Origin of the sequence: Halalkalibacter krulwichiae (assembly GCF_002109385.1) — a bacterium.
Taxonomy (GTDB): Bacteria; Bacillota; Bacilli; order Bacillales; family Bacillaceae_D; genus Halalkalibacter; species Halalkalibacter krulwichiae.
Map to the genome: position 1 here is coordinate 2,710,508 of NZ_CP020814.1, position 115,343 is coordinate 2,825,850.

At 37.6% G+C, this 115,343-nt stretch carries 112 protein-coding genes, 3 pseudogenes and 1 other annotated feature (2 of these 116 running past the window's edge); of the genes and pseudogenes, 13 read left to right on the forward strand and 102 right to left on the reverse strand.

Annotated features, from left to right (window positions below):
• The 8 genes from plsX to BkAM31D_RS13715 form a co-directional block, all read right to left on the reverse strand.
• A protein-coding gene (gene plsX, locus BkAM31D_RS13680) for a phosphate acyltransferase PlsX (protein ID WP_066150317.1) crosses the window boundary here: on the reverse strand, positions 1 to 148 show its 5' portion. It extends 848 nt beyond the left edge of the window; the window shows 148 of its 996 coding nt (coding positions 1–148); its start codon is at positions 146 to 148; the stop codon falls past the left edge of the window.
• Complete coding sequence (gene fapR / locus BkAM31D_RS13685; protein ID WP_066150319.1) at positions 145 to 726, reverse strand: transcription factor FapR; 582 nt, start codon at positions 724 to 726, stop codon at positions 145 to 147. The genes plsX and fapR overlap by 4 nt, the downstream gene beginning before the upstream one ends.
• An 88-nt stretch (positions 727 to 814) precedes the next feature.
• Entirely contained in the window at positions 815 to 2,863 is a 2,049-nt protein-coding gene (recG, locus tag BkAM31D_RS13690; RefSeq protein WP_066150322.1) for an ATP-dependent DNA helicase RecG, read from the reverse strand.
• Complete coding sequence (gene sdaAA, locus BkAM31D_RS13695; RefSeq protein ID WP_066150325.1) at positions 2,856 to 3,746, reverse strand: L-serine ammonia-lyase, iron-sulfur-dependent, subunit alpha; 891 nt, start codon at positions 3,744 to 3,746, stop codon at positions 2,856 to 2,858. The genes recG and sdaAA overlap by 8 nt, the downstream gene beginning before the upstream one ends.
• A 13-nt stretch (positions 3,747 to 3,759) precedes the next feature.
• Positions 3,760 to 4,422 carry an L-serine ammonia-lyase, iron-sulfur-dependent subunit beta gene (sdaAB, locus tag BkAM31D_RS13700; RefSeq protein ID WP_066150328.1) on the reverse strand — a complete coding sequence of 221 codons (663 nt, stop codon included), beginning with the start codon at positions 4,420 to 4,422 and terminating at the stop codon, positions 3,760 to 3,762.
• Positions 4,423 to 4,598: 176 nt separating this feature from the next.
• A complete protein-coding gene (locus BkAM31D_RS13705) occupies positions 4,599 to 5,453 on the reverse strand; it encodes a DegV family protein (protein ID WP_066150331.1) in 855 nt (284 codons plus the stop codon).
• Between the two features lie 22 nt (positions 5,454 to 5,475).
• Positions 5,476 to 7,125 carry a DAK2 domain-containing protein gene (locus BkAM31D_RS13710; protein ID WP_066151109.1) on the reverse strand — a complete coding sequence of 550 codons (1,650 nt, stop codon included), beginning with the start codon at positions 7,123 to 7,125 and terminating at the stop codon, positions 5,476 to 5,478.
• 60 nt (positions 7,126 to 7,185) lie between these two features.
• Positions 7,186 to 7,548, reverse strand: a complete 363-nt coding sequence (locus tag BkAM31D_RS13715; protein ID WP_066150333.1) for an Asp23/Gls24 family envelope stress response protein — start codon at positions 7,546 to 7,548, stop codon at positions 7,186 to 7,188.
• Between the two features lie 220 nt (positions 7,549 to 7,768).
• Here BkAM31D_RS13715 and rpmB point away from each other — a divergent pair, with 220 nt between their 5' ends.
• Complete coding sequence (gene rpmB, locus BkAM31D_RS13720) at positions 7,769 to 7,957, forward strand: 50S ribosomal protein L28 (protein WP_066150336.1); 189 nt, start codon at positions 7,769 to 7,771, stop codon at positions 7,955 to 7,957.
• 85 nt (positions 7,958 to 8,042) lie between these two features.
• On the opposite strand, the gene spoVM is transcribed toward rpmB, so the two are convergent.
• From spoVM to BkAM31D_RS13795, 15 genes and pseudogenes are all read right to left on the reverse strand, one after another.
• Positions 8,043 to 8,123, reverse strand: coding sequence for a stage V sporulation protein SpoVM (spoVM, locus tag BkAM31D_RS13725; RefSeq protein ID WP_035662556.1), 81 nt, complete (start codon positions 8,121 to 8,123; stop codon positions 8,043 to 8,045).
• A gap of 395 nt (positions 8,124 to 8,518) precedes the next feature.
• Positions 8,519 to 9,163, reverse strand: coding sequence for a ribulose-phosphate 3-epimerase (rpe, locus tag BkAM31D_RS13730; protein WP_066150338.1), 645 nt, complete (start codon positions 9,161 to 9,163; stop codon positions 8,519 to 8,521).
• On the reverse strand, positions 9,163 to 10,047 hold the full coding sequence (gene rsgA, locus BkAM31D_RS13735) for a ribosome small subunit-dependent GTPase A (RefSeq protein WP_066150341.1): 885 nt from the start codon (positions 10,045 to 10,047) through the stop codon (positions 9,163 to 9,165). The genes rpe and rsgA overlap by 1 nt, the downstream gene beginning before the upstream one ends.
• 60 nt (positions 10,048 to 10,107) lie before the next feature.
• Complete coding sequence (gene pknB / locus BkAM31D_RS13740; protein ID WP_066150344.1) at positions 10,108 to 12,144, reverse strand: Stk1 family PASTA domain-containing Ser/Thr kinase; 2,037 nt, start codon at positions 12,142 to 12,144, stop codon at positions 10,108 to 10,110.
• Positions 12,141 to 12,881, reverse strand: coding sequence for a Stp1/IreP family PP2C-type Ser/Thr phosphatase (locus BkAM31D_RS13745; protein WP_066150347.1), 741 nt, complete (start codon positions 12,879 to 12,881; stop codon positions 12,141 to 12,143). Before BkAM31D_RS13745 ends, pknB begins: the two co-directional genes overlap by 4 nt.
• Before the next feature lie 9 nt (positions 12,882 to 12,890).
• The gene (rlmN, locus tag BkAM31D_RS13750; RefSeq protein ID WP_066150350.1) at positions 12,891 to 13,979 is read right to left on the reverse strand and encodes a dual-specificity RNA methyltransferase RlmN; all 1,089 of its coding nucleotides are present in this window, start codon (positions 13,977 to 13,979) and stop codon (positions 12,891 to 12,893) included.
• 24 nt (positions 13,980 to 14,003) lie between these two features.
• Positions 14,004 to 15,350 (reverse strand): 16S rRNA (cytosine(967)-C(5))-methyltransferase RsmB, encoded by a 1,347-nt coding sequence (gene rsmB, locus BkAM31D_RS13755; RefSeq protein WP_066150353.1) that lies wholly within the window; start codon positions 15,348 to 15,350, stop codon positions 14,004 to 14,006.
• Positions 15,343 to 16,293, reverse strand: a complete 951-nt coding sequence (gene fmt / locus BkAM31D_RS13760) for a methionyl-tRNA formyltransferase (protein ID WP_066150356.1) — start codon at positions 16,291 to 16,293, stop codon at positions 15,343 to 15,345. The genes rsmB and fmt overlap by 8 nt, the downstream gene beginning before the upstream one ends.
• 111 nt (positions 16,294 to 16,404) lie before the next feature.
• Positions 16,405 to 18,801 carry a primosomal protein N' gene (gene priA / locus BkAM31D_RS13765; protein ID WP_066150359.1) on the reverse strand — a complete coding sequence of 799 codons (2,397 nt, stop codon included), beginning with the start codon at positions 18,799 to 18,801 and terminating at the stop codon, positions 16,405 to 16,407.
• A complete protein-coding gene (gene coaBC / locus BkAM31D_RS13770) occupies positions 18,798 to 20,009 on the reverse strand; it encodes a bifunctional phosphopantothenoylcysteine decarboxylase/phosphopantothenate--cysteine ligase CoaBC (protein WP_066150363.1) in 1,212 nt (403 codons plus the stop codon). The genes priA and coaBC overlap by 4 nt, the downstream gene beginning before the upstream one ends.
• A 127-nt stretch (positions 20,010 to 20,136) precedes the next feature.
• Positions 20,137 to 20,358: a DNA-directed RNA polymerase subunit omega gene (rpoZ, locus tag BkAM31D_RS13775; RefSeq protein ID WP_066150366.1), complete on the reverse strand. Its 222-nt coding sequence runs from the start codon at positions 20,356 to 20,358 to the stop codon at positions 20,137 to 20,139.
• Positions 20,358 to 20,972, reverse strand: a complete 615-nt coding sequence (gene gmk, locus BkAM31D_RS13780; protein WP_066150369.1) for a guanylate kinase — start codon at positions 20,970 to 20,972, stop codon at positions 20,358 to 20,360. The genes rpoZ and gmk overlap by 1 nt, the downstream gene beginning before the upstream one ends.
• 44 nt (positions 20,973 to 21,016) lie before the next feature.
• Entirely contained in the window at positions 21,017 to 21,277 is a 261-nt protein-coding gene (remA, locus tag BkAM31D_RS13785) for an extracellular matrix/biofilm regulator RemA (RefSeq protein ID WP_066150371.1), read from the reverse strand.
• 96 nt (positions 21,278 to 21,373) lie between these two features.
• Positions 21,374 to 22,252 (reverse strand): YicC/YloC family endoribonuclease, encoded by an 879-nt coding sequence (locus tag BkAM31D_RS13790; protein ID WP_066150374.1) that lies wholly within the window; start codon positions 22,250 to 22,252, stop codon positions 21,374 to 21,376.
• A gap of 174 nt (positions 22,253 to 22,426) precedes the next feature.
• Positions 22,427 to 25,131 (reverse strand): annotated as a pseudogene (locus tag BkAM31D_RS13795) (calcium-translocating P-type ATPase, SERCA-type).
• A 184-nt stretch (positions 25,132 to 25,315) separates the two neighbouring features.
• Between BkAM31D_RS13795 and BkAM31D_RS13800 the strand changes: the two are divergent.
• Complete coding sequence (locus BkAM31D_RS13800; protein WP_066150381.1) at positions 25,316 to 27,025, forward strand: Rqc2 family fibronectin-binding protein; 1,710 nt, start codon at positions 25,316 to 25,318, stop codon at positions 27,023 to 27,025.
• 62 nt (positions 27,026 to 27,087) lie between these two features.
• Here the strand turns inward: BkAM31D_RS13800 and BkAM31D_RS13805 are convergent, their stop codons facing one another.
• The 45 genes and pseudogenes from BkAM31D_RS13805 to BkAM31D_RS14025 form a co-directional block, all read right to left on the reverse strand.
• Positions 27,088 to 27,744, reverse strand: a complete 657-nt coding sequence (locus tag BkAM31D_RS13805; protein WP_066150384.1) for a class I SAM-dependent methyltransferase — start codon at positions 27,742 to 27,744, stop codon at positions 27,088 to 27,090.
• A 24-nt stretch (positions 27,745 to 27,768) separates the two neighbouring features.
• Positions 27,769 to 28,401: an orotate phosphoribosyltransferase gene (gene pyrE, locus BkAM31D_RS13810; RefSeq protein WP_066150387.1), complete on the reverse strand. Its 633-nt coding sequence runs from the start codon at positions 28,399 to 28,401 to the stop codon at positions 27,769 to 27,771.
• Positions 28,398 to 29,111: an orotidine-5'-phosphate decarboxylase gene (pyrF, locus tag BkAM31D_RS13815; protein ID WP_066150389.1), complete on the reverse strand. Its 714-nt coding sequence runs from the start codon at positions 29,109 to 29,111 to the stop codon at positions 28,398 to 28,400. The genes pyrE and pyrF overlap by 4 nt, the downstream gene beginning before the upstream one ends.
• The gene (locus BkAM31D_RS13820) at positions 29,074 to 30,021 is read right to left on the reverse strand and encodes a dihydroorotate dehydrogenase (RefSeq protein WP_085449801.1); all 948 of its coding nucleotides are present in this window, start codon (positions 30,019 to 30,021) and stop codon (positions 29,074 to 29,076) included. The genes pyrF and BkAM31D_RS13820 overlap by 38 nt, the downstream gene beginning before the upstream one ends.
• A complete protein-coding gene (locus BkAM31D_RS13825; protein WP_066150394.1) occupies positions 30,018 to 30,797 on the reverse strand; it encodes a dihydroorotate dehydrogenase electron transfer subunit in 780 nt (259 codons plus the stop codon). Before BkAM31D_RS13825 ends, BkAM31D_RS13820 begins: the two co-directional genes overlap by 4 nt.
• 17 nt (positions 30,798 to 30,814) lie before the next feature.
• Positions 30,815 to 34,006 (reverse strand): carbamoyl-phosphate synthase large subunit, encoded by a 3,192-nt coding sequence (gene carB / locus BkAM31D_RS13830; protein ID WP_066150397.1) that lies wholly within the window; start codon positions 34,004 to 34,006, stop codon positions 30,815 to 30,817.
• A gap of 20 nt (positions 34,007 to 34,026) precedes the next feature.
• A complete protein-coding gene (locus BkAM31D_RS13835; RefSeq protein ID WP_066151111.1) occupies positions 34,027 to 35,115 on the reverse strand; it encodes a carbamoyl phosphate synthase small subunit in 1,089 nt (362 codons plus the stop codon).
• Positions 35,112 to 36,392: a dihydroorotase gene (pyrC, locus tag BkAM31D_RS13840; RefSeq protein WP_066150399.1), complete on the reverse strand. Its 1,281-nt coding sequence runs from the start codon at positions 36,390 to 36,392 to the stop codon at positions 35,112 to 35,114. The genes BkAM31D_RS13835 and pyrC overlap by 4 nt, the downstream gene beginning before the upstream one ends.
• Positions 36,393 to 36,405: 13 nt before the next feature.
• Positions 36,406 to 37,317, reverse strand: a complete 912-nt coding sequence (locus tag BkAM31D_RS13845) for an aspartate carbamoyltransferase catalytic subunit (protein WP_066150402.1) — start codon at positions 37,315 to 37,317, stop codon at positions 36,406 to 36,408.
• Positions 37,318 to 37,492: 175 nt separating this feature from the next.
• The gene (locus BkAM31D_RS13850) at positions 37,493 to 38,791 is read right to left on the reverse strand and encodes a solute carrier family 23 protein (protein WP_066150404.1); all 1,299 of its coding nucleotides are present in this window, start codon (positions 38,789 to 38,791) and stop codon (positions 37,493 to 37,495) included.
• A 127-nt stretch (positions 38,792 to 38,918) separates the two neighbouring features.
• Positions 38,919 to 39,455, reverse strand: a complete 537-nt coding sequence (gene pyrR / locus BkAM31D_RS13855) for a bifunctional pyr operon transcriptional regulator/uracil phosphoribosyltransferase PyrR (protein ID WP_066150406.1) — start codon at positions 39,453 to 39,455, stop codon at positions 38,919 to 38,921.
• 201 nt (positions 39,456 to 39,656) lie between these two features.
• Positions 39,657 to 40,571, reverse strand: coding sequence for an RluA family pseudouridine synthase (locus BkAM31D_RS13860; protein WP_066150409.1), 915 nt, complete (start codon positions 40,569 to 40,571; stop codon positions 39,657 to 39,659).
• Complete coding sequence (gene lspA, locus BkAM31D_RS13865; RefSeq protein ID WP_066150412.1) at positions 40,571 to 41,038, reverse strand: signal peptidase II; 468 nt, start codon at positions 41,036 to 41,038, stop codon at positions 40,571 to 40,573. The genes BkAM31D_RS13860 and lspA overlap by 1 nt, the downstream gene beginning before the upstream one ends.
• Positions 41,039 to 41,109: 71 nt before the next feature.
• Positions 41,110 to 41,760: a TraR/DksA C4-type zinc finger protein gene (locus BkAM31D_RS13870; protein ID WP_066150415.1), complete on the reverse strand. Its 651-nt coding sequence runs from the start codon at positions 41,758 to 41,760 to the stop codon at positions 41,110 to 41,112.
• A 157-nt stretch (positions 41,761 to 41,917) separates the two neighbouring features.
• Positions 41,918 to 44,686: an isoleucine--tRNA ligase gene (gene ileS / locus BkAM31D_RS13875; RefSeq protein ID WP_066150418.1), complete on the reverse strand. Its 2,769-nt coding sequence runs from the start codon at positions 44,684 to 44,686 to the stop codon at positions 41,918 to 41,920.
• A gap of 54 nt (positions 44,687 to 44,740) precedes the next feature.
• Positions 44,741 to 44,957, reverse strand: a binding site (T-box leader).
• A gap of 81 nt (positions 44,958 to 45,038) precedes the next feature.
• The gene (locus tag BkAM31D_RS13880; RefSeq protein WP_066150421.1) at positions 45,039 to 45,524 is read right to left on the reverse strand and encodes a DivIVA domain-containing protein; all 486 of its coding nucleotides are present in this window, start codon (positions 45,522 to 45,524) and stop codon (positions 45,039 to 45,041) included.
• Positions 45,525 to 45,628: 104 nt separating this feature from the next.
• Positions 45,629 to 46,402 carry a YlmH family RNA-binding protein gene (locus tag BkAM31D_RS13885; RefSeq protein ID WP_066150424.1) on the reverse strand — a complete coding sequence of 258 codons (774 nt, stop codon included), beginning with the start codon at positions 46,400 to 46,402 and terminating at the stop codon, positions 45,629 to 45,631.
• A gap of 19 nt (positions 46,403 to 46,421) precedes the next feature.
• Positions 46,422 to 46,679, reverse strand: a complete 258-nt coding sequence (locus tag BkAM31D_RS13890; RefSeq protein WP_066150427.1) for a YggT family protein — start codon at positions 46,677 to 46,679, stop codon at positions 46,422 to 46,424.
• A 16-nt stretch (positions 46,680 to 46,695) separates the two neighbouring features.
• Entirely contained in the window at positions 46,696 to 47,163 is a 468-nt protein-coding gene (locus tag BkAM31D_RS13895) for a cell division protein SepF (RefSeq protein ID WP_066150429.1), read from the reverse strand.
• 22 nt (positions 47,164 to 47,185) lie between these two features.
• Positions 47,186 to 47,866: a YggS family pyridoxal phosphate-dependent enzyme gene (locus BkAM31D_RS13900; protein ID WP_066150432.1), complete on the reverse strand. Its 681-nt coding sequence runs from the start codon at positions 47,864 to 47,866 to the stop codon at positions 47,186 to 47,188.
• Positions 47,867 to 48,694, reverse strand: coding sequence for a peptidoglycan editing factor PgeF (pgeF, locus tag BkAM31D_RS13905; protein ID WP_235820265.1), 828 nt, complete (start codon positions 48,692 to 48,694; stop codon positions 47,867 to 47,869).
• Between the two features lie 229 nt (positions 48,695 to 48,923).
• Positions 48,924 to 49,217, reverse strand: a complete 294-nt coding sequence (locus tag BkAM31D_RS13910; protein ID WP_066150437.1) for a YlmC/YmxH family sporulation protein — start codon at positions 49,215 to 49,217, stop codon at positions 48,924 to 48,926.
• 233 nt (positions 49,218 to 49,450) lie between these two features.
• Positions 49,451 to 50,236: an RNA polymerase sporulation sigma factor SigG gene (gene sigG / locus BkAM31D_RS13915; RefSeq protein WP_034633586.1), complete on the reverse strand. Its 786-nt coding sequence runs from the start codon at positions 50,234 to 50,236 to the stop codon at positions 49,451 to 49,453.
• Between the two features lie 252 nt (positions 50,237 to 50,488).
• Entirely contained in the window at positions 50,489 to 51,202 is a 714-nt protein-coding gene (gene sigE, locus BkAM31D_RS13920; RefSeq protein ID WP_066150439.1) for an RNA polymerase sporulation sigma factor SigE, read from the reverse strand.
• A 24-nt stretch (positions 51,203 to 51,226) separates the two neighbouring features.
• Positions 51,227 to 52,159: a sigma-E processing peptidase SpoIIGA gene (spoIIGA, locus tag BkAM31D_RS13925; protein WP_235820266.1), complete on the reverse strand. Its 933-nt coding sequence runs from the start codon at positions 52,157 to 52,159 to the stop codon at positions 51,227 to 51,229.
• Positions 52,160 to 52,370: 211 nt separating this feature from the next.
• On the reverse strand, positions 52,371 to 53,510 hold the full coding sequence (gene ftsZ, locus BkAM31D_RS13930; RefSeq protein WP_066150442.1) for a cell division protein FtsZ: 1,140 nt from the start codon (positions 53,508 to 53,510) through the stop codon (positions 52,371 to 52,373).
• Positions 53,511 to 53,549: 39 nt separating this feature from the next.
• Positions 53,550 to 54,827: a cell division protein FtsA gene (gene ftsA, locus BkAM31D_RS13935; protein ID WP_066150445.1), complete on the reverse strand. Its 1,278-nt coding sequence runs from the start codon at positions 54,825 to 54,827 to the stop codon at positions 53,550 to 53,552.
• A gap of 170 nt (positions 54,828 to 54,997) precedes the next feature.
• Complete coding sequence (locus BkAM31D_RS13940) at positions 54,998 to 55,354, reverse strand: small basic family protein (RefSeq protein WP_066150448.1); 357 nt, start codon at positions 55,352 to 55,354, stop codon at positions 54,998 to 55,000.
• A gap of 1 nt (position 55,355) precedes the next feature.
• A complete protein-coding gene (locus BkAM31D_RS13945; RefSeq protein ID WP_066150451.1) occupies positions 55,356 to 56,063 on the reverse strand; it encodes a DUF881 domain-containing protein in 708 nt (235 codons plus the stop codon).
• Between the two features lie 7 nt (positions 56,064 to 56,070).
• Positions 56,071 to 56,790 (reverse strand): DUF881 domain-containing protein, encoded by a 720-nt coding sequence (locus BkAM31D_RS13950; protein ID WP_066150454.1) that lies wholly within the window; start codon positions 56,788 to 56,790, stop codon positions 56,071 to 56,073.
• Complete coding sequence (locus BkAM31D_RS13955; RefSeq protein ID WP_066150457.1) at positions 56,774 to 57,556, reverse strand: cell division protein FtsQ/DivIB; 783 nt, start codon at positions 57,554 to 57,556, stop codon at positions 56,774 to 56,776. Before BkAM31D_RS13955 ends, BkAM31D_RS13950 begins: the two co-directional genes overlap by 17 nt.
• Positions 57,557 to 57,677: 121 nt before the next feature.
• A complete protein-coding gene (murB, locus tag BkAM31D_RS13960) occupies positions 57,678 to 58,592 on the reverse strand; it encodes a UDP-N-acetylmuramate dehydrogenase (protein ID WP_066150460.1) in 915 nt (304 codons plus the stop codon).
• 88 nt (positions 58,593 to 58,680) lie between these two features.
• The gene (gene murG / locus BkAM31D_RS13965; RefSeq protein ID WP_066150463.1) at positions 58,681 to 59,778 is read right to left on the reverse strand and encodes an undecaprenyldiphospho-muramoylpentapeptide beta-N-acetylglucosaminyltransferase; all 1,098 of its coding nucleotides are present in this window, start codon (positions 59,776 to 59,778) and stop codon (positions 58,681 to 58,683) included.
• A gap of 260 nt (positions 59,779 to 60,038) precedes the next feature.
• A complete protein-coding gene (gene spoVE / locus BkAM31D_RS13970) occupies positions 60,039 to 61,136 on the reverse strand; it encodes a stage V sporulation protein E (protein WP_066150467.1) in 1,098 nt (365 codons plus the stop codon).
• Between the two features lie 157 nt (positions 61,137 to 61,293).
• Positions 61,294 to 62,636: pseudogene (gene murD / locus BkAM31D_RS13975) on the reverse strand (UDP-N-acetylmuramoyl-L-alanine--D-glutamate ligase).
• Positions 62,637 to 63,611: a phospho-N-acetylmuramoyl-pentapeptide-transferase gene (mraY, locus tag BkAM31D_RS13980; protein ID WP_066151117.1), complete on the reverse strand. Its 975-nt coding sequence runs from the start codon at positions 63,609 to 63,611 to the stop codon at positions 62,637 to 62,639.
• Positions 63,612 to 63,736: 125 nt separating this feature from the next.
• Positions 63,737 to 65,191 carry a UDP-N-acetylmuramoyl-L-alanyl-D-glutamate--2,6-diaminopimelate ligase gene (locus BkAM31D_RS13985; protein WP_066150473.1) on the reverse strand — a complete coding sequence of 485 codons (1,455 nt, stop codon included), beginning with the start codon at positions 65,189 to 65,191 and terminating at the stop codon, positions 63,737 to 63,739.
• A gap of 67 nt (positions 65,192 to 65,258) precedes the next feature.
• Entirely contained in the window at positions 65,259 to 67,184 is a 1,926-nt protein-coding gene (locus BkAM31D_RS13990) for a stage V sporulation protein D (RefSeq protein ID WP_066150476.1), read from the reverse strand.
• 92 nt (positions 67,185 to 67,276) lie between these two features.
• Positions 67,277 to 69,472: a penicillin-binding transpeptidase domain-containing protein gene (locus tag BkAM31D_RS13995; protein ID WP_066150479.1), complete on the reverse strand. Its 2,196-nt coding sequence runs from the start codon at positions 69,470 to 69,472 to the stop codon at positions 67,277 to 67,279.
• A 69-nt stretch (positions 69,473 to 69,541) separates the two neighbouring features.
• Positions 69,542 to 69,901, reverse strand: a complete 360-nt coding sequence (gene ftsL, locus BkAM31D_RS14000) for a cell division protein FtsL (RefSeq protein ID WP_066150482.1) — start codon at positions 69,899 to 69,901, stop codon at positions 69,542 to 69,544.
• Positions 69,902 to 69,913: 12 nt separating this feature from the next.
• The gene (rsmH, locus tag BkAM31D_RS14005) at positions 69,914 to 70,846 is read right to left on the reverse strand and encodes a 16S rRNA (cytosine(1402)-N(4))-methyltransferase RsmH (RefSeq protein ID WP_066150485.1); all 933 of its coding nucleotides are present in this window, start codon (positions 70,844 to 70,846) and stop codon (positions 69,914 to 69,916) included.
• 69 nt (positions 70,847 to 70,915) lie between these two features.
• Positions 70,916 to 71,347, reverse strand: coding sequence for a division/cell wall cluster transcriptional repressor MraZ (mraZ, locus tag BkAM31D_RS14010; RefSeq protein WP_066150488.1), 432 nt, complete (start codon positions 71,345 to 71,347; stop codon positions 70,916 to 70,918).
• 152 nt (positions 71,348 to 71,499) lie between these two features.
• Positions 71,500 to 73,116, reverse strand: a complete 1,617-nt coding sequence (gene bshC, locus BkAM31D_RS14015) for a bacillithiol biosynthesis cysteine-adding enzyme BshC (RefSeq protein WP_066150491.1) — start codon at positions 73,114 to 73,116, stop codon at positions 71,500 to 71,502.
• 81 nt (positions 73,117 to 73,197) lie between these two features.
• Entirely contained in the window at positions 73,198 to 73,581 is a 384-nt protein-coding gene (locus tag BkAM31D_RS14020) for a DUF3397 domain-containing protein (RefSeq protein WP_066150494.1), read from the reverse strand.
• A gap of 2 nt (positions 73,582 to 73,583) precedes the next feature.
• On the reverse strand, positions 73,584 to 74,495 hold the full coding sequence (locus tag BkAM31D_RS14025) for a 2-dehydropantoate 2-reductase (protein ID WP_066150497.1): 912 nt from the start codon (positions 74,493 to 74,495) through the stop codon (positions 73,584 to 73,586).
• Positions 74,496 to 74,672: 177 nt separating this feature from the next.
• Between BkAM31D_RS14025 and BkAM31D_RS14030 the strand changes: the two genes are divergently transcribed.
• On the forward strand, positions 74,673 to 75,161 hold the full coding sequence (locus tag BkAM31D_RS14030; protein ID WP_066150502.1) for an N-acetyltransferase: 489 nt from the start codon (positions 74,673 to 74,675) through the stop codon (positions 75,159 to 75,161).
• A gap of 43 nt (positions 75,162 to 75,204) precedes the next feature.
• Here the strand turns inward: BkAM31D_RS14030 and BkAM31D_RS14035 are convergent, their stop codons facing one another.
• From BkAM31D_RS14035 to BkAM31D_RS14050, 4 genes are all read right to left on the reverse strand, one after another.
• A complete protein-coding gene (locus BkAM31D_RS14035; RefSeq protein WP_066150505.1) occupies positions 75,205 to 75,783 on the reverse strand; it encodes an RsfA family transcriptional regulator in 579 nt (192 codons plus the stop codon).
• Positions 75,784 to 75,982: 199 nt separating this feature from the next.
• Entirely contained in the window at positions 75,983 to 76,741 is a 759-nt protein-coding gene (locus BkAM31D_RS14040) for an enoyl-CoA hydratase/isomerase family protein (protein ID WP_066150507.1), read from the reverse strand.
• A gap of 129 nt (positions 76,742 to 76,870) precedes the next feature.
• Positions 76,871 to 77,044, reverse strand: a complete 174-nt coding sequence (gene rpmF, locus BkAM31D_RS14045; RefSeq protein ID WP_066150512.1) for a 50S ribosomal protein L32 — start codon at positions 77,042 to 77,044, stop codon at positions 76,871 to 76,873.
• Positions 77,045 to 77,138: 94 nt separating this feature from the next.
• Positions 77,139 to 77,654 (reverse strand): YceD family protein, encoded by a 516-nt coding sequence (locus tag BkAM31D_RS14050; RefSeq protein ID WP_066150515.1) that lies wholly within the window; start codon positions 77,652 to 77,654, stop codon positions 77,139 to 77,141.
• Positions 77,655 to 77,862: 208 nt separating this feature from the next.
• Here BkAM31D_RS14050 and BkAM31D_RS14055 point away from each other — a divergent pair, with 208 nt between their 5' ends.
• Positions 77,863 to 79,080 carry a nucleotidyltransferase gene (locus BkAM31D_RS14055; RefSeq protein WP_066150518.1) on the forward strand — a complete coding sequence of 406 codons (1,218 nt, stop codon included), beginning with the start codon at positions 77,863 to 77,865 and terminating at the stop codon, positions 79,078 to 79,080.
• A gap of 85 nt (positions 79,081 to 79,165) precedes the next feature.
• Here BkAM31D_RS14055 and BkAM31D_RS14060 read toward each other — a convergent pair whose 3' ends face one another.
• Both BkAM31D_RS14060 and BkAM31D_RS14065 read right to left on the reverse strand, forming a co-directional pair.
• Positions 79,166 to 80,203: a SepM family pheromone-processing serine protease gene (locus BkAM31D_RS14060; protein WP_306807396.1), complete on the reverse strand. Its 1,038-nt coding sequence runs from the start codon at positions 80,201 to 80,203 to the stop codon at positions 79,166 to 79,168.
• The gene (locus BkAM31D_RS14065) at positions 80,187 to 80,993 is read right to left on the reverse strand and encodes a patatin-like phospholipase family protein (protein WP_066150522.1); all 807 of its coding nucleotides are present in this window, start codon (positions 80,991 to 80,993) and stop codon (positions 80,187 to 80,189) included. The genes BkAM31D_RS14060 and BkAM31D_RS14065 overlap by 17 nt, the downstream gene beginning before the upstream one ends.
• 123 nt (positions 80,994 to 81,116) lie before the next feature.
• On the opposite strand from BkAM31D_RS14065, the gene spoVV reads away from it, so the two are divergent.
• Positions 81,117 to 82,343: a dipicolinic acid transporter SpoVV gene (spoVV, locus tag BkAM31D_RS14070; protein ID WP_066150525.1), complete on the forward strand. Its 1,227-nt coding sequence runs from the start codon at positions 81,117 to 81,119 to the stop codon at positions 82,341 to 82,343.
• 186 nt (positions 82,344 to 82,529) lie between these two features.
• Here spoVV and coaD read toward each other — a convergent pair.
• Positions 82,530 to 83,014, reverse strand: a pseudogene (coaD, locus tag BkAM31D_RS14075) (pantetheine-phosphate adenylyltransferase).
• A 13-nt stretch (positions 83,015 to 83,027) separates the two neighbouring features.
• Positions 83,028 to 83,579 (reverse strand): 16S rRNA (guanine(966)-N(2))-methyltransferase RsmD, encoded by a 552-nt coding sequence (rsmD, locus tag BkAM31D_RS14080; protein WP_066150532.1) that lies wholly within the window; start codon positions 83,577 to 83,579, stop codon positions 83,028 to 83,030.
• 433 nt (positions 83,580 to 84,012) lie between these two features.
• On the opposite strand from rsmD, the gene BkAM31D_RS14085 reads away from it, so the two are divergent.
• Entirely contained in the window at positions 84,013 to 84,390 is a 378-nt protein-coding gene (locus tag BkAM31D_RS14085; protein ID WP_066150535.1) for a DUF7147 family protein, read from the forward strand.
• A 54-nt stretch (positions 84,391 to 84,444) separates the two neighbouring features.
• Here the strand turns inward: BkAM31D_RS14085 and BkAM31D_RS14090 are convergent, their stop codons facing one another.
• From BkAM31D_RS14090 to uvsE, 4 genes are all read right to left on the reverse strand, one after another.
• The gene (locus tag BkAM31D_RS14090; RefSeq protein WP_157076750.1) at positions 84,445 to 85,689 is read right to left on the reverse strand and encodes an MFS transporter; all 1,245 of its coding nucleotides are present in this window, start codon (positions 85,687 to 85,689) and stop codon (positions 84,445 to 84,447) included.
• Positions 85,690 to 85,870: 181 nt separating this feature from the next.
• The gene (locus BkAM31D_RS14095) at positions 85,871 to 86,149 is read right to left on the reverse strand and encodes a YlbG family protein (RefSeq protein WP_066150540.1); all 279 of its coding nucleotides are present in this window, start codon (positions 86,147 to 86,149) and stop codon (positions 85,871 to 85,873) included.
• 527 nt (positions 86,150 to 86,676) lie between these two features.
• Positions 86,677 to 87,126: a YlbF/YmcA family competence regulator gene (locus BkAM31D_RS14105; RefSeq protein ID WP_306807397.1), complete on the reverse strand. Its 450-nt coding sequence runs from the start codon at positions 87,124 to 87,126 to the stop codon at positions 86,677 to 86,679.
• Between the two features lie 30 nt (positions 87,127 to 87,156).
• Positions 87,157 to 88,149 carry a UV DNA damage repair endonuclease UvsE gene (gene uvsE, locus BkAM31D_RS14110; protein ID WP_235820274.1) on the reverse strand — a complete coding sequence of 331 codons (993 nt, stop codon included), beginning with the start codon at positions 88,147 to 88,149 and terminating at the stop codon, positions 87,157 to 87,159.
• A 75-nt stretch (positions 88,150 to 88,224) separates the two neighbouring features.
• Between uvsE and BkAM31D_RS14115 the strand changes: the two genes are divergently transcribed.
• Entirely contained in the window at positions 88,225 to 89,001 is a 777-nt protein-coding gene (locus BkAM31D_RS14115; protein WP_066150549.1) for an ATP-grasp domain-containing protein, read from the forward strand.
• Here BkAM31D_RS14115 and BkAM31D_RS14120 read toward each other — a convergent pair.
• The 3 genes from BkAM31D_RS14120 to BkAM31D_RS14130 form a co-directional block, all read right to left on the reverse strand.
• Positions 88,988 to 89,419, reverse strand: coding sequence for a hypothetical protein (locus BkAM31D_RS14120; RefSeq protein ID WP_066150552.1), 432 nt, complete (start codon positions 89,417 to 89,419; stop codon positions 88,988 to 88,990). The two genes, BkAM31D_RS14115 and BkAM31D_RS14120, sit on opposite strands and share 14 nt — an antisense overlap.
• 88 nt (positions 89,420 to 89,507) lie before the next feature.
• On the reverse strand, positions 89,508 to 89,771 hold the full coding sequence (locus BkAM31D_RS14125) for a YlbE-like family protein (protein WP_066150555.1): 264 nt from the start codon (positions 89,769 to 89,771) through the stop codon (positions 89,508 to 89,510).
• Between the two features lie 15 nt (positions 89,772 to 89,786).
• A complete protein-coding gene (locus BkAM31D_RS14130) occupies positions 89,787 to 90,227 on the reverse strand; it encodes a YlbD family protein (protein ID WP_066150558.1) in 441 nt (146 codons plus the stop codon).
• Positions 90,228 to 90,367: 140 nt separating this feature from the next.
• On the opposite strand from BkAM31D_RS14130, the gene BkAM31D_RS14135 reads away from it, so the two are divergent.
• Positions 90,368 to 90,871: a PaaI family thioesterase gene (locus BkAM31D_RS14135; RefSeq protein ID WP_066150560.1), complete on the forward strand. Its 504-nt coding sequence runs from the start codon at positions 90,368 to 90,370 to the stop codon at positions 90,869 to 90,871.
• 61 nt (positions 90,872 to 90,932) lie between these two features.
• Here BkAM31D_RS14135 and BkAM31D_RS14140 read toward each other — a convergent pair whose 3' ends face one another.
• Positions 90,933 to 92,012: a CAP domain-containing protein gene (locus BkAM31D_RS14140; protein WP_066150563.1), complete on the reverse strand. Its 1,080-nt coding sequence runs from the start codon at positions 92,010 to 92,012 to the stop codon at positions 90,933 to 90,935.
• A 399-nt stretch (positions 92,013 to 92,411) separates the two neighbouring features.
• Between BkAM31D_RS14140 and BkAM31D_RS14145 the strand changes: the two genes are divergently transcribed.
• Positions 92,412 to 92,759 (forward strand): YugN family protein, encoded by a 348-nt coding sequence (locus tag BkAM31D_RS14145; protein WP_066150566.1) that lies wholly within the window; start codon positions 92,412 to 92,414, stop codon positions 92,757 to 92,759.
• Positions 92,760 to 92,799: 40 nt separating this feature from the next.
• Here BkAM31D_RS14145 and BkAM31D_RS14150 read toward each other — a convergent pair whose 3' ends face one another.
• Complete coding sequence (locus BkAM31D_RS14150) at positions 92,800 to 93,246, reverse strand: TcaA NTF2-like domain-containing protein (protein WP_066150569.1); 447 nt, start codon at positions 93,244 to 93,246, stop codon at positions 92,800 to 92,802.
• 171 nt (positions 93,247 to 93,417) lie between these two features.
• Here BkAM31D_RS14150 and ytvI point away from each other — a divergent pair, with 171 nt between their 5' ends.
• Positions 93,418 to 94,476, forward strand: coding sequence for a sporulation integral membrane protein YtvI (gene ytvI, locus BkAM31D_RS14155; protein WP_066150572.1), 1,059 nt, complete (start codon positions 93,418 to 93,420; stop codon positions 94,474 to 94,476).
• Positions 94,477 to 94,589: 113 nt separating this feature from the next.
• On the opposite strand, the gene BkAM31D_RS14160 is transcribed toward ytvI, so the two are convergent.
• The 10 genes from BkAM31D_RS14160 to cyoE form a co-directional block, all read right to left on the reverse strand.
• The gene (locus BkAM31D_RS14160) at positions 94,590 to 95,309 is read right to left on the reverse strand and encodes a FixH family protein (RefSeq protein WP_066150576.1); all 720 of its coding nucleotides are present in this window, start codon (positions 95,307 to 95,309) and stop codon (positions 94,590 to 94,592) included.
• A gap of 80 nt (positions 95,310 to 95,389) precedes the next feature.
• Positions 95,390 to 96,781, reverse strand: coding sequence for a sensor histidine kinase (locus BkAM31D_RS14165; protein ID WP_066150578.1), 1,392 nt, complete (start codon positions 96,779 to 96,781; stop codon positions 95,390 to 95,392).
• The gene (locus BkAM31D_RS14170; protein ID WP_066150581.1) at positions 96,778 to 97,464 is read right to left on the reverse strand and encodes a response regulator transcription factor; all 687 of its coding nucleotides are present in this window, start codon (positions 97,462 to 97,464) and stop codon (positions 96,778 to 96,780) included. The genes BkAM31D_RS14165 and BkAM31D_RS14170 overlap by 4 nt, the downstream gene beginning before the upstream one ends.
• Positions 97,464 to 98,429 (reverse strand): YncE family protein, encoded by a 966-nt coding sequence (locus BkAM31D_RS14175; protein ID WP_066150583.1) that lies wholly within the window; start codon positions 98,427 to 98,429, stop codon positions 97,464 to 97,466. The genes BkAM31D_RS14170 and BkAM31D_RS14175 overlap by 1 nt, the downstream gene beginning before the upstream one ends.
• 164 nt (positions 98,430 to 98,593) lie before the next feature.
• The gene (locus tag BkAM31D_RS14180) at positions 98,594 to 99,148 is read right to left on the reverse strand and encodes a DUF420 domain-containing protein (protein WP_066150586.1); all 555 of its coding nucleotides are present in this window, start codon (positions 99,146 to 99,148) and stop codon (positions 98,594 to 98,596) included.
• Between the two features lie 130 nt (positions 99,149 to 99,278).
• On the reverse strand, positions 99,279 to 99,623 hold the full coding sequence (locus BkAM31D_RS14185; protein WP_066150589.1) for a cytochrome C oxidase subunit IV family protein: 345 nt from the start codon (positions 99,621 to 99,623) through the stop codon (positions 99,279 to 99,281).
• Position 99,624: 1 nt separating this feature from the next.
• Positions 99,625 to 100,245 carry a cytochrome (ubi)quinol oxidase subunit III gene (locus tag BkAM31D_RS14190; protein WP_066150592.1) on the reverse strand — a complete coding sequence of 207 codons (621 nt, stop codon included), beginning with the start codon at positions 100,243 to 100,245 and terminating at the stop codon, positions 99,625 to 99,627.
• A gap of 3 nt (positions 100,246 to 100,248) precedes the next feature.
• Entirely contained in the window at positions 100,249 to 102,117 is a 1,869-nt protein-coding gene (gene ctaD / locus BkAM31D_RS14195) for a cytochrome c oxidase subunit I (RefSeq protein WP_066150595.1), read from the reverse strand.
• A 29-nt stretch (positions 102,118 to 102,146) separates the two neighbouring features.
• Positions 102,147 to 103,172: a cytochrome c oxidase subunit II gene (gene coxB, locus BkAM31D_RS14200; RefSeq protein ID WP_066150598.1), complete on the reverse strand. Its 1,026-nt coding sequence runs from the start codon at positions 103,170 to 103,172 to the stop codon at positions 102,147 to 102,149.
• A 90-nt stretch (positions 103,173 to 103,262) separates the two neighbouring features.
• Positions 103,263 to 104,195 (reverse strand): heme o synthase, encoded by a 933-nt coding sequence (gene cyoE, locus BkAM31D_RS14205; protein WP_066150601.1) that lies wholly within the window; start codon positions 104,193 to 104,195, stop codon positions 103,263 to 103,265.
• Positions 104,196 to 104,489: 294 nt separating this feature from the next.
• Between cyoE and BkAM31D_RS14210 the strand changes: the two genes are divergently transcribed.
• Entirely contained in the window at positions 104,490 to 105,386 is an 897-nt protein-coding gene (locus BkAM31D_RS14210) for a COX15/CtaA family protein (protein WP_066150604.1), read from the forward strand.
• A 113-nt stretch (positions 105,387 to 105,499) separates the two neighbouring features.
• Here BkAM31D_RS14210 and pyc read toward each other — a convergent pair whose 3' ends face one another.
• From pyc to glsA, 3 genes are all read right to left on the reverse strand, one after another.
• The gene (gene pyc / locus BkAM31D_RS14215) at positions 105,500 to 108,946 is read right to left on the reverse strand and encodes a pyruvate carboxylase (RefSeq protein ID WP_066150607.1); all 3,447 of its coding nucleotides are present in this window, start codon (positions 108,944 to 108,946) and stop codon (positions 105,500 to 105,502) included.
• 303 nt (positions 108,947 to 109,249) lie between these two features.
• The gene (locus tag BkAM31D_RS14220; protein ID WP_066150610.1) at positions 109,250 to 109,531 is read right to left on the reverse strand and encodes an Fpa/YlaN family protein; all 282 of its coding nucleotides are present in this window, start codon (positions 109,529 to 109,531) and stop codon (positions 109,250 to 109,252) included.
• Between the two features lie 100 nt (positions 109,532 to 109,631).
• Complete coding sequence (gene glsA / locus BkAM31D_RS14225) at positions 109,632 to 110,561, reverse strand: glutaminase A (protein WP_066150613.1); 930 nt, start codon at positions 110,559 to 110,561, stop codon at positions 109,632 to 109,634.
• 146 nt (positions 110,562 to 110,707) lie between these two features.
• Here glsA and BkAM31D_RS14230 point away from each other — a divergent pair, with 146 nt between their 5' ends.
• Positions 110,708 to 111,226: a hypothetical protein gene (locus BkAM31D_RS14230; protein ID WP_066150615.1), complete on the forward strand. Its 519-nt coding sequence runs from the start codon at positions 110,708 to 110,710 to the stop codon at positions 111,224 to 111,226.
• A gap of 60 nt (positions 111,227 to 111,286) precedes the next feature.
• Here the strand turns inward: BkAM31D_RS14230 and BkAM31D_RS14235 are convergent, their stop codons facing one another.
• Both BkAM31D_RS14235 and BkAM31D_RS14240 read right to left on the reverse strand, forming a co-directional pair.
• The gene (locus BkAM31D_RS14235) at positions 111,287 to 112,618 is read right to left on the reverse strand and encodes a PhoH family protein (RefSeq protein WP_066150618.1); all 1,332 of its coding nucleotides are present in this window, start codon (positions 112,616 to 112,618) and stop codon (positions 111,287 to 111,289) included.
• A gap of 177 nt (positions 112,619 to 112,795) precedes the next feature.
• Positions 112,796 to 113,251, reverse strand: coding sequence for a pyridoxamine 5'-phosphate oxidase family protein (locus BkAM31D_RS14240; RefSeq protein ID WP_066150621.1), 456 nt, complete (start codon positions 113,249 to 113,251; stop codon positions 112,796 to 112,798).
• 145 nt (positions 113,252 to 113,396) lie between these two features.
• Here BkAM31D_RS14240 and BkAM31D_RS14245 point away from each other — a divergent pair, with 145 nt between their 5' ends.
• The gene (locus BkAM31D_RS14245; RefSeq protein ID WP_066150624.1) at positions 113,397 to 113,597 is read left to right on the forward strand and encodes a YlaI family protein; all 201 of its coding nucleotides are present in this window, start codon (positions 113,397 to 113,399) and stop codon (positions 113,595 to 113,597) included.
• Between the two features lie 76 nt (positions 113,598 to 113,673).
• Here BkAM31D_RS14245 and BkAM31D_RS14250 read toward each other — a convergent pair whose 3' ends face one another.
• Both BkAM31D_RS14250 and typA read right to left on the reverse strand, forming a co-directional pair.
• Positions 113,674 to 114,003 (reverse strand): YlaH-like family protein, encoded by a 330-nt coding sequence (locus tag BkAM31D_RS14250; RefSeq protein WP_066150686.1) that lies wholly within the window; start codon positions 114,001 to 114,003, stop codon positions 113,674 to 113,676.
• Positions 114,004 to 114,016: 13 nt separating this feature from the next.
• Positions 114,017 to 115,343, reverse strand: partial view of a translational GTPase TypA gene (gene typA / locus BkAM31D_RS14255; protein ID WP_066150689.1) — the 3' portion only. The gene runs 509 nt beyond the window's last position; 1,327 of the gene's 1,836 nt are visible here — the last part of the coding sequence; its start codon lies off the right edge, out of view; it ends in the stop codon at positions 114,017 to 114,019.

Consider the following 115,343-nt stretch of genomic DNA (forward strand, 5'->3'; position numbering starts at 1 on the left):
TATCATTTTTAATATGTTTTTTTATTTCTTCTTCGTTCCCAACTAATGTAATCTTTAGTTCAGGAAAAGCCTGAATAGCCTTTTCGGCCGCTTCCACATGAGCTTTTGGCGCATTGTCGCCCCCCATAGCGTCGATTGAAATATTCATTCGGACTCTCTCCTTTTATTCCCTTTTTCATTCGTACGATACATAACAAATTCGCCTGAAAATACAAGCTCATTCTCTACATAACTCATAACATCTACTGTTGTTCGATCTTTCTCTATTCCAACAACTTTTGCCTTTGCAATCACTCGTTCCCCTGCTTTAACTTGTCTTGTAAATCGAATCGTCGCTTTAGCTGTTAGAGCTAGTTCATCATTAATAATAGCCACCGCTAAGGAGTTCGCTTGAGCAAATAAGTGATGGCCTCTTACAATTCCACTTCTTGTGAAAACATGTTCTTTTCCAACATCTAAAATGGAAATAGCCCGTTCATCAAGCTGCAAATCTACAATTTCACCAATCACTTCATCTATGGAAAGAGCTTTTACATCATCGAGTTGTTGTTTAGCAACACCTTTAATACGCTCTCTTAACTCAGGAATAGCTAGTTCTAAGCGATCAAGCCGTATCGTTTGAATGCTGACAGAAAACTGATCGGCAAGAGCCTCATCTGTCATAAAAGGATTTAACTCTATGGTCTCTTTAAGAAGCTCCTGACGTTCTTTCTTTTTTCGTTTCATAACATCCACCATCCGCTTGTCCTATACACCTGATTATATGACTAGGTACTAAGAGTAGTATATAATTGCTTTGTTACGATTTCAATAGTTAATCAATTTTTTCACCATTTAAGACACCTTGTTCCTCAATATAGTTCCGCAGTGTCTCATATTCTTGACTTTCCCAAAAATCGGTAGATTGAATTAGTTTAACTGCGTCTTGTCTCGCTACTTCAAGCGCCCTATAATCGTGAACAACATCGGCAATCTTAAAGTCTGGCAATCCACTTTGTTTCGCACCAAAGAAATCACCAGGTCCTCTTAGTTCCAAATCTCTTTCTGAAAGCACAAAACCATCATTTGTTTCAGTCATGATTTTCATCCGTTCTTTTCCGACCTCTGATTTGGGATCTGCTAATAAAATACAATAGGATTGCTCTTGACCTCGTCCTACTCTTCCACGTAATTGATGTAGCTGAGCTAACCCAAAACGTTCAGCATCATAAATCACCATAACTGTTGCATTAGGCACATTCACTCCAACTTCTACAACCGTAGTTGATACTAAGATTTGCGTCTCATTTTTACTAAAGGCATCCATTACAGCCTCTTTTTCCGTTGCATGTAAGCGCCCATGCATTAATCCAACTTTCCATTCACCTTTATAATGTTGATTTAGAATCATATGAACATCAATCGCATTTTGCACATCAAGTTTTTCAGACTCTTCTATTAAGGGACAAATGACATATGCTTGACGACCTTTTTGTAATTCTTTATCAATAAAATCTAAAACACGCTCAAGCATATCTGGCTTCGCCCAATATGTTTCTATGACCTTTCTTCCTGCAGGCATTTCATCAATAATGGAAACATCCATATCTCCAAAGGCGGATATCGCTAATGTTCTTGGAATTGGTGTCGCAGTCATAAAGAGGACATCAGGATTTTCACCTTTATCTCGTAGTACTCTCCGTTGCTCCACTCCAAAACGGTGCTGTTCATCTGTAATAACTAAACCAAGGTTGCAAAAACGAACATCCTCCTGAATTAAAGCATGTGTTCCAACAACTAAAGAAAGTTCACCCATTTCTAAAGCGGTAAGTTTCTCTTGTCGTTTCTTCCCTTTCACTGAACCTGACAACAACTCTACAGTTATATCAAGCGGTTCAAAAATGGCTTTTAAAGATTGAACATGTTGTTCAGCCAAAATTTCAGTAGGGACCATCAGAGCTGCTTGATATCCAGCTTTAATAACAGCATACATACAGATTGCGGCAACAATGGTTTTTCCTGAGCCAACATCTCCTTGCAACAATCGGTTCATTCTATAAGGAGACTCCATATCTTTTATAATCTCTGTTACAACACGTCTTTGTGCATTTGTTAAAGGAAATGGTAACTTCTTAATGAATGACTCTATCTCAGCTTCCTGGATGTTCAGTACTCTACCGTTCGTCCTCTCTCTATTCGCCTTTCTAAATGCCTGCATTTTCAATTGGAAGAGCAGAAATTCTTCATAAACCATTCTTCTTCTCGCATGTTTTAACGATTCTGGACTCGGAGGAAAATGCAACCTCGAAAGAGCTTCCTTTTTCGAAGGGAGCTTGTAATTTGTTCTAATTTGGTCTGGAATAAGATCAACAATTCCTTCACGATATTGCGTCAACGCTTGATATATGTACTTACGTAAAGATTTAGTTGTTAATTTACCTGAAACGGAGTAAATAGGTACAATTGTTTGATCCCTTTCTTCTTGTCCCTTTTTTAATTCGCTTCCTGTGATCGTCATTCTATGTTGATCCCATTTTCCCGTAATTGTAAGCTCTGTTCCAACTGTTATTTGACTTTTTAAGAAAGCACGGTTAAAGAATGTTACGGTAACCAAAATTTGATTGACAAGTAAACGAAACGACAATCTGTTTTTCTTCTTTCCAAAATATCGAATGGATGGCTCACTTTGGACTTTCCCTATAACTGTTACTCTTTCCTCATGTTTCACTTCATGTAAATCTTTCACTTTATAATCTTCATAACGATACGGGAAATGCTCAATTAAATCATTCACCGTATAGATTTTAAGTCCTTGTAACTGCTTAGCTGTTTCTTCTCCTATTCCAGAAACAGCTGTTACTGATTGATTCATCATTTCATTCATTTTTATTTAACGACATCCCAAAAATTTTTGCTTCTAGCTCACGTCCAGTCGGTGTCGCAGCTAAGCCTCCTTGAGCAGTTTCTCGCAATGCTTCTGGCATCGTTTGACCTATTTTATACATGGCATCAATAACTTCATCACAAGGGATACGACTTGTGATCCCAGCTAATGCCATATCAGCAGCTACAATGGCAATCGAAGCACCAATAGCATTACGTTTAACACAAGGTACTTCAACAAGCCCCGCTACTGGATCACAGACAAGTCCAAGCATATTCTTTAATGCAATTGCCATCGCTTCAGCAGATTGGCTTGGTGTCCCTCCAGCTAATTGTACTAATGCAGCAGCAGCCATTCCGGTTGCTGATCCTACCTCAGCTTGGCAACCACCCGCAGCGCCTGAAATAGAAGCATTATTTGCCACAACAAATCCGAATGCACCTGCAGTAAACAAATAATCTACCATTTGTTCTTCAGTTGGCTGAAGCTTATTAACCATTCCAAATAATACTCCAGGTACGACACCTGCAGAACCAGCAGTTGGGGTCGCACATATCGTTCCCATAGCTGCATTAACTTCATTTGTAGCAACCGCTTTACTAACAGCATCCAATACTGTTTCACTAGATAGAAATTGACCTTTTTTCATATATTCTTGTAAAAGAATGGCATCACCACCGGTTAAACCAGAAACAGATTGTACTCGCTCTGAAATCCCACGCTCGACCGCTTCTTTCATGACTTTCAAATTATTTTTCATCTGTTTTATAATAAGTTCACGCGGGCGCCCAGTAACCTCAACTTCTTGTTCAATCATTACATTTGCAATTGTTTTACTTTCAGATTCAGCAAGTTCAATTAGTTCCGCTACGTTCCTAAACATGCTTACCACCTCACTAGTCGTGAATTTTTGTGACCTTAGTAATATTCGCTAATGCTTCAAGCTCCTTTATTAGGGGTTGATCGACATTTTGATCGACTTCAATCACCATCAAAGCCTCTTGCCCTTTTTCCTTCCTAGACACTTCCATATGACCAATATTAACCTCATGTTTCGCTAAGACATTCGAGACACCAGCAATTACCCCGTACCGATCATTATGAACGACTAATATAGCTGGATGATTTCCAGAAAGGCGAAGTTGGAAACCATTTAATTCAGTTATTTCAATTTTCCCGCCGCCAACCGATATTCCAACTAATTCAATACGATCTTCTCCTTTTCGGAGAACTACTTTGGCTGTATTAGGATGATCGGTTATTGCCTCTTCCTCATGGAAATCAATCCCCAATCCGTTTTGTTTAGCAATTTCAAGAGAATTGGTTATACGCTTATCAGATGTATCAAAATCTAAGATTCCTCCTACAATCGCTACATCCGTCCCATGCCCTTTATAAGTTTTAGCAAACGATCCATAAAAATATATATCGGCATAATCTGGTTGCTGACCAAATAATGTTCGCGCAACACGTCCTATTCTTGCTGCACCAGCAGTGTGTGAACTAGATGGACCAATCATTACTGGTCCAATGATATCGAAAACGGTACGGTATTTCATTCAAAATCGCCACCATTCTAGTTTTTTATATCATGTTTACAATAAAAAGAGGGTCACACAGGCACCATCCGCACTAGTTATGACAATATAGGTAAGAAAAAGCCACACTTTCACTTTTTACCTAACACACTAGGGGTCTGACAATAAACCTGAGTCACCCTTACACGAGCAATTTATTAAGCTTTGGTCATGGCTATACTAACCGTACCCGGCCCTACATGCGCACCAATGACTGCACCAATAGATGTAACAACATCACTTTTTACGTTAAATTCATCCTTGATTCTCTGAATCATTTCCACAGCAAGAGTTTCATTTATAGCATGAGAAATCCCTACATGTACCGCCTCTGAACCATATTGTTCTTTAAGAAGCTCAATAATTCGATTTAAGGCCTTTTTTTGCCCTCTTTGTTTTTCATACGGAAAAACTTCACCTTCTTTTGTTAAAGACAAAATCGGCTTAATTTTAAGCATCGACCCAAACACAGCGGAGGCTTTACCTATCCGTCCATTTTTTTGTAGATAGTCTAGAGTATCTACCATAAATAATACGGTTGTTTCCTCAAGCAATTCATTCAACCTCGTTAAACATTCTGTAAGAGACTTACCTTCCTTAGCTAACTTAGCAATTTCAACAACGATAATGCCAATTGCGTAAGAAGCTCTTTTAGAATCGATTACATGAACGGCCTCTTCGTTATCCATTGATTGTTTTGCAATCAATGCAGCTTGATAGGTACCACTCAATTTCGAAGATAAATGAATAGAAATAATCTCAGTAGATTCATCATCAATAAGCGAACGATACACTTGCTCAAACTGATAAGGCGTTGGTTGAGACGTTGAAGGAATTATTTTCTTTTCTTCAACCTTTTTATAAAATTGATCAGACAACAAAGTTTTCCCATCTTCATAAACCTCGTCATCAGAAAAGATAACATTTAGAGGAACGACTGTTATTCCCAATTGGTCTATTAAAGAAGTTGGAATGTCCGCTGTGCTATCTGTCACAATTTTAATTTTCGACATGCTAACAACCTCCTCGTTTCGTTTACTCAACTGAGATAATGTATGAGTAAAGTGGTTGATTGCCCAATTGCACGTCCACTTCTACCTCGGGATATTCTCGTTCTAAAAATGCAACAAGCTTATCTGTTTGTTCATCTTTTGCATCTTCACCTTGAATAAGCGTTACAATTTCACTTTCATCTTCTAGCATGTTAGTAAGTAAGGACTCAGTTACAGCCATTATATTAGAACCAGAGCTAACAATTTTCTTTTCTGAAATCCCCATGAAATCGTCTTTTTTAATATCTATACCATCAATATTTGTATCACGAACAGCGTAAGTAACTTGACCTGACTTAACAGTAGTTAATGCATCACTCATCATACCTGCATTGACATCAAGTCCTTGTGTTGGATTAAAAGAAAGTAATGCTGCTAAGCCTTGTGGTACCGTTTTTGATGGAACAACAACAGCCTTTTCTCCAACTACTTGAGCAGCTTGCTCAGCTGCCATAATGATATTCCCATTGTTAGGAAGAATGATTACTTTTTCAGCATTCACTTCTTCAATTGCATTGACAATATCCTCTGTACTAGGGTTCATTGTTTGTCCACCTTCAATGACAACACCTGCTCCTAAGCCTTTAAAAAGCTCAGCAACTCCATCTCCCATTGCAACTGTCACAATCCCAAACTCACTTTTTTCTTTTGTGACTTTTGCCTCAGTCCCAGTATTACCATAGGCTTCTTTCGTTTCATCTAGAAGGTGAGTATGCTGTTCACGCATATTTTCAATCTTAATATTGATTAACTCACCATAACGTTGTGCCTTCGTCAATACTTCACCTGGCTGTTCAGCATGAATATGTACTTTAATTAGATCTTCATCAGAAACTACTAATAGCGAGTCTCCTAGCTGACTCAACTCTTCTCTAAAGTTCATTTCATCATATGGATTCTTTTTTACTTTTTCTGATTCAATACGAACCATGACTTCGGTACAAAAACCAAATTCAATATCCTCAGTCGCCATATGACTTTGAGCATTGTGATGTTCTACCTTCACAAGCTGATCCATCGTCACTTCTTCATTTTCATTTACCTCTGGTAATTTTTCTCCCTTTAACACAGCGAGGAAACCTTCGTAAATGTATAACAAACCTTGACCGCCTGAATCAACCACTCCAACCTCTTTCAATACAGGGAGCAAATCTGGAGTACGCTTTAACGAAGCTCTTGCTTCCTTTACAGTTTCTTCCATGATATATACAACATCATCATGCTTTTTCGCTATTTTTAACGCGTGCTTTGCTGAATCTTTCGCCACCGTAAGGATTGTGCCTTCCACAGGCTTCATTACTGCTTTGTAAGCAGTTTCAACACCTTGATCAAATGCCAAAGCAAGGTCTTCCGCTGAGATGCTATCTTTGTTCTCTACATGTTTCGAGAAACCTCTAAACAATTGTGATAGAATAACGCCAGAATTTCCTCTTGCTCCCATCAGTAAGCCTTTCGCAAAAGCTCCAGCTACTTTACCTGCATGATCTTGAATGTTAACCTTTACTTCTTTGACACCTGAAGTAATCGATAAGTTCATATTCGTTCCTGTGTCACCATCCGGTACAGGAAAGACATTTAACGCATCGACTGTCTTAACATGTCTTGATAAGTTTTCAGCTCCCTCAATAAACATGTAAGCGAGCTTCTTACCTTCAATCTGCTTTGCCACAAATACTTCCTCCTAACCAAGCGCTTACGGGTTCGAGACGCGGACACCTTGAACGAAGATGTTCACTGAATCAACATCAAGCCCTAACATTTGTTCTAGTTGATATTTCACTTTTGTTTGTACATTGTAAGCCACTTCTGAAATTTTCGTACCGTAACTAACGATTATGTACATATCAATATGAATTTGCTCTTCATCTTCTCGAATGACGACGCCACGACGGAAATTTTCTTTTCCAAGCAAATCTGTTAGGCCATCTTTTAGTTGCTTTTGTGATGCCATGCCTACGATTCCGTAACAATCAATTGCCGCACCACCTGCAATCGTCGCAACAACATCTTTGGAAACATCTACAGTACCTAATTGGGTTTTCATTTCGATTGACATATCTCATTCCTCCTCTGAAGACAAAACTTGATTCATTAAGCTCATTTTACTATACTATACTAAATTTTAAAAGCGGATTCGAATTTACATACTTTTATAATAACTGTCAAGCAAGAATACTTGATAAAGTTTCTACGAAGCTATTGCATTATACCATACGCTATGCTAATATATTCAAGTATGATTCAAGGTCTGTATTGGGAATAAGGAGGTGCATATCATGGCACGTAAATGCTATATTACAGGAAAAACAGCTCGTAGCGGAAACAAGCGCTCTCACGCTCTTAATAAAACGAAGCGCCGTTGGGGTGCTAACGTTCAAAAGGTACGTATTTTAGTTGATGGGAAACCTAAACGTGTATACGTTTCTACTCGCGCACTTAAATCTGGTAAAGTAGAACGCGTTTAATCGTATTTTACAAATTACCCTTTAGTTAAGAAAGGTCATACTCTCTTAATTAACAAAAAAGCACCGATAATCGGTGCTTTTTTGCTTACCCTTTTTTGAATGAGTTCAATACCGCCTTGACAAACCCACCTAAAAATTTAGGTAGCTTGATCGTGTAGAATTTCATAGCTCCTCCTCCTCAAGCGTGAATAGCCAACGGGGATAATGTTAAAGAAACTTAACTCACGACCATAGGACGTGAAGCGAAGTCGCCCTATCCTTCAAGCCATTGCTCAGACAAGAATCATGATTAGGATAAAATAATTGCCCTTTTAAACTAATATATCGAGAAGCTAAAAACTATTCCTCTTTTTTGTTCATCCTATCATAACAGCTGAGCAATTATTCTTGTCTCTATAAATATGCATATGCCCCATACATCAATATATGTCTATTAATAAAGAATGTGTGTTTTAACCATAAAAACGACTAGTACACTTTTCTTGGCGAGAATACAATTTACGTCAATATATGTAAAAAGGTCTACAGAAAAGCGTTTCCTTTTTCTGTAGACCTCTTATTCTAACCTCTAATAGCAGCAATTGCTTCAGCTCGGTCATTCTTTCCATAAATGGCTGAACCAGCTACTAAAACATTTGCTCCAGCTTCGATACATTGCTTAGCTGTTTCGTTATTTACTCCTCCATCAACTTCTATCTCAACAGATAGTCCACGTTCTTTTACAAGTGTAGCAACCTGTTTTATTTTAGGGAGAACAGACTTGATAAAACGTTGTCCGCCAAACCCTGGATTCACTGTCATTAATAGAACTAAATCCACATCATCAATGATCGGTTCAAGCACTTCCACAGGTGTTGCAGGATTTAAAACAACTCCTGCTTTAACACCTTCGTCTTTAATAAGATGGATCGTTCGATGAAGATGACGGCATGCCTCAACATGGACAGAGATAATATCTGCACCTGCTTTTGCAAATTGAGGTATATATGTATCTGGGTTCTCGATCATTAAATGAACGTCTAATGGTAATGTTGTGATAGGACGAATTGCTTCAACAACTAATGGACCAATTGTAATATTGGGAACAAAGTGACCGTCCATTACGTCTACATGAATATAATCAGCTCCACCTAATTCAACATCTTTAATATCTTCACCAAGTTTTGAGAAATCAGCAGAAAGAATGGAAGGGGCAATCTTAATCATTAGTCATACCTCCGTTTTTGATTTTTAATCTCATCTAAAAATTGTAAATAATGCTTCATTCTTGTTTCACTTATTTGACCATCTTCTAGCGCCGCTTTTACCGCACATTTAGGTTCGGAAGTATGAGTACACCCTCTAAATTTACAGTCTGCCGAAAGGCTTGCCATTTCAGGAAAACAATGACTTAGATCTTCTGCTTCTAAATCAATAAAATCAAGAGAGCTGAAGCCAGGGGTATCAGCTACAAGTCCAGCACCAATTTTTATTAACTCAACATGCCTTGTCGTATGCTTTCCACGCCCTAAATGCGATGAAATTTCATTTGTTTCTATATTTAGATCTGGTTTCAAACTGTTAAGCAAGGAAGATTTCCCTACACCAGATTGCCCTGCGACAACCGAAATCTTCCCTTCTAAATAAGGAATCACATCTTCTATCCCTTCGCTACTTAAAGTTGAAGTTAGAATAACATTATAGCCTATTTGCTCATATTTGATTTTAAATTGTTCAATTGTCTCTAACTTCTCCTGATCTAACAAGTCGACTTTACTAATAATAATCAATGGCTCTATGTCATTTGCTTCAATATGAACTAGAAATCGATCTAAAAGCAACGGACTAAAGTCCGGTTCTAATGCAGAGAAAACAAGCATCGCTTGATCCACATTCGCAATAGGCGGTCGGATTAGCTCATTCTTACGTTCAAAGACGTCAAGAATGTAACCATCTGTCTTATTTTCAGCTTCAAATTCCACCTCGTCACCAACTAAAGGTTTAATTTGTCTTTTACGAAAATTCCCTCTACCGCGACATTGATATAGCTCGCCTTCTGAGTGGACATAGTAAAAACCACTTAAAGCTTTTACAATCATACCTGTTGCCATGCATAACCTCCCGTTTAATCTGAGACAGCAAGCGTAAGTTGCCTTGCTGTCATTTCATCGTTAGAATGTGTATGGATTCGATTCTCTAACTAACTCATTGTTGACAAAAACTTTATACTTAGCGCTTTGTGAAGGACTAACGAGCAGCTCAAATGAATACTCTTTTGTTTGTGTAATTGTTTCTTCCATAAATACTTGTTCTTTTCCCTCTGTTGAGGCATCACTATACACGATACGAATATCAAATTCTCTTCCTGCTTCACGATCCTGTTCAGATACACCAACTGGCAAATTAATTTGTATGACTCGAGTTCGTTCTTCCTCTGGCTCTGGATCAGGGGTTGGTTCTGGTTCTTGACGTGGCTCCGGTCCTTTTGATAGGACAATTGTGACATTATCCCCTCTATCTAACATTGACGACGGAGCTGGTGATTGTCGGATGACACGGCCTGCCTCTACTCGACTTGAGTATTCCGTTTCAAATCGTCCTGTTAAACCCACATCATTTAAATAAGTCCGAACATTGGTCTCCTGTTCATTTTCAAGATTCCTTAGCTGTATCTGAGCAGCTACGCTATATGTTAGGTAAATTGTTGTTTCTTCTGCAATAACGCGCGTACCCTCACTAGGCTCTTGTTGTAATACGGTTCCAGGGTCAGAATCAGATTCCCTCTCTGAAGTACTTATATCAAAGTTTAAATTTCTTAACAACCTTTCAGCTTCAGTTACCGGCATTCCAACATAATTATCAAGCTCAACCTCATCTCTTCCTTCACTAACGAACAATTTCACAACAGAGTTTTCTTTTACTGTTGTCTCAGGAACTGGATTTTGCCGCACAACATGATTGGCAGGGATCGTATCATCATCTACATCTTCACGTTCAACTCGTAATCCATCCCCTTCTAAAATAGCCTGAGCCTCTTCAAAAGGTAGTTCACGAACATCCTGAACCACGACCTCATCCACTCTAAATACACTAGGAAGTAAAGCAAATGCAGCTACAATTGCACCAACTAAGATAAGTAATACCAACGTTATAATAACGGGCCATTTCTTCTTCTTTCCTTTTTTGTTTGGCTCTTTATTTTTCTTTTTCTCACTTGCTTCATCAGGAATCGAAGGTACAGAAACAGGTGAAACAGCATGCTTTTTCACTGGATTCATTTCAACCGTTTTGTCTAGATCCACGTCTTCGGCTTTATGATTACGAATAATCGGAATTGCCTTCGTCGCTTCCTCATCCTCAGTTAAAGAAAAGGGGGCTTCATTTATTCGATCAGGGCTTAAAGCTGTTGCCACATCCTCTTCCATTTCCTGGACATTAACATAACGTTTTGTTGGATCTTTAACAGTGGCTTTACATATTATGTTTTCAATACTTTGCGGCAACGAAGGGATACGTTCTTTTGCAGATGGCACGTCACTTTGCAAATGCTTAATCGCAATAGAGACAGCTGTATCTCCTGAAAAAGGGAGTTCCCCTGTGACCATTTCATAAAAGACAATCCCTAAAGAATAAATATCGGATTTATATGTCACATGACCGCCACGAGCTTGTTCAGGTGACAAATAATGAACGGATCCCATAACCGAATTTGTATGAGTAATCGTAGCAGCTGAGATTGCACGCGCAATCCCAAAGTCAGTAATTTTAACTATTCCCTCATGACTTATTAATATATTATGGGGCTTTATATCTCGATGGATAATATGATTGGCATGAGAATGCTCAAGTGCTCCTAACATTTGCTGCATATAATCAATGCAGTCATCAACAGGGAGAGGACCATTAGATTGGATTAGTTCTTTTAATGTCTGTCCTTCAACATACTCCATTACTATGTAATACGTATTTCCCTCTTCACCTACATCGTAAATACTAACAATATTCGGATGAGCTAAACTTGTGGCAGCTTGTGCTTCTCTTCTAAACCTTTTTATAAACTGTTCATCATCAGAAAATTGAGGCTGCAAAACCTTAACAGCAACATGACGGTCTAAAATGACATCGAGCGCTTTAAAAACATTTGCCATTCCTCCGCCACCAATGGTTTCAAGGATCTGATAACGCCCACTTATTCTTTGTCCAATCATCTAACTAATCCTCCGTACTGGACAATTGCTACTGAAATGTTATCTTCACCGCCGCGCTCGTTCGCAAGGTTAATCAATTGCTCTGCTTTTCCACTTATGGAAAGATCTTTTTGTAAATAGGATTTCAAGTCCTCAGCTGACAATTTATTAGTTAGTCCATCAGAACATAATAAAATCAACTGATTTTCTTCTACTTGCAATGTTTTCACATCAACTTTGATGTCTTTTTCTGTCCCAAGTGCCCGTAAAAGCACATTTCTTCTAGGATGGTGCTCTGCTTCCTCTTCAGAAATTTGTCCATTTCGAACTAGTTCTTGGACGAGGGAATGATCGTTTGTTTTTAAATGAAAACCAAATTCATTGAATACATAAGCACGACTATCACCAATATGTCCAATTGTAATAAACTCCTCTGTACAAAGTGCTATTACTAATGTCGTACCCATGCCATAGCATTCTTCATGTTGCTTCGCATGCGAATATAATTTGTCATTAAGCTTCTTAAAATGGTCTTTCATCCATTCCTCAGCCTCTACAACAGAACTTATTTCGAGCTTATCCTCCCAAAGTTGGCGAAAATAATCCGTTGTCATCGTGCTTGCTACATCTCCAGCCCGATGTCCCCCCATACCATCAGCGACAACCGCTAACACACCTAGTTCATTCTTAAATATCCCACCACTATCCTCATTGTGAGATCGTACTTTTCCTACATCTGTTTGAAAGATAAATTCCATGTATACTTATCACCTCGTCTCTTCTTTCCGCTCCTTTGCACGAAGCTGTCCGCACGCTGCATCAATATCATGACCTTGCTCTCGTCGAATCGTTACATTCACATTACGCTTTTTAAGAACTTTTTCAAATGCGAAGATTTGATTTTTAGGCGTACGTACATAATCACGTTCAAGTACGTAATTGACCGGAATCAAATTCACATGGCATTTTACTCCTTTAATGAGATCAGCTAATTGTTCAGCATGTTCCTCTTGATCATTAACCCCACCAAATAGACCATATTCAAATGTTACACGTCTTCCAGTTGTTTCAATATAATAACGAATCGAATCCATTAGTTTTGGTAATGGCCAAGCCCGGTTGACCGGCATCAACTTACTTCTTATTTCTGTCGTTGGTGCATGAAGCGAAATAGCAAAATTGATTTGTAACTTTTCATCTGCGAACTTGTAGATTTTTGGTACAACCCCACTAGTTGATACGGTAATGTGTCTAGCACCAATATTTAAACCTTTTTCATGATTAATCGTTTTTAAGAAAGGAACAAGCTCGTCATAATTATCAAAAGGCTCACCGATTCCCATTACAACGACTGAACTTACCCGTTCTTCAACTTCATCCATTGCTCTTTGGGATTCTAATACTTGAGCAACGATTTCACCAGCTTCTAAATTCCGTTTCAATCCCCCTAAAGTCGAGGCACAAAATGTACACCCTAAACGACATCCTACCTGAGTTGTCACACACACACTGTTTCCATAATCGTGACGCATTACAACCGTTTCAATCGAATACCCATCATGTAATTCAAACAAAAACTTGACTGTACCATCAGACGATTCTTGTCTAGTGACAATTTTTAAATTTGTTAAGATAAACGAATTCGACAACTTTTCTCTTAATTCCTTCGAGAGATTCGACATCTCTTCAAAATCAGTCACTCGCTTTTTATACAACCAATCAAAAATTTGCCCTGCTCTAAACTTCGGCTCATTTTGTTCCATCAACCAATCTTGAAGCTCTTCAAATTGAAGTGAATAAATTGAAGGAAGTCGATCTGTATTAGGTCGTTTACTTGTTGTTTTTAATTGTTCCATCGTTCGCACATCCTTTTAGTTCCGTTAATTTTTTATAAGACTAGCAATAAAGAACCCATCTGTGTGAAAGTCCTGAGGCAAAATCGTAATCATGCCATCTTTATAATGCTTAGAGCTTTTCGCTTTTTCTGGAAGTCTTTCAATCAAGGTCTTGTCCAACTGAAAATCAGGATGCCTGTCTAAAAAGGATTGTACTACCTTCTCATTCTCATCTTTATCCACCGTACATGTACTATAAACTAGTGTTCCACCAGTCTTTAAAAGCGGTGCAACCTCATTTAAAATTGAACTTTGAATTTCTTTAATAGCCTCGACATCTTTTAATTGTTTCGACCATTTTATATCTGGCTTTCTTCTTATTACACCAAATCCACTACAAGGAGCATCTATTAATACACGATCGAATTGTTTGCCATTCATATGCATCTTTAATTTCCGAGCATCGGTGGCCTCTGCTTTTATACTAGTTAAACCAAGACGATTTGCCTGCTCACGGATCAACTTCACTTTATGTTCATGTAAATCAAATGAGAAAACCTCTCCACGATCGTTCATTTGCTCGGCAATATGTGTGGATTTCCCACCTGGTGCTGCACAAGTATCCAGAACTTCCATACCTTCTTTTACTCCTAACGCTCTCCCTACAAGCATGGAACTCTCATCTTGAGCCGTTACGATCCCTTCCAAATAAGCAGACGTTTGAAAAACATTTCCTTTTTCAATAATAAGCGCATCCTCTGAAAGCTCTCCAAATCGAGCTTGTACCCCTTCTACTTGTAATCTTTCTAAGGCTTGTTCGACTGTTGATTTGACTTGATTAACACGAACGGTTACATGTGGAGGAATTAAGCTTGACTCACACATTTCTTTAGTAATTTCCGTACCATATTGTTCAACCCAACGCTGAACAAGCCAAATAGGAAAGCTTGTCTCGATTGCGATTTGTTCAATACTGCTTTGGCCTTTATCAATCGTTGGCACCCCTTGACGAATTAATGATCGTAAAACGCCATTTACCATTCCACTAATCCCTTTATGACCTCTCTTCTTAGCAATCGTAACAGCTTCATGAACGATCGCCCTTTCAGGAATCCGATCCAAATAGACTAATTGATAAACCGATAAACGTAATAATACTCTTACCCAATCATTTAATGAATGAACACCTTTTTTCACAAAATAGTTCAAATAATAATCGAGTGTATCTCTACGTTGAATCGTTCCGTAAACAATCTCAGTAAGCAAACCAACATCTCTTGGATCTAAATTAGCCCGTTTCACCGTTTGATTTAAAAGAAGATTGCTATAAGCTTGATGTTTCTCAATTTGTAATAATACTTCCAGTGCTACTTCTCTAACCGGCTTACTCATTTGTATCTCCTAATTGAACTCCAACTGTTAATTGAGACCCTGCCCCTCTAATAAAAGAATCTGCTGTCATTTTCTTTTTCCCTGAAGGCTGAAGTTCAGTAATTTTTATCGCAGTGTCACTTCCCGTTGCTACAACGAAGCCATCAGCGTCAATACGTTCAATGACTCCTGGCTTTTGTTCTTGTGTCGACTTAACTTTTTCGCCCCACCATACTTTTAATGGTTTGCCTTCTAACAATGTATAAGCAACTGGCCATGGATGGAGACCACGAATTTGATTATAAAGGCTTTCTCCAGAACGGGTCCAATCTAGCAACTCCATTTCTCTCGAAATATTCCGCGCAAAAGTTACCTTTGCTTCATCTTGTGGTTGAGGCTGTATAGCTCCGCTTATTAAGCCAGGAATCGTTTCGATTAATAACTTAGCTCCAGAGCTACTTAATTTGTCATGCATTGTTCCAACATGATCATTCTCATCAATCGGAACTCGAACTTGTGAAAGCATATCGCCAGCATCCAATTTTTCAACCATATACATAATGGTAACCCCTGCTTCTTTTTGACCATCAATAATTGCTTGATGGATTGGTGCTCCTCCTCGATATTCAGGCAGTAAGGATGCATGTACATTGATACAGCCATACTTTGGAGCATCAAGCAATTCTTTCGGTAAAATTTGTCCAAAAGCCGCTGTTATAATCAGATCCGGATCATAGGCTAAAACTTTTTCAATCTCCATTGGCTCTTTTATCTTCTCAGGCTGCAATACAGCAATCTTGTGTTTTTCTGCTTCAACCTTAACCGGCGGTGGCGTTAAAACACGCTTTCTGCCAACTGGTCGATCTGGTTGCGTCACAACTGCAACGATATCATAGCCCTCACTTATTAAGTTACTCAATACAGGAACAGAAAAATCAGGAGTTCCCATAAAAACAATTTTCATGTTATTGCCCACCTTCCACATACTAATTAAACGATTTTCTATGTATTTTCTATATTTTTTATAAACAACTGTTAACGAGTTTCTAAAAAGGTTAAACCCTTCTTAGAAACTCTATATAAATATATATGGATGCATGTCAATTGAAACTTGGAGTTGTCCTTGATTCATTTCTCGAATATAGTGTTGCTGGATTTCTCTTAACGTTTCTCTAAGTCCTGACTCGTTTCTGTATTTTATCATGCATTGATATCGATATCTATCTTTAATCCTTGTGAGTGGTGAAGCTACTGGACCTAGAACAACCGTATCACTAGCCAGTTGCCTTTTTAAAAAAGTTGTGATCTTTTCTGAAACATTTATAACGTGGGTTAGTTCAACATGGGATATATTTATTAAAACCATGAAGACATAAGGCGGGTATAAACCCATTTTTCGTTGGCTCATTTCCATTTTAAAGAACTGATCATAATCATGAGTCCTGACGAGTTCTATGCTGTAATGGTTTGGTGTATAGGACTGAATGATTACTTCACCAGCTAAATCATGCCTTCCTGCCCTGCCACTTACTTGCTCCATTAATTGGAATGTTCGTTCAGCTGAACGAAAATCTGGTATATGAAGCATAGAATCGGCCGCCAATACGCCGACTAAGGTAATCTTCGGGAAATCAAGACCTTTTGCGATCATCTGTGTCCCTAATAAAATATCTGCTTCTCCTTTTCCAAAAGCAGTTAGTAACTTTTCGTGTGCCCCTTTACGCCTAGTTGTATCAATATCCATTCTTATTACTTTTGCTTCTGGCAATACACGTGTCAATTCTTCTTCTACCTTCTGTGTACCAGAGCCAAAAAAACGAATGTGGTCACTTCCACATGATTCGCAAGTGTTGGGCATTTTCTCTTCATGTCCACAATAGTGACATTTTAACGAGTGGTTTGTGCGATGATAGGTTAGTGAAATATCACAATGATCACACGTTGCTACATATCCGCAGTCTCGACACATTACGAAAGTAGAATACCCTCTCCTGTTTAAAAAGAGGACAGATTGTTCTCCTTTGGCAATACGTTCTCTTAACTTTTCTAACAACACTTGTGAAAACATAGAGCGATTACCTTGACGTAATTCCTCGCGCATATCAATTACGTTTACAGCAGGCATAGGTCGGTTATTAACCCGCTCTGTTAATGGCAAGAGATTGTATACACCTTTTATAGCTCGTGCATACGACTCAAGAGATGGAGTTGCACTACCTAGAATAACAGGGCATTTGTAATACTGACCACGCTTAATTGCGACATCTCGAGCATGATATCTCGGGTGTTCCTCTTGCTTATAACTGGTTTCATGTTCCTCATCGATAATAATAATCCCTATATTTGTGAACGGAGCAAAAATTGCCGAACGTGCTCCTACCACTACTTGTACTTCTTTTCGTAAAATTTTTCGCCACTCATCATATTTCTCACCCATAGATAACCCTGAATGAAGAACAGCTACTTTCGATCCAAATCTGCCTTTAAAACGCTGTACCATTTGTGGTGTAAGAGATATTTCTGGGACAAGAACGATAGCCTCTTTCCCAGCTCTAAGCGATTTATCAATTGACTGTAAATACACTTCTGTCTTTCCACTTCCAGTAACACCATGCAACAAGAAAGTTTGATGCGCTTCACCTTCCAATGATTCCCAAATAGGAGTAATGACTTCAGTCTGTTTGGCTGTTAGGCTTCGAGGCTCCGTCCTCTCATAATTGGTACCTGCTAAAGGATCACGATAAACTTCCAGTTCAATCTCTTGTACGTATCCTTTTTTTATTAGTGTTGTTAAAACATGTCTTGTAGTATTTGTTGCATCTAGTAAAGCTTGAACACTTATCGGTTCCTTGTGTTGAGCAACATATGATAAAACTTCCTTTTGTTTAACTGCTCTTGATGGTATGTCTTCTATTTCTAAATGAGTAGAAGCAAGTTTAATATATCGTTCGGTTTTCTTCTTCCCTTTTTCTTCAACCTGATAGGTGATTTCAAGAAAACCGTCTTTAACAAATTGATGGATGACCTTTAATAAGCGATTATTTTTCGAAACTTGTTCCCACGGTATTTTATTCTCTTTTTCAAAGAGCGGTAGAATCTCTTTTGAAATTTTTTGCCGTTCTGTTTTTAAGTGAACTTCCTTTTTCACTTTCGTCCTAAGTGCTGCTGGAATCATTAATTGATAAGCTGATAACCTAAATGAAAGTGTTTGTTCAGATAACCATTCTCCTAATTGAATGAGTTCATCTGTTAATATTGGAACAACATCCATCACTTCAATTATTGGCTTTGTCTTTTCAAATGTTGATTCACTTACAATGTCAACGACAAAACCCTGAATTTTTCTAGGACCAAAGGGAACGATTACTCTAATCCCGACTTGTACAATCTCGATCCATTCTTCCGGAATCTCATAATCATATAAACGATCCGTTTGGGAACTTGGTACATCAACAATTACTTTAGCAATCATTTCTTGTTTTGCCTCTCAATGTAAGAAGCAATATCTTGAATAATACAATTAGCTGCATCTGCCTTGGAAAGTAAAGGATACTCTTTCTTTTGTTCATCCTTTGTCATGATCGTAATAATATTCGTATCACCTTTAAATCCCGCACCACTTGCTAAAATATTATTTGCTACAATCAAATCTAAGTTCTTTGATTGTAGTTTCTTCTTAGCATATTCTTCTACATTCTCTGATTCAGCCGCAAAACCAACAAGTATCTGAGATTCCTTATTTTCACCCATTGTTTTTAAGATATCAGTCGTTCTCTCCATTTCAATGGCCCATTCCCCCGGCTGTTTTTTCCTTTTTTGCGAGAATGTTTCTCTAGGACGGTAATCAGCGACAGCAGCTGCCTTTATCACAATGTCTGCATGACTAAAATGGTTCATTGCTTGTTCAAACATTTCTTGAGCAGATACAACATCTACAATGTTGATCCCCTCAGGAGGTTCGATTGCTGTAGGGCCAGAAATTAGAGTGACAGTAGCTCCTTGTTGCTTAGCAGCCTCTGCTATTGCATAGCCCATTTTCCCAGAAGAATGATTTGTAAAGTAACGGACTGGGTCAATTTTTTCTTGAGTTGGGCCAGCTGTTATGACAACTTGTTTTCCAGCCAAAATCCCCTTAGTTAGAGCAAAGTGGCTATTAAGTAGTTGCAAGAGATCTTCTGGTTCAGCCATTCTACCTTTCCCCGTCCATCCACAAGCTAAATAACCTTCCGTACCATCGACAACAATGAAACCATCCTCTTTTAAAGTTTTGATATTGCGCAAAACAGCAGGATGGTTAAGCATATTGACATTCATAGCTGGCGCTAAGTAAATAGGAGCCTTCGTTGCAAGTAACGTTGTTGTTAACATATCGTCTGCTAATCCATTAGCTAGTTTTGCAATGACATTTGCTGTTGCAGGTGCTACAAGTATTACATCCGCCCAATCAGCCACATCAATATGAGCAATTTTGGTTGGATCAGGTTCAACAAATGTATTATCATAGACCGGTTGACGAGAAAGTGCTTGAAAGGTCAATGGTGTAACAAATTCTTTTGCTGAATTCGTCATAATCACTTTTACATTGGCTTCTGCTTGAACAAGCTTACTCGTTAACGCCGCAGCTTTAAAAGCTGCAATACCTCCACATACTGCTAGTACAACATTTTTCCCTTTTAACATACTCCACCTACTCCCCATTCTATTAAAATATACGTTAATAAAAAGAAAAAGGCTGACTCAAAACATCAAATCTTTTGCTTGAAAAGCGTTCGATTTGAGCTTTAAATATGAGTCAGCCTCTTCGCTCTTATTCCTCATCATCTAATGGATTAATACGTTTAAAGTGCAAGTGATCGTCAATGATTTCTTCGAGGGCAACCCCAACTGGTTTATGTGAGACTGGACGGTTTACCATTGGCCCACGAGACATGTCCTCTTTAATTTCACGTGCTCGTTTCGCTGAAACGGTCACAAGTGTGTATTTTGAATCTAATTTCGTTAAAAGTGAATCAATAGAAGGATATAGCATTAGTCAACCTCCGCAAGTTCTTTGTATTTTTCAATTAGACGTTCACGTTTGCAATGTTCTGCAGTTACAATCGATTTAATACGTTCAACTGCTAGATGAACTTGATCATTTTCAACTACATAATCATACTTCTTCATCATTTCAATCTCTTCTTTTGCAACCGTCATCCGTTTATCAATAATGTCTTCTGTCTCCGTACCACGCCCAACAATTCGGCTACGTAGTTCTGCAAGACTTGGTGGCATTAAAAAGATAAAAACGCCTTCTGGGAATCGTTCTCTAACTTTTAGTGCACCTTGAACTTCAATTTCAAGTATAATGTCTTGACCACTCTCAATTGTTTCTCTTACATATTCAATTGGTGTACCATAATAATTACCTACATATTCTGCCCACTCTAATAATTGATCTTGCTCAATCATTTTCTCAAATTCTTCTCTAGTTTTAAAGAAATAATTAACACCATCTTTTTCTCCCTCACGTGGAAGACGTGTCGTTGCAGAGACAGAGTATTGTACGGATGTATTTTCTTGACGTAATGCCCCGCACACTGTTCCTTTTCCGACACCAGCTGGTCCTGATAGTACAAGTAAAAGACCTTTCTCTTTCTTCATGAAAACCTCCTACACGCATGCATTCAAATATGTAACAAAATTGACTAGTCTTCTCCACCGTCATCTTTGCTAGTTAATCTTTGTGCCACCGTTTCAGGCTGTACGGCACTAAGTATGACATGATCGCTGTCTGCAATGATTACAGCACGTGTTCTTCTTCCGTATGTAGCATCAATGAGCATGTTACGATCACGAGCATCTTGAATAATTCGTTTAATTGGTGCTGACTCTGGACTTACAATGGAAATAATTCGATTAGCTGAGACAATATTTCCAAACCCAATGTTTATTAACTTTATGTTCATACCATTTACCCCCACTTTAGGAGAGCAGCATCCACTCTCAACATTGTTATCCAAACTAATCTAACTATATACGAAACTCCGTTCGATTTCTAGCTTCTATTCAACATTTTGTACCTGTTCCTTCAATTTTTCTAATACACCCTTCATCTCAACAACATATTGCCTCATGGATGTATCCGCTCCTTTTGAACCAATTGTATTTACTTCACGGTTCATTTCTTGAATTAAAAAATCAAGTCGTCTACCAATTGGTTCATGCTTTTCTAAGTAATACCGATATTGGTTAATATGTGCTTGCAATCGAACGAGTTCTTCACTAACATCCACTTTCTCCGCGAAAATAGCAAGCTCAGTCAATAATCTTCCCTCATCTGCTTCCAAACCTTCATCCAAAAAGGAACGGATACGTGTTTCAATCTTTTCACGATAACGATCTACTAAAGTAGGAGCCAGTTCTCTAATTTCCTCACAATATCCTTGCAAAGAATGAAGCCAATCTTCCATATCTTTTTTCAGATAACCGCCTTCTGTTTCCCTCATCGAATTAAAAGACTGTAAAGCACTTTCTACTCCTGCAAGTACTCCTTGCTCATCAATTTCTATGTTCTCACTAACTTCCTCAACAGATGCAATGCTTTGATCTGCAAGTAAGGTTGCTAGATCAATTTTTATAGAATCCCCAAATTTCACTTTCAATAGCTGTATAGCTTCTACATATTGATCTAATAATTGTTCATCTAATCGAAGGGTTCGTTTCTTATCAAAATTCTCTTCTAGATGAATCGTTAAGTCAATTTTCCCGCGTGAGACTTGTTCTTTCATTGCTTTACGCAATCGATCTTCCATTGTTTGCAAAACCTTCGGAAGCTTCAAGTGGCATTCTAGAAAACGATGATTGACCGCTTTCACTTCAATCGTCATTTCCATATAGTGCCCTTTTACACTTGATGTTCCATATCCTGTCATACTTTTCATTTTTATCACATCCAAACACTATTTTACCGAAAATAGCGAACATCAACAAGTAAAACGCCGATTTTATTATATTAATATAAAAATAAAACTCTTTTTCAGCAGTGGTATACCTATTAAAAAGCTGACTCCTTTTCCCTTATTAAAAGGGAACAAATCACGGAGTCAGCCTTATTTTTATTTTCTTTTCAGCAATTGAAAACCACCTAGTACGACTGTTGGAATGGAAGCCATCGCTAAGACTAATAACCATTCACGGCCATTCAGGGCTACAGTATGAAAAACTGTTTGTAATGGTGGGTAATAGATAACAGCGATCATCAAAAGAGTAGAAAGTGCAACTGCCCCTACTAAATACTTATTCTCAAAAGGATTACGGTGATAGACAGAATATTCGCTTCGGCAATCAAACACATGTATAAGCTGTGCCATAACAAGCGTTACAAATGCTACGGTTTGTGCTCTTGTTAAATCATCTGGATTGGCTTGCAACGTAAACCAGAAAGCAATTAACGTCACAACCCCAATCATAAAACCACGACTGAGAATTTTCCACGTTAATCCACGAGCAAATACCCCTTCATTCGGACTTCTTGGTGCCCGCTTCATTACATCTCCCTCAGCCTGGTCCATCCCAAGTGCCATAGCAGGCAAGCCATCAGTTACAAGATTAATCCAAAGAATTTGAATGGCCACTAGAGGAAGAGGCATTCCAAGGATCATTGCAAAAAGCATAACCAAAATCTCACCGACATTTGAAGCCATCATATAGCGAATGAATTTTCGAATGTTCTCATAAATGTTTCGGCCCTCTTTAATCGCAGCTTTAATTGTTGAGAAGTTATCATCACTTAAAACAAGAGAAGAGGCTTCTTTTGCAACATCCGTTCCCGTAATTCCCATCGCAATCCCGATGTTAGCTGCCTTAATGGCTGGAGCGTCATTTACACCGTCACCGGTCATTGCAACAATGTGTCCTCTAGCTTGAAGCGCCTTTACAATTTTTAATTTATGTTCAGGCGAAACACGTGCATAAACATCAACATCATCAACCACTTCTTCCAATTCTGCTACACTTAACCGCGATAGGGCAGCTCCATCTAATACTTTCCCTTTTTGAGATAGAATACCTAATTGACTAGCAATAGCTGATGCTGTAATTTTGTGATCTCCCGTAATCATAACGGTTTTAATACCAGCTTGCCGGCATTCTTCAATTGAATCTTTTACTTCAGGTCTAGGAGGATCAATCATCCCTTGAAGGCCAATTAAAGTTAATCCACGTTCTGCTTCAAAAGCTTGTTTACACGACTCTTTATTCCCAAGCGGGCGATACGCAATCGCTATCGTTCTTAGCGCATTACCTGCTAAATGATCAATAACAGATTCAACTTCTGTTCGCCTTCTTGATGTAAGTGCCTCTTCATTGCTTCCATATACAATCTTTTGACACTGACCTAGCACAACATCTGGTGCTCCCTTTGTAATGACAAATGAGCGACCTTTTTTGTCTTGCACAATAACAGACATCATTTTTCTTGCAGAGTCAAAAGGAAATTCGAGTATTCTCTTATAATGTTGTTCCAACCCTTCTTCGGAATAACCTGCTTTCATAGCGGCAACGACTAATGCACCTTCGGTAGGATCCCCGTCCATAACATATTCTTTCACTTGTTTTCTCAACATACCTTGTTTGGTTGTTTTTTCTAACAAACTAGCGTTATTACAGAGCCAACCAAAACTTAGTAGCTGTTGAAGTGTTCTCTCCTTCGCAGGATTTGCCTTTTTCCCACTCTTAAGGAAATCTCCTTTTGGCTCATAGCCATTTCCGGTAATAGTCCAATATTCACCGCTACTCCAAGCATGTGTAACAGTCATCTTATTTTGAGTTAATGTGCCAGTTTTATCTGAACATATAACTGATGCACATCCGAGTGTTTCAACAGCAGGTAATTTCCGAACAATCGCCTTACGTTTGATCATTCGTTGTACACCTAGAGCAAGCGCAACTGTTACAATAGCTGGTAACCCTTCAGGAATAGCAGCAACTGCCAGTGAGACCCCAGATAAAACCATTGTATACACATCTCGACCTTGAAGCACTCCAATGATGACAACAAGTGCGGTTAATATTAATGCAACTGCAATTAAAATTTTTCCTAATTGCTCTAGACGGCGTTGAAGCGGTGTAATAAGAGTTGTAGTCGTTTGGAGTAAATGAGCAATCTTCCCCATCTCGGTTTTCATACCAGTTGCAATCACAACACCAATGGCACTTCCTTGTGTAACAAGAGTACCCATAAAAGCCATATTTGATTGGTCACCTATTTCAACATCCAACCCATTTAATGACTGATGGTGCTTTTGAACAGGGACAGACTCACCTGTTAATGAAGACTCCTCAATTCGAAGGCCATTTGATGTTAAAAGACGGATGTCTGCTCCGATCCGGTCACCACTCTGAATTTTTACAATATCACCAGGAACTACGTTAGCAGATAATACCTTTTTCCACACTCCCCTCGTAACACTTGCATTTGAGGGGCCGAAAGTTCTTTAAGTGCATCAAGCGACTTCTCTGCTTTCCTTTCCTGTACAAACCCTAGAAATCCATTCAATAAGACAATGATCATTATCGTGATCGCATCGATGTATTCCCCTAACATCCCGGAAATAAAAGTAGCTGCCAATAGAACTAGGACCATAAAATCTTTAAACTGCCCAAGAAATACAAATAACGCAGAAGGACGTTTTCCCTCATCCAACTTATTAGGTCCATACTTGTTCAAACGCTTGTCTGCTTCTTTTTCTGTTAATCCTTGTTCTATACTTGTTCCGACTGATGAGGTTACCTCATTCTCCTCCAACTTGTACCAATTCATCTCGTCACACCCCGCAAATGTTCATACTTTACTAAAGAGAGCTTTTCCTTTTCCTTTATACAAGCCATCATATTCAGTGACACGTTAAAACATGCTATACTCTAGAAAGCAATTCTTTGCAATGAGTAGGGGAACCTCTCTTACTTCATACATAACGCAGATCGTCAAGAAAGGATGAACAGCCATGTCATTTGACGGATTTATGACAAGGGCGATGACATATGAATTAACAACGATGTTAACGTCAGGACGTATTTCAAAAATTTATCAGCCATATAAAACTGAGTTGATTTTTACAATTCGAGCCAAAGGGAAGAACCATCAACTATTATTATCAGCAAATGCAAATTTTGCACGAATTCATGTAACGAAGGAAAAATATGATAATCCCTCTACGCCTCCAATGTTTTGCATGCTATTAAGAAAACATTTAGAAGGCAGTTTAATTGAACGTATTGAACAATTAGGTATGGAAAGAATCATCATCTTTCATATCAAAAATAAAGATGAACTTGGTGACGAAACATACAAGCTCCTCTATGTAGAAATAATGGGAAGGCATAGTAACATTACGTTAGTTGATAAAGAGACAGGTACAATTATTGATAGCATTAAGCACATAAGTTATGCCCAAAGTAGTTATCGTACCGTTCTCCCTGGACATACGTACAAACTTCCTCCTGAGCAACATAAAACGGATCCTTTTGAACTTGATGCCGATGGGTTATTAAGAAAAATAGATTTTAATGCTGGAAAAATTGATCGTCAATTAGTTGAACAAATAGCGGGGCTTTCACCTCAGTTGGCGAAAGAAATTTTATATCGTGCTGGGACAATGGTCAATCGATCAACGCTTCCAAAAGCTTATTTCGATGTTATTAATCCATTAGAAAAACATGAATACGAGCCCGAATTGATCACAAATGAAAAAGAATCTTTTTCTATCATTCATTTAAAACATTTAGAAGGTGAACATAAAACATTCACTACCATAAGTGAGTTACTAGATCGCTTCTACTTCGGGAAAGCAGAACGAGATCGCGTAAAGCAACAAGCCCACGATTTAGAACGTTTCTTGCGTAACGAATGGCAGAAAAATAAAAAGAAAATAAAAAAGTTGGAAAGAACCCTTACACAAGCTGAGCAAGCAAAAGATTATCAAAAACTCGGGGAACTTTTAACAGCCAATTTACACCTCGCTAAGCGCGGAGATAAAGCAATTGAAGTCATTGATTATTACGACGAACAAGGTCGTACAATTAACATTGATCTTGATCCACAAAAGACTCCTTCTGAAAATGCTCAAGCCTATTTCAAACGATACACAAAGGCAAAAAACTCTGTTGCGATCGTTGAAGAACAAATTTATAAAGCGAACGAAGAAATAGATTACTTTGATCAGTTAATACAACAAATGGAAAGTGCAGCCCCTAAAGATATCGAAGAAATACGTGAAGAATTAATGGAAGAAGGTTATATTAGAAGACGTCAAAAACAACAAAAGAAAAAGAAAGATGTTAAGCCACAAATTGAGCAATACCGGTCTTCTACAGGAATTGACTTTTTTGTCGGTAAAAATAATAAACAAAATGAATATGTAACAAATAAATTTGCTAGACAAGATGAAATTTGGTTACATACGAAAGATATTCCTGGCTCCCATGTTGTGATTCGTAGTACAGAACCAGATGAACAAACCCTGCTTGAAGCCGCAGCCGTCGCAGCCTTTTTTAGCAAGGCCAAACAATCAAGTTCTGTTCCCGTTGATTACACAAAAATCCGCCATGTAAAAAAGCCGAATGGTGCAAAACCGGGTTTTGTTATATATGAGCAACAAACAACGATCTTTGTTACACCGGATGAAGATCTCGTTCGTTCATTAAAACTAAAATAAAAAGGCAGTCTGTCTCTTAAAGTTCCCTATCAAAAGGGATCCTTTAATTGACAGCCTGCTTTTTACTTTTCAGCCAATGTTATCGTTGCTAAACCTTCTAACACAGGTGTATGTACTATTTTACTCGTTTTCAACTGTTCTAAAATAGCTGTTAGTTCTTCGTTATAATACCGATGTCTTATAGTCGATACATTGGACCATTTGAGTAAAGCTTCTCGTTCAAATCCATTGATTTGATGATTATTGGCATATTGAAGAGCTGATTTGGGACTCATATTTGGAGATGGGTTTAACATCACGACCTTTCCACCTTTTTTCAAAACACGCAGCATTTCCATAATGCCTTTTTCCGGTTGTGGGAGAAGAAACATTACGCAAGTTGATAGTGCAATATCTGTCCTTTCATTTTCTAAAGGAAGGTGATAAGCATCACCAACTTGAAATTGATAGTTGGCTTTCGACTTGTATTGAGAAAATAGCGAGTGACACTTTTTGATCATCGCTTCCGATAAATCAATCCCATGAAGGAATTCAGCCTCGTTGATTCCCCTTTCAAGTAAGCGACCTGTACCACATCCGACATCTAGAATCGTTTTATTATTCCAGCACCCAGATAAGTCCTTTAATTGATTATGAACAGCAGATAACCACTTAGTTTGTGCCATTGCATCAAAAAACTCAACAAGATTATCAAATTCTGTACCAGACATTTTCTTCATCGAAAGCCCCTAGTTATGCTCGGTTTATACTTGTTCAATCATCCATGATTGGGAAGAAGGATCTTTTCGCCATTCATTTAAGCGTTGAACTTGTTCTGCTGTTATTGTCCCTTTTTCCTTTGCAACATTCAATAATGTTGAATAGGAAGTCAGAATATGTGTAGGTAAATTGGCTTCTTTTAGGGCATCATTTGCTTTTTGAAACTCATATGTGAAAATCGCGATAACTGCTACTACATCTGCTCCACTTGCTTTAAGTGCTTCAGCAGCTTGAATGACACTTCCACCCGTAGAGATTAAATCTTCAACTAAAACAACCTTTTGTCCTTTTTCAATTTTACCCTCAATCTGATTTTGTTTACCGTGCCCCTTCGCACTTCCTCTAACATAAACCATGGGTAAATCAAGGGCATCTGCCAACAATGCAGCATGCGGAATCCCAGCAGTCGCCGTCCCAGCTATTACATCAACTTCAATACCTTCTAGTAATTTAACAAATCCTGTAATAATATCCTTTCTCACGTGAGGATAAGAAAGTGTTAGACGATTGTCACAATAAATCGGTGATTTAATGCCTGATGTCCAAGTAAAAGGGTTTGTCGGCTGTAAATGAACAGCTCCGATTTCTAATAGGTGATTTGCTATTTTCTCTCTCATTTGACACCCTCCCAATCTTTTTTCATTGCGCGATAAACTTCATAAGGATTTTCTGCATTTGTTATACTTCTTCCTACAACAATACCAAAGCACCCTAACTCTCTAGCCTTTCCAGGTGTAACAATACGTTTTTGATCTCCAACTTCGTCTTCAGGTCGACGAATTCCAGGACACACCGTGTAAAAATCAGATCCACATGATTGATGAATGTAAGGAACCTCTTTAGCTGAACATACAACACCATCTACACCGCTTTCTTTAGCAAAACGAGCATAGGATGAGACGACTTCATTAAGAGAATGATGGATTAACAATTCATTGTGCATCGTCTCTTCATCTGTACTAGTTAATTGCGTAACAGCAATTAATAGAGGACGCTTTTTCCCTGGCTTTGTTCCTTGCTCTAACCCTTCAACTGCAGCATTCATCATTTTTTTACCACCAGCAGCATGAACATTGACAATGTCAATATCCAAGCTAGCAAGCTCCCGCATAGAACGTTGAACCGTATTTGGGATATCATGCAGTTTTAAATCAAGAAAGATTTGATGTCCTTCTCCCTTTAATTCTTCAATCACTTGTCTTCCCTCACGGTAAAACAACTCCATGCCAACTTTCACAAATAACTGTTCGTCTTTAAACTGTTCTAATAACGCTAAACGTTTCGTTCGATTATCTAAATCTAGTGCCATTATGAGTGGACGTTGCATTTTTTCCAGCTCCCCCGATCAAATCTTTCACACTCTCTACTTCTAAGTCATCCAATATTTGTGTTAAGTCATTAATGATCGTTGGACAAGCATATGGGTCAGTAAAGTTTGCTGTTCCTACCGCAACAGCACTAGCACCAGCAAGCATAAACTCAACTACATCTTCTGCTGTCTGAATGCCTCCCATCCCAATAATCGGAATTTCGACCGCTTGACTCACTTGGTGAATCATACGAATAGCAACTGGTTTTATTGCCGGTCCAGATAAACCGCCATAACCATTCGCTAAAATCGGTTTTCTCTTTTTTAAATCAATGCGCATACCAAGAAGCGTATTGATCATTGATAAGCCATCAGCACCTGCAGCTTCTACCGCTTTTGCGATTTCAACAATATCTGCTACGTTCGGTGAAAGCTTAACGTATACAGGGACAGCAGATACATTTTTTACTTCTCTCGTTAACTCTGCAGCTACATGTGGAATTGTCCCAAATGCAATACCACCTTGTTTCACGTTTGGGCAAGAAATATTTAATTCAATTGCATGAACATTTTCTACCTGGGAGAGCTTTGCTGTAGTTTCAACATAATCATCAATTTCAGTTCCTGCTACATTTGCGACAATTGGCACATTGTATTGGTTCAGCCATGGTAATTCATTTTGCATAACGCCCGTTAAGCCAGGGTTTTGTAAGCCGATTGCATTTAACATTCCTGCTGTCGTCTCCGCCACTCGCGGAGTTGGGTTACCAAATCGCGCTTCAGCCGTAGTTGCTTTTATCGCAATGGCTCCAAGCAACTCCAAATCAAAATAATTGGCATATTCTTTTCCGAATCCAAAACAGCCAGATGCAGGCATAACTGGATTCCTCATTGATAATCCCGGTAATTCTACACGTAATCGACTCATAGTACAACCTCCCCAACCGGAAAGACCGGTCCATCTGTACAGACTTTACGGTATAATGTTTGCGTTGTATCTCCTTCTACATGGCAGACACAGGCAAAACACGCTCCTACCCCACAACCCATTCTTTCTTCAAGCGACAAATATAGTCGTTTTTCTCTATAAGCAGTTTGTAGAGCCGAAAGCATAGGTGTCGGTCCACATGTATACATCGTATCGAAAGAAATGTCTTTCTGTTTAATGACATCCGTTACAAATCCTTTTTCTCCGTACGATCCATCAGCTGTAACAATAAATGTCTCACCAAGTGCTGAGAACTCATTTTCATAAAAGACATTCACTTGATTTTGAAAGCCTAGTACATGAATAACTTTCACACCACGCTCTGTTAATTGCTTGGATAGATAGTAAAGAGGAGGGACACCAATTCCACCACCGACGAGGAGAGCTGTCTCTCCTCGTTCTGTAGCTTCAAGTGGGAAACCATTGCCTAATGGACCAAGGATATTAATTGTATCTCCTGGTTGCTTAAGAGATAAACGCTTGGTTCCTTTCCCATCGATACGATACAGCATCGTCACAGTTTCATTTTCTACATCTACATCACAAATACTAATTGGTCTTCTAAGCAGAAGGTCCTCACTAGTATCTACACGTAAATGTAAGAATTGGCCCGGTTCGGTCATCTGTTTCGTAAGCGGACTCGTGCAAGTTAATTCCATAATGTTTTCGGCAATTGTTTCTTGTTTCATTATTATAAACAAATCTTTTTTGATCATTGTCCCTCTTCACCTCTCTACATTTGCATTTGTGGCATACTTTCAGAAGAAAACGTAATAGATTCTAAAACTCGTAGCAATGCTTCAGCTGTATCAATTGATGTTAAGCAGACAACGCCATTCTCAACTGCTTCACGTCGAATTCTAAATCCATCTCTAGCTGGTTGTTTTCCTCTAGTTAACGTATTGATGACAAATTGCGCTTGCCCTTGTTGAATAACATCTAATAGGTGAGGCTTTTGCTCGCCAATTTTGTTTACAACGGTTACCGGAATGTTGGCATTCTTTATAAAAGTTGCCGTTCCTTCTGTAGCTAAAATATCGAATCCTAGCATATGGAATCTTTCTACTAAACTTAACGCTTCTTCTTTATCTTTGTCTGCAACAGTAAACAACACAGAACCATGTGTTGGAATACTCATTCCAGATGCAATTAGTCCTTTATACAAAGCCTTTTCAATGGTTATATCTCGTCCCATTACTTCACCTGTTGACTTCATTTCAGGTCCAAGCGTGATATCCACACGGCGTAGCTTAGCAAATGAGAATACCGGAACTTTCACAGATACTTCTTGTGCTTCTGGCTGATAGCCAGTTTCATAGCCTAATTGTGGCAATGTTTGTCCTAGCATGACTTTTGTTGCAATGTTAGCCATTGGTACGCCCGTAATTTTACTTAAAAACGGTACCGTCCGACTTGAACGCGGATTCACTTCAAGTACATACACTTCGTCTTTGTGCCAAACAAATTGAATGTTTAACAATCCGACAATATTTAATCCCCTAGCGATCGCAATCGTACGATCAATAACTTTTTGTTTTAAATCCTCAGGTACTGTTTGTGGAGGATATACCGCAATGGAATCTCCAGAGTGAACACCTGCACGTTCAATATGCTCCATGATTCCAGGGATAAAGACATTTTCCCCATCAGAAATTGCATCAACCTCGAGCTCTTTCCCAGTTAAATAACGATCCACAAGAACAGGATGTTTCGGATTTACACTTACTGCATTTTTCATGTAGTTAAGAAGTTCTTCTTCTTTATACACAATTTCCATCGCGCGCCCGCCAAGGACATAGGAAGGACGAACAAGAACAGGGTAGCCAATCTCGCTTGCAATGGATACAGCTCCTTCAACCGATGTTGCTGTTCTTCCTAACGGTTGCGGAATACCAAGCGATAATAGAGTTTGTTCAAATTTGTCTCGATCTTCTGCACGATCCATGTTTTCAAGTGACGTTCCGATAATTGGTACACCTCGTGATTCTAAGTCTGCAGCCAAATTAATCGCTGTTTGGCCCCCGAATTGAACGATCACACCTTCTGGTTGCTCTTGTTCAAATACATGCATAACATCCTCAACCGTTAATGGTTCAAAATATAGCTTATCAGAAGTACTGAAGTCAGTTGAGACCGTTTCAGGATTATTATTCATAATAATTGCTTCATAGCCTGCTTCTTTAATCGCCCAAACTGTATGAACCGTAGCATAGTCAAATTCAATTCCTTGTCCAATTCGAATTGGACCAGAGCCTAATACTAAGATGCTTTTCTTATCTGTTTTCACCGCTTCATTTTCGTCTTCATACGTTCCATAGAAATATGGAGTTTCAGATTCAAATTCAGCTGCACAAGTATCTACCATTTTATAAACTGGGCGGATATTGTGTTCTTTGCGCAGTTCCCAAATTACCCGCTCTTCTTGATTCCAAAGTCTAGCAATCGCAATATCAGAGAACCCACGCTCTTTCGCTTTTTGTAAAAGTTCAAGATCATTTGGAGAAGCTGCTAACTCCTTTTCAAGTAGCACGATACGTGCTAGTTTTTGCATAAAGAAGCGATCAATTTTCGTTAACTCACAAAGTGACTGAATTGTCTCTCCCCTTCTTAACAACTCTGCTAATGTAAACAGTCTTTCATCATCAGTAATGTCTAAACGCTTAAGTAAATCCTTTGTATCTACTTTTTCGAACTTCGCATCATAAATATGGTCATAACCAGCTTCTAAGGAGCGGACTGCCTTTAATAGTGATTCTTCTAAATTACGACCTATAGCCATCACTTCACCCGTTGCTTTCATTTGCGTCCCTAATGAACGGTTTGCCGCATCAAATTTATCAAACGGCCATCTTGGAATTTTTGATACAACATAATCTAAAGCTGGCTCAAAGCTAGCATACGTCTTTCCTGTAATTGGATTCATTAATTCATCTAGACTATATCCGACAGCAATTTTCGCAGCCATTTTCGCAATTGGATAACCCGTTGCTTTAGACGCAAGGGCCGAGGAACGACTTACACGCGGATTTACTTCAATAATATAGTATTGATCACTGTGTGGATCATGGGCGAACTGGACATTACATCCACCTTCAATCCCTAGTGCACGAATGATTGTTAATGATGCATTACGGAGACGTTGATAATCACGATCTGTTAACGTTTGACTAGGTGCAACAACAATTGAATCACCAGTATGCACACCGACAGGATCGATGTTTTCCATATTACATACAACGATTGCCTGATCTTTCGCATCCCTCATCACTTCATACTCTACTTCTTTAAATCCAGCAATGCTTTTTTCAATTAAACATTGAGTCACTGGACTATACTTTAGTCCGCTTGTTACGATTTCACGTAATTGCACTTCGTTGTGAACAATTCCACCACCTGTTCCACCAAGTGTATATGCCGGGCGAACAATGATCGGGTAACCAACTACTTGTACAAATTGCTCAGCTTCTTCAAGTGTATGAACAATCTCACTTTCAGGAACCGGTTGATTTAACTCTCTCATTAACGAGCGGAATAAATCACGATCCTCTGCACGCTTGATTGCATCAAGATCTGTTCCAAGTAATTCAATATTATATCTCGCTAGAATTCCTGACTCCTCAAGTTCCATAGCCATGTTAAGTCCCGTTTGTCCTCCCAATGTTGCCACAATTCCATCAGGACGTTCTTTTCGAATAATACGGCTAACAAAGTCAAGAGTGATTGGTTCAATATAAACACGATCAGCCATTGTTGTATCCGTCATGATCGTTGCTGGGTTTGAGTTAATTAATATAACTTCATAACCTTCTTCTTTAAGTGCTTGACAAGCTTGTGTTCCAGCATAATCAAATTCTGCAGCTTGACCAATTACGATTGGTCCAGAGCCAATTACTAAAATTTTATTTATATCATTACGTTTTCCCATGTTTGAATGTCTCCCCTCGTTTAGGCGTGTACAGTTGCTTTTTTTTCAGTTTCCATCATTGTGACGAATGAATCAAATAAGTCATTCGCATCATGTGGACCTGGTGATGCTTCAGGGTGATACTGTACACTAAATGCTGGATACTCTACATGCCTTACTCCTTCTACCGTGCCATCATTGACTGCAACATGTGTCAATTCAAGGCTTGTCGTAGCTAATGATTCTAGGTCAACTGTATAGCCGTGGTTCTGAGCAGTAATCGCAATTTTTCCTGTTCCAAGTTCACGAACTGGATGATTAGAGCCTCGATGACCAAATTGTAATTTGCTTGTTGTTGCCCCACACGCTAATGAAAGCAATTGATGTCCTAAACAGATTCCGAAAATTGGTACTTTTCCGAGTAAGTTTTTAATCGTTTCAATTGCTCCTGGTACATCAACCGGGTCTCCCGGTCCATTACTTAACATAATTCCATCCGGATTTAAACGAAGGATCTCGTCTGCATTCGTATTATATGGCACAACTACTACATCACATTGTCTAGTGATTAATTCTTGCAAGATGCCGTGCTTCATTCCAAAATCAACAAGTACTACTCTATTTCCGCGACCAGGTGCATGATACGGATCTTTTGTAGATACACGATGCACTTGATCGTTAGCAAAAGTTGCTTGTTTCAATTCTTGAACCACAGCTTCAGTATCAACCTCAAGTGAACAAATTCGCCCACGCAATGTTCCGTAGTTTCGGATAAGGCGAGTTAATTTACGCGTGTCAATTCCAGATAAACCAGGGATTCCTTTTGCTTGCAACAGAGTATCAAGAGATTCTTCCTCGCGCCAATGACTTGGCTCTGCTTCATATTCTTTTACGATGAGTCCATTGATTGCTGGTGTAATTGACTCAAAATCATCACGATTGATTCCGTAATTCCCTATGAGAGGGTATGTCAATGTAACGATTTGATCACAATAGGACGGATCTGATAAAATTTCCTGATAACCTGTCATTCCTGTATTGAAAACAACTTCCCCGCTCATCACCTTGTCTGCTCCAAATCCTTCTCCAACAAAAACCGTTCCATCTTCTAAAATTAGTTGACGCTTCATGCTGTCACCTTTCCTTTCTCCCATACAAGTTTTCCTTCTACAAAAGTATACTGTGGCCACCCTTGACACACCCAACCATCAAACGGTGTATTCTTACCTTTTGAGTGGAACGCTTCTTTGTCAATAGCACGTTCTTCTTCTAAATCAATTACCGTAATATCAGCTAACGCCCCTTCTTCTATTACTCCCGAGGCTAACCCAAATGTTTTAGCTGGTTTTACAGTTAACCAATCTACTAACTGTTTCAATGTTGCTTTTTGTTTTTTTACTAAATGTGTGTATAACAATGGAAAAGCAGTCTCTAATCCAACAATACCAAGTGGAGCTCTTTCCATCCCTTGTGCTTTTTCTTCTTCCGAGTGAGGTGCATGATCGGTTGCAATGAAATCAATGGTTCCATCTAAGAGTCCTTCCCATAATGCCGCTTGATCTTCTTTTGCTCTTAGAGGTGGATTCATTTTAAAATTAGAATCTAGCCCTGGGATATCATCTTCACATAAGAGTAGATGATGTGGTGACACTTCTGCTGTAACACGAACTCCTGCTCTTTTCGCATCGCGAATTACACGTACCGATTCTTTCGTACTGACATGACAGACGTGATAGTGTGCCCCAGCTGCTTCGGCAAGCAAGACGTCTCGAGCTATATGCACGGACTCACAAACCGAAGGGATACCAGGTAAATTATGCTCTTTAGAGAACTTGCCTTCATGAACACATCCACCGTGAATAAGTGTATTTTCCTCACAATGAGCCACAACCGCCATATTAACTTCTGCTGCTTTTTTCATCGCTTGAAGCATCATATCAGCTGATTGAACACCGACTCCATCGTCCGTAAAAGCAAACGCACCCGCTTCTTTTAAAGCCTCAAAATCCGTTAATTCTTGCCCTAACTGTCTAGTTGTGATAGAGGCATAAGGAAGTACACGAACATGTCCAGTCGTCTTTATTCTATCTTGTAGCCATTCCATTTGTTCTTTTGAATCCGGCACCGGCCTTGTATTCGGCATTGATGCGATCGTTGTGAATCCTCCGGCAGCTGCAGCTTTCGTTCCTGTTTCAATTGTTTCCTTATACTCACCACCTGGTTCACGTAGATGAACATGGGCATCAATTAATCCAGCTGATACAAGCTTCCCTTGAACAGAGATCTTTTTTACCTCATGATGAGTTGGAACTTCAAAGCTAATTCTCCCATCCACAATGTAAACATCTCTTTCTATTAACGAACCGTCTTTATCTAAAATGTATCCACCTTCTAATTTAATCGTCATTCTCATTTCCCCCTTAGTTTGAAAGTGCTCTTTTCACAACTGCTCTTCGAACCGCAACACCATTTTTCATTTGTTTAAAGATTCTTGAACGTTCACAATCTACTAACTCACTAGCAAGCTCTACTCCTCTGTTGACAGGAGCAGGATGAAGAATGATTGCTTCCTTCTTCATTCTTTTTTCGCGCTCAATTGTTAAACCATATTGCTGATGATAGATTTCTTTTGACCATTCCATAGAACCTTCATGTCGTTCATGCTGAATTCTAAGGAGCATTACAACATCGGATTCATTCAATGCGTCATCCAACGGAATATGTTGATAAGCAGTATCGAAGCCTTTCATCCATTCTTTTGGACCAGCAATCTTCACTTTTGCTCCTAGTCTTGTTAATACTTCAGCATTTGAGCGAGCAACACGGCTATGACGCAGATCACCGACTATGACAACATTTAAGCCGGAAAAGCTTGAAAATTCTTGTTGAATCGTTAGTAAATCCAGTAAAGATTGAGTTGGATGATGTCCACTTCCATCACCAGCATTGATGATAGGTATACTCAATCGCTCTCTAATTTCTTGAAAGTAATCATTTTCCGGATGTCTGATTACAAGAGCGTTAGCCCCTATTGCCTCAAATGTTTTAACTGTATCTAATAACGATTCTCCTTTTTGTACACTCGAGCTTTCTTCTGAAAAAGAAAGCACGTGAAGACCTAACATTTTTTCTGCCACTTCAAAACTATACCGTGTTCTAGTACTTGGTTCGAAAAATAGATTTGCAATAAATAACTCTTTATTAGGACGCCATTGTACTCCTTGTGCAAATTGTGCAGCCTCTTCTAAGATCGTGGAGATTTCGACTGTTGACATTGTTTCAAGTGTGAGTAATTCACCCTTTATTGCTTGCTTTTCTGTCATTGTCATCATTCAAACCAGCCTCCTCTTTTATTATGTAAGATTGCTCAAGCACTCTTGATTGTTAAACCTATTAAAAAAACCTGAGAGTAAGAGACTCTCAGGGTATAAGAAGTGTAAGTTGCTGGGTTCTCAGCCTCTTTATTCTTATCCCTTAGAAGTCTCTCTGTACTTCATTTAAAGGGAATTATTTATCTGCTTGAAACATTGTTTTTGTACCATAACTTACTTCTTTTTCTGGTAATACTTGATGGAGAACAATCCCAATAATCGTCGCTAGTGCCATACCCGCAATTTGAACTGTATCTGTTACTTGAATGAAGGCACCACCAATACCAATTACTAAAATAACAGATGAAATAATTAAGTTTCGCTTAAGCCCAATATTTATTTCATTATCAATTAGCATTCGTAAACCAGATGAAGCAATGACCCCAAAAAGTAAGATTGAGACACCACCCATAACTGCTGTAGGAATTGTTGTAATGAGTGCGGCAAATTTCCCTACAAAAGCGAACAAGATTGCCATGACAGCAGCACCAGCTATTACAAAGACACTGAACACTCTAGTAATTGCCAAGACCCCAATGTTTTCTCCGTAAGTGGTGTTTGGAGGCCCACCAATGAATGATGCGATTATTGTCGCAGCTCCGTCACCTAAGATTGAACGATGTAAGCCTGGTTTCTCAATAAAATTCTTTCCAACAACTTTACTCAGTACCATTTGGTCACCAATGTGCTCAGCAATCGTTACAATTGCAATAGGTACCATTATATAAGCTATCTCAATCGAAAAGACCGGTGTATATGTGACAAATGGCACCATCAAGTCCGGTACTGCAAACCACTTTGCTTCATGTACTGCTGTAAAATCAACCAATCCGAAAAAGTACGCACTTAGATAACCACCGATAATTCCAAACATGATGGGAACTAGACTAAAGAATCCTTTAAAGAACATTGTTGCTAGTATCGTAATCGTTAATGTAATAAGGGCAACGATAAAATGAGTTGTGCTGTAAGATTCCGTCACAGGATCATTCATTGCCATATCAATGGCTACACCAGCTAACCCTAATCCAATTACGATAATGACTGGTCCTACTACAATTGGAGGTAGAATTTTCATAATCCAATTAACTCCACTTGTCTTAATTAGCAGAGCAACAAATCCGTAGACAAGTCCTGCTAAAAAACTTCCAAGCATCGCTCCTTCTGGTCCGCTCATCGTTTGAGCTGCGATGATCGGTGCAATGAAAGCGAATGATGATCCTAGATATGCAGGAACTTGCCCTCTTGTAATAAGTAAATATGCGATCGTTCCTAATCCGCTTGAAAGTAAGGCAACTGCCGGACTTAGACCTACTAAGTACGGCACAAGTATGGTTGCTCCAAACATTGCAAACAAATGTTGCAAGCTTAGAACAAGCCATTTGTCAAACCTTGGGATTTCATTTATTCCAACTTCTTTTCTCTGTGTTGTCATTGTTGTTCCTCCTAATACTATGAAAAAGACCTCTCCGCTTAAGGCAAAGAGGTCTACACTTCTCCCGCAAAAACAGGATTCGTGAGCCTCTTTGTAGCCTCACGGGACTACTTTAAAGAGGTATTTATTATTTTTGTTCAATAGTGACTTCGTCTATTGCGTCTACTTCGTTTAGCTTTGCGACGATCTTTTCACTTTTTGAAGTAGGCACGTTTTTACCAACATAATCTGGGCGAATTGGCAGCTCACGGTGTCCACGGTCAATTAAGACGGCAAGCTGAATTTGACCTGGTCTTCCTATATCAATGAGTGCATCTAGTCCTGCTCTTACTGTACGACCTGTATACAAAACATCATCTACTAAGATAACTTTTCGACCACTTATGTCCACAGGGATATCCGTACCCTGAATGATAGGCTCTTTATTGTCAGACTTCACTGTTAAATCATCACGGTACAAAGTAATGTCAATTTCTCCGACTGGAATTGATGCACCTTCGATTTGTTCAATTCTTTCTGCTAAACGTTTCGCAAGGTAAATTCCACGTGTCTTAATCCCGATTAGTACACAATCATCGATTCCTTTATTGTGTTCAATAATTTCGTGTGCAATTCGCGTAGTTGCTCTTCTAATTGCTTGTTCATCAAGAATCACTCTCGACATCTTTTCCACCTCCATAATTTGACTGGAAAACGAAAAACCTCTCTGTCCTTATAAAGACAGAGAGGATAAAAGACGTTAGTAAGTACAGACAGATTGCATCTGCTGCTTCCGTTCGTTTTCCTTCTCAGCCTCACGGGACTGTAGTTAAAGGACTATTAAGTTCTCATTTATTATGCATCAGTTACTTTGTTCTGTCAATCATTATTTTGTTCTTAGAACATGCAGCAAGTCGACCATGTCTTTGGGAAGGTCTGCTTCAAATGTCATTTCTTCTCCTGTTTTAGGGTGTGTAAACCCTAGTACCGCTGCATGAAGTGCTTGACCCTCTATATCAAAAGACTTTCTCTTTGGGCCATATTTAGGATCTCCTACTAAAGGATAACCGATATATTTCATATGAACTCTAATTTGATGTGTACGTCCTGTTTCTAATTCACATTGCACATAGGTGTAGTTGTCAAAACTCTCCAGTACAGTAAAATGAGTGACTGCATCACGACTATTTTCTTCTGTCACGGTCATGTTTTGTCGATCTTTTTTATCTCTGCCAATCGGAGCATCAATTGTGCCATGCTGATGAGGAATTACACCATGAACAACCGCCTTATAAATTCTACGTGTTGTTTTAGCTTTTAATTGTTCTACCAACGATTCATGTGCTTGGTCATTTTTTGCTACCATAATTAAGCCAGATGTATCCTTATCGATACGATGGACAATCCCTGGTCTAATGACTCCATTAATCCCAGATAAGTCGTTACAGTGATACATTAAGGCATTTACAAGTGTACCACTGTAATGCCCTGGAGCAGGGTGAACAACCATTCCTCGTGGTTTATTAACGACAGCCACATCACGATCCTCATAAACAATATCTATAGGGATATTTTCAGCTTCAATTTCTAATGCTTCCGGCTCCGGAATTTGAAGAGTGATTTGGTCACCTTCTTCAACTTTGTAATTACTTTTTACTCTTTTCCCATTGATCATAATTGCTTCATCTTTTACCCACTGTTGAATTTGTGTACGTGACCACTCATCATTCAATACAGTAAGCAATTTATCAATTCGTATTTGCTTCTGTTCTTTTGTAACTTTCCATTCGAAACGCTCCATTACTTTTGCTCCTTCTTCTGTTGACGTTCATCTTGAATCATTTTAATAAACAACAGGCCAACCCCAATACAAAGCGCTGCATCTGCGACATTAAAAATCGGGAAGTTATACCCAAATATGTATGTATCTACAAAATCTACAACCTCGCCACGGAATAGTCTGTCAATGAAATTACCTATAGCTCCACCGAGAATTAATCCTAAAGATATTCCAAATAAACGGCTGCTCTTAGCTTCTTTTTGCATGTAATAAACGATGCCAACGATCACTACAATTGTAACAATATAGAAAAACCACATCTGACCTTGTAAAATTCCAAAAGCTGCACCTTGGTTTCGGTGAGAAGTGAAATAAAGGAATCTTTCTATTAAGGTTATTCGTTCTCCAATGGCCATTTGAGTATCGACAATCCACTTTGTAATCTGATCAAATACAATCACGATTAGCGCAAGTAAATAATATTTCATTAGTATCCCCCAATTCGTCCACAACTTTCCATACGAATAGCATTATAGCATAAAAAGAGGGGGATAGCCCCCTACTTTCCATTCAAGTATTGGTCATAGTGTACATTTCTCTGAAAGACTACATCCTCATCACCTGTATATCCTTCAATCCCTGTAGATAAGAATCCTTCAATTTCCTCTACATACCCGATTAGTTCACCCGTTTCTTCAAGAGATGAATCTTCATATACCATTGGCAATTCATTAAATTCAGCAACCGATTGGTACGCATCTTCAGCATCAAATTCCGTTTCATCATCATCTCCGTCAAAATTATAACGTCTGAATCCTCCCAGGACTGTTTCCTCTGAAGGTCGATCATCTGTTATTGTATTATTGACTGCACTTACTATAGTACGCGCTGCTGGGTTAGCCTCTAATCGTTCATAAGGAATTTGTTGGCCTGTTACTTCACAAATACCAAACGTTTCATTACTAAATTTATCAAGTGCATGCTCAATTTCCTCATGTTCTCTTTCAAGTTTCTCAAGCAATGCAAAATCCTTCTCTCGCTCATATAAATCTGTAGCTACATCTGCAGGGTGATTATCATATTGAGACAATTCACCAGTAGAAAAAGACAAGGTTCGGTTTTGTTCTTCTTGAAAATGATGATTAATTTGTTCTTCTACAGCTTTTTTACGTTGTTGTAAAGCTGCTTTAATTTTTGTATAGTCCTGCATTTCATCTCCCCCAATAAAGAAATGACGTCTGTGACGTTCCTTATTATTGTGACCATCAATAGGAGATATAGCCAACACAACATTTAACAACAGCAAACAGAGCACAAGAAAGGCTTTCACCTTTTTGTGCTCTACAGGAATATGTTATCTAGGCTTATTATTTAGAAATATTTGCATAATAGTTCGTAACGGTCTCTGCACAAGACGAACATAGCCCAGAATGCTCTTCATTCGAACCAACAGTTGTTGAAACAACCCAACAACGTTCACATGTTTCACCGTCAGCTTGCTCTACTACAATCGCTAAATCATCAAATCGAACAGCACTTTCTGGTGCTTCATTTACTTCACCCGCTAAGTGAACATCTGAAACGATAAATAACTTCTCAAGGGTTGGAATTTTCGTAAGCAATTGACGAACTTCTCCACTCGTGTAAAGCGTAATCGAAGCTGTTAAAGACTTACCAATTTTCTTTTCATTACGAGCTTGTTCAAGAGCTTTTAGAACATCATCCCTTACTTCCATAAAATGATTCCAAGTCGCCTTTAATTCTTCTACATCACCAAACACTTTTGCTTCAGGCATGTCTGTTAATTGTACACTCTCTTCTTTAACAGAAGGAATATGCTCCCACACTTCATCAGCTGTATGACTTAAAATCGGAGATACTAATTTAGTTAAGGCAACAAGCGCTTCATACATCACCGTTTGAATCGCTCGACGATTTGGGTGATCAGCATGTTCAATATAAAGCGTATCTTTCGCTAAATCCATATAGAAAGAGCTTAAATCAATTGTACAGAAATTATGAATGGTATGATAGACAGTCGAAAATTGATATTGATCATAAGCTTGCTTCACTTTTTCAATGACTTCATTTAATTTAACGTGCATGAAGAGATCTACACCACTAAGATCACTAACATAATCTTTTGCTGGATCAAAATCATGTAAATTCCCTAATAGAAAACGGAATGTATTACGTATCTTACGATAAGATTCAGACACTTGTTTTAAAATCTTATCTGACACTCGTACATCTGCTTGATAATCAACTGACGCTACCCATAAGCGTAATATGTCTGCCCCTAGTTGCTTCATTACATCATTCGGTACAACGACATTTCCAATTGACTTACTCATTTTACGCCCTTCACCATCAAGCGCAAATCCATGACTTAATACACCTTTATAAGGAGCTTTTCCAGTAATCGCCACACTTGTGGAAAGGGAAGAGTTAAACCAACCACGATATTGGTCAGAACCTTCTAAATATAAGTCAGCCGGGCGCTGAAGATCATCACGTTCCTCAAGAACAGCTTGATGAGAAGAACCAGAATCAAACCAAACATCCATAATGTCCATTTCACGTGTAAATCTGCCATTTGGGCTATGTTCAGAAGTAAATCCTTCAGGTAAAAGCTGCTCCGTATCCCATTCAAACCAAACATTTGAACCGTGTTCACGGAATAATGAAGACACATGATCAATCGTTTCATCTGTAATAATAGGCTCTCCATTCTCACCATAGAATACCGGAATTGGTACTCCCCAAGCACGTTGACGTGAAATACACCAATCTCCACGATCTCGAACCATATTAAATAAACGCGTTTCTCCCCATTTTGGAAGCCATTCAACTTCCTCTATTGCTTTAAGCAATTCATCACGGAAGTTTTCAATTGAAGCAAACCATTGAGCTGTCGCACGATAAATAACAGGCTTTTTCGTACGCCAATCGTGCGCATATGAGTGAGTAATAAATGTTAACTTCATTAATGCGCCAACTTCCTCTAACTTTTCCGTAATTGGCTTGTTCGCAGCATCGTAGAATAATCCTTCAAACCCAGGGGCCTCAGCAGTCATATGTCCTTTATCATCAACTGGACATAGTACGTCTAGTCCATATTTTTGACCAACGATAAAATCTTCTTCACCGTGCCCAGGAGCTGTATGTACACATCCAGTACCAGCGTCTAGTGTTACATGCTCTCCACACATAACTAAGGATTCACGATCATAAATAGGATGTTTTGCTTTTACATATTCTAATTCTGTCCCTTTGATCGTTTTCAGTACTTCTAGATTTTCCCATTCAAATTCTTTCACAAGTTGTTCTAATAAACCTGCAGCAACAACATATTTCTTATTATTAACAGCAACCACGTTATAATCCAAATCAGGATGAACAGCAATTCCTAAGTTTGCCGGAATAGTCCAAGGGGTAGTTGTCCAAATAATAATATTCTCATCGCCATTAAGAACGCCTTTACCGTCACTTACTTGAAAGGCAACATAAATAGAAGGAGATCGCTTATCTTTATATTCGATCTCAGCCTCTGCAAGGGCAGACTCTGAAGAAGGAGACCAATATACTGGCTTTTTGCCTTTATAAATAAAGCCTTTCTTTGCCATTTCTCCAAACACTTTAATTTGTTGTGCTTCATAAGCTTTATCTAAAGTTACATAAGGATTCCACCAATCTCCACGAACTCCTAATCGCATAAACTGTTCACGTTGTCGATCAATCTGCTTACGAGCGTATTCCTCACATAACTTACGGAACTCGGCTACACTCATAGATTTACGGTTAACCTTCCCGCTTTTCGTTAATGCCGTTTCAATTGGTAATCCATGTGTATCCCAACCTGGAACATAAGGTGCATTAAATCCGCTCATAGACTTATAACGGACAATGATGTCTTTCAAAATTTTATTTAATGCGTGTCCCATGTGAATATCACCATTCGCATAAGGAGGCCCATCATGCAAAACAAATAACGGACGGTCAGCAGTTCGCTCCTGCACCTTTTGGTAAATATCCATCTCGCTCCATTTAGTTTGTCTTTCTGGTTCACGATTTGGCAGATTCCCTCTCATTGGGAATTCTGTTTTTGGCATTAGTAATGTTTCTTTATAATCCATTCAACTTTCCTCCATTTTGGATATACTTTTAAAACACAAAAAAACTCCTCTCCCAAAAGGGACGAGAAGTTAACCCGTGGTACCACCCTGTTGAAAAGGAATTACCCCTTTCCACTCTTGATTCGTAACGTGAATAACTCGTTGCAGCCTACTATCATTTCAGTGCAAGACTTAAGGGTGATTTTCTAGTGTGAACATGTCCAGGCTTTCACCATCCCTGAATCGCTAAGCACATTTTATACACTGTACTCGTCCCTATCATCGTCTTTTTTAACATATTTTAATGAGTATCATTATAAGATAGCCATTTAAGAAGTGCAAGTTAATTCCAGAAAAAAGTCATAAATCTCTGTTAACGCTCTTCATACACTTCTTCTTCTTCGATTACTTCATTCCAATCATCCGTTTGCAACATTTCAAGCTGTGCTTCAATTAACATTTTAAAACGCATTTTATAAACGGAAGCCTGCTTCTTCAATTCCTCCATCTCAATCATCACTTTCCTTGATTTAGAAAGTGCATCGTTAATTATACGATCCGCATTTTTTTCTGCTTCTTTCACAATTAACTGGGCTTCTTTTTGCGCATTTGTTCTTACTTCTTCCGCCGCTTCTTGAGCGACGAGAATGGATTTATTCAACGTCTCTTCAATATTCTTAAAATGGGCAAGCTTATCATCTAGATCCGTAACTTGCTCAAATAATTCTTTCTTTTCTCTAAGTACTGCTTCGTAATCTTTAATGACTTGATCTAAAAACTCATTTACTTCATCTTCATCATAACCACGAAATCCTCTTGTAAACTCCTTATTGTGAATATCTAAAGGGGTTAAAGGCATGCAAGCCACCTCCACGTTGTAATTTCAAAAATGCTATCTTTAAAATCAGGTTGTCGTATCAATTCGACAGAAAAAACAAAAAACCTGCATCTTTTTTAATTTAATTATCTTTTTTTCCCGAAACGTAACCGGAATTTATCTTTTTTTGTCATCCCTTCTATAGCCATGATTTTAGCACGGCCGTATTTACGAACAGATATGTAGTCTCCTTGTCTTATGATGAAGTCAGGTCGATCAACGATTTTCCAGTTAACTTTCACTAAACCTCTTTCAATTAATGGAGATACTTTTGTCCTTGAAAGGTTGTACATCTGTGCAACAATTACATCTACTCTCATGGAGGAAACTGTCGCAGTCGCTTCTTCCCAGTCATCTTTAGGCTTAATGTGCTCAGATAATGAAATTCGATTCAACCGAACAGTAGCTTTTCCAATTGTTTGAATGTTTGCTTGCACATAATCAGCTATTTCAGATGCTATAACACATTGAATAACATCATCAGACATGAAAATATCACCAAATTTATCTCTTTTTAACCCTAAATTCATTAAAGAACCCAGAACTTCTCGATGTTCCAATGTTACAAATTTCGCTGGATAATCAACTGAAAAAAGTCTCAACTGGAAATCGTCTTCTGTCGTTTCTAAATAAGATGGGGTTAAGCGCATTCTCTGCCTTTCTGCAAAAGGAGAGCCTCCCGAGAATGAGAGGCTCACTTCATCATCATGTCCAATTAGTGTACGAACAATTTCTTGTTGCCTAGGATCTAGAAAATCACTTAAACGATCAAGATGGCGGACCTTAACAGCTTCTTGCCATTCTAACACCTGATCAACAAATGGTCGCTCTTCCTCGCGAAAGTGTTGGTATATACTAATTGTTGTTCACTCCTATCTTTTATGCACCAAAAAGGGCCAACACGCCGACTCCCGCCATACGTAAAACGATAATAGCCACAATTGGAGAAAGGTCGATCATACCAAGTGGAGGTATAAATCTTCGGAATGGCTCTAAATAAGGCTCCACAATTCTTCCTATAAATTGGCCTATTGACGATTCTCTAGCATTAGGGAACCAAGACATGAGAATATAGCCTATAATAAAGAATGAGTAAATATAAATCGCATTATAAAGTAATCCACCAATCATTTGCAAAAACAATCACCACCTTTTAATACTTACCTTCAAAATGCTCTTGCATCATCTCTGTAATCGTTCCTGTTACATCAACATTATCTGGGGTACAAAGAAAAATGTTAGCACCAATTTTTTGGATATCTCCACCAATAGCATACACCGTTCCACTTAAAAAATCGACTATACGCTTGGCTTGATCATAAGAGATTCGTTGTAAATTTATAATAACAGCTTTACGATTCTTTAAATGATCAGCAATTTCCTGAGCTTCGTCATAAGTTCTTGGCTCAAGTAAAATCACTTTCGCCCCTTTTTGAACACTTTGTAAGCTTACTACATTTTGTGGAACAGCTTGAGGTTGTTGCTTATTCTGCTGCTGATTTCTTGGTTTTTGCTTCTGTTCATAATCTACACTCTCTTGTCGATTATCCACAAATTCTTCTACTTCTTCATACTCATCCTCAAGTTCGAAAAAACGCTTAAATCGAGATTTCATCCCCATTTATATTCTCCCCTCTTCTGAATTATTCTCGTCCAACTAAAGCTGACCCAATTCTAACAAATGTCGCCCCTTCTTCCACAGCCACTAGATAGTCATTTGACATTCCCATCGACAGTTCGGTACAAGGTGCGTGGTCAAGTTTTAATGATTTTATCTCATCTCTTAATTGTCTTAGCTGCTTAAAAATAGGGCGTGTTAACTCAGGGTCTTCATAAAAAGGTGCCATCGTCATCAAACCAACAACTTGAATTTTTTCAAAGTCTGCTAATTGATCAATGAATGTTCGCAGATGATTTGGTTCAATCCCTGCTTTAGATTCTTCACCTGAAACGTTAACTTGCACAAAACATTTTATTTTTTGACCTTCTTTTAAACGCTTGTCCAATTCTTCAGCTAAAGATAATCGATCAAGCGAATGAAGATATTCATATTTCCCTATTATTTTTTTTACTTTACGTGTTTGTAGGGAGCCTATAAAATGCCACACTCCTCGTTCGTTTAGTTCTTCCCATTTTTCTAGAGCGCCTTCTGCACGATTTTCACCAATATGTATTAAACCATTATCTAGAGCTGCTTTAGTCGTAGCGACACTTACATATTTTGTGACAGCAACAATGTTAACAGTATTTGGATCACGGCCAACTTTATCACAAGATGCCTTGATTGCATTTTCAATATTTGTTAAATTCTCTTTTATATCCATTTATTTCACCACCGATTTAATTCCAATAAAGCTCATCATTCTTCCTGTTTTTCCATTTTCAGCTCTATGAGAAAACATTCTCGTGTCCAAAGTTGTACAAATAGAAGAATTAATAATATGATCCGGGAGAATTCCTACTTCAATAAGTTGATTTTTGTTTATCTCGCGTAAGTCGAGTAGGTATTTATTATTCCCAATTGTTTCATATGGAAGATTACCGTTGTCTACAGGCAAGCTTTTCGTCACTTCATCTATTACTTTTTGATCAACCTCATAAGCTTGTTTACTTATACAAGGACCAATTGCCACATGAATGTCTTCTACTCTAATGTTCTCTTGTGTCTTAAATACCTGAACCATCTTAGCTCCAATATTCTTCACTGTCCCTCTCCAACCTGCATGAGCTAGACCGACTACTTCATGACTTGGTGAATAAAAGTAAAGTGGAACACAGTCCGCATAAAGACTTGTTAAGAGAAGATCTTTCTCGTTCGTGTAAATTCCATCTGTGTGAGCAATAGCTGTTTTTAAACTTCTACTTCCTTTACCAGCGTCTTCCATTGTAACCTTTTGTATATCGGCTTCATGTACTTGTTCTGTACCAATCCAATTTTCTAATGATATATTTAAATCATTAGCTACTAATTGTCGGTTTTGTAAAACACTTTCCCACTCATCACCAACATGGAATCCCATATTTAAACTACTAAACGGACTTTTACTTGTACCGCCATCTCTTGTAGTAAAACCAACAACAAGTTGTGGGCGAGACTCACTCCATGGTTGGATTGTAACATAGCGATTATTAACTTGAACAAAAGCCTCCACCAATAGATTCCTCCCCAATTCATGTTTCAATAAATACTTGGCTGACCTGATTTCAATAAGAATTTCGCTTATCGACGATGGCTTCTTTCACTGCATGCACCGTCTTTAGGTAACTCACCAAGAAAAACTATTGTATCCCCAATCTCCAATGGGAAATTTTCCTTTTGAAGATTGGGTCTTACCTTATTTTAGCACAGGTGTATTGATACAAGAAACGACTTTCTTTTCATTACCTGTTTCTTGGTGTCGAAGGAGGTTCAAATTTTACTGGTTTTCTCTCATAAACATTTGGTACTTCAACTAAAATAACATCAGATCCAATTCGAATGATATTTTTCCAAGGGATAATGATTTCTTCAGATTCCTTCCCAAAAAGACCCATCATCTTTCCGGAAGCATTGATAATAAGAGCTTCAATCGTTCCAGTTTTTAAATTGATATCAAGGTCTGTTAGCTGTCCTAACCTTTTACCGTTGTCCATATTGACAATGTCTTTCACTTGCAATTCAGAAATTTTCATCAAATCTCCCACCCCATTTCTTACATTTCTTAGTTGTACGTCTTCTACTATATGCAAGAACGATCAACAAATATGAACGATTCGTTTGACAGTCTAGAAGCTTTATTGTGTTTACCTTAATCATAGGTTTAAAGCAAATTTCCCCAAAAAAAGATACCTCATGTAAGGATCTTTTTGTAACCTAGCATGGGTGCTAGTAACAAAATTTACCCTAGATGAGGTATCTACTTTGCTCGCTAAATTTGAGCATGTTTATTCATTTGTTGAATAGCTGCTTTTTCTAAACGGGATACTTGCGCTTGAGAGATCCCAATTTCATCTGCCACTTCCATTTGTGTTTTCCCTTGGAAAAATCTCATATTAAGTATCATTTTTTCTCGATCATTCAAACGTACCATAGCTTCTTTTAACGCAATTTCTTCTACCCAATTGACATCTTTATTCCGTTCGTCGCTGATTTGGTCCATGACGAATATCGGATCCCCGCCATCATTATAGATTGGCTCAAATAGAGATACTGGATCTTGAATTGCATCTAATGCAAAAACAACATCCTCTTTAGGAACATCTAACACCTTTGCAATCTCTTGCACTGTAGGCTCTTTCTCACGTTTCTTTTCGGACATAATCTGATCTCGCACTTGTAATGCTTTATAAGCAATATCTCTTAAAGAACGCGAGACTCGAATCGGATTATTATCTCTCAAATAACGGCGAATTTCACCTATAATCATAGGAACCGCGTATGTAGAGAATTTTACATTTTGGCTTAAATCAAAGTTATCAATTGATTTCATTAAACCAATACAACCTACTTGGAATAGGTCATCAACATATTCTCCGCGATTATTAAAACGTTGAATTACACTAAGCACCAACCGAAGATTTCCATTTACCAATGTTTCGCGTGCACTTGTTTCACCATTTTGTAACCGCTGAAATAACTCGCGCATTTCTGTGTTCTTTAGAACCGGTAATTTCGAGGTATCCACACCGCAAATTTCAACTTTATTTCGTGTCAATTCTTTCCCTCCTATCGCGGGAGATGATGTCTAAGAAAAGTATCTCCTCAGAAGGAAAAAATATGCACAAGCTTTTTTAAAACACAGAAATAGATGTGCTTCATGCTCGTCATAACAACAAATATTTACTAAATTAAATTTTTTTGAAGCAAAAAAAGCATTGAATTTATTCAATGCTTTGCACTATGTACTGTAACGAGAATCTTTTTTTCATGTAGCTACTGGATTAACGACCTTAACTTTATACAGTTGTTACACCATTTTATTAAACTCTTTTTGAAGCCTTTTAATGATTCTTTTCTCTAACCTTGAAATATAGGATTGAGAGATACCAAGCATATCGGCCACATCTTTTTGTGTTTTCTCTTCTCCTCCAGCTAGTCCAAATCTTAGTTCCATAATTTGTTTTTCACGATCATTTAACGTATGAAGAGCTTTAACTAATAATCGACGATCTACTTTTTCTTCAATTCCTCTTGTAATAATATCTTCATCTGTACCTAACACATCTGATAAGAGAAGCTCATTTCCATCCCAATCAATGTTTAATGGCTCATCAAAGGAAACTTCCGACCTCGTTTTATTGTTTCTTCTTAAATACATTAGAATCTCATTTTCAATACATCTTGACGCATAGGTAGCAAGCTTTATTTTCTTTTCAGGATTAAATGTATTTACTGCCTTTATTAATCCAATCGTGCCGATACTTATTAAGTCCTCAATATTAATCCCTGTATTTTCAAATTTTCTTGCAATATAAACAACCAATCGTAAGTTACGTTCAATTAACATCGACCTTACAGCTTTGTCTCCTGAAGGTAATTTTTTTAATAGCACGGCTTCTTCTTCTTTAGAAAGGGGCGGCGGTAAAGCCTCACTACCACCTATGTAATAAACTTCGTCTGCTTTCATTCCTAAACGATACATCAATTTGTACCAGAATAAGGTCAATTTAAGTTTTAGCATGTTTTGTGCCTCCTAACGACTGGATTATGCTAGTTTATCAGTGGAAACACCGAGTACTAACTTTGGATGAACAATACATTTAAATACTCCATCAGCTGATAATTCCTTATCTTGTAAGCCTAGCAAAACATTCCTTGTTTCAATTTGCTGATTTTGGTAATAAATCCGCACTCGATCCGGTTTTAGACCTGTTAAAAATGGTGAAGATTGTCCGATGACCTTATAAGGTATAACCGTTGCCAACTCTAGTAACTCATTATTGCTATGCTCGCCTACTTCAAGGTGCTCATGAAATGTAAGTAAGTGGTCAACTTCTTCTTGTTGGAAATATCGATAAAGCATACTTGCCTCGATAATCATTACAGGTTTTTTTGTCAAAGGATCAGACAACTGATTTCCGCTATCTATCAACCCCCTACACCTAAATGTATAACCTAGAATAGTTATATCAACATCTACGAGCTGATCATATTGAACTTGCTTAATCTCTATGTCTTCAATACGATGTTTCGAGAAATACCATATTAAAGGGAACCCAAGAAAGACGAAAATCCAACTAATACCGCTACCAAAATAACCTGAATTTGCTTGTAGTACCCCACTTAATATAGGAGCCTCACTTTGCCAAAAGAAATGAAGAGCAAACAAACCACCACCTGTCATGAAAGCAACAAAATAAAACATTAGTAATCCTTGAATAAAATAACGAAACCTTTTGTATCCAAAAGCAATTAACACGATGATCGCTGAATAGAACAATTTCATCCATGGTTGAAAAAACAGTGAAGCAATGGGACTAAACATCAAGAACACAACTAATGATGCAAACAACGCTGCGATTACCATTCTGACATGATTAAAGCGCCGTTTTAATACTAGAGAAGTGAGGGCAATTAACAGATAATCAATACAAAGATTTAAAAACCAGATCACATCAATATATAAGGTCATATTCATCCTCACATCCATTGATTTGAATCAAGTATATTACAAATTCTATTAAGAAGTCTGTCGCTTCATGACAAGCAAATGGGGCTTATTTTCAGAGATTTTAAGAAAAATTGTCATCTTAACAACTCCAGGAAATAAACTCAGGAAATAATCAAAACGTTAGACCTTATATTCATAAAAAAAAGAGTTGATTCAAAATGAATCAACTCTTTTTTAATTATCTATTACGATTTCTACGGTTTCTTAAAAATGTTGGAATATCTAATGTATCAGAAGGTTCAGGTACTGATTGACTTTGTTGTTGAACAAAGCGATTTTCCTTCACCTCTTCTTGTGGCGCAGCCTGAGTAGGTTGTGGCTTATTTGCCTTTGGACTAATCGAACGTTGTTGATTAGCAGCTGGTACATCATCAAAACCAGTAGCAATTACTGTTACAACAATCTCATCTTTTAAATTCTCGTTAATGACTGATCCAAAGATCATATTCACTTCAGAATCAGATGCAGCTGAAACGATTTCTGCAGCTTCGTGAACTTCATATAGTGAAAGGTTTGAACCACCAGTAATATTCATTAATACACCTTGCGCACCATCAACTGATGTTTCTAATAAAGGACTAGAAATTGCCTTTTTAGCGGCTTCACTAGCACGGTTCTCACCCGTAGCAATACCAATTCCCATTAAAGCTGAGCCTTTCTCGCTCATAATTGTTTTAACGTCTGCAAAGTCTAAGTTAATTAAACCCGGTACCGCAATTAAATCTGAGATACCTTGTACACCTTGACGTAACACATTATCCGCTTCTCTAAAAGCCTCAAGCATTGGAGTGTTTTTATCGACAATTTCTAAAAGACGATCATTAGGAATGACAATTAACGTGTCAACTTTTTCTTTTAGTGCTTGAATACCAGAGGCAGCATGTGTTGAACGTTTTCGACCTTCAAATGTAAATGGTCTAGTAACAACACCTACTGTTAGCGCGCCTAATTCCTTTGCAACTTCAGCGATAACAGGAGCTGCACCAGTACCGGTTCCGCCACCCATTCCTGCCGTAATGAAAACCATATCAGCACCCTGAAGTACTTCTTCTAATTGCTCACGGCTTTCCTCTGCAGCTTTTTTCCCAATTTCAGGATTAGCACCTGCACCTAATCCTCTCGTTAATTTTCCACCAAGTTGAAGCTTTGTTTCTGCTTTCGACAAATGTAATGCTTGGGCATCTGTATTTACAGCAATGAAGTCTACCCCTTGCAATCCATTTTCTATCATACGGTTAACGGCATTGCTTCCACCGCCGCCAACTCCAATTACTTTTATCTGAGCTAATTGCTCCATATCCATTTCAAACTCTAACATATAAAGGTCCCCCTAATCAGACTAAATCCCGCTTCATTTCTATTCAAAAAAGACTTTAAACCAGTTTTTCACTTTACCTTTTGATTTCGTTTTTTCAGGCTTTGGTTGAGATGAATCATTTTTTTCTCGTTTTGGCTCTTGGTTTGCTTCTGATGGAGCAACCGCAGCTGCAACCTCCTTGCCTTGAACCTTAACATTTTTATAAGCAAATTGTATAAGCCCTACACCAGCAGTATACTGTGGTTCCCTTACGCCTAAATAGTCTGGAACCGCGACCCGAACATTTCCTTGCAACAATTCGCTTGCTAGGTCAAGTACTCCAGGTATCATAACAGTTCCGCCTGTTAGTACATATCCCCCTGCGAAGTCACGATAGCCTAATCGTAAAACTTCCCGGTATATTAGCTCAAACATCTCTTCAACTCTTGGTTCAATAATATGAGCTAAATCGAATTGGCTACATTCATCAGTCTCAGAACGACCAATTGTTGTTACATTAAATACCTCGTCCTTTGAAGCATCGTCAATATAAGAATGACCATGTTTGATCTTAATTCTCTCAGCTTCTTCTGTTGAGGTACGTAAACAAACAGCAATATCGTTTGTAATGTGGTCTCCTCCAACTGGAATAACTACGGTGTTTTGCAAAGTTCCTTGCTCGAAGATTGAGACAGTAATCGAACCACCACCGATGTCTATTAAACAAACCCCTAACCCTTTTTCATCTTTAGAGATTGCTACAGAACTAGTTGCTAAAGGTTGCAAGCAAATGTCCGCTATTTGTAATCCAGCTCGTTCAACACAACGTAAAAGGTTATGTAATATCGTCTTTGATCCTGTAATAATCATACCTTCCATCTCTAACCTGACGCCTATCATGCCACGAGGATCATTAATTTCATCTAAACCATCAACAATAAATTGTTTAGGTATTACATCAATAATCTCTCTTTCTGGCGGAATGGATACCACCTGTGCCGCATCAATAACACGCGTAATGTCTTCATCTCCAATTTCTCTGTCTGGACTTGAAACTGCAACAACTCCATGACAAGGTTGAAGTTGAACATGATTACCATTAACACCAACTACCACTTGTTTGATGGATAAGCCAACCATCCGCTCGGCTTGTTCAACCGCTCTACGAATCGATCTTACTGTTTCGTCAATATCAACAATAGAACCTTTTTTTATTCCTTCAGAGTCTGATTTTCCAACTCCGATAATATTCATTGAACCATTTGACATTTCCCCAATTATCACTCTGACATTGGATGTACCGATGTCTAAACTTACGTAAATCTCGCTGTTGTCCAATCTGTGGCACCTCCTTGTAATTCATGCGTCCATAAAATAACAACAACTATATTCTCTATCAAATTTCAAAATCAGCTAAAAACTTCATAGATTATAGACTAATTCAACAAAGGATACCGTTATCCTTTTTATAAACGCTGTTTTTTTAATTTTTTATTATTTTTCCTTACTTAACTATTACTTTGATTCCTAGTCTGCCAATTTGACAATAGTAACCGTCTAATGACAGCAATATTATTAAATAAACGGACACCAAAGGCAAAAATTGCTGCTAAATATAAGTCTACACCAAGATGTACACCTAGAAAAGCTAAACCTGCAGCTAAAAGAATATTAAAGAAAAAACCCGTTAAAAAAACATTTGAATCAAATGTCTCTTGTAGATAGGCACGAATTCCACCAAAAAGGGTATCTAAAGCGGCTAAGACCGCTATAGATAAATAACTTGAATATTCTGCAGGCACTCGGAAATCGGTTAATAAACCTAATATGATCCCAATTACTAATCCAATAATCGGCAACCACATATTACCCCTCCTTTACCTCGTTCATATAACGTACTCTTCTCACTTGGTCATATGCAGGAATTTCCACTTCATCAGTGGTTTCGATCGATAAGGAAAAACCCTCAATTTCAAATTCATCAATCGAAGCAGATACGACCATTTGATTTTGCAATTTTTCAGCGTTATCCGTTAGTACTTTAATCTTAATCGGAAGAGGAGGTATTCGGCGGTTGTTAAAGTATGTGATTCCGTTGACACTTCGAAATGCTGAAGTGGCGATTAATCTTTCATTTTCAACTGCGATCTCTTCTGCACCGTAAATATTCAGTTCATTGACTAAAAACCGGAGAACATCAGGAGGAGGTGTTCTTCTCGTCTGTCCGAAGAATTGATCATTATACAACGCATCAATTGTAATAACCAAGCCCTCTCCTACCATTTCACTTAAACCAGCTTCTGCTCTTAAATCATTGACTTGCTGGAGTAATACTTCCGTTATATCCTCAGAGCGATTTTCAGTGGCATTTTGATACTGGGTAATTAAACTATCTAGCTTTTCAATCTCCAAGCTTAACTGTTGTTGTCTCTCTTGTTCAGCTAACAAATCCTTACGTAATTCCCGAATATCTCGCGTATCACGTACAACTGGTTCTTGTGTCGTTTGAAATTGTATAGCGAGCATAAACCCAATAATAAAAGTAACGACTGTAAAGATCCATTTCTTATCCACTAAATACTCACCCACTTTCCACAAGGTGAGGTTCTAATGTAACCGTATTTTTCTTCTGGATACGGACACTGATCTCATCGTTTACGAGTTGTTGATGGACTCCTCCTGGAAGAGTAATCGCAGATTCTAAATGATCTGAATCACCAATTGCTGTTATTACAAAAGGGGCAGAAGATGTTTGACCATCTACCTGAATCACAGGACCAGTACATTGAATATAGGATTGGTGGGTTAGCCTAAAGCCATTAATGGCAATCGCTTCTGCTCCAGCCACAAATAATTCGTGAACGACTCGCTGTACATGGAATTCATGCACAATATAGTTATTTGGGTTCTCTCCATCTGGAACGTAATCTGCATCTTCTAACGAAATCTCAATTCCAGTTCCTTCTACCTTCACTTGGCCGACAAGTTTTCTTAGCCTTTCAATATCTTCAATTAAATTTTGTGCTTTTACTTCTTGCTCTTGATCAATTGTTGCTATGTTATTTTCAAGTTCTCTAACTTCTGTTTGCAACATTTGTAATTCTTCTTGAAGGTTTCGATTTACTGTTTGCTCTGAGATGACTTGGTTTCTCAACTCATCTTCTATCTCCCATTGTCTTTCAAATCCCGGCGCTAATGAAGCTGTATTCCTTTCATTTGCTACTTCATAACTTAGTGCCAAAATAAAGCCGGTTACAAGCAAGACGAAGGATAGAATTACATGTTTACCCTTCACTCTCACTATCGGACTCCTCCTCAAACTCAAAATCCTCGAAATACGGGCTCATTCTCATATGGAGAATTCCTTTACTATCGGGTTCTAATTCTTGTACGATTGAAGAATAGGGTGCTAAGTTATCAGCAAAATCCCTTATTGATGTGTGGACCTCTATCCCATCAGTCATAAACAATACTACTGCTAACGAATCAGCTTCAGTTGGATGATAGAAGATTTCCGAAATTCTTTCGATTAGCTCAGTAGAAAGTTTTTGAAGTTCGGCGGAAAGCTCAGATAATTGTTCGCCTTGTTCAAAGTTGTTCAATAATGGAGCGTCAGAAGGGAACGTTTGATTAGGAAGTTCATTTAAAAATTCCCCTGTCTCTAAAATCGGATAGTACTTATCATCATCTCGTAACAAATAGCCAATTCGTGCATATTCATCAACTTTAATTTTTACCGTACTTGGCAATTGCCTCTCAATATCAACCTTTGAAAGCTCGATATGTCCGAGCAACCTTTGTTCGATTTCACTCTTATTTAGATTCCAAATGCTTGTCCCACTATCGATTTTACTTAGACTGATAATCTTCTCATCGGCTACAAAATGATTACCCTCAACTACTACATTTCTCACATGACTAAGAGGGGATTGAAAATAAATCATTAGCAATAAAAGTAGGAAAAAGAAAGATAAAAAAAACAGCAAACGTCTATTTGCACGCTGCTTCCGTTGTTCTTTCAGCGTGGGAATTCGTTCATTTATCGTTACAACCTTTTCCTTACTCATTTACATTCCCCCGACTTGTATAACTTCTAAATTTTAATGATCTCCTTCCCCTTTTTCAATGGAAGGAGATCTACAATCATCGGAATAATTGTACCATATTTCTGGATAAAATTAAGCTGTTTTATCCTTCTTTTTGTCGACCAATCATTTCTACTTCAGTCTCGATATCTACATTGTATTTGTCTTTAATCGTGTCTTTGACATGTGAAATTAAATCCATTACATCTTGAGCCTTTGCTTGCTCAATATTCACGATAAAATTTGCATGCATTGTAGATATTTGCGCTCCGCCAATCTGAAATCCTTTTAATCCAGCTTTTTCAATTAATTGTCCAGCATAGTCAGGCAGCGGGTTTCTAAATACACTTCCGCAAGTTGGATATTTCCAAGGTTGAGAATCACGACGATAATCTTTATTCGCTTGCATATGCTGAACTATTTTTTCTTTTTCTCCTTTTTCTAATTGAAATACAGCTTCGACACAAATCCCTTTTTCCTTTTGTAAACGCGACGTTCGATACGAAAACCCCATATCCTCTGTTTGAATCCATTCAAGTCGTCCATCAGGATAAAGAACTAAAGCCTCTTTTAAAATATTTGAAATGTCAGAACCATGCGCTCCTGCATTCATAAACACAGCTCCACCAACAGAGCCTGGAATTCCCCCAGCAAATTCAAGACCTGATAAACCTTCTCTACTAATAACTGTAGCTAATTTAATTACGGGGTAACCACCACCCACTCTAATCACATCATCGTTAATTTCTAAATGATCTAACCCTTTACCAAGTTTAATTACAACACCTTCAATACCACCATCAGCAACTAATAAGTTCGAACCACGTCCAATCACTCTCCATGGCAATTCATACTGTTGGATAAGCTCCATCAGCCTTTTTAAACAATTTAAGTTAGCAGGTTCAACTAACACATCACAAGGACCACCAATTTTCCATGTAGTATGATTAGCCAAAGGTTCATTTTCTTTTATAAGTCCCAAATCTTCTTTTTTAATTAGTTCTATAAATTGTTTCATTTCAGTTCCCTCTTTTCATACTCTAAGAAGTATTCACAATCATTTTATACTTCTACCCTATGCGTTCGTCTAATTATATGTGTTTTCATCACTTTTTTCTTGATACTTCAACTAATACTTGATATAAATGATCTGCTGCATTGGGTACCCCCAGTTTCTTAGTTGCTTCATGCATGACTCTCCAATTTTCTTCATTTGTTAGTACAAAATCAATATCATCTAATAAAGTTTGACCATTCATTTCACTTTCTTTTCGAACAATTGCAGCCCCGCTATCCTTCAGCGCTTTAGCGTTTTTCTCTTGATGATTATTCGTTACATACGGACTTGGAATTAAAATACTTGGCAAGCCTAATGCCGTAACTTCAGCTAGAGTTGTAGCACCAGCTCGAGCAACAATCAAATCAATGGCTCCCAGAACATCTGGCATATTGTGAATAAATGGTTTAACAATAACATTAGAACCAAGACCTGCTTCATTTACTTTTTCCATGACAGCATCATAGTGGACAGCACCTGTTACGTAAATAACTTGATAACTCTTTTCTGACCATTCATTTATGACAGAAACGAACGCATCATTTATTGGTCGCGCTCCTCGACTTCCTCCAACAATAAGTACTGTTTTTTTATTCTTATCTAAGCCTAATGAGGATCGACCTGACACTGGATCAACATTTAACGTATCTGAAGCTCGTGGGTTCCCAGTGAATACGACCTTTTTATTTGGAAAGAACGGTCTGGCTTCTTCAAAGCATATCGCAATTCGATCAACATATTTACTTAAAAACTTATTTGTTAAACCAGGAACACTGTTTTGTTCATGTATGACCGTTGGCACTTTTAACTTTGCAGCAGCATACACAACCGGTCCACAAACATACCCTCCTGTTCCTATTACAACATCAGGCTTAAATTGATTTATTAATTTTTTTGCACGGCTTGTTCCTGTTATAAAGCGTGTGACAGTTTTAATGTTTTCTAGAGATATTTTCCGTTTAAATCCAGAAATACGGATTGTCTTAAACGGAATGCCCTCTCTTGGTACAATGTCTGCTTCTAGTCCAGTTTCGGTTCCTATGTATAATATTTCAGCATCTTTATGTTTGCGTTTTATTTCTTTAATTAATGAAATTGCTGGATAGATATGGCCACCTGTGCCTCCTCCGCTTACTACTACTCTCATCTGTTTCCTCCCAGAAAAAATTAATTACTACCATTTTATCATGAACAGAACTTGTATTATACACGATTCCCATTTGTTTTTTTATCCTTCCGCTATCTTTCATAATTTCACATGGATTAAGTAAAATCGACAAGAAAAGTTCAGTATTGAACGGAAGAAGTGAGTCTGAAATTATAGAATGAAAAAGACTTATGTTATCTAACTCACGGTTGTGTTCAAAAAAAACTGAGCAATAAACAACTCATTACTCAGTTTTGGCACTACCTCGTATAACGACTAATATTTAAAAGAACACCGAGAGAAACTAGCATTAACGTTAAAGATGACCCCCCGTAACTTAGCAACGGAAGAGTTATTCCGGTTACAGGCATTAACCCTGTTACAACTCCTATATTAATCATCACTTGGATGGCAACCATTGAAATAATCCCTACAGCTAAAAAACTTCCAAATAAATCGGGAGCACCTAGAGCAATCTTAATCCCCCTCCAGAGAAGAATTCCAAACAAGAAAAGAACAACAAACCCTCCTATGAAACCTAATTCCTCGGCTAGAATGGCGAAAATAAAATCGGTTTGTGGCTCTGGCAAGTAAAAATATTTTTGTCTACTTTCACCTAATCCCATCCCCATTAGTCCACCTGGTCCAATCGCGTATAGAGATTGGATAATTTGAAAGCCACTTCCTAATGGATCAGACCATGGGTCAAGGAATGAAGTAATTCGCTTAATTCGATATGGCGCTGAAGCAATCAAAGCGACAAAGCCAACTAAACCTGCTACCGCCAACCATGCAAAATGACTGAGTCTTGCTCCTGCAACAAAAATCATAATGACACAAGTACCAACCATAACTGCGCCTGTCCCTAAATCTGGTTGCAACATAATCATGCCAAAGGCAACCATGACAAGAGAGAGTGATGGGATTAACCCTTTTTTGAAAGAAACAATCTTCTTTTGATTTTCAGATAAATATTTTGCTAAAAAAGCAATCATCGCCATTTTCATAAATTCAGATGGCTGAATGGAAAATGCCCCAACCCCAAGCCAACTTCGAGCCCCGCCACGTACAAGCCCCACGCCAGGAATTAGAACGATGACCAATAAGATAAAGCAAATAATAAGGATTACCTTCGACCAAGTCCTCCATGTCCAATAATCTACTTTCATCATAAAGAGCATAGCAATAATACCTAGTCCGGCAAAAAACATCTGGCGCTTTGCAAAGAAATAGGAATCGTCGAACCTATAGCTCGCCCAAGCAGCACTCGCACTATAAACCATGATTAGGCCGATTACTAAAAGAGCAATCGTGGTAACCAATAAAATATAATCTGGTGCCGTTCTCTTCTTTGACATACTTTTAAACACCTCATCCACCACGAATTAAGTTTACAGATCACTCCTGTACAACCCCTCAACTTAATCGTATGCACGAGGTATAATAAACATGTCCATTTCTCCACTATAAAAGAGAGCAATCATAATGATCACTCTCTCTGTTTTATCTAGTTTCTTATAGACTTTGAACTGCTTCTACAAACCTTTTTCCACGCTCTTCAAACGTCTTATATTGATCCCAACTCGCACATGCCGGAGAAAGCAAAACTACATCTTCTTTATTAGAATGTTTAAAAGCCAAATCAACTGCGTCCTCCATCAAGTTTGCAAATAGGACGGTTTTTACACCGGCTTGATTTGCAGCCTTAGCTAATTTTTCCTTTGTTTGCCCAAAGGCAATAAGAGCTTTTACATTTTTCAAAGAAGGAATTAGGTCATCAAAATCATTTCCCCGGTCTAATCCGCCAGCTAATAAGACAATTGGCTGTTCAAAAGCTTCAAGTGCTTTTTGTGAAGCTAGAATATTAGTTGCTTTTGAGTCATTATAAAACCGTCTTCCCTCAACTTCTTTAACAAATTGAAGCCTATGTTCCACGCCCGAAAAAGTACTTAGCACTTCTTTTATTCGCCCTATTTCAGCCCCATTGTGATAGAAGCTCCGATTGCGGCTAATATATTTTCAAGATTGTGCTCACCAGGTAACACAACAGAGCTAATGTCAACTAGTGGTTGTCCACTAAAACAAATCGCATTGTCCTTTATACACAAACCCTTATTAAGTACTTGCTTTGTGGAAAATGGAATTAAAGTAGCTTGACTAACCTCTGCAACTTTAACTACGTCTGAATCATCATAGTTGTAGACAAAATAATCGTCCGTCGTTTGATTAGCCGTAATTTTAGCTTTCGCGTGGAGGTACTCTTTTCTTGTTCCATGATAATCCAAATGAGCATCAAAAAGATTTAAGAAGACACTGACTTTCGGTCGGAATTCGCGAGTCCCAAGAAGTTGAAAGCTTGATACCTCTAAGACCATTATTTGATGCTCATTTGTTTTCTCTGCTACTTCACACGAGACAGTCCCAATATTTCCAGCTAATAAAGGTTCACGACTACCACCTTTCAACATTTCGTAGATCAAGGTGGTAGTTGTCGTTTTACCATTAGATCCAGTAATTGCAATAATTGGAGCTTCACTTATATTAGCAGCAAGTTCCACTTCTGTAACTACAGGGATGTTCTGTTCGATCGCCTTCTCAACAATTGGATTAGAATAAGGAATTCCGGGATTTTTAACAATCATATCAAAACCTTCTTCTAACAACTCAATTGGGTGATGACCACAAATCACCTTTAGTCCTATCGATTGTAGATCTCGCGCTTGAAGATTGTCCTCATATGGCTTACCGTCATTTACTGTGACATCTGCTCCTAACCTATGTAACAATCTCGCTGCTGCCTCTCCACTTTTAGCGAGGCCCAAGACTAAGATTTTCTTCCCTTTGTATTGATTTTCCATTTACAACCACACCTCTAAATAGATTCCGATTACAGCAAAGATCATTCCGACAAACCAAAATGTAACGACAACTCGCCACTCTGACCAACCTGATAGCTCGTAATGATGATGTAGAGGACTCATTTTAAATATTCGCTTACCTCTTGTTTTAAACGAAATAACTTGAATAATAACAGAAAGTGTTTCAATTACAAATACTCCACCTATTATGACGAGTAATATTTCCATCTTAGTCATAATCGCAATAGCAGCTATTGCACCCCCAAGAGCTAATGAACCAGTATCTCCCATAAACACTTTAGCTGGATGGGCATTAAATACTAAAAACCCTAAAACTGAACCGACTATCGCTGCACTAAAAATTGAAACATCAATCAAATCTGCATGCCATGCAAGGATAGCAAAAGCTCCAAATGCAATCGCTCCGGTACCAGCTAATAAACCATCCAATCCATCTGTAAGGTTTACAGCATTAGAAGCACCTACTAACATAATGATAACAAGAGGTAAATACAGCCAACCTAGTTCAATAGAAAACCCTGTAGCTGGAATTGTGATCGCTGTGGAAATATCCATTTGAATGAGTCCAATATAAAAAAGAATGGAAATTAATAACTGTCCAGCTAATTTTTGCTTTGATGTTAAGCCTAAATTTCTTTTAAGTACAACTTTGATAAAATCATCAAGAAACCCGACTAGACCAAATCCAACGGTTACTAATAATAACAATAAAATTTCTTGACTGAACGACAAGAACCGAGTAGAGATAAAGACAGTGGTCACTAATATAGATAGAACAATTATGATACCACCCATTGTAGGAGTACCTGTTTTCTTTTGGTGAGATTTCGGTCCTTCCTCTCGAATACTTTGCCCAAATTTAAGCCTTCTTAAAAAAGGTATAAAGATGGGAGAGAGAAGGACAGCAATAAGAAATGAAAGCAGTAAAGTAAGAAGTAATACACGTTCTAACATCACCGATCATTCCCCCTTTCTATTCAACTGTAAATGCGTTTTTAATTGGTAGGAGCGGGCCTTTAACTAGAATCCTCTACATAATGTATCGTTCGTCCGCTCCCGATATGTCTACTAATAACATTTCACTTGCGTTTGGCTAAGGCTTCCCTTGCAACTTCACGATCATCAAAATGATGCTTTTTGCCCCCTACATCTTGATAGGTTTCATGGCCTTTTCCGGCAATAACTATAATATCACCTTTTTTTGCCTCTTTAATTGCCTGTTTAATCGCTTGTGCACGATCAACAATAGCGACGTACTCGCCTTCTTTAACTCCTGCGATCATATCCTTAATGATTTCATTTGGATCTTCAGAACGTGGATTGTCTGAAGTGAAGATTGCTCGATCTGATCGTTTAACGGCTACCTGAGCCATAAGCGGGCGTTTAGTTTTATCCCGATCACCACCACATCCTACTATCGCAACAATGTCTTTTTGAGCGAATTCCTGGACTGTTTTCAATACATTCTCAAGACTATCACTCGTATGCGCATAGTCAACGATTACTGTAAAATCTTGCCCTTCATCTACCGTCTCAAAACGGCCTGCGACTCCCTCTATCTCTTCCAAACTCTCTTTAATTACAGGAAAAGGAATGTTTGAGACTAGCGCAGCGGCTGTAGCAGCTAAAGCATTGTAAACACTGAACATCCCAATTAATTTCATTGAAACGCTATAACGCTCGCCAAACACACTTACATCAAAGCTTGTGCCTGCAGGCGTGATCTCAATATTTTCAGCTTTAATATCAGCTTTCTTTTCAACCCCATATGTAACAATATCTACCGTTGTAAGACGAGATAATTCAGCTGAAGCCGGATCATCAACATTCAATACAGCCACTTTATTTGAGAATGTATTACCTAACTGAGCAAACAATAATCCTTTAGCATATAAATAGGCTTCCATCGATTGATGGTAATCTAAATGATCTTGAGATAAATTCGTGAAGACTGCTACATCAAACTCACAACCTCTAACTCTTCCTAAATGAAGCGCGTGTGAAGAAACTTCCATCATAACAGTTTCAACTTTTTCTTCGACCATATGATTAAATAATTGCTGCAATGGTAAAGACTCAGGTGTTGTATTAGCAGTCTCTTGCTCAACCTCTCCAATTCTCGTATACATCGTTCCAATTAGGCCAGTTTTCTTTTTGGCATTTTGCATAATTTTTTCAATTAAATGAGTCACTGTTGTTTTCCCATTGGTACCTGTCACACCAATAAGATGGAGTTTCTCGGTTGGATTATTGTAAAAATGACATGCCAATTTTGCCATGACCCGCTTTGTATCATTTACAATAATAACGGGAACAGAGACAGAAAGAGGGCGTTCAGCGATAATCGCGACCGCCCCTTGCTTAACGGCTTGTTCTGCAAAATCGTGCCCATCCACTGTATAGCCCTTTATACAAATAAAGACAGTTCCTACTTTCACTTTTCTTGAATCCATTTCCAATGATGTTACATTGGGATTGTCAGCAATTTCATTTTTTTGAAAACGCAATGGCTTTAACAGCTCTTGTAGCTTCATTATTAAAAACCTCTCTATTCTTCCATTTACATATTGGCTAATAGTGCCATTGATTATTTTAGACGTTCTAATCGGATTTGTCACCCATATAAAGTCGGATTGTAGATCCTTGCGTCACTTTTACACCTGGTTCAGGCGATTGGGCAAGCACTTCTTTTCCTTCCCCGTCCATTTCCACTTTTAGTTCATAATAGGACTCATTTAGCTCACGCATTGTTCTGCCTACAAGATCAGGCACCTCGACTAAAGGCTCATCATTCCATGTTAATTCTTTTTCAATTTGTCCCTCTCTTTTTTCAACACCCATTTCAAGCAAACTATCCCCTATAATATTTCCTACAATGGGGGCTGCAACAACTCCACCAAATTGAAGAGTATCCTTTGGATTATCAACAGCTACATACACAACAATTTGCGGGTCATCAGCAGGTGCAAAACCAATAAAGGACACAATATGGTTATTTTCGAGATATCTACCATCTTTAGCCTTTTGAGCAGTACCTGTCTTTCCTCCTACGCGATATCCATCGATATAAGCTCCTTTACCGGAACCAAGAGCTACAACATGCTCCAATGCATAACGAACTTCTTTAGATGTTTCATCAGAAATAACACGTCGTTTTAGAACTGGAGCTTGACTTTCAACCACTTCTCCAGTTAATGGGTCTACCCACTCTTTAGCCAAAAAAGGTTGATAAAGATATCCCCCGTTTATAGCAGCTGATACTGCGGCCACTTGTTGAATAGGCGTTACAGCAACCCCTTGACCAAAGGCCGTTGTCGCTTGCTCAAGCGGTCCTACACGATCACGATTAAAGAGAATTCCTGTCCCTTCCCCTTGTAAGTCAATTCCTGTTTTCTCTCCAAAACCAAATTCCTCAATATAGTCAAAAAGTCTGTCTTTGCCAAGACGTTCCCCTAAAACAACAAAACCAGGGTTACAAGAATTTTGAACAACTTCTAAAAATGTTTGGTGACCATGTCCACCTTTTTTCCAACACCTTAAATTTCTTCCCGCCACCTCAATATATCCTGGATCATTAAAGGTATCTTTTTCAAGATTTACTTCTCCTTCTTCTAGCGCTGCTGCTAGTGTAATAATTTTAAACGTTGATCCAGGCTCATACTGCATCCACACTGGCTTATTTTGGTTATAAATCTCAGATGGAACATTGCGGAAGTTCTCAGGGTTATAATGAGGTCTGCTGCTCATTCCTAGTACCTCTCCTGTATTAGGATTCATGGCAATCGCAATGGCCCCATCAGGATTATACGTCGCCTCGGCAATATCTAACTCCCTTTCAATGATGGTTTGTACCCGACTATCAATCGTCAAACGTAAATCTAGCCCATTAACTGGAGCTGTATATTCATCTGCTAAGTTAGGCATGCGATTTCCCTTTGCAGTAGAGAAAAAAGACACATGACCGCCTTCACCTTTTAGATTTTCATCGTAATACAATTCAAGACCAGTTAAACCTTGATTATCGATCCCAGCAAACCCTAATACGTGAGATAGATAGCTACCGAAAGGGTAATGTCTTTTACTATCTTCGGCAATATAAACACCCGCTAAACGTAACGCTCTGACCTCACTAGCTTTTTCTTTTGATATTTTTCGCCCCTCTGGATTGATCCGAACAATCGAGGCTTGTTTCGTCACAAATTCATACGCTTTTTGTCGATCCATATTAAGGACTTGTGCTAACTTCTCCGCCGTATCAACAGGATCCCGAACTTGACGCGGAACAACAAGAATAGAAGGTGCACTTACATTTGTAGCTAAAACCACATCATTTCGATCTCTTATTTCTCCCCTTTTCGCTTCAAAAGGAACATCTCTACTCCACGAATCCTCTGCTCTATCTGTCAACCAATCACCCAAAGCAAATTGAACATAGCCTAACCTAAAGGCAATGATTAAGAACATAGCAAGTCCAAAGAACAACACTAAAATAAGTCTTTTTCTTACCGTTACATTAGAAACTCGCACCGTCTATACCTCCTACAAACATTTGTCAGCTTGTTTAAACGTATGCTTGTACGTAATCGGATAGAACTATGCGCGAGTTTCATCAGCTCTTATTATTCAGTTGTATCTTCCATCGTTTCTTCTGCACCTTCTTCTACTTCATCCAGTTCTTCTAATTCATTTAATCCACCTAGCTCAACAACTAAATACTCTCCCTTTTTTATTGTCACTCCTGGTTCAATACTTTGAGTAAGAACATATCCGTTTCCAAAAAATGTTGGATTCATATCTAGTACTTGCGCAAACCTTCTTACGTCTCGATTAGACCAACCAGTCATATCAGGCATTTGATACTCGTCTCCATCCGTACGTAAAAATAGCCTTTCTCCCACAAGCATCCCTCTTTCATCGAGGGGTTGTTGAGCCTCTACTTTTTTCCCATCACCTAAAACAACTATATCCACACCACTTACTTCCACTGTTTCAATCACTTTTTTAATCGTTTGCCCTTGATAGTTATCCGTAACAAATCCATTTGTTGATTGCTCATTATTCTCTGATTCAGTTGGAGCAATACTTAAATATTGCAAGCTATGCTTCATAATCGTATTAAAGATCTGAGAGGTAGGAACAGAACCAGTTTCCATTTGCGAGATTTTGGGTCTCTCTACAGCTACGTATACGATCAACTGCGGATCATCTTTAGGAGCCATACCTAGAAAAGAAAAAATGTTTTCGCCATGCCCATAAATATAACCAGCAGCGTTAGGATCCCGAATTTGTGCTGTACCTGTCTTACCAGCAACATCAAAGCCTTCAATATTATACAAGTTACCTGTTCCAGCCGATGATGAGACGACTTGTCCTAATAAATCTCTCACTTGTTCAGCAGTCTCTTTAGAAACTGGTTCTCCGATTTGTTCAGGTTCGTTATCCAATATTGTTTCATTTGTATCTGGGTCTATAATTCGGTCAATGATGTACGGCTTCATCATTTTCCCATCATTTGCTATTGCTGTCGCTGCTTGAATTTGTTGAATAGGTGTTACAGCAGTACCTTGTCCAAAAGCTGTCGTTGCTGCATCAACCGGACCATTATTCGCTATTAAACTATCAGATTCATTTGGTAGATCAATGCCTGTTTTGTTATAAAAACCAAATTTCTCTAAATATTGATATAGCTTTTCCGGCCCAAGCTTCTCGAGCGCAATCTTTGACATCGCTACATTTGATGACCTCAAAAACCCTTCATCATAAGTAATTGTCCCCCAGCCACGGGCTTGATTATGGTCTCTAATTGTTCGGTCAGCTATTTGAATGGATCCTGATGGGAATGTTTCATCACCCTTATAGACTCCTTCTTCAATAGCAGCTGCAACTGTAAATGTCTTCACTGTAGACCCCGGTTCAAACCGATCAGTTATCGCATAATTTAAATAGTTGGTAATTTGTTCATACTGATTCGGATTAAAACTAGGTCGGTTGCTCATCGCAAGGATTTCACCTGTTTTCGGATCAGCAACTATTGCAATGATTTTCTCAGGATCATAATCAGCTTCTACCTGGCTCATAACTTGCTCTAATGCTGTCTGAATATTTGAGTCCAAAGTTAAATACACATCATGTCCATTTTTAGCCGGTGTTATATTTTGATTTGGATCGGGTAATGGAATTCCTCTACGATCACTTTGATAGTGAAGAGAACCATCCTCTGCCTGCAAATACTCATCAAGGCTTCTCTCAATCCCCATACGCGCTTCTCCCATGTCTCGTTCCGTATAACCAATTACATGTGATGCATACGTTTGTTTAGGATAGTAACGACGAGGCTCATCTCGATATTCAATTCCATCTAACCCAAGCTCAATTATTTCCCTCGCCTGTTCGTGGGTTAGATTTCTTGCTCCTGCTCCAAGCTCAATTTGAAACTTTTCATCACTTTGACCTCTTGCTAGAGCCTGCCTTAATTGGTTTTCATCCATGTCAATTAGTGGAGCGAGCAAACTAGCAGTCTCATCTATATTTTTCACGAAACTGCGTTGGTTAGGGTCAAGCACTGCATAGAACGTATACGACTTTAATTCTTGAGCTAAAGCATCACCTGCACGATCATAAATCGTTCCCCTTACTCCTTTTATCGTTTCTGATCTTGTCCATCGTTCTTTCGCTAACGCTTCTAAGTTTTGACCATCAATTTCTTTCTTTGCTTGAATATAAACAATTCTTCCTAATAAGACACTAAACAAAAGCAAGAACAATATTAGTAATAGTAATGCTCTTTTATTTGTAACAGATCTCTTAATCTCCACTATAGTCACCTCATTTTACCTAAAAACACTTAAGTCTATCTTAACGGAAAAAACTAGCTCTAAAAAGAACTAGTTTTGAACAATCTTTACTTTATTATCGTCAAGTGACATTCCAAGTTGCTCTGTTGCAATATGTAATATCCGATCAGGGGCACTTAGTTCAACAACCTGTAAGGATAAGCCTTCATTCACTTGAGATTGCTGAGCTACGGCTGATTCAAGGCTACTCACTTCTCTGTTCACACTATAGATAGACGCATAGTTATTAACTGTGGCTGCTAACACTAGCAAAGTTGCAATCATAACAAATCCGATAATCAATCTCTCACCAAGTGTCACAGAGTTTCTCACTTGGCGAATTCGTTTAACAGACTTCTGCTGAACTTGTGTTTGCTCTTGCACTTGAATTTTGCGCGCGACCATACTCATTTTCATTCCCCCTTAATTTTTTTCAGCCACTCGTAATTTAGCAGATCGTGAACGATTATTTACCTCTAGCTCCTCTTCAGAAGGAACAATTGGTTTTCTAGTAATAATCTTCAGCTCAGGTTCATATCCTTCTGGTATAACAGGTAATCCTGGAGGTAAGTCAGGACCTTTACTTTTCTCTTTGAATACTTCTTTGCATAATCGATCCTCTAATGAATGGAAGGTGATAACCGAAACTCTTCCACCTGTTCGTAACAACTTAATCGAATCTTCTAACGCATCCTCAAATGCTCCTAGTTCATCATTCACAGCGATTCTAATCGCTTGAAATGTTCTTTTAGCTGGATGCCCACCTGTTCGTCTAGCCGGGGCTGGAATAGCTTCTTTGATTATCTCGACAAGTTCCCCAGTTGTTTCAATCTTCTTTTTTTCACGAAAGGCTTCAATTTTTCTAGCTATTTGTTTAGCGAACTTTTCTTCTCCATATCGTGAAATAATCGATACTAACTTTGCAAATGGCCATTCATTAACAACTGTATGAGCTGTTAAATCAGCTGTTTGATCCATTCTCATATCAAGTGCAGCATCTTGATGATAACTAAAACCTCTTTCTGCTTCATCTAACTGCGGGCTTGATACACCAAGATCAAATAACACCCCATCAACCTCGGTCACTCCATGTTTTTCTAATTCTTCTTTCAAATAGCGAAAATTACTTCTAATAAATGTAACTTTATTACTATAAGGCATTAGTTTCTCTTTTGCATGAGCAAGCGCTTTGTCATCTTGATCAAAGGCAAATAGATGACCCTCTTCTCCTAACAAAGACGCGATTAATGAGGAGTGACCTGCGCCGCCTAGTGTACAGTCAACATAAATACCATTCGGTTTGATGTTTAACCCTTCTATTGACTCCTCTTTTAAGACTGTTATGTGATGAAACATTTTTTATTAACCTCCAACACGCCTTTTCACTTTGAAAAGGAGTTCCATACTAGCGATAAAAAAGTAAATTTACATATCAAAATCCACAATGTTTTCTGCAATTTCACTAAAAGACTCTTCAGACTCGGCAAAATAGTCTTCCCAAATTGTCTTACTCCATATTTCAACTCTGTTGGAAACCCCAATTACTACACATTCTTTATCAAGATGGGCATATTCTCTTAGTGGAGAAGCTATATTTACTCTCCCCTGTTTATCGAGTTCGCATTCAGTTGCGCCAGAAAAGAAAAATCGTGTAAAAGCTCGAGCATCTTTTTTTGTAAACGGGAGTGTTTTTAATTGATCCTCTAACTTTTTCCATTCTTGTTGTGGATAAACAAATAAGCATCGGTCGAGTCCTCGGGTAACAACAAAAGACGAGCCTAATTCATCCCGGAATTTAGCCGGAACAATCATACGTCCTTTCTCATCTACGTTATGGCGATATTCCCCCATAAACATTTTTTACCCAACTCCCCCACTTACTACCCTTAAGTTACCACATTCCTCCACTTTACACCACTATAAATTTACAATTTATCCACAACAAAAAAAATCCCACCTAATGGCAGGATTTTTTTATCCACAATTCGACGGAATTACTTTACACCAATTTACAAATACAAAAGCTTATGCTTCTGATTATGTGACAATTCTAATGACAATAATCGATCAAAACCTTCTTCACCTATAATATTTAACAATAAAATTGGGTGAAACACTCTTTCTTGCGGTCGATTTAACGGAGCTAACACGCGACCCGTTTCATTGAATTTTGATAATGTTAATTCATGGCTTTGTCGAACGAAAGATTGCATTTTTCTTTCCATAAAATCAATTTGTTCCGTTAAGATTGCTAAGTTTTTCTTACTTAAACGCTCTAGCGTAGGATCCATTTGTTCTGCTAGCTCTCTAAGTGGAAGATGATGTTCAATAATATCACTTCTAACTTTATCCAACACCTCTTGTACTGGATATTCTGTCACTTCGCTTAACCACTCTTCACGTAAAGTGTCTGATTTCCCTTCTAAGAATGGAAGAATGTCATAATTGGTTTCTTTTAACCATTTGCTCACTGTCGTCGGGACAAAAGTTAATTGGATTCTCGGAGTAACAATTGGCATTTTTAACTCAAAGTGTTCGAATACCGGCTTCAAGGTAGCCCAATACAAAACCTCACCAGGCCCCGATATGAACGACAATACCGGCAACAACCATTCTTGCATTAAAGGTCTAGTCACAACATTATTGCTAAACTTTTCGGGACTATCTTTTAAAAGGGTACTAAGCTCTAGCTTAGAATATGTAAGATCTGTTCCTCTGATAACAAAAGAGTTATCTTGAAAGTCTAATCGCTTCCGTTCACCTTCTACCTCAATAAAAAGATGAGCATTCTCAGCCTCAGTAATAATTGGTTCGCCATAACCCGCACTTGCGAACTCCTTTGCCCCTTTTTGTTGACAAAGCTGGAGTTTTTCAACCTGTTCAATCATTCGTTGGAAATACTTTTGTTCTAATTCCCTTATGGTAGGATCATGAGCATCAAGTAGTAACAATCCCTCTTTACCAAAAAGCCAATTCATAAAATGCTTAAAAAAGTCCGTAATCGTTTCAGCTTTGTTTAGAAACTCAATTGCCTTTTCAGAAAGCGATTTTGTATGAATTGTTTCTGGCAAAGATTCAAAGACCGTTGTTAACCACTTCTCCATTTCAACTTTATTCAGAGGTATATTTGAAGCAGAGTTAGACGAAGTATCGTTGTATAGATGTTTTTTCCAACGATTATTCTTTTCAATATACACGTATCGAATTTCATCTAAATCATGGTCTTCTCCTGCTATCCAAAAGATCGGTACGACTGGAATGCCTAATTCATTCTCTTTCTGTTTCGCTAAATGAATGATAGAAATTGCTTTGTAGACCGTATATAAAGGTCCTGTTAACAATCCTGCTTGTTGTCCCCCAACAACAACGACAGAATTAGGCTGACGAAGCTTCTCAATCTGCATTTTTGCTTCAGTTGTAAACAACAAAGGTTCGTGAATGCTCGAGAAATAATCCGCCAGCTCAGCTCTTTGAAACGAACGACTTAATAAATCATCCAGCCTATTCTCATACATTCCCTTATCTGATAGTGAATAATCAAAGAACTGCGCTGCTTGATGATGTCCATTTATATAATCATTAAGAAAACCTTGTCTATTACTAACGTCTATTTCAATAACTTCCATATGTATTGACGTCCCTTCATCATTCTAAATTCTTCTTTAATCATAGCAAAGAATGGTTTAAGGACCAAGTACAACGCATCATTATATAATCAAAATTCTGTATAGTAATCCAAAACCACATAACAATAGATATAGAATAAAAAAAAGCAAAAAATTAAAACGCCAAATTCCCCTAAATAGTTTACCAATATGAATATCTCCTGATAATTTCCAATGAATCCAAGTGAAAATCAATGCAATAAAAAAGAACAATGCAAGTATAATCCACAAGAAAGATTTTGCCCATAATTCTAACATGATAAAATAGACAGCAATCATAAATAATACAGTTGTCCAGTCCGATGCGCGCCGGATTGATTTTTTTTTGTTTTTCGAGATCTTCACATTTGCAATATATATTACATACCAACCTAAAAGCGGAATGGTTACAATCGTAGCAATTACCCAAGCTAGTAAATCACCCAAATTTATTCCCCCTTCCCTTCCTTTGCTTGAATCGCCTGAAAAAGAAAAGGCAAAATTGATAACTCCACCTTACTCTCTTGAGCTCTTCTAATTAAATAGCCAATTATACTATCAACTTCTGTTTTTCGATTATTTGTTACATCTATAAACATAGAAGATTTATTATTGGCTGTTTTCTCACATACTTCGAGAACATAGTTCCAATGCTGAGTCGTATCCTCAACATTTAAGGCAACCATCACTTCGTTAAAAACCATTTTCAGCATAGAATAACAGTTTTTGTTGGCAATTAATGCACCGTTTTTAACTTCCATTAAACTTGTTAATGAATTTATACAGGCATTAACTACAAGTTTCTTTTGTAATAACTCTTCCCAGCTGCTTTCATGCTGTACGGCAAAGTACGAAGGAAAACAATATTCAAAAAAGTTTTCAATTATTAGTGTTCCTTTTTGAACATAAGACCACCTTATAGCCCCTATTCCAGTATGATGAACCGTGAAATCATTCTTTCTTATTGCACCATGTTCAACGACTGCAACAGCAATTTCAGCCACTTCTAATTTAGGAAAATACTCAATATGTCCCATTCCGTTTTGCATAAACAAAATCGAATTGACTTTCACGTTTCGTTCACTTAATTGCTTCAAAACATCTTCCACTTGGTAAGATTTCACTGTTAATATGAGCAAATCAATTTCTCTATCTACAGAGATGGAATCTACCCTTGTCGCACGTATATTTTTCGATATTGCTTCTTCAGAACCTCTAATTATTTTAATGCCATTTTCATTTATTAAATCTGTCTGTCCCTGACGGTTAGTAAAAACAGAAATCGGTTGATTTTTTATGGTTGATAAATAATATGTAACTAACATTCCAATTGAACCAGAACCTATTATGGCAACCTCCATACTAGCACTCCTTTTTTAGAAAATTGTACCACACATTTTTTTCAAACTAACGTTATTTTATTTTCAGATTATTTTTACTTTTAATTTCAAAGAAACTTTTTTGTTTATTTTAAACGCTTTCAAGGGAATATGTAGTAAAATATGATTGAGGAATGCTCTTTGAAAGGAGATAGTATAATGCAAAAGCATGAAGTAAAACGCCTTCTCGTCAATTATAAAACACTAGAAGAATTCAAGAACTTCCGTGAATTTGGAGCTGCTGAGCTTTCTATGAAAGGCGATTTAGAAGATAATATCATTGAGGATAATAGTGAATCCCCATTTTACGGGATTTACTACGGGAAGAAGCTCGTAGCTAGAATGAGCCTCTATCGTATTGAAGGAAAATACGACCGCTATTTCGATCCTCCACAAGATTATTTGGAGCTTTGGAAACTAGAAGTTCTTGAGCCTTATAGAGGTCAAGGATATGGAGCTGCTTTAGTTAATTTTGCAAAATCACTTAAGCTTCCAATTAAAACAAACGGTCGCCAAGGTTCTAGCGATTTCTGGACCCATATGGGCTTTGAAGCGTCAACCTATCAAGAATCAAGAGACCGCGGTGAAAGTCCTTTTGTTTGGTATCCTCCTGGTGTACATGAGCAAAATAGCGAAGAAAATATTTAAGACAACAAAACAGATGACGATTTCGGTCATCTGTTTTCTTTGTTTACGTTTCTTGCGACGTTTCATATAATGAAAGCTTCCTTGCACGATCCATGATCGATAAGAGAGCTTTATAATCCTCCGTCATCACCTTTTTCTCTTCTTTAACCCTTTCTAGCTCTTTTTGCAATTGAACATTTTCACTCTTCAATTGTTCTATTTCTTCTTTGGAAACACGCTCTTTCATACTTTCATGATATTCTCCTAAAAAAGAAATAACCGCTTCCATCGTTAGCGTAGGGGGAACGAGTCGTTCAATATCATCACTTTCTTTTACTTGTAAGACAACCTTTTCAACCGGTTCTGTAATTTCTCGACTCGTCTCTTCCTCCCATTCATTTTGTTCAGTAACTTTCTTATTTTTTGTTCTTTGTTTTTTAGCTAGAGCAATGGCTGATTCATATTTTTTTCTAATAGTAGAGTTCCATCTAAAGCCACATGCGGCACTCGTTCTTGAAAGACGGTCCCCCACTTCCTCAAATGCTGATAATTGGGTACTTCCTTCTCTAATATGTCTTAATACAACCTCTGCTAAAACGAGGTCTTCATCAGTACTCCACGCATCTTGACGGATTGTTGTCATAGTTTCCCTCCTCAAAATTTTTATTTGCTTATACGTATGCATCTACTAGAGTTAAAAGACTTAATATTTAGTAAAAAAAGACGAATCTCTTGTTTATTTTTCGATAGAATTACACTAGTAATTCATTATTACCTGATTTTCTCACAAATATTCACAATTAAAAAAAGATGAATCTCAAAAGAAAGAGTTCATCTTACAATTATTTTCCGGTCAAGAAACCCTTAACCGCTTCATGATGCTCCTTGGTTGCCCATAATGATGAGCATTCATCAATTTCCTTCTTAATATTCTTTTGAATCCTTACTTGATCAAATTGGTCTAATAGCCTTTGTTTATATGCATGGAGAACATTCTCGTTTTGCCTTAATATTGGAGAAAGCCATTCTAATACACCCATTCTCAGAGGCTCCGTTATTATTGCTTGCACTAAATTCGATTGTGTTAATTCCTGGACAGGATAAATACGAGCTGACGCTAACATCTCCAAAGCATAAGATGGCTGAATTCTATGTAATAAAATCGTACCACCACCCCAACCTGTTGTAATACCAAGTTTCCCTTGAATAAAGCCCATTTTGGCGTGAGGTACAGCTACTCGAAAATCACATGCAACAGCAAGTTCACTCCCACCACCTACCGCTGTCCCATTCAAAGCTGCAACGGTTATTTTCGGAAAAAACATAATTCGCTCCAATAGTTGTCCCATTTTAAAAAGCATATCAGCCGCTTGTTCTTTTGTATGTAAATGCTGAAAACTAGTTAAGTCACCACCTGAACAAAAAGCTCGATCGCCTGCTCCTGTAATAATTACAACTCTACTATCATCCTTTTCAACATTATCTAATGCTTGATGAATCTCAGCCATCACATCTAAATTTAGAGCATTTCTTATCGGCTCCCGGTTAATTTGAATCCATGTTACTTTGTTTGGATCTCTTTCAACAATGATATGCTCCATCGTCCGCCCATCCTTTTTCTTTTTTATTCGACCAACCTATTATACGTGACTATCATTTTACTATATGTATCATTATTTAACTAACAAAAAAGACGAAGAGGTACTCTTCGTCTCATTAGTCGTATCTAATTACTTGCTAACTACGTCTTGGCCTTTGTATGTGCCACACTCTTTACAAACACGGTGTGCTAATTTCATTTCTCCACACTCAGGACATTTAACCATACCAGGTACTGCTAACTTGTAGTGAGTACGACGCTTATTTTTGCGAGTTTTAGATGTTCTTCTAAAAGGTACTGCCATCATTCCCACCTCCTTAAAAATCTAATCAACCCAACCTTTTCTAGTTGGTTATATGAAATGAAGGCCCGAACGTGTTGCCGGTGCTTCGACTTTCCTATTCCTTTTCAAAAAACTTTGCTAAATCGGCTAATCTTGGATCAATCCGATTCTTTTGCTCATTATGCTTAAAAAGTTCCCAGTCTTTACCAGATTTTGGCGCAGGTCCTTCTACTCCCTCTTCAGCAAATACTTGAATTGGAACTTCTAGTAAAATAAGCTCCTCAATAGCTGGAATTAAATCTATCATTTCCCCTTCAAAGAAATGAATATCATCTTGCTCAACAGAAGTCGTTACATATTCATCAGCAGGATGAAAATGAACAGATTCCTGAAGATCAATCGAAAAACGTACATCCGCTAATGTTCTTGCACAAGGAAGAATTAATTCACCTTTAACATCGAGTAAAAACGTAATCAAGGATCCAGAATATACAACTTCTCCTTTTACATGAACAGGATAGACAGATCTTATTTCTGGATTTAACTTCTTTAAGTTAGAAAGCTCAATCGTTTCTTCAAATGTAAATGGTTTATGCTTGGCAATCGCTAATTGCTGTAATGACCATTTCATTGCAGATCACCTCTAAGACAACAAAATTAAGTATATCTCTACATATTTGGAATGTCAACCTTTTTTCTTTACACTAGAAAGACAAATCAAAAAGAGAAATCGAATACTTGTTTAAAGCATGAGATTTATTGTAGCATGACAGGAAAGAAGAGTAAAGAACTCGAACTTAACTTACAATGTAACTTTTAATACAGAAAAGGTGATAATCTTGAAAGCAGTAGGAATTGTTGTTGAATATAACCCATTTCATAACGGTCACTTATACCAAGTTGAACAAGCCAAACAAGCAACTCATGCGGATGTAGTAATCGCTATCATGAGTGCGTCATTTTTACAGCGAGGTGAACCCGCCATTGTTTCAAAGTGGTTTAGAACAGAGATGGCTTTATCTAGAGGCGTTGACATCGTACTAGAACTCCCCTATATATATTCTACCCAAAAAGCAGAAACGTTTGCGAATGGAGCTATAGCAATTTTAAAAGAAGTTGGAGTAGAGTATATTAATTTTGGAAGCGAATCTGGTGACGTTGATTCCTTCAATCAGCTAAGCGATTTTATGCATGAGCATAAAGATGAATTTGATCAACTTGTAAAAAAACACATAAAAAAAGGATATAGTTATCCACGAGCAACCACTGCAGCTTTCCAAGACTTGCATCCTGCTTCTAATATGTTATCTTTAACCGAGCCAAACAATATTCTTGGGTTTCATTATATAAAAGCCATTCGTGACCAACATGCTTCTATTAAGGCAACCACTACTTTACGGAAGCAAGCCCAGTATCACGATGCCTTTGTAACCGGTCATGCCATTGCCAGTGCAACAAGCATTCGTAAAGCATTAATGGACAAGGATATAAACGAAATTAGTCATGTCATGCCTGAAGAAACCTTTTCTCTCTTAAATGAATATCAACGTTCCTATCAGTTACTCCATACATGGGAGCATTATTTTAACATGCTTCAATACAAAATTCTTTCTACACCTTTAACGGAGTTACGTTCCATATATGAATGTGAAGAAGGACTTGAATACCGAATGAAAGATCTTATTAAAGACTCAATGTCCTTTACAGAATTGATGGAACGATTTAAGACAAAACGGTATACATGGACTCGTCTTCAACGTCTTTTAACACATATTTTAACCAATACGACAAAAACAGAAATGGAAGAAGCTTGCTCTACATATAAGCCACCTTATATTCGCCTGCTAGGCATGACACAAAATGGACGATCATATTTAAATAAAACAAAAAGCGATCGGGAGGTACCTATTATAACCAAGTTTAGTAAAGCATCAGGAATTCAAAAACAAATTGAAGAGCGGGTTACCAACATTTATCTTAGCCCATTAAAAAAAGAGCATTTCATTAAGGAAATGAAGCAAGAATTTAGCCGTTCACCTATTATTCTTAACCATTAACCGTATACTCTAAAAACCCACAAAAAATCTACGAGACATTTTTGTGGGTTATATTATAAACACTCAAAGAGATTCACTCTGCAGGTTAATTTTTTGGAGGCAATGACTGTAAAAATGCTAATGCTTCATCAAAATGATCAATTGGAATGACTTTCATTGAAGTACCAATATCCTCAGCTGCCTCTATCGCTTCCTGATAATTTGAATTAGCTACTCCCCCCTCATTTGGAGCGAAAAAAAAGTCAGCTCCTGCTCGATCAGCAGCTACAACTTTTTGATTGGCCCCTCCAATTCGCCCAACTGTTCCTTCTTCATTTATCGTACCTGTCCCTGCTACTTCATACCCTTTAGTAATATCTTCTTCCGTTAATTGGTTGTAAATTTCTAATGAGAACATGAGCCCAGCTGAAGGGCCACCTATTTGACTAGTATCTATTGTTACATTCGGCTCAAAGGTGACATCACGATCTGTGATAGGCGCCTGAATTCCAATACCAACTCGATCATTCGGCACATTCATTTCTTCTGGAAACTTGGAGAATCCTAGTTCAACGCTCTCCATTTGATTGTCTCTCATGACCGTTAATTCAACCGTATCACTTAGATTCATTCCTTGTAACAAGTCAATCAATTGCTCTGAAGTTAGAACTTCAATGCCGTTCACACCGATAATATGATCACCTGGTTTTAAAAGACCATATGCCGGCATTCCCTTAATAAGAGACGTAACTCGAACACCTTTATAATCATATTCAATTGTTTTACCAGCTTTTTCATAAGCGTTAATTTTCGCAATCACTTGCGATCCATCCATTGCCATCAGTTGACGGTGTTGATACTCTTCATCTGTTTCTCCTTCATAACGGATTTGCTCTTCCGGATAAAGAAGACGATAAGGACTCAATTGAGCCCATGCATAAAAGAAGAGATTAGCCTTGCCCATTTGGACAGTCGTAAGCATAAAAGATCCCTCTTCTTCCTTAAATCCCCCTTCTACATTAATTACATCATCCAACACTTTCGCACCACCAGGTTGGGAATAATAATAAGGGAGCTGATAAAAATGTAGAAAAAGAAAGGCTAAAATAAGAAAGATCCAGCGCTTCTTAATCATTGATGTCATTTTTGTTCTCCTTCCAGTTTGCAATGCAACTTTTTATCTCTTTCATTTTTTCCATTGTTGCTTCTTCTCCACGACGAATTAAACCATCTACTTCCGTAAAATCAAGTGAGCTTGATTGTTTAACAATGGGTCGAATCATAACGGAACTGTCAAATTCCGTGACACGTATCATTTCTCTTGCCATAATATCCATGCTTTGCATAATGACATCGAAAATAGTATGTAGTTCTGGTTCTGTCCGAAAATAGGAAACATCGACAGCAATCGTTATATCCGCTCCCATTTCTCTTACGACTGAGACTGGTACTCGGTCTATTACTCCACCATCAACTAATAGACGATCACCGACCTTTTCAGGCACAAAAATACCTGGAATTGCAATACTTGCTCGAACAGCTGTTGCAACATCCCCACTTTGTAGGACAACTCTTTCTCCATTTTTTATATCGGTTGCAACAACCGCTACTGGAGGAGACAATTCTTCTAGCTTTTTATCTTTGGCTAGCATACGAATAACTTCTTTTGCTTTTTGGCCTGCAACAAAACCAAGCTTAGGAACAATAAAATCAACAAAATACTTTCTGCGAAATAGCGTTGCAAATCTCTCTAAATGCTCAGGCTTTTGTCCAACTCCATATAAACTGCCTACTAGCGCGCCCATGCTGCTACCAGCGATATAATCGACCGGAATATTTTCTTTCTCTAAAGCCTTCAATACCCCAATATGGGCAAAACCGCGAGCTCCTCCTGATCCTAATGCAAGTCCGATCTTTGGTCGAGAACTCCCCATATTACCCTCTCCTTGATATTATTTCTTTCACACTATAAAGATATGGTCTATTACTAACTTGTATACGTATAGTTATATTATGGACATGTTTTATGATTGCTACATATAAAGGAGGCCGCTACAATGTCGTTGTCTATGACCAAAACACTCATATTAGCAATTACCAGCCTCTTATTAGCTGCCTCACTTATGGCTTTTCCCCAAGAAGCACTAGAAGGTTCAATAAGAGGTTTAAAAATTTGGTGGGAAGTTGTCTTTCCTTCATTGTTGCCTTTTTTTATCGTATCAGAACTTCTGATTGGCTTCGGAGTTGTAACTTTCTTAGGCACTTTACTCGAGCCATTGATGCGCCCTCTCTTTCGAGTTCCAGGGGTCGGTGGATTCGTTTGGGCAATGGGACTGGCATCAGGAAATCCTGCTGGTGCAAAAATAACTGCTCATTTAAGAAAAGAAAAAAAAGTTACAAGAATTGAAGCGGAACGCCTTGTTTCATTTACTAGTTCATCAAATCCTTTATTTATTTTTGGCGCAATCGCAGTTGGGTTCTTTCATAATCCTGCATTAGGAATCATTCTTGCTGCTGCTCATTATTTAGGAAATATAATCGTTGGACTGTTAATGCGATTCCACGGCAGGGATGAGGAAACGGATACTGAAAATGAGAAGCCAAAGAAAGCAAACCTGAAAACTGCCTTTAAACTACTACATGAAGAAAGAATAAAAGATGGAAGGCCAATTGGCCAATTATTAGGAGACGCTGTACAATCATCTGTCCGAACATTACTTTTAATCGGTGGATTTATTATATTGTTCTCAGTTCTAAATAAAATCTTAAGCTTAGTAGGGATAATTGCTCTATTATCCACTTTCTTCACTTTTTTATTAACCATCTTCCAACTTCCTACTGAGTTAAACTCATCACTTATTTCAGGATTGTTTGAGATGACTCTGGGAGCACAAATGGCAAGCGAAACAAGTGCTGTGACATTACTTGAGCAAGTCATTGTAACTAGCTTTATTCTTGCATTCAGTGGCTTTTCTATTCAAGGACAAGTAGCTAGCATTATTGCTGAAACAGATATTAGGTTTAAACCTTTTTTTATCGCACGTTTGCTGCATGGTTTGTTTTCAGCTATTATTGTCTTTTTACTATGGAAACCCTTATATATCAATCAACAAAGCATTGGTGATGATTGGAAAGTGATTCCGGCATTCTCTAGTGAACTAACGAAAAATTGGCTATTCTCCGCTTGGGAACTTGTTAGCCAATATGGCTCCTTGTTTACATTAGTCATGTTGTTACTCTTCATTTCTATTCGTGCACGAGAAGCTTTGATGAGGGCTTCTTAATGAAACTACAGTGCTTATATTAATTGCTGTGGTTTTTACAGCTGCAATTAGCCGTTAGGGTAGGTTCATTCGTTAGAAATGAATTGTACGTAGTAACAATTGTGCTACGATTAGTAAACAATATGAAAGTTTAAATAAAGGCTGATGAAGGTACTATTACTTGACCTAGCATTCAGCCCTTATTCCTTACATATGTTTAAACTTTTGTTTTAACGCTTTAGCTACCACTTCAGGTACAATATCTGAAACATCGGCGTCATATTTAGCTACTTCTTTTACAATACTGGAGCTTAAATAAGAATAACGGTTATTAGTCATCATAAAAAATGTTTCGATATCAGGACCTAATTTTTTGTTAATGGAGGCTGCCTGCATTTCATATTCAAAGTCTGAGACAGCTCTTAAACCACGAATAATTGCATTCGCTTTCTTTTCCTTCATATAATCAATTAACAAACCATTAAATGAATCAATTTCCACATTATCTAATTCTTTTGTTGCTTGCTGAAGGAGTGAGACTCGCTCTTCAACCGAAAACATTGGTTCTTTGTTACGATTATGTAATACAGCTACAATGACTTTATCAAAAACAGAGGCCCTCTCGTAATGATATCTAAGTGACCTAATGTAACAGGATCAAAACTTCCTGGGCAAACGGCAATACTTGCCATTTACACCACCTCCTTATTTATAAGTGAAAATGGAAATCGTAGTATCACCATAAGTCTCTGTACGTTCCTTTATAGCTTGTCCAATTTCCTCTTGTAGTTCTACTTGGGAATCATGTTCACAAACAATAATCCCATTTTCGTCCAATAAATGATAATCAACAATAATACTAATTTCATTTGCGAGGTTTTGTTTCGCATATGGAGGGTCAAGAAAAATGACTGTAAAAGCTAATTCACGCTTAATTAATGCTTTTAGCGCTCTAGCAGCATCATTTCGATATACTTCTGCTCTTTCATGAAAGTGACACTGAGCTAAATTATGGTTAATTGTTTCGATAGCTTTTTTGTTTTGGTCGACAAATATCGTTTTCTCGATACCTCGACTAATAGCTTCAATCCCAAGACCACCACTTCCTGCATATAAATCTAGTGCTACCCCCCCATTAAAATATGGACCAATCATATTAAAAATGGATTCTTTTACTTTATCAGTTGTTGGTCTTGTTGTAGAACCTGGAACTGCTTTTAAATGTAAACCTCTTTTATCTCCCGAAATTACTCTCAAATCATCCACCCATCCTCTGTATACATCTATAATAATATCCTACCAAAAAACAATAAAAAAAGCATTTTCTCACCAATAACCTTCTGTTGAAAAAAATGGTACAAAACTTATAAATTGACGTATGGAATAAATCGAAAAAGGTCATACTTCAATTAGTAGCACTCTTAGAGTGTTGCTACAACCGCGGAGAAGGCTTACGTTTCCCCATAAGTTCTTCCTCCGGTTTCTCCTCTCCCATAGCCTCATTACATACAATGTATGTGTATGGGCACCTCGCAGGGAATTCCTTGCGAGGATTTTTTTTGCCTTCTGACATTATTCTCACCCTTTTATACATAGGAAATTTAAGTATGTATTTCAGTTTTCTACTCGACAATCGCTTGCATTCGTGCTACATTTCATTCGTAATCAGATAATGAAAGTAGGTATTAAGATGATTCAAAGATTTATTCTCTTAGGTGAAGGCTATAATGATTTATATGAACTATTAGAAATTGCTCGAACAAACGCAAATCGCTTACATATGTTATTACGCCTTGATACAAATGAAAAATCTTCTCTCGTTGTTATTTTACACGCTGCTACTCCTGGTAAAATGATGCCTTTATATTTGTGTTTAGAAGGCATTCATAACCCAGCTAATAAGCCTTCAGAACGATATAAATTATTTGAACAATTAGCAGAAGAACTTGATAAACCTATTCACAAACTTGAAGTAAAATCTTCAAGCATGTTTAAAGAAAATGACTTGTATTATCAATATTTAATCGGAGTTCTACGAATGAATCGTTTTATTCCACCTCTTCAATAATAGCTAAAAAAGAAATTGTTTGAACTCACTTCAAACAATTTCTTTTTCCCTCAATTAATTTTGGGCTATTACCTCTTCACCTTTTCGGCCCTTTTCTAAACCGGAATAGTTGTTAGCTGCAGGAAGGACTTTGCGTTTAACAATAGCGACATTAATTAATAAAAACAATGCACTCACAAAAAACAACCCTCTTATTCCGATACTTGAGATAACAACTCCTCCAAGAATAGGACCTATCATAGTTCCAAGGTACATAGCACTATTTGAAAACCCATATGTTCTACTTTCCATCCCTGATGGCGAATGTATGCGAATTAATGTGTTAACGGCCGGTAATAAACCACCTAAACCCAATCCAATTAAAAAGCGTAAGGATATTAATTGCCAAATATCTGTAACAAACGCTTGCGGAATTGATAAAACTGCAACGGCTAGCATCGACCAAATCAATACATACTGCGCCCCTTTTTTATCACTCAACCTTCCAAGTATAGGAGAAGTCAACATATTTGCAAATCCCATGACAGATAAGGTAATACCAGCAAAAAAAGCGACAGACTCGGGAGAAGTCAATTCTTCTACAAATATAGAAAGGAGAGGATTAACTCCCATTATAGCAAATTGAATTAAGAAGATGACTACATACAAAGACATGACCGGCTTTCGTGCTGTAACCATTTTAAATTCAGTCAACGTATTCCCTAATTGTTTTGCTTTTATTTCTGATGAAGAAAAATCTTCCTTTACTAGAAATAAAACGACTAATGTTGCAATAAATATACAGAATCCTGTTATTAGAAAGACCATGCTGTAACCAAATTTCTGCGCCAAAACGCCACCGATTAACGGTCCACAAATAGCTCCTGAAACCGAACCAGATTGTAGTATTCCTAATGCATAGCCGACCCTTTCCTTTGGGGTATTCGTGGAAACGAGCGCAATCGATGCTGGAATGAAACCTGATATGACTCCATTAAGTAACCTAAGTAAAAGCAATGAAATAGGACCAATCGCAAAAGCTGTTAAACTAATTACGACTGCCATTCCAAACCCAGAGCGCAATATCATCGCTTTTCGTCCGTACTTATCACCCATGCGCCCCCAAAATGGAGAAAATAGAAAAGCTGTTAAGAAGTTCGCACCGAAAATCACACCTGCCCAAATACTTAAAGTACTCGGATCTGTCACCCCTAAGTCTTGTAAATATAATGGCAAGAAAGGAATAATCATAGTCATTGCACTTATAACAAGAAACTGACTAACTACCAAGATAAACAAATTACGTTTCCAATTAATCACCGTACCACTTCCTTTATCTTCCACCATTATATATTTCGTCTCGCGAAATAATCAAGGTCAGCCTTGAGCCTCTATTCAATAGAAATGATCTTTTTTCTTTCCTTTTTTTAAAATCCCTCAAGTTTTCATAAAAAAACCTGAATAGAGAAAGCCAGCTAATTGCTGTGCCCCAATATTCAGGTTAAATACCCATTTTGTAATCATATTCTTTTGCTTTATCTGGCTTAGAATTTTGAAATTCTGTGGCAATATAAGGACGCATCGAAGGCTTCACATCGCGTACAAATGAAAAGGAACGAAGCTTTTCAGTAATCTCATCGACTTTGTCTTGATCACAGTAAAAAATGACATACTTCATTTTTTTAGATACATAATGGACGTTCCCAAATCGACGTAGCTGCCGTGCAAACTTAAGAGATGTCAGCCAAACTGCAATTCCTTGACGTTTTGCTCCTAACATATTCTATCTCCTTTAACATGATTTTGTTTTAAGTCTAGCATGTTCTCCCTATTCATTCAATCAAATCCCTTCACAACAAAGATGAAGCTACGAGATCATTCGCATCTGGAGCGCGGTGCGCTTATAATAAAACTAAACAAATTGAAGGATGATTAAAAATGAACTTAGAGTTAATTTGGAATACATTTCTGTCCATCCTCACAAATGAACATAAAAGCGTCACCTTTGAAAGAAAGACCTACTCAGGGATGCCTTTTCTATATATTACAGCTAACCACAGTTCTATAACTCAACAGAGTATCCAAGACTTTCTCACTAAAGCAGCAGCTAAAGCCATGAAAGGAAAACAACTTTCTTGTGATGTGACGTTCGTCCGCTTTAAAGAGAATACGTTTGTTTATAGAATACGGTTTTTAGTTCCCCAAAAGAAGATGTTTTGCTGCGGGAATGGTTGCACAGATTGCGTCCGTTTTAAAAAACAATAAAAAACTGATCTAAAAATAAACATTTCTAGATCAGTTTTTTTATTAACTACATCCACAGCCACCGCCACTGCTACATCCGCCACTGCATGACATATTATCAAAGAATGGGTTTCCAGTTGGTACCTTAATTGTTTCTGATACCGACCTAGCTATAAGCTGACTTATTTCGTTTAATAAAGACTCGAGTTCTCTTTCAGCCTTTTTGAATGCTATAACAGACGGTGTTAAATCAACTTCACGCTTAACTTGGCGTATTTGAGAAGAAACTTTATCGTAATCTGGATGGTATTTTCCAAACCGTTGTACTTCTTCATATTGTTCTTTCATGCTATTAAAATTTTGAATGCGCGCTTGAGCAAGGTCGTCACCTTGAAGCTCTTTCTTTGCTTCTTTATAAGTAAGATAAGTCTCAGACTGTAAGACTGCTTGACCAAGACCATTAGCATGCTCTACTAGTTCAAATGCTGATATGGTTGTGAGCAATACTCTCACCTCCTAATCAATAGTATAACATGATCTATCTTAAGAAGATAATACTCTACTCAAAACGTTAATGGAATTTGGTGACTTTGCTTCTATTCCTTGTATCGCTTGGAAATCTTCTATTAATTTTAATAAAGCTGCATCTTTTTTCTTCGCTTCAATCATAACATCAAGATGATCGACTGTACCGGCCGCGATTGATAAAAACTCTTGAAAACGTTTGGAATCGATAAAATCATGATGCCTTCTATCTCCTTTTCCTTCTTTCGGGCTTGATAGATGAATTTTAACAGGAAGAGGACTATCTTTCCATGTACGAACGACTCGCTCCCATAATGTATACAATTCTGTAGATTGTTGGTTTACATCATAATGATGAAGATCAAATACAACAGGTATATGTAATTTTTCACCTAAATAAAGAACATCTTCAATTGGATAGGTTACATCATCATTTTCTAACATTAACATTCGTTGTATTTCTACTGGGATTAAAGAAAAGTTTGTTATGAATTGCTCTAACCCTTCTTCTCTGCCTTCTTTCTTACCCCCAACATGCAATACGCAACGATGAACAGGAGAGATTCCCATTCCTTTCAAGAGTTTATAATGCATCACTAATGTTTTTAATGATTGCTGCAATATCGCTTTTGACTTGCTGTTTAACACAACAAAGTGATCTGGATGAAAATCTACTCTCATCTTTTCATTGTGAATAAATTCACCCATTTCTCTCAGTAATGGGAGTAACGCCCGCTCAAATTTCCATCCTTCTGTTAACGGATGGTTGGCAAGGGGAACTAAGCGAGAGGATAAGCGAAAAAAACGAATATCATGAGCTTTATTATGCTTAAGTAATCGTAAACAGTTTTGAATATTAGATGATGCAATCCGCTCTAATTTTCGAATTCCAGCCTCTTTATCTGTAATTTGTTCAAATTGTTTGACGGTCATCGTTTGCGATGGTGAGGCATTTGCCAATAGCACACTCATTGCTACATATCCTAATCGCATTGAAAAAGTTTGATCCATGATTGACTTCCCCCTAAACTTTGTCTATAATTCTCTCGACCTATTTAAACGTATGAAAAGAAGGTGTCTTACTAAATGAAACTCGTAACCTTTAACCCCTTCCGAACTATCGGGATGCCTGGCATTAAATATGTTAAGCCTGAGCGAATGTTCGAGGAAGAAGAGAGAAAAAAGATCGAAGAAGCTGATATTTGTTTATTTCCTGAAAATTGGCAGGTAAATGCACTTGTTTACGGAATGAAAAAGAAAATCTTCCCAAGTATTCAGTCCATCCAAATGGGTTTTAATAAAATCGAGGTTACCCGAGGATTGTGGAGTGTTTGTCCAAATCACGTTCCTAAGACGATTATTTTAGGAAGAAACCACGATAACATGAACCGTATTCTAAATGAGTTCCCCTTCCCGTTCGTCGCAAAAGAAATCCGTAACTCAATGGGTAAAGGAGTATTCCTTATTGAAAACCATAAACAGTTCAATGAATATGCTGAAAACAATCCCTATTTCTATATCCAAGAGTACTTACCAATTGACCGTGATTTACGCGTTGTTTTCGTTGGTGATGATGTTGTTACAGCTTACTGGAGAATCAATGAACAAAATACATTTAGAAACAACGTAGCACAAGGTGCTCGTATTTCCTTTGATGATGTTCCTGAAGGAGCAATTGATCTTGTAAGGTCTACTGCCAGGAACCTTGGTATAAACCACGCTGGATTTGACGTCATTTCAGCTGGCGGCGAATTTTATTTTCTTGAATTTAATACTTTATTCGGTAATCAAGGTTTCCAACAAATAGGGCTCTCCGTCGAAACAAAGATTTACCAATACCTTCAAAGGATTATTGAATCATAACGGTAAACTCTTTCTCTAAGCCATAAGATGATCGGTCATTTTGAGCAACGACAATCTTAATTTCGTATTCACCTTTAGGAAGCTCTTCAATAATAAAGGCTGATTGATACAACGTATCAACATGCTCATCATTTATGTAAAGTCGGATATGCCCTTCACCCTCCTCGTGAAGCGCACCGACTTTATCTTCTTTAAAACGAAAATGATTTAGAAAGCATTCGACATAAACGTTTCCACTTTTCACGTCATGATCAACCTCTAAATCGAGCCCTTCTCTTTGTGTATCAATATTTACAATCCCTGTACTCTGTATCGGCACAATATGTATCTGGTCAATAAATTCTTCATTACCAGCATAAACATTAGTCGAAATACAATTAAACAAAAGAAACGATATAAAAAAAAGCTTCCACCTCATAATAAACTCCTTATGCTCCAATTTGAAAATGTTCATTTTATCATTCCACTTCCAAATTATTTTTATCCTTATGAAAAAGGACCTGCCATTACTGACCAGGTCCTTGGACTCCTGAAACGGTCGCTTGCCCCATCTTTAACATTTCCATCATCATCATTACAAGACCAAGTGAATTCTGCATTTTCTCTACCCTTTGTGGTAAGGTCCTTCCGTAAAACTGATTCACTTCCTTTTCCAATTGACTTACTATACTTGGGTCCCTGCTTAGACGACGATACCAATTAGGATGTTGTCTAATAAACTGTCGTATCTCTGGACGATCAACTAATAATTGCTGTATTTCAGCTCTCACCTAACCGCCTCCCCTTTAATCTCGACGAAATGCAAACGGATGGTCTTGCGGACTTTGATTACTCGGGTTGCTTGGCTTTTGAAAAGACTGCATGACATTTTGAACGTTAGTTAATACGGAACTAAATTGAGCTAGATGGTTTTGTAAATCTTGAACATTCATTCGCTTTACAATTCCCATTATTTGCCCTAATGCATCACCCGTACTTTGAGAAGATTCTATTGAATCGGCTGAATCCTCTTCTCCTTCTTTTTCTGGTTGCTTAGAAGTGGGAGAATCGTTGTTTAATTTATATGAAGTCCATTGTTCATGTTCTCCCCCAACTATCATCCATTCCTCATAAAGCTCTTGCAAAGTTCTTTTATTTTCTTTAACTTCTTTTACAAGCAATGGATGCTCTTTCATAAATTGTTTAAATTGTTGAATTGAAGGATGCAACCCTTGATTAGAACTCATTTTTTCATCCTCCTCCCAGCCTTTTATTACATTCTACACATAAGCCCAGTCCAATGTGCCTTAACTGATAAAATTTGACTAAATTACGGTCACACTTCACAATATGAAATAGATAGGCAAATAAACGGAGGCATAATAGGATGAACAGTACAACAGACAATCAATTACTACATAGGCTTGAATCACTGTTAAAAGAGGCAAACGAAGAAGAACGAGATTTGGTTTCTAGAATCGTTGATGGGTTAGAGTTAAAAAGAATGGGTAAACACAGCACTTACCTAGCTGCACTCACAAATGTAGAATCTCGAACATTAGAAAATGGTCAATTCGAGATGACTCTACCAATTCAGCCATTGGTAGAAAATCCACTAAAAATGGTTCACGGAGGGATGACAGCGACTTTACTGGATAGCGCGATGGGTTCTTTAGTAAATGAATCTTTATCAGAAAATTTCGCAGCTTTAACAGCTGAAATGAACGTTCACTATATAAAGCCAGGAGTAGGGAGTTATCTTCGCTGTGTGGCTTCTCTATCACATAAAGGAAATCAACTTTGTGTGACAGAAGGTAAAGTTTATGATGAACATAATAAATTAGTGGCAATGGCAACTGCTACCTTCTTTATTATCAAAAAGTCAAATTAAAAGAGCTGTCTCAAAAGGCTTTTACCTTTTGAGACAGCTCTTTTTACCATCGGATTAACTATTACATTTGCCAAGGAGTCATAAAGTTTTGTGTATAATAGTCTTGAAAAACTCCGACTCCAAGATGAGTAAATTCCTCATGAAGTAAATTCACTCTATGACCTTCACTGTTCAACCAACCCTCTACGGAAGCTATTCCATCAATATATTTAGCTGCAATGTTTTCTCCAGCCAATTTAAACGGAACTTCCTCTCTTGTAAAACGATCCAGCACTTCTCCGTATGTTGGAGAGGTATGAGAGAAGTAATTATTTTCACTCATATCTTTACTATGCTTGTAAGCGATACCTGCCACATCTTCTTCCCATGAAAAAGGCTCTAAATCATGTCTTAATCGAATGATATTCGTATAATCAAAGATTTGTCTTGCATTACCTGCCTCAATCATCGCCCATTCGCCTTCCGTAAACGTTGGACGAGTAGGAGGTTCCCCAACGTATGAAACAGAATATGGTCTTAAAGTTACTAATACATCCGCCGTCATAACTCGTACACTTGATAGCCTTTTTGTATGAATATCGAAATAGAATTGAACCCAATTTCCATCAATATTCACTAAAGGCCGCATTTTAATATCTTCGTCCGTTAACTCAAATTGATATTTACCGCCATTACCGCCTATAACACTTACATTCCGTTTAAACTCTAATTGATTATTTAATTGGTCATACGAATAATCCAAGGATATGTTACGTTGTTCTAAGTTTCCCGTCAAAAACAACGTTACACTTTTCTCATTTTCAATTCCTATTTGTAAATAAGACTCATTTGACTGCGGATAAATCCACCAATCATAGCCATAGGCTGATAAATCAATTCGTTCAGGTTCTCCAAATTCCTCTTTTATTTCCTTGACAGTTAAACCAATTATTTGATCTTGATTTGAGACTTCCTGTTGTTCTACAACTGCATTGACCTCTTCTACCGCTCTTTCTTGATGCTCTTCACGCTCTAGATCAACTGTCTCTGCAATACGAGAATCTGTGAACCACTGTTGAATTTCAGTTTCATAAACGGTCTCAAATAACATTATTGCAGCAAATAAGAGCAATGTTGCGATCAAAAACAATAATTTCTTCATACATTCCCCTCTTCCTTTTCTTTAAAGATATGGAAAAATATTGTTACATTGAAATTATCTTAGACTCAAAAAAAATCAAAAGACGATACAAATAAATGTTTAAAAACATCATTATACAAAATTTCGTAACCATCAGTCTAAAATCCTTTCACTAACTATGTAAGCTTCTGTCGTTGAAACACCTAGCTTGTCGAAACAAGATAAGTAAGTCTTCATGATTGCCCAGGGAATTTCTTACAAATATCCTTTTCATATCCGAACTCATTTCACTCAAATTAATATCCTTTAGAGAGAAATAAGATATTTTCCATAAAACATTCACGATTATGGATTGCAACTGCAAGCGTTTCATACTATCATAAATAGAGTACATATTCATGAATTGGAGGCAGATTCACTGTGAAATTTGAACATATTGAATTAGCAGATAAAGAAGTAAAATTTGAAACACTTAGATATGCAGCAGAATCCATTGGTTTTATTCATGCAGGTCAATGGGACTACCAACGCGTAACATTTGATTACAAAATCGTCAACCAAGGAGATACTTACTACTTACGAGTTCCCGCATATGCTGTAAAAGGTGATATTCCTAAAGACGATACAATTGTGAAACTAACAGCACCGATGTTAGGAAAACATTATTACCCACATGGTGTTGAGTATGAAGGTGAAGATTTCCCTCAAGCAATTGTAGAGAAGTGTAATAAAAAATTAGAACTTCTTAAGAAAAACTTAGAAGCATAACAATAAGAAGAAAATAAGACAACAAGGATGCCTTGTTGTCTTATTTTCTTTCTTTAATCGTTACAACTCTATAAGATCCATTACCGCCTGTTATTACTTCAAAACGAACAGCTCTTTCTACTGGCTTTGCCTCTCCATATTCAAAAAGCGTAACCTTTTCATTCACGTCTATATGAAACTCTCCTATTTCATCCTCGTAAACAGTTATTACTTCAAAATGATTTAATTCTTTTGTAATATTTTCACTATGTGAATCACTGATATACCTTCTTAATGAATGATAAAAACTGTTATTAGTAATTAAATACCCTTCTAACTCATTGAAATCTCCTGTATTTACAGCTTCGACCATCGTTTCTTTATACTTTAAGAGGAAATCCTCAATCGCTTCCTTTTCTGGACCATTTACTTCAGTAAACTGATCAGGGTCCGCTCCACAAGCAGACAATGAAATTAAAAAAATCATCAAAATAATTATTCGTTTCATCTTAGCGCTCCTTAGCTATATTGCCTTTTATAAACTATGGACGATTATAACATAAACTTACTAATTTATGTGTGAACGTCTAAAGGACATTAAGTCGTAGCACTGTTCATAAAGCCTTGTTCGTACTATAATAGATAGTAGCATTTCTTTTTATGAGAGAGGAGTCTCAAATTGGCAGCATTTATGACAAAGAAGAACTTTATAATTTTGCTTAGCATAGTTACAATTAGTATTGTTGCGTATTTTATTTTACCAATCTCTATTCCACTAATAGCCGCTTTTATAACGGCATTAATTTTATCACCGGCTGTTAATGGATTACATAAACGTGTAAAGCTAAAAAGAAATATTTCCGTAATGATTGTATTTACGCTTTTTGTTTGTTTCATTGGATTAACAGGCTATTTTATTACAACTCAAGTCATTACCCAAGGGACACAAATAGTGGAGAACCTCCCTCAATATATAAATGACATTAATCGTGCTTGGTGGAGTTTCCAACGAAATCTGGAAGCGGAATACGGGACCCTTCCTCCTGATCTTGTTAAAGAAATAAATAATCATGTTTCGCAAACATTAACAACGATTCGAACGGCAATAGCTGACAGGAATTTAATCAATGATGTTGCTTCCATTATTACAAGTATTCCAGGCTATTTAGTTACTTTTATTGTTTATTTAATTGCTTTATTTTTATTTATGCTTGAACTTCCTACATTAAAGAAAAAAACCTTTTCATATCTTTCTGACCGAACAAAAGAAAAAGTTAATTTTATGACCTCAAGACTGAGTTATGTTATTTGGGGATTTGTTAAAGCCCAATTCCTTGTTAGTATCATTATTTTTGTTGTTTCATTGATTGGATTATTATTAATCGTACCCGAAGTTGCCTTGTTAATGGCCTTCATTATTTGGATCATTGATTTCATTCCATTAATTGGTTCGATTGCGATATTAGCTCCTTGGGCCATTTTTCAGTTAATAGCAGGGAATGTCACGATCGGTACTCAACTCCTTATCCTTGCAGCTGTTCTGTTAATTATACGTCGAACAGTAGAACCTAAAGTAATGGGACAGCAAATTGGTTTGTCTCCACTAGCGACTTTAATAGCGATGTACCTAGGTTTAATGCTGTTTGGGGTTATGGGCTTTATCATTGGTCCTCTAATCGTAATTGCCTTTACTTCAGCAAAAGAAGCGGGAATCATTAAACTTAACTTTAAAATTTAATAATAAAGAAAGAAAAACAGGGGAATCATTCGATTGAATCCCCTGTTTTTTTCTAATGCTATTTCTAATGCTATGCTTTAAGTATCTATTTTCCGGATGATATTGTAATTCAATTAAAATTCTAATTCAATCTCCATATGCTCATGTAACTCATCATCGACGATATGGACTGTAACGTTGTATTTTCCATCCAACTTTTCTATGCCTTGCATTTCAAACGTTCCTGGATTCACTTCAATCATATCTTCCCAATGAGTTTGTTCTGATGTAGCTTGTCTTAATTCTAATGTTACTTTACCGCCACTATATGGTTCCTGTTCAACATGAATTGTAAGTGTAAGTTGATCTCCATCTTTTTTTGTATCAACATACACGTCAGCATGATGATGTGCATGTTCGTGATTTTGTTCATGTTCATGTTCATGATCAACATCGTCAGCATCTCCAACTGCAATTTGTGTAGTTGGCATCCGGTGTAATCCACGAGCTGTCACATGTGTTTGCACATGATATTGACCTTCTTCATTAAAAGTATATTTCAGAAGATAGTGATGACCCTCTTGTATTTCTGCTTCGATTAGTTCACTCTCTTCCTTATTCCCTTCTTTCCAAATCTCATATACGACCTCATTTGCATCTTCAACCATGTCATCTCCTTGAGTCACTATACTTTCAAAAGTTACTATTTCTTCAATATCAGCCGTTTCTGGTACAAGTAACTCCACTTCAATAGGTTCCATTTGATCTACCGTCTCAGAACTATGCTGATTATCCCCTTCCCCACCACAAGCCGTTAATAAAAACATTGTACCTAATATTAAAAATTTCTTCATTCTCTCCACCTCATCGTGATTGTTCTTACATTCTTATCATAGCTTTTACTTGTGAAATAGACGTGAAGTTTGTTAGTTGTCTACAAAATGTTCACAAATAGCAATTTAACTTTAGTTCCTTTTCCCAGTTTAGAAGTAAGGGAAAAGGATCCCTGATGCTTTTTCATAATCTCTGATACAATTGCTAATCCTAGACCAGTTCCACCACTTGCACGTGTTCTTGCCTTATCAACACGGTAAAAGCGCTCCATTATTTGAGACATATCTTCTTCTGGAATTCCTATCCCCTCATCTTCAATTAATAACTCAGCTTTTTTTTCAATAAGAGATAACGTTACATGAATTTGTTTATTGTCTGGGGAGAATTTCAGAGCATTGTCTAAAACATTATGAATCACTTGTTCTATCCGATCACGGTCTCCAGATATAATGATCGCATCATCTAGAATACAATTTAAATTAATTTTCTTTTTGCTGAAAGCAATTTCGTATTGTTCTAACACTTCACTTACCAGCTGGGCAAGTGCTATCGGCTCACATGTAAGTGGATAAGATTCTCCTTCTAATTGAGCTAAATCAAGTAGGTCATTAACTAAGCGCTCGAGGCGGTTTGCCTCCTTCTCTATGATCGCCAGACCTTTCGTATGATTTACGACCCCTTCTTGCATAGCTTCAGTATAACCTTTCATATAACTTAATGGTGTTCTTAGTTCATGAGAAACATTCGCTAAAAATTCACGCCTGTTGTTATCCGCTTTTTCTAAAGAAGAGGAGAGTCTGTTAAAAGAACGCGCCAGTTGACCTAATTCATCTCCTCTTTTAGCTTCCACGTTAATATTTTGTGAATAATCACCGGCTGCTACCTTTTGTGCAACTTTTTTCATCGCACTAAGTGGGTGAACAACATGATTGATCACACGTTTACCAATGATCATAATGATAAATACAATTAGAAATAACACAACAAGAAGCATTGTCTGAACTTGCTTAAACGGCTCATGTACATCTGATAAAGGCATGGAGAGAAAGACAACCCCAGAAAGATGTCCAGCTTGAAAAGTAGGTATCGCAACACCTAAAATATCTTGTTGAAACTGAGGGTGAGTTCTGACCATTACAACAGTTTCTCCTTCAAGCAACTTTTGCCGCTCTTCGAACATGATTAAATTCTCATCTGCATATGGCTCAAAAGAAGTCCCACTTCCTAATTGCATCGGGTCATCAGTAAAATATAAATCTGCTATCAGCATCTCTTCCACCCATTCTACATTATGAAAGAATGCCTCTTTATCTATACTTTGCTCATATTGTTTTGAGAGATATTCCCCTTGCCTCATTAGAGCTTCTATTTGTTTGTCCACATAAAGTTTCTCATATAAAAAATAAACAATTGAAATAGCACCTAACGTGACAATTATTGCAATTAACAAAATTGAAAACCAAACTTTTTTCTTTATCGTCCACCTTTTCATGTTGGGTCCTCAAACTTATATCCAACACCCCAAATTGTTTTAATGAGTTTATCATACGGCTGTAGCTTTAATCTTACTGTTTTAATATGGGTATCTACTGTACGCAGTGTTCCTTTTTGTGAATCCATTCCCCATATCCGCTCGTGTAAATGTTCACGTGTGAAAACTTGGCCTCGATGATTAATTAAAAATAATAGCAACTCAAACTCCTTTTTCGTCATATTAATGATTTTACCTTTTACCAAAACAGTTCTTCCTTTAGTATCTATTTCAAGTTCTTTTATTTGGATCATATCTAGCGCTGAAGATTGAACGTTGTAACGCCTTAAAGCAGCCTCAATTCTTGCAAGTAATTCTCTCGGACTAAAAGGCTTGACTATATAGTCATCTGCACCTGTTCTTAATCCATGTATTTTATCGTCTTCTCCACTTCTTGCCGTTAACATAATAATAGGTATAGATGAAAACTCTCTAATTCTTTTTAACAAAGCAAATCCGTCTAATCCATGCATCATTACATCCAGTACAATGAGATCAATGTTATAGTCTCGAATGACTTCTAGCGCTTCTATCCCACCGGTTGCAGTATGCACTTCATAATCTTCTTTTTTAAGATACGATGTAACAAGCTCTATAAGATCTTTCTCATCATCAACAATTAGTATTGAATTCTTGTCCTTCATTAAAATACCTCCTCAATTATTGAATATGGGCCAGCAGGGACATCAACTTCTGTGATTAATTGAAACCTCTCTTTATCAATAATCGACACTTTATTTCCATCTAAACTCGAGACAAATATTTGACCTTGATTTCCCCAAATAAAATTAGGGTTCTCTCCTACAGCTACTACATCTGTCACTTCATTCGTCTTCTTATCAACTTTGTATAAAGCATGATCTCCATGACAAAGGACATAAAGGTAGCGAGAAGAAGGTACGGTCCAAAAAGCAACAGGCATTAATCCCACTTCAATTTTTTTTAGCTGTTGACCAGTATGGGGATCATATCCAATGATTTCTCTATTTAATTTCCCATATGGGCCATGCCCACCAACCCAAAGGATATCGTTATCAATTATCATGCCTGCTGGCCTTTCAATAACTGAAAATGTTTGAATTTCTTCATAAGTATCTCCACCAATTACAGTGATATCGTTACTCTCTCCGTTTAGTACATAAATATCTTGATCTAAACTTTCAAATGAAGTTGGAAACTTCCCTGTAGCAACACTGTTTACAATTGCATTCTGATGTAGGTCGATAATATGAATTTGATTATCAGTAGAATCTGCAACGAACAATAGATTAGATAAATAGTCATAATGAATTCCTGTTAAGCCACTGTTCACTTTTACAATTGGCTCGATCGTACCTATGTTTAGGTCGATTAGGAATATGTGTTTTTCACTTCGACTAGTTGCTACTACTTTGCCGTTCTTAATAGATACTAGATCAGTTAATTGGTAGCGTATATCTTTAGAGAACATGATCTCGTTTTTGTCTAGATCTATAAAAGTTAAGGCCGAACTTTTTAAGTGAGATACCATTAAATACGGTTCCTGTAATTTACTTGCATCAAAAGCCTGCTTCTGACATGAAATTAATAGTATGAATGACAATAAACATAAAAGAAATATTTTTCTCATCTACTTTGTCCTCTCATTATATTTGCTCACATCTTAACACCAAATTGTGAAATAAAATTGAAATCATATAAATAAACGTAAAAGGCTAAATTCAAGTAGAATTTAGCCTTTCAATAAAACTAGTATAAGTGTTTAGTATACCCTTACTACAGCATAAAGAAAAATTAGTAATAAGGGGAGATCATAATATACACAAGAACACCCGTTAAACTTACATATAACCAAATAGGCATTGTCCATCTAGCTATTTTTTTATGGCGTTCATTTTCCATGTTCCATGCACGAGCAACAGATGTTAATGCTAGTGGAACGATAATTGCAGCAAGAACAATATGGGTAATAAGAATAAAGTAATAAATTCCTGCTAAGATTCCTGTACCTCCATAAGCTGTCGATTCTGATAAAAAGTGATGGCCTACATAAGTTACTAAGAAAAGGGTCGTCGTAATGAAAGCAGCATATATAAAACGACGGTGTACGGTAACATTCTTTTTCATGATCGCGATCAATGCCGCAACTAAAAATAAAAACGTAAATGAATTGAAAATGGCATTTAACATCGGCAAGATCTTTACATCAAATGCATCAAAGTTTTCAACACCTGGTAATCCCGCTAAAAGAGCAACTAAACCATTTATAATAATTGTAATAATAATAATAGCTGGTTTATAGTTTCTTTTTTTATGTGTTTGTTGTAAGACATCATTTTGCTGAGCCAAGGTCTTCACTCCTTTTTCTTTATTAGACCAATTATATTATACAATAAGAAGGACTAAAAAAAGAGGATAAGCTCTTACAAACTTATGAACAAAAAAAGCTCTCATCTAATGATGAGAGCTTAAAGTGATTTTAGTATTTCACGACTCCAATTAACAGCATTAAAGCTGCAATAGTTGGAACTGTTATAAAAATACCCGAAATCATAAATGCAGTAGCCCAACCATGATCTTTATCTTTTAAATGCATAAAGAAGATCAATTGAAGAGCAAACTGAACAACTGCTAATAGCAGAATAAATGGAATAGCGAATGATCTTGGAACAATATCTGCACCAACTGCTAAAAACGAAATGATTGTTAAGAAAATCATTAAAGCAAAAACAACAATTTGCTTACGAATTTCTTTATTAACCTGACGTTTCTCTTCCTCTGTCATAGCACTTTTATCAAATGGTTGACTTAAGTTATCTGCCATATTAATGACCTCCTACTCCCATAAGATAAACGACCGTGAAGATGAATACCCACACGACATCAATGAAGTGCCAGTATAAACCGGCAACATAGAACTTAGGAGCATTTGTAAGCGTAATACCACTCTTATTATAACGAATAAGTAGTACGATAATCCAGCTTAGACCAAATGCAACGTGAGCTCCATGCAAACCAACAAGTGAATAGAATGAAGAAGAAAACGCACTTGTTGTAAAACCAAATCCTTGGTGAACATACTCGTAGAACTCATAAATCTCAAATCCTAGGAACGATAAACCAAGTAATACCGTAATCCACATCCAAACTTTAAACGCTCGGAAGTTATTTTTCTTCATGGCAAACATTGCTAACACACTTGTTAATGAACTTGTTAAAAGCAACATTGTCATAATGAATACAAGTGGTAAGTGGAACATTTCTTGTGAGCTAGGCCCATCGGCAATCCCATTACGAAGACCTAAATATGTTCCAAAGAAAGTAGCAAATAAAATCGTTTCACCACCAAGGAAGAACCAGAAACCGAGAAACTTGTTTTTTCCTTCTAATGTAGCTCTCTCAGGATGAGAAGGAAGCCCTTTTGAAGTATCTACATGACCCGCCATTTCTTAGTTCCCTCCTTTCTTAAGATCAGCTTTTACTTGCTCTACTGGAACGTAATAACCATGATCTTCTTTCACTGAACGTACGAACATTGAACCAAATGTGATAACTAGACCACCAATAGCTACAATCCAAGGATTGATGATTGGATTATCCATATTCATCATAATAAATCCAAGTCCAGCAAAGAATAATCCAATAGAGATAATTAAAGGAAGTATTGAACCATTAGGCATGTGAATCGGTTGAATCGGTTCAGCCGGTTTCATTGTGCCATCTCCATGAATTTTCTCGTAGAATAATGGATCTAATGAACGAACTTGTGGAGTTTGTGCAAAGTTGTACTCAGGTACTGGAGTAGGTACTGCCCACTCAAGTGTACGAGCATCCCATGGATCGGCAACTGTAACACGCTCTCCTTTAAACGCTGAATAGATAACATTAATCACGAGTAGGATAACACCTGCTGACATGAAGAATGTTCCAATTGTACTGATAAAGTTAAATGTATCAAGTCCTTGATCACCAAGATACGTGTAAACACGACGAGGCATACCCATAAGACCTAGTAAATGTTGTACGAAGAACGTTAAATGGAAACCAATATAGAAAATCCAGAAGAAAAGTTTTCCTAATGTTTCGTTTAACATGTGTCCAAACATTTTTGGATACCAATAGAATAAACCAGCGAATAATGCTAAAACGATACCACCAACAATAATGTAATGGAAGTGGGCAACTACAAAGTACGTATCATGGTATAAGTAGTCAACCGGTGCCATTGCAAGCATAACCCCTGTTACCCCACCAAGTACGAATGTTGGAACGAACGAAGATGCAAATAGCATTGCTGTATTAAATGTAATCTTACCGCCCCACATCGTAAAGAGCCAGTTAAAGATCTTAATACCGGTTGGTACCGCAATCGTCATAGTAGCAATCGCAAAGATCGAGTTCGCTACTGGTCCCATACCTACTGTAAACATATGGTGAGCCCATACCATGAATCCTAAGAAAGCAATAATCATTGTAGCAAATACCATTGCTGTATAACCGAATAGACGCTTTCTTGAGAATGCAGGAATAACCTCAGAAATAATACCAAAAGCAGGTAGTACTAGAATATAAACTTCTGGATGTCCGAAGATCCAGAAAATATGTTGCCATAATACAGTATTACCACCCATGCTCGGGATAAAGAATTGAGCTCCGAAAATACGGTCTAACATAAGTAGTGCAAGACCAGCTGCAAGTGGTGTAAAAGCAAATAAAATTAATGTTGAAGAAATAAATGATGTCCACACGAATAAAGGTAGACGCATCATAGTCATGCCAGGTGCACGCATGTTAATGATTGTAACAAGGAAGTTAATGGCTGAAATTAATGTACCAATACCAGAAACTTGTAAACCTAGTACATAGAAATCAAGCCCTACTCCAGCATAGTCACGACTCGATAAAGGAACATACGCCGTCCAACCAGCATCTGGACCTCCACCAAAAAACCAACTTAAGCTAAGTAATAAACCACCAGCAAAGAAAATCCAAAAACCTAGTGCGTTGACAAATGGAAAGGCAACGTCACGGGCTCCAATTTGCAGTGGTATGACATAGTTCATAAATGCAAATAATAATGGTGTTGCAGCTAAGAAAAGCATGATCGTACCATGCATTGTGATGAATTCATTAAATGTTTGACCACTTAAGAAATTCATCTCTGGATACATTAGCTGAATACGCATAAAAAGCGCCATAACACCAGCTTTTACAAAGAAAAGCGTCCCTGCAATCAAATACATGATTCCAAGCTTTTTATGGTCAACTGTTGTTAACCAATCCCAAATAACGCTTTTTTCCTGTTTTTGTGCAGCCAAAGGGTTTACCTCCTTCTTTATTCAAATAATTAATTCTGTACATCTAAAGAACGTAAATAAGCAATAAGCGCTTCCATATCTGCATCGCTCATATCTGGAAATGCTGGCATGTTGTTCCCTTGTTTTAATGACTCAGGGTCACGGATCCATGCTTCTAAGTTCTCGTCAGTATTTTCTAAATACCCCGCAACAACTTCACGGTTTGCATAATCTGATAATGCAGGACCTGCAGCAGTTCCCATTCCACCGATCGCGTGACAGCCGATACATCCATTCGCTTCAAATACAGCGCGACCTTCAGCTAAAACACCTTCAGTAGGAACGTCAACTTCTTCTTGCATACCTGCAACCCAAGCATCATAGTCATCACGCTCAAGTGCAACTAGTTTGAAATCCATTAAAGCATGCGCTGGCCCACAAAGCTCCGCACATTTCCCTTTAAATACTCCAGGCTCATCTGCTTCCAACCACATATGGTTTGTGATACCAGGAATAGTATCTAATTTACCACCAAGTGCTGGAACCCAGAATGAATGTTGTACATCTTGTGCATGTAATTCGAAGATTACCTTTTCACCAACTGGTATGTATACTTCTTGACCAGCAGTAAACCCTTCATCTTCATAATCAAATTGCCACCAAAATTGATGTCCTGTTACTTTAATATAGACTGTATCTTCACCAATCTCTGGATCTGGTTCTGTATCAGCTAACATAAATTGTCCAGTTATAGTCGGGACAGCTAAAATTGTTAACAAGATAATAGGAATAACAGTCCATGTAATTTCAAGCGCCGTATTTCCATGTACCTGCTTTGGAATCGTATCGTCTCCAGGAGTTCGACGGTACTTAGCAAGAATAATGAAAAAGATTGCAAATACGACAATAGTCACTAAGGCCATTATATACAACGATAACAACATGTTGTCGAATAACCATTGTGATTGTGGTCCCTTTGGATCAAGGGCAGTTAAGTTCGTCTCTCCCATACAACCTGTTAAAAACAAGAGCAATGAAAGAGGTAGAAAACGCCAAGCAGTTTTCCAAAGTTTCATCTGACAATCCAACCTCACTTTCATAACGTAGTATTTTTACTACTAATTAAATATATCTATAGTTACCATCCATAGCTAAACAACACATAATTAAATATGAACAATAACCATAAGAACAAATAGAATGGTTAAGTAGTTAAGCGAATAAACAAACATTAGCCTTGCCCATTTTATATCATCTTTCATTTTAAAACCAGCAAAACCAAGAATTACCCAACCTAACCCTAACACGGCTGCTACAATCGTATACACTAATCCAAAAGGATAAAGCATTAATGATACTGGAAGTAACGCAATAACGTATACGACCATTTGACGCTTTGTCACTTCGAAACCAGCAACGACTGGTAGCATTGGAATACCAGCAGCACGATATTCTTCCACTCTCTTCATTGCTAAAGCAAGGAAATGTGGGGGCTGCCAAAAGAACATAATAAAAAATAATACCCATGCATAGGTGTGTAAACTTCCATCAATCGCAGCCCAACCAATAAGTGGCGGAACAGCGCCTGAGAAACTACCTACTATTGTATTTAAAGTCGTTGTACGTTTTGTCCACATAGTGTAAAGCACAACGTAAATAAACAAACCAATTAAACCAATTACAGCTGCAGTAGCGGTAGTCAGTGCAAGAAACCCTATCCCAGCTGCTGACTGTATCAAACCTACTAACAGTACGTGATTCGCTGAGAAGCGACCTGTAACCGTCGGACGGTCTTTTGTACGTTCCATGATGTGATCTATATCTCGATCAATATAATTATTCAACGTACATCCACCTGCCATTACAAGCGCAGCACCAATTAGTGCGAAAAACATCGATCCAAGATGTGCTCCTAATCCTGTACTCGTATAAATAGCCGCCAAATAAACTCCGGCAAATGCTGTAATTAAATTAGATGTAACTATACCTTGCTTAGCAAGCACTAGATAGTCTTTCCATGATTTCTGCTGCTCAGCAACTGATGAATCTGGACTAGCTATTACCTCTGATGCTTCAAAAGCTGTATTAGTCTTATTCATCAATTTCACCTCCTTTATAGAGTCAACCAATATAAACACACAAATTAATAAGAAACTAGCGAATAATTTCTTATCTTAGTGTGCTACATGTCACATTATATCTTAAAATCTAGTTAGTTTCATTAAAATCCTGAGTTTCACATTATCTTCACATTTACATTTCTCCATAAAAATTTCACTCTAGTAAAATTGACTTTTATTTCGTTTGTTTTTAAGATCAATAAGAAAGCAAATAGATTCATTGCTTACTCTAGCATAAATCTTAACAATTTTATAGAAGGAAAGGTGAATTGAATGCATAAAGGATTAAAAATCTTCGGCATTCTGACCTCTATTGGTTTAACGATTGTCCTCTTACAAGGAGCACTTGTTACCAAAACTGAATCTGGAGAAGGATGCGGCGCAACATGGCCATTATGCTTTGGAGAAGTTATTCCTACTAGCCCTGCAATTGAAACGATCATCGAATATAGTCACCGAATCGTATCTGGTCTAGTTGGAGCTCTTGTGATCATTCTTGCCATCTGGTCTTGGAGAAAGTTAAAGCATGTAAAAGAAGCCAAGTTCATGTCAATAACAGCTGTATTATTAATTATTTTTCAAGGTTTACTAGGGGCAGGCGCTGTTGTGTTTGGACAGTCAAAAGCTATCTTGGCTCTACACTTTGGGATTTCTGCGATGTCTCTTGCATCTGTCATTTTATTAACAATTTTAGCTTTCGAAGATGGAAAGCCGTATAAAATTGTAGCTCGTGTATCAACAGCTTATAAAGCATTTTTCTTTTTCGTTATCACATACTGTTATGCTGTTATCTATACAGGAGCCTACGTAAAACATATGCAAGCAACGTTGGCCTGTGCTGGATTCCCAACTTGTAACGGACAAGTTTTCCCAGGATTTAGTGGTCCAGTTGGTGTACATTTTCTGCACCGTGTAGCTAGTATCGCTCTACTTTTCTTACTTCTTATATTAATGATTTGGACAATTGCCCGTTTCAAACAAGAAGTCGTCCTTGTTTGGGCAAGTGTAATCTCTTTTATCTTAGTCACTCTTCAAGCACTAAGTGGAATTTCTGTCGTATTTACACAGAATGAATTTCTTACTATTGGGTTATTGCATGCTCTTATTGTGTCCATTCTATTTTCTACTTTAAGCTATATGGCTATGATATTACTTCGTAAACCTCAATAATCGACTTTAAAAATGACAGTCCATCCACTGTCATTTTTTCATTCATGCCCAATTGTTTATTATTTATACGTAGTAAAAGAAGGTTGAAGAGAATTCTCTTCAACCTTCTTTAATTAGTTTAATTCAATTAGAAGATCGCCTGTTAAAATCGGATCGCCATCATTTACATAAACTTCTTTTACTACGCCATCAAACTGCGCCTGAACGGTAGTTTCCATCTTCATCGCCTCAGTTATCATAAGGTGGTCACCTTTTCTAACTTTGTCTCCCTTGACAACCAAAGTTTTCACTACTGTTCCTGGCATTGATGCGCCAATTTGATTTGGATTATCTTTATCTACTTTTGGTCGTGAGACAGTAAGAGATTTAACATTTAAATCCTTTATTACAACTTCACGAGGCTGTCCATTTAACTCAAAATAAACAATTCGTGATCCTTCTTCATTCGGTTTTGAAATTGAGACTAGTTTTATGATTAATGTTTTCCCTTTCTCAATCTCAATTTCAATTTCCTCACCTAACCTTAAGCCATAGAAAAATGTTGGGGTATCTAATACCGATACGTCTCCAAATTGCTGACGGAATTGTTCAAACTCCATATAAACTTTCGGATATAATGCATAAGAGAGCATATCATGACTTGTGACTTGTCGATCTAATTTATTAAACAACTCTTCTTTAATTACTTGGAAATCAACAGGTTCTAAAGATTCTCCTGGTCTACCTTCAATCGGCTTCTTACCTTTTAAGATGAGATCTTGTAACTCCTTCGGGAAACCTTGATAAGGTTGCCCAAGTTGACCCTGGAAGAACTCGACTACTGAATCAGGGAAGTCCAATTTCTCACCTTTTTCGTAAACGTCTTGTTCTGTCAATTCATTTTGAACCATATAAAGAGCCATATCACCAACTACTTTAGATGATGGTGTTACTTTTACTACATCTCCAAACATATCATTAACCGATCGATACATTTTTTTAACATCATTCCAACGTGCCCCTAGACCTACAGCCTTAGCTTGTTGTTGCAAGTTACTATATTGTCCACCTGGCATTTCATGTTCATACACTTCAGTATGGGGTGCATTCATGCCACTCTCGAAGCCAGCATAGTATTTACGCGTGTAATCCCAGAATTCGCCTAACTTTTCAAGTGATTCAACCTGAACATTCGGTTGACGCTTTGAACCACTTAATGCATAGTACAAGCTATTTGCGCTTGGCTGTGAAGTTAGACCTGCCATTGAGCTTACTGCTACATCAACAATGTCTACTCCCGCTTCAATAGCACGAGCATATGTAAAGATTCCATTACCGCTCGTATCATGTGTATGCAAATGAATCGGTATATCGACAGTATTTTTTAGCTCTGTAATTAGTTGATATGCCGCCTCAGGCTTTAATAAACCAGCCATGTCTTTGATCCCCAAAATATGTGAACCGGCTTGTTCTAATTCTTTTGCAATGTTTTTATAGTAAGCAAGATCGTATTTAGAACGTGAAGAATCTAATATGTCTCCTGTATAACAAATAGAAGCTTCAGCAATTTTCCCACTTTTGCGAACAGAATCTATCGCTAGTGTCATTCCTTTAACCCAATTTAAACTATCAAAAATACGGAAAACATCAATACCAGCATCAGCTGACTTCTCAACAAATTCCTCAATTACATTATCTGGATAATTCGTATATCCAACAGCATTAGATGCACGCAATAGCATTTGGAACAATACATTTGGAGCTTGCTTTCTAAGTGTTAAAAGACGCTCCCAAGGATCCTCGTGTAAGAAACGCATGGTTACATCAAATGTTGCACCGCCCCACATCTCAAGTGAAAATAGATTTGGCAACATTCGTGCAGTTGGTTCTGCAATTTGTTTCAAGTCATGAGTCCTAATTCTCGTAGCTAGAAGAGACTGATGAGCGTCGCGGAATGTAGTATCTGTTAATAGTACCTCTTTTTGGTCTTTTACCCATTTCGCAAGTCCTTCAGGGCCCTTTTCATCAAGAATTTGCTTAGTTCCTTTAGGAATAGGATCTGTTAATTTCAACTTCGGGATTGGCGCTTTTTCAAACACTGGTTTCTTTGATTGCTCAAGACCAGGGTAGCCATTTACAATTGTTTCTCCGATAAATGATAACATTTTAGTTCCACGGTCTTTTCTCTTTGGAAACATAAAGAGTTCAGGTGTTTTATCAATAAATGATGTGTTATATTCACCATTTAAGAAATTAGGATGTTGGACAACATTCTCAAGGAAAGCGATATTTGTTTTAATCCCTCTAATTCGAAACTCTCTTAAGTTCCGTAACATTTTCGCTGCAGCACTTTCAAAAGTTAATGCCCATGTCGAAACCTTTACAAGTAATGAATCGTAATAAGGTGTAATGACAGCACCTTGGAAACCATTTCCTGCATCTAAACGTACTCCAAACCCTCCGCCTGAGCGGTATGCATTAATTCGCCCTGTATCTGGCATAAATCCATTACTAGGATCTTCAGTTGTTACACGAGACTGGATTGCATAACCATTACAAACTACCTTATCTTGTGTTGGAATCCCTAGTTTTGCATCATGCAATCTCTCACCATCAGCGATAAATAATTGAGATTGGACAATATCGACACCAGTAACCATTTCCGTAATTGTATGTTCCACTTGTACACGAGGGTTTACTTCAATAAAATAAAACTCTCCTGAATCAGTAACAAGGAATTCAACAGTTCCTGCATTCACATAATCTACGTGCTCCATCAGTTGAACTGCTGCGTTGCAAATGTTCTCTCTTACTTCATCACTCAACGAAACGCTCGGAGCGACTTCCACAACTTTCTGATGCCTACGTTGAACGGAACAATCACGTTCATACAAGTGGATAATATTCCCATGTTTGTCTGCTAAAATTTGTACTTCAATATGCTTCGGATTTTCAATAAATTTCTCAACATAGACTTCGTCATTTCCAAACGCAGATTTCGCTTCTGACTTCGCTCGCTCATACGATTCTTGAAGGTCTTCCGCTTCTCGTACAATACGCATTCCACGACCACCGCCACCTAATGCAGCTTTAATAATAAACGGAAAACCATGTTGTTCAGCAAATTGTTGAACGTCTTCTAAACTATTGGCAGGTCCGTCACTTCCAGGGATAACCGGTAAGTTCGCTTTTAATGCTTGCTCACGAGCTTGTACTTTGTCTCCGAACATCACAAGGTGCTCAAGTTCTGGGCCGATAAATATAATTCCTTCTTCTTGACATCGCTTAGCAAAGTCAATATTTTCAGAAAGAAAACCATATCCTGGATGTATAGCGTCTACATCATGTAACTTCGCAACTTCAATAATTCCCTCAATATCTAGGTAAGCTTCAATTGGCTTTTTGCCTTCCCCTACTAAATAAGCCTCATCTGCCTTATATCGATGGTAAGCTCCTGAGTCTTCTTTCGAATAAATTGCAACCGTTCTAATATGTAACTCTGTGCATGCACGAAAAATGCGAATTGCTATCTCACCACGGTTTGCAACAAGAACTTTTTTAATGTTTGTTAAGCCATTCATAAACGTTCTCTCCTCCTAGGTACAACCCTCTCATGTTCTTTTCAAAAATACATTTGTTTTTCTTAAATACTTTGAAAAAGTCTATTAAAAAATAATACTAGTTATTAGTATAGTTAAAACAAGCCTATTTTGGCAAATTATTTTTTCGACTGTTCTAATTTATCAAACACTAATGCGCTTACTTTCTTTGCGGAGACGTATTATTACATTACCCGATCGGAATCCCAGTAAATTCATGGACAGTTACGCTTTCTTTGATAACATAAAAAAAATAAAAATCAAGCTATTAATATAGCTTGATTTTTATTTTCGAACAGATGCCTCATGTAAGTCATCTAATTTACGTTGTAATTCTCCGAGGATTTGTTTTCCACTCTCCTCATCAACTAACCCTAAACGTTTAGCGAAGTCGATTTCTCTTGACAGACCAAACATTTGTGTATCGAGAACCTCTTCATATAAAGGACACTGAGGCATTGTTAAGTTTTCCAACTGAACTTCAATTAGCTGCCGAATTTTATCCGCATCTGATTTCAGAAGGGCAATTGCTTTATCTCTATCTCCAGTCATCATTTCTGCTGACATGTTGACCCCTCCTTCAAGTGAATTATCCTTGTCTTAATAGTAGCTGTTTCAAATCAAAATTGCAACGATTTTCACATTAGGAGTTGAGAATAATTTTCGATTAAAAAATACTTAACCGATATTTAGCAGATAGCAACTGTAATAATTTCATCCCTGCTATACTGTTTCCTTTTTCATCTAGAGCTGGGCCATAGATACCAATTCCGATACTCCCTGGAACCGCACCGACTATTCCGCCTGAAACCCCACTTTTAGCTGGAATTCCAACACGTATAGCAAATTCTCCCGAAGCATTATACATTCCACATGTGACCATAAAAGTCTTTACTAACCGTGCGATTTCAGTAGGGACAATTGAATAGTTCTTATCCGGATGCTCACCTTGATGAGCCAGTGCATATCCAATTTTAGCTAAGTCTTCGCAATTGACTTCGATTGCACACTGTTTTGTATAGAAATCGAGTAATTCCTCTATATCATCTGAAATAACACCATGTTGTTTCATAAAATAAAGTAACGCTCGATTTAAATCAGCAGTATCATATTCAGATTTTGCCACATCTTTATTAAAGGAGATAGATGGATTGCCACTTAACTCTCTAACAAAACTGAGTAATCGATCTAATTTTTCATCATTAGAAGATCCCTTTATTAGTGAACTGACGGCTAATGCACCAGCATTTATCATTGGGTTTAATGGTTTAGAAGGGACTTGGGTTTCTAATTTAGCAATTGAATTAAAAGGATCACCCGTTGGCTCCATTCCAACCTTACTAAACACTATTTCCTCACCATGATCCATTAATGCTAAGGCAAGTGTTAATACTTTAGATATACTTTGTAAGGTAAAAAGTTGATTGGAATTACCTTCACTAAAGCATGTATCATTTCCATCATAAATAGCTACTGCTACATCTGATTTATTTGCTAGAGATATTGCGGGGATGTAATCTGCAACTTTTCCCTCTTTCGTGTATTGTCTGACTTCTTCAATCATTAATTTAAGATCATCACCATAACGACAAACCATACAATCACTCCAAAAATATTTAAATTAAATCAATTATCTTATGTAGTCAAATACATAAACAGACCAATTTTTTCTATGTGACTAAAGTGACAAAAAGCAAGAAAGACATTATACTTTAATAGAATTTGTTTATTGGAGGGGAATTTATGCAAGAATTTGTTTTTTTTATTGAAGGCGATGTAGATCATCCGTTAACAATCGATCCCACCGTTTGGATTTTTGATGAGCGAAAAGTAGACCTTGATACATATTTTTCTGAGAGTACAACAATCGAGGATGAAGAGACCGCTTACACAAAAGCAATATCGGCACAATGGGACAAAGAAATTACTGAAGGGGCTGAACCGCCACGTCCAGATTCAAATGACAACAAAATTAAATACAATAAGAAAGAACTTACAGAAGGTTCGTTCGGTATGCCTTTGAAGCCTTTTTTGCTTAACGCTAAGCCTGGAAAAGAAATACAAAAAGTTGAAATTATTGAAAAGAGTGGCAATAAGCACAGATTTGATTATGCCAAAGTTTCTGAAGGTATTGTAGGATTCTCCCAAAAAGGGAAACCTCTTTTAGAAGATGGCCCTGTTCATTTTTACTTTAGAGACGGTTCAAATCAGCAAGAACCAATTAAAAACATTTCGAAATTTGTTTTGTATCAATCGCAGTAAACTGATAAGTACAAAAAAGGGTGACTTAAAGAGCACCACATCTTTAAGTCACCCTTTTATCTACAATAAATCAGCTGCTAGCTGGGCTAAGCCTGAGCGCTCCCCTTTCACTAACTTCACATGGCCACTCACCGTCTGATCTTTAAATTTCTCAACAACATAAGTTAGACCATTGTTATATTCATCCAAGTAAGGATGGTCAATCTGTTGAGGGTCACCCATTAACACTAACTTACTTCGTTCACCAACTCGAGTTAAAATGGTTTTCACTTCATGCTTTGTGAGGTTCTGCGCTTCATCAATGATGATAAATTGATCAGGGATACTACGACCCCTAATATAGGTGAGAGCTTCAACTTGTATGGAACCCATTCCGGCTAAAATATGATCTAACTCACCTGGTTTTTTTGTATCAAAAAGGAATTCTAAATTATCATAAATAGGCTGCATCCATGGCCTCAACTTCTCTTCTTTCTCTCCAGGTAAATACCCTATATCCTTCCCTAGTGGAACTACCGGTCTTGCAACAACCAGCTTTTTATATTTCCCTAAATCCTCTGTTTGCATTAATCCCGCAGCAAGTGACAATAGCGTTTTACCGGTTCCTGCTTTCCCTACCATTGTTACTAAACTAATATCATCCCGCAAAAGCAATTCAAAAGCCATTTTTTGCTGGACATTGCGGGAGCGTATTCCCCAAACATGATCGGGTTCACTTACAAATTTTTTCACTTTTTTTCCATCCGGTTCTACTTTACCAATAGCAGAACTAGAGCTCCCTAATGCATCTTTCATAATAATAAATTGATGAGGGTAAAATGGGTGTTTCGTCAGTTCTGATATAGCAATTTCTCCATTTGTATAGAACTTTTTCATTACATCTGCATCAACATATATTTTCACATATCCAGGATATACATGGTCGAATTCGACTACACGGTCACTTAAGAAGTCTTCTGCAGGAAGCCCTAATGCATCAGCCTTTACTCTAACTAATGCATCCTTACTGACTAAGATAACTTGTCTGCCGTCTATTTTCTCTTGTTCCTCAATCATTAAATTTAATGCAACTGCAATAATTCTATTATCATTCGTCATTTCTGCAAAAGAATCTTTTAGGCGCAGAAACGATCTATGGTTTAGCTCTACTCTTAATTTCCCTCCTGATTCAAGAAGGACCCCTTCATGCAACTTTCCCTTTCCTCTTAAATTATCTATGATCTTTGAAAATTGACGTGCATTCCTACCAATCTCGTCCATATTACGCTTTTTAGAATCAACTTCCTCAAGAACGACTGCTGGGATAACCACTTCATTATCTTGAAACGAATTAATAGAGTATGGATCCTGTAAGAGTACGTTCGTGTCCAATACGTAGATTTTCTTCAACATTCCGCCTCCTGACTAAAGAATCATTTGTCAACTACTTACTATTTAACTTATGCGAATTTCTGAAGTTTGTTCAATCACCTCTTATTATGAATGTATGTATAAGCCCTTAAAGATAGACGAATGAATCACGAATCCTAACAAACAAAAAAGGAAAAGAAGGCAACTCAATTGAATGAGCTACCTTCTTTTCATCACTTGCATCACTTGAAAATCAAGTTTTGCTGCTGCTTGTGCATCATATGTTTTATCATACTTAGGCTCAGATGTAATTTTCGCACCATAAAACATCACATCTCGAACCTCTTCAACTTTCATTTCTAAAAGGGCTAATTTTAACGGTACCCCTTCCATTTTTTCCTGAATCAATTGAGCATCGCCTGCAATTGAATAGGTTGATCCATTTGCAATCAATGTTAAAACGACTCCTGAATTGGTCTTAATATTTTTCACAATCCGAGAACGATTATCAATCGAAAAACGAATCGTTTGTACATCAGGGGCAAAAACCCAAGAAATCGCATTTACATTAGGCGTTCCAGTTTCAAAATCTACTGTTGATATCGTAACATATCGTTCTTTTTGGAGAAGCGGTAACATTTCTTCCGTTAAACATTGTTCAACTTGATTTGCCATCATAGATCCTCCATTTCACTATGTACTTCTATTATTATAGCTTAAATTAGAAATGACATGAAACTTTAGAGGGAAAAAATCGTGTAGAAGTAGCTTTTTTTGATTAGATTGCTTACAATAAAGAAAAGATTGGAGTGTTAATCAAATGAGAGTAAAATGTGTTCTTTGCGATAAAATTGATAAATTGGATGATCATCTCCCATTAGCAAAACGGTTACGCAATCGACCTATCCATACATACATGTGTGATGCTTGTTATGAGCGAATCAGAGAAAGAACAGAAGCAAGAAGAGAGAAACCTTCCTTTCATTTAGCCGTTGAAAAAAAAGAGAGCGATTGGAGTTAATAACTACCGATCACTCTCTTTTTATTTAGCTACTGGAGCATCCTATAGTATGCTAGTCATTGCGCCTATCATTCACTTATGATGCCTGATCATTTTCTTTTCGATGACGATGCAGTCTAAATCGATACAATCCGAGAATGATACCCGATATTATTAATACGGCAATAATCGGGGCTCCAAATGCAAATTCAAGGAACCACATGACAAAGCTTCCTATAAATAACATGATATAGACAATCACTTTTTTAAGAATAGGCAACTCTCTGGCAAACCCTAAATTAAAAACTATTATTGTAAGAACTACAACAGCTAGAAAGGAATAAAAGCCATACCAAGGATTTTCTAACGTTGCTCTCATTAGCCACGTTAGTTCCTCTAATTCCCGATCCGTGAACTGTTCGTTCATAACTAATCACCTCTTATTTTGCAGCTAGCTTTCTACGCTTTTCTTCACGTTCACGCTCTGATTTATTTAAGATCTTTTTACGAAGTCGAATAGATTCAGGAGTCAACTCACAATATTCATCATCATTTAAATATTCCAAAGCTTCTTCCAAAGTCATAATACGAGGTTTTTTCATCGTAACAGTTGTATCTTTTGTTGCAGAACGCACATTAGTTTGTTGCTTCATCTTTGTAATATTAACAGAAAGGTCATTATCACGTGTATGTTCCCCGACAATCATTCCTTCATAAATCTCTGTTCCCGGTTCAACAAAAATGGTACCACGATCTTCTACTTGCATAATACCGTACTGACTTGATTTACCAGTTTCCATAGATACAAGAACCCCTTGGCGACGTCCTCCAACTTGGCCTTGCGCCATTGGTGCATAGCTATCAAAAGAGTGATTAATAATTCCATATCCACGTGTTTGAGATAAAAACTCTGTTGTATATCCAATCAATCCACGCGCAGGTACAAGAAACTCAAGACGAACTTGGCCACTGCCGTTATTTGTCATATTTAACATTTCACCTTTACGCTCACCAATAGACTCCATAACAGCACCAGTGTATTCCTCAGGAACATCGATTTGAACACGCTCCATCGGCTCCGAACGTACTCCATCAATATCACGAATAATAACCTCTGGCTTCGAGACTTGAAGCTCATACCCTTCACGACGCATATTTTCAATTAGTATAGAAAGGTGAAGTTCACCACGACCTGAAACAATCCACACATCTGGTGAATCTGTATCTTCTACGCGAAGACTAACATCCGTCTCTAACTCTGATTTCAATCTTTCTTCAATTTTTCTACTTGTAACAAATTTTCCTTCACGACCTGCAAATGGACTGTTGTTAACAAGGAAAGTCATTTGTAATGTCGGCTCATCAATACGTAGAATCGGAAGTGCTTCTTGATTTTCAATAGGACAAACCGTTTCTCCTACGTTAATTTCTTCCATTCCAGAAACAGCAATTAAATCTCCTGCTTTCGCTTCTTGGATTTCCGTACGCTTAAGACCTAGGAAACCGAACATTTTGGTTACACGGAATTGTTTTACTGAACCATCGAGCTTCATTAAAGCTACTTGTTGACCGACTTTCATAGTTCCTCTAAATACACGTCCAATACCAATTCGTCCAACATAGTCATTATAATCAAGCATCGTCACTTGGAACTGAAGCGGCTCTTCACTATTATCAACTGGAGCTGGAATTGTTTCAATAATCGTCTCAAATAAAGAGACCATATTTTCATCTTGCTTTTCTGCATCCATACTTGCTGTACCATTA

What these genes read in the sequence shown, in the direction of transcription:
- fapR (WP_066150319.1), bottom strand. Translation starts at nt 726, where the DNA reads ATGAAACGAAAAAAGAAAGAACGTCAGGAGCTTCTTAAAGAGACCATA.
- recG (WP_066150322.1), bottom strand. Translation starts at nt 2,863, where the DNA reads ATGAATGAAATGATGAATCAATCAGTAACAGCTGTTTCTGGAATAGGA.
- sdaAA (WP_066150325.1), bottom strand. Translation starts at nt 3,746, where the DNA reads ATGTTTAGGAACGTAGCGGAACTAATTGAACTTGCTGAATCTGAAAGT.
- sdaAB (WP_066150328.1), bottom strand. Translation starts at nt 4,422, where the DNA reads ATGAAATACCGTACCGTTTTCGATATCATTGGACCAGTAATGATTGGT.
- BkAM31D_RS13705 (WP_066150331.1), bottom strand. Translation starts at nt 5,453, where the DNA reads ATGTCGAAAATTAAAATTGTGACAGATAGCACAGCGGACATTCCAACT.
- BkAM31D_RS13710 (WP_066151109.1), bottom strand. Translation starts at nt 7,125, where the DNA reads ATGTTTATTGAGGGAGCTGAAAACTTATCAAGACATGTTAAGACAGTC.
- BkAM31D_RS13715 (WP_066150333.1), bottom strand. Translation starts at nt 7,548, where the DNA reads ATGTCAATCGAAATGAAAACCCAATTAGGTACTGTAGATGTTTCCAAA.
- rpmB (WP_066150336.1), top strand. Translation starts at nt 7,769, where the DNA reads ATGGCACGTAAATGCTATATTACAGGAAAAACAGCTCGTAGCGGAAAC.
- spoVM (WP_035662556.1), bottom strand. Translation starts at nt 8,123, where the DNA reads ATGAAATTCTACACGATCAAGCTACCTAAATTTTTAGGTGGGTTTGTC.
- rpe (WP_066150338.1), bottom strand. Translation starts at nt 9,163, where the DNA reads ATGATTAAGATTGCCCCTTCCATTCTTTCTGCTGATTTCTCAAAACTT.
- rsgA (WP_066150341.1), bottom strand. Translation starts at nt 10,047, where the DNA reads ATGGCAACAGGTATGATTGTAAAAGCTTTAAGTGGTTTTTACTATGTC.
- pknB (WP_066150344.1), bottom strand. Translation starts at nt 12,144, where the DNA reads ATGATTGGACAAAGAATAAGTGGGCGTTATCAGATCCTTGAAACCATT.
- BkAM31D_RS13745 (WP_066150347.1), bottom strand. Translation starts at nt 12,881, where the DNA reads ATGGAATTTATCTTTCAAACAGATGTAGGAAAAGTACGATCTCACAAT.
- rlmN (WP_066150350.1), bottom strand. Translation starts at nt 13,979, where the DNA reads ATGGAACAATTAAAAACAACAAGTAAACGACCTAATACAGATCGACTT.
- rsmB (WP_066150353.1), bottom strand. Translation starts at nt 15,350, where the DNA reads ATGAGTAAGCCGGTTAGAGAAGTAGCACTGGAAGTATTATTACAAATT.
- fmt (WP_066150356.1), bottom strand. Translation starts at nt 16,293, where the DNA reads ATGAAAATTGTTTTTATGGGAACTCCTGATTTTTCTGTTCCTGTATTG.
- priA (WP_066150359.1), bottom strand. Translation starts at nt 18,801, where the DNA reads ATGATTGCTAAAGTAATTGTTGATGTACCAAGTTCCCAAACGGATCGT.
- coaBC (WP_066150363.1), bottom strand. Translation starts at nt 20,009, where the DNA reads ATGTTAAAAGGGAAAAATGTTGTACTAGCAGTATGTGGAGGTATTGCA.
- rpoZ (WP_066150366.1), bottom strand. Translation starts at nt 20,358, where the DNA reads ATGCTATATCCTTCTATTGATTCACTTTTAACGAAATTAGATTCAAAA.
- gmk (WP_066150369.1), bottom strand. Translation starts at nt 20,972, where the DNA reads ATGAAGAAAGAGAAAGGTCTTTTACTTGTACTATCAGGACCAGCTGGT.
- remA (WP_066150371.1), bottom strand. Translation starts at nt 21,277, where the DNA reads ATGAACATAAAGTTAATAAACATTGGGTTTGGAAATATTGTCTCAGCT.
- BkAM31D_RS13790 (WP_066150374.1), bottom strand. Translation starts at nt 22,252, where the DNA reads ATGAAAAGTATGACAGGATATGGAACATCAAGTGTAAAAGGGCACTAT.
- BkAM31D_RS13800 (WP_066150381.1), top strand. Translation starts at nt 25,316, where the DNA reads ATGTCATTTGACGGATTTATGACAAGGGCGATGACATATGAATTAACA.
- BkAM31D_RS13805 (WP_066150384.1), bottom strand. Translation starts at nt 27,744, where the DNA reads ATGAAGAAAATGTCTGGTACAGAATTTGATAATCTTGTTGAGTTTTTT.
- pyrE (WP_066150387.1), bottom strand. Translation starts at nt 28,401, where the DNA reads ATGAGAGAGAAAATAGCAAATCACCTATTAGAAATCGGAGCTGTTCAT.
- pyrF (WP_066150389.1), bottom strand. Translation starts at nt 29,111, where the DNA reads ATGCAACGTCCACTCATAATGGCACTAGATTTAGATAATCGAACGAAA.
- BkAM31D_RS13820 (WP_085449801.1), bottom strand. Translation starts at nt 30,021, where the DNA reads ATGAGTCGATTACGTGTAGAATTACCGGGATTATCAATGAGGAATCCA.
- BkAM31D_RS13825 (WP_066150394.1), bottom strand. Translation starts at nt 30,797, where the DNA reads ATGATCAAAAAAGATTTGTTTATAATAATGAAACAAGAAACAATTGCC.
- carB (WP_066150397.1), bottom strand. Translation starts at nt 34,006, where the DNA reads ATGGGAAAACGTAATGATATAAATAAAATTTTAGTAATTGGCTCTGGA.
- BkAM31D_RS13835 (WP_066151111.1), bottom strand. Translation starts at nt 35,115, where the DNA reads ATGAAGCGTCAACTAATTTTAGAAGATGGAACGGTTTTTGTTGGAGAA.
- pyrC (WP_066150399.1), bottom strand. Translation starts at nt 36,392, where the DNA reads ATGACGATTAAATTAGAAGGTGGATACATTTTAGATAAAGACGGTTCG.
- BkAM31D_RS13845 (WP_066150402.1), bottom strand. Translation starts at nt 37,317, where the DNA reads ATGATGACAATGACAGAAAAGCAAGCAATAAAGGGTGAATTACTCACA.
- BkAM31D_RS13850 (WP_066150404.1), bottom strand. Translation starts at nt 38,791, where the DNA reads ATGACAACACAGAGAAAAGAAGTTGGAATAAATGAAATCCCAAGGTTT.
- pyrR (WP_066150406.1), bottom strand. Translation starts at nt 39,455, where the DNA reads ATGTCGAGAGTGATTCTTGATGAACAAGCAATTAGAAGAGCAACTACG.
- BkAM31D_RS13860 (WP_066150409.1), bottom strand. Translation starts at nt 40,571, where the DNA reads ATGGAGCGTTTCGAATGGAAAGTTACAAAAGAACAGAAGCAAATACGA.
- lspA (WP_066150412.1), bottom strand. Translation starts at nt 41,038, where the DNA reads ATGAAATATTATTTACTTGCGCTAATCGTGATTGTATTTGATCAGATT.
- BkAM31D_RS13870 (WP_066150415.1), bottom strand. Translation starts at nt 41,760, where the DNA reads ATGCAGGACTATACAAAAATTAAAGCAGCTTTACAACAACGTAAAAAA.
- ileS (WP_066150418.1), bottom strand. Translation starts at nt 44,686, where the DNA reads ATGGATTATAAAGAAACATTACTAATGCCAAAAACAGAATTCCCAATG.
- BkAM31D_RS13880 (WP_066150421.1), bottom strand. Translation starts at nt 45,524, where the DNA reads ATGCCTTTAACCCCTTTAGATATTCACAATAAGGAGTTTACAAGAGGA.
- BkAM31D_RS13895 (WP_066150429.1), bottom strand. Translation starts at nt 47,163, where the DNA reads ATGGGGATGAAATCTCGATTTAAGCGTTTTTTCGAACTTGAGGATGAG.
- BkAM31D_RS13900 (WP_066150432.1), bottom strand. Translation starts at nt 47,866, where the DNA reads ATGGATATAAAAGAGAATTTAACAAATATTGAAAATGCAATCAAGGCA.
- sigE (WP_066150439.1), bottom strand. Translation starts at nt 51,202, where the DNA reads ATGCTAAAACTTAAATTGACCTTATTCTGGTACAAATTGATGTATCGT.
- spoIIGA (WP_235820266.1), bottom strand. Translation starts at nt 52,159, where the DNA reads ATGAATATGACCTTATATATTGATGTGATCTGGTTTTTAAATCTTTGT.
- ftsZ (WP_066150442.1), bottom strand. Translation starts at nt 53,510, where the DNA reads ATGTTAGAGTTTGAAATGGATATGGAGCAATTAGCTCAGATAAAAGTA.
- BkAM31D_RS13940 (WP_066150448.1), bottom strand. Translation starts at nt 55,354, where the DNA reads ATGTGGTTGCCGATTATTGGATTAGTAATTGGGATCATATTAGGTTTA.
- BkAM31D_RS13955 (WP_066150457.1), bottom strand. Translation starts at nt 57,556, where the DNA reads ATGAGTAAGGAAAAGGTTGTAACGATAAATGAACGAATTCCCACGCTG.
- murB (WP_066150460.1), bottom strand. Translation starts at nt 58,592, where the DNA reads ATGAAACAATTTATAGAACTAATTAAAAAAGAAGATTTGGGACTTATA.
- murG (WP_066150463.1), bottom strand. Translation starts at nt 59,778, where the DNA reads ATGAGAGTAGTAGTAAGCGGAGGAGGCACAGGTGGCCATATCTATCCA.
- spoVE (WP_066150467.1), bottom strand. Translation starts at nt 61,136, where the DNA reads ATGTCAAAGAAGAGAACGGCACCAGATTATATTTTATTGGTTACCACG.
- mraY (WP_066151117.1), bottom strand. Translation starts at nt 63,611, where the DNA reads ATGTTAGAACGTGTATTACTTCTTACTTTACTGCTTTCATTTCTTATT.
- BkAM31D_RS13985 (WP_066150473.1), bottom strand. Translation starts at nt 65,191, where the DNA reads ATGAAGCTACAAGAGCTGTTAAAGCCATTGCGTTTTCAAAAAAATGAA.
- ftsL (WP_066150482.1), bottom strand. Translation starts at nt 69,901, where the DNA reads ATGAGTATGGTCGCGCGCAAAATTCAAGTGCAAGAGCAAACACAAGTT.
- rsmH (WP_066150485.1), bottom strand. Translation starts at nt 70,846, where the DNA reads ATGTTTCATCACATAACAGTCTTAAAAGAGGAGTCAATAGAAGGGTTA.
- mraZ (WP_066150488.1), bottom strand. Translation starts at nt 71,347, where the DNA reads ATGTTTATGGGGGAATATCGCCATAACGTAGATGAGAAAGGACGTATG.
- bshC (WP_066150491.1), bottom strand. Translation starts at nt 73,116, where the DNA reads ATGGAAGTTATTGAAATAGACGTTAGTAATAGACAAGGTTTTCTTAAT.
- BkAM31D_RS14025 (WP_066150497.1), bottom strand. Translation starts at nt 74,495, where the DNA reads ATGGAGGTTGCCATAATAGGTTCTGGTTCAATTGGAATGTTAGTTACA.
- BkAM31D_RS14030 (WP_066150502.1), top strand. Translation starts at nt 74,673, where the DNA reads ATGCAAAAGCATGAAGTAAAACGCCTTCTCGTCAATTATAAAACACTA.
- BkAM31D_RS14035 (WP_066150505.1), bottom strand. Translation starts at nt 75,783, where the DNA reads ATGACAACAATCCGTCAAGATGCGTGGAGTACTGATGAAGACCTCGTT.
- BkAM31D_RS14040 (WP_066150507.1), bottom strand. Translation starts at nt 76,741, where the DNA reads ATGGAGCATATCATTGTTGAAAGAGATCCAAACAAAGTAACATGGATT.
- rpmF (WP_066150512.1), bottom strand. Translation starts at nt 77,044, where the DNA reads ATGGCAGTACCTTTTAGAAGAACATCTAAAACTCGCAAAAATAAGCGT.
- BkAM31D_RS14050 (WP_066150515.1), bottom strand. Translation starts at nt 77,654, where the DNA reads ATGAAATGGTCATTACAGCAATTAGCGATTGCCAAGCATAAACCATTT.
- BkAM31D_RS14060 (WP_306807396.1), bottom strand. Translation starts at nt 80,203, where the DNA reads ATGACATCAATGATTAAGAAGCGCTGGATCTTTCTTATTTTAGCCTTT.
- BkAM31D_RS14065 (WP_066150522.1), bottom strand. Translation starts at nt 80,993, where the DNA reads ATGGGGAGTTCTCGACCAAAGATCGGACTTGCATTAGGATCAGGAGGA.
- spoVV (WP_066150525.1), top strand. Translation starts at nt 81,117, where the DNA reads ATGTCGTTGTCTATGACCAAAACACTCATATTAGCAATTACCAGCCTC.
- BkAM31D_RS14085 (WP_066150535.1), top strand. Translation starts at nt 84,013, where the DNA reads ATGATTCAAAGATTTATTCTCTTAGGTGAAGGCTATAATGATTTATAT.
- BkAM31D_RS14095 (WP_066150540.1), bottom strand. Translation starts at nt 86,149, where the DNA reads ATGTTAGGAGCAAAACGTCAAGGAATTGCAGTTTGGCTGACATCTCTT.
- uvsE (WP_235820274.1), bottom strand. Translation starts at nt 88,149, where the DNA reads ATGGATCAAACTTTTTCAATGCGATTAGGATATGTAGCAATGAGTGTG.
- BkAM31D_RS14115 (WP_066150549.1), top strand. Translation starts at nt 88,225, where the DNA reads ATGAAACTCGTAACCTTTAACCCCTTCCGAACTATCGGGATGCCTGGC.
- BkAM31D_RS14120 (WP_066150552.1), bottom strand. Translation starts at nt 89,419, where the DNA reads ATGAGGTGGAAGCTTTTTTTTATATCGTTTCTTTTGTTTAATTGTATT.
- BkAM31D_RS14130 (WP_066150558.1), bottom strand. Translation starts at nt 90,227, where the DNA reads ATGAGTTCTAATCAAGGGTTGCATCCTTCAATTCAACAATTTAAACAA.
- BkAM31D_RS14135 (WP_066150560.1), top strand. Translation starts at nt 90,368, where the DNA reads ATGAACAGTACAACAGACAATCAATTACTACATAGGCTTGAATCACTG.
- BkAM31D_RS14140 (WP_066150563.1), bottom strand. Translation starts at nt 92,012, where the DNA reads ATGAAGAAATTATTGTTTTTGATCGCAACATTGCTCTTATTTGCTGCA.
- BkAM31D_RS14150 (WP_066150569.1), bottom strand. Translation starts at nt 93,246, where the DNA reads ATGAAACGAATAATTATTTTGATGATTTTTTTAATTTCATTGTCTGCT.
- BkAM31D_RS14160 (WP_066150576.1), bottom strand. Translation starts at nt 95,309, where the DNA reads ATGAAGAAATTTTTAATATTAGGTACAATGTTTTTATTAACGGCTTGT.
- BkAM31D_RS14165 (WP_066150578.1), bottom strand. Translation starts at nt 96,781, where the DNA reads ATGAAAAGGTGGACGATAAAGAAAAAAGTTTGGTTTTCAATTTTGTTA.
- BkAM31D_RS14170 (WP_066150581.1), bottom strand. Translation starts at nt 97,464, where the DNA reads ATGAAGGACAAGAATTCAATACTAATTGTTGATGATGAGAAAGATCTT.
- BkAM31D_RS14175 (WP_066150583.1), bottom strand. Translation starts at nt 98,429, where the DNA reads ATGAGAAAAATATTTCTTTTATGTTTATTGTCATTCATACTATTAATT.
- BkAM31D_RS14185 (WP_066150589.1), bottom strand. Translation starts at nt 99,623, where the DNA reads ATGGCAGATAACTTAAGTCAACCATTTGATAAAAGTGCTATGACAGAG.
- BkAM31D_RS14190 (WP_066150592.1), bottom strand. Translation starts at nt 100,245, where the DNA reads ATGGCGGGTCATGTAGATACTTCAAAAGGGCTTCCTTCTCATCCTGAG.
- coxB (WP_066150598.1), bottom strand. Translation starts at nt 103,172, where the DNA reads ATGAAACTTTGGAAAACTGCTTGGCGTTTTCTACCTCTTTCATTGCTC.
- cyoE (WP_066150601.1), bottom strand. Translation starts at nt 104,195, where the DNA reads ATGAATAAGACTAATACAGCTTTTGAAGCATCAGAGGTAATAGCTAGT.
- BkAM31D_RS14210 (WP_066150604.1), top strand. Translation starts at nt 104,490, where the DNA reads ATGCATAAAGGATTAAAAATCTTCGGCATTCTGACCTCTATTGGTTTA.
- pyc (WP_066150607.1), bottom strand. Translation starts at nt 108,946, where the DNA reads ATGAATGGCTTAACAAACATTAAAAAAGTTCTTGTTGCAAACCGTGGT.
- BkAM31D_RS14220 (WP_066150610.1), bottom strand. Translation starts at nt 109,531, where the DNA reads ATGTCAGCAGAAATGATGACTGGAGATAGAGATAAAGCAATTGCCCTT.
- glsA (WP_066150613.1), bottom strand. Translation starts at nt 110,561, where the DNA reads ATGGTTTGTCGTTATGGTGATGATCTTAAATTAATGATTGAAGAAGTC.
- BkAM31D_RS14230 (WP_066150615.1), top strand. Translation starts at nt 110,708, where the DNA reads ATGCAAGAATTTGTTTTTTTTATTGAAGGCGATGTAGATCATCCGTTA.
- BkAM31D_RS14235 (WP_066150618.1), bottom strand. Translation starts at nt 112,618, where the DNA reads ATGTTGAAGAAAATCTACGTATTGGACACGAACGTACTCTTACAGGAT.
- BkAM31D_RS14240 (WP_066150621.1), bottom strand. Translation starts at nt 113,251, where the DNA reads ATGGCAAATCAAGTTGAACAATGTTTAACGGAAGAAATGTTACCGCTT.
- BkAM31D_RS14245 (WP_066150624.1), top strand. Translation starts at nt 113,397, where the DNA reads ATGAGAGTAAAATGTGTTCTTTGCGATAAAATTGATAAATTGGATGAT.
- BkAM31D_RS14250 (WP_066150686.1), bottom strand. Translation starts at nt 114,003, where the DNA reads ATGAACGAACAGTTCACGGATCGGGAATTAGAGGAACTAACGTGGCTA.